This is a genomic window from Pleomorphomonas sp. PLEO, assembly GCF_041320595.1.
Lineage (GTDB): Bacteria > Pseudomonadota > Alphaproteobacteria > Rhizobiales > Pleomorphomonadaceae > Pleomorphomonas.
The window spans coordinates 1410804-1526146 of sequence record NZ_CP166625.1 but is presented as its reverse complement, the minus strand read 5'-3'; the positions used below and the strand labels follow the sequence as shown (position 1 = coordinate 1526146).

The window sequence follows — 115343 nt, the reverse complement described above, 5'->3', positions numbered from 1 at the left end:
TCTTATGACTCCGACATTTGCTCCGAGGCCGATATCAGGCGGATGCAAATGTCGGAGTCGAACCACTAGCGATCGAACGCGCATCCAGCCCCGCGCCAACCTGGAACCTTCTCACTGCACCAAAAACAGGACTACACCGTACAGTATAGTTTGTTAAACGATCGACCCTATCCTGCCCCAGGCGTCGCCGCTCCGGCGACACCCTTCCAGACAGTGAAATCCGCAAAGAAGGTGGATGAGATGGGGGCTGTGAAGAAGCGTGGCGGAGGCGGAGGGGGCCATGGCGGCGCGCCATGGGTCATCACATTTGCCGATCTCAGCAGCCTTTTGATGGCGCTGTTCGTGATGATCGTTTCCTTCTCCAACCAGGACGAGCAGAAGCTGAAGGAAGCCGCCGGCTCGATGCGCGACGCCTTCGGCTACCAATCGGTACAGCGCCCGGCCGGCATGATCGAGCAGAACGGCCTGCCCGAGCGGAAGCACCTGCGCAACGTTCAGCCGATGTCGTTGTCCGACGCGGTGGAGTTCGCCAGCGACTTCAACGACCAGTATGAAAAGCAGGGGCCGGAGGTGAATACCAACCGGTTCGAGAAGGCCGCCGAAAGCAAGCCGCGCGACTATCTCACCGCTTCGGAATCGCTGCGCCAGGTGCTACAAGACCTGCCGGACTACGCCGAACTGTCCAAGCAGGTCATCCTCGCCATCGCCAACGACGGCCTGCATATCTCGATCATCGATCAGGATGGCCGGCCGATGTTCGCCGCCCAGTCGCGCGAACCGACCGATCGCATGAAGATCCTGTTGTCGCGCATCGCGCCGGTCATCCAGCAGATGCCGGGACGACTGCGGGTGGTCGGGCACACGGAATCCGCCGGAGGCCTGTCGATCGCCGGCGGAGCGGCATGGCAACTGTCGGCCGACCGGGCCATATCGGCCGCCGGCATCCTCGGCAGTTTCGGCCTTGGGCCCGGCAGCCTGGCCGAAGTCACCGGCGTCGCCGACAAGGACCCGTTGTTTGCCGACGACCCCTTCCTGTCAGGCAATCGCCGCATCGAGCTTGTGGTGCTCAAGCAAGTGCCCGCGTTGCCGAGCGCGCAGGAAGCGTTTCCGCCGAACATCCAATGACGCCCGACGCAGAAAGCAAAACGGTGGTTACTGGCGCCAGGACTCAGACTGGATGAAGCCGGCGAGTTGGTCGGCGGGCATGGGAAGCGCCAGTCCGAAGCCTTGCAACAGGTCGCACTTCAGCATGTGCAACCAATAGGCGTGATCCTTGGTTTCGACCCCTTCGCCGACCACCGTCACCCCCAGCGAATGCCCCATCTCGATGATGGCGCCGATCAGCGAGCGGCGCTCGGCGGAGGTCGGAATGGTGCTGATGAGCTGGCGATCGATCTTGATGACGTCCGGCCTCAAATGCAGCAAGCTGGTGATCGACGCGTGACCGCTGCCGAAGTCGTCGATCTCAATCCCGATGCCAGCCTCTCGAATATGCGCGATGTTGATGGCGACCTGCTCCTCCAACTCGTCGAGGAAGATCGACTCGAGAAGTTCGAACGACAACGAGCACCGCTGGGCCGGCAAGGTACTTAGCAGTTCCGCCAAGTGCGGATCGCGCAGCCGGCCGGCCGAGACATTGACCGAGCACTTGGGGATGTGGATGCCGGACAGTTCGAGCCGCTGGCAATCGGCGATCGCCTTTTCGAGGATGATGCCGTCGATCTCGCTCAGAATGCCGAGTTCGTCGGCGATGACGATGAAATTGTCGGGCGTCAGGATGCCGCGTTCGGGGTGCTGCCAGCGCGCCAGAGCCTCAATGCCGGTGATCTCCAGTGACCCGGCCCGAAACTGCAGCTGGTAGTACGGCTTGAACTCGTCGCGTTCGAGGCCGCGTAGGATGTCGTCGGAGATCTGCTTGGTCAGAATCATGCGGTCGTGCGATTCGCGCCGGAAATACGCCCAGCGGTTCTTGCCCTCGCTCTTGGCGCAGTAGAGGCCGATGTCGGCATTGAGCAGCAGCTGCTGCGGATCGATGTCCTTGCCGACGCCAACGGCGACGCCGATGCTGGCGCCGAAACGGCAGTCGTAGCCATGCACGGTCACCGGCCGGCGCAGAACCTCGACGAGCCGCGTTGCCATGGCTTCGAGCGAGGGGAAATCGCCGTCGAACAGGCGGACCATCACGAACTCGTCGCCGCCGATGCGGAAGATCTGGCCGTCGCCCCCCGCCTCGTCTTGCAACAGTCGACCGACATGTTGCAGCACTGCATCGCCGACGCTGTGGCCGAAGGTGTCGTTGATCTGCTTGAAGCGGTCGAGATCGATATGCAGGATGGCGAGGCCGTGTTCACAGTCGAAACCTTGGGCAGCCAGTACCGACATGCGCTGATCGAGAAAGCGGCGGTTCGGCAATTCCGTGAGCGGGTCGAGCATGGCAATGCGCTCGATCTCCGCCTTCGCAATTTCGAGTTCGCGGTTGCGGGCCTCGGCCAATGTCTTGGCTCGCTCGAGATCGAGGCGCAGCAGGATGTCGTCGGTCTCGTCCCAGTTGACGCCGATCATTCGCTTGCTGCCGTCGACATCGATGAAGGGCAGCGTGCGCGTCCGGATATGGCGAACGCTGCCATCGGGCCGGATGATCCGAAACTGGTTGCCGTAAGGTGTGAGCCTTGCGATGTGGTCATCGATGGCCTTGAGAACGCGATCGCGATCCTCGGGGTGCAGCATGCTCTCCCATAGGTCGCCAAACTTGATCCGCTGGTCGTTGGTAACGCCATAGATCGCCCGCGTCGGTGCGTCCCAGTTGGTGTATCCGGTACTGAAATCGGCATCGAAGACGCCAATTCGCGACGCTTCCATGGCCAGTTGCAGGCGGCTCGTCGCGAGTGATAGCCGCTCCTCGGCCAACTTGCGTTCGGTGATGTCGATATCCGAGCCGATAATGCGGACGACTTTGCCGTCGACCCTCTGCGCGCACGAGCCGCGACACTCGATCCAGATCCAGCGGCCGTCGCTATGCTTCCAGCGATACTCGTACCGACATTCCCGGAAATCGGCGAGTTGCTGGAGAGCGTACTGTTCCATCACATGCGCACGGTCGCTCGGATGGATCAACTTGAGGATATCATCGTGTTTGGTCGGGGTCGGATCGCCCGGCCGCAACCCACGGATCTGGTACCACATGTCCGAGAAGGTGTTGACGCGCGAAACAAGATCGGCGTCCCAGATGCCGATCTTTGCCGCGCCCATCGCTTCGCTCCAGCCTTGGGCAAGGTCTGCCAACCCCTGGGCGCGTGTCGTCAGATCGTCGATTTCGCACAGCTGAGCAACCAGGTGCAACCGATCCGATGGCGTACCGATCCGGCGAGGAACATAGAAGGCAGCGCGGAACCAGCGCGGGCGGCCCCCGAGCAGGCGCAGGCAGAGGTCCATCTGCCGTGTCTTCTGAGGATTGGCCTTGAGGGCGGCAAAACAGGCGGCAAGCGGGGCATGTGTTTCGACGGGCGCGAGGCTATCGAGACGACAGCCGACCACCGTTGCCGCGACCACGTCAAAGGTCTTCAGGAACAGGCCGTTAACGTCGAGGATCAGGCCGGCTTCATCCAGGCAAACCGCGGGAAACGCCGGGTCATGAAGCCATCCGTCAAAATCGGACGATAATCCATCTAGGCTGGAACGTTCATCAGCGATGAATTTCACGTTGTCCTCAACCCTCGGCTTAGGAGAGGTCAACAGTATGCTCATTGCGTGAATACACAGTAAACTGCAAAATCGTGAGAAAAAGCGCCAAATATGCCTAGGCTAGTCGAAACCGAGCGGTTCAGTCGATCCACGCTCTGCATAGCACGCGGCGCATGAATGCGCCGAAAACTGCGAGAGTAACAAATTGTTTCCAGCCTAATGATCGCAATAACCGTACTGATCCGATCCTGAACACTCGGCTTTACAATGAAAAACGGCGGACCTTTCGGCCCGCCGTCGTGTTGTCTGTCTCTCGGCTTTCTCAGTTGTCGAGGAAGCTGCGCAGTTTGCGGCTGCGGCTCGGATGCTTGAGCTTGCGGAGCGCCTTGGCCTCGATCTGGCGGATACGCTCGCGCGTCACCGAGAACTGCTGGCCGACTTCTTCCAGCGTGTGGTCGGTGTTCATGCCGATGCCGAAGCGCATGCGCAGCACGCGCTCCTCGCGCGGGGTCAGCGAAGCGAGCACCCGCGTCGTCGTTTCGCGCAGGTTCGACTGGATCGCCGCGTCGATCGGCAGGATGGCGTTCTTGTCCTCGATGAAGTCGCCGAGATGGCTGTCTTCCTCGTCGCCGATCGGCGTTTCCAAGGAGATCGGCTCCTTGGCGATCTTCAGGACCTTGCGCACCTTTTCCAGCGGCATCGCCAGCTTCTCGGCCAGCTCTTCCGGGGTCGGCTCGCGGCCGATCTCATGCAGCATCTGGCGCGACGTGCGGACGATCTTGTTGATCGTCTCGATCATGTGCACCGGGATACGGATGGTACGCGCCTGGTCGGCGATCGAGCGGGTGATCGCCTGCCGGATCCACCATGTGGCGTAGGTCGAGAACTTGTAGCCCCGGCGGTACTCGAACTTGTCGACCGCCTTCATCAGGCCGATGTTGCCTTCCTGGATCAGGTCGAGGAACTGCAGGCCGCGGTTGGTGTACTTCTTGGCGATGGAGATGACGAGGCGCAGGTTGGCCTCCACCATTTCCTTCTTGGCGATGCGCGCTTCCTTCTCGCCCTTCTGGACGAGGTGGACGATGCGGCGGAACTCGCCGGGCTCAAGGCCGGTCTCCGAGGACAGCGTCTGGATGGTCTGACGCAGCTCGCGGATGTCTTCCTTCTCCTTGGCGACGAATTCCTTCCAGCCCTTGGAGGCCAGGGATGCGACGCGGCGGATCCAGTTGGGATCGAGTTCGGATGCCTGGTACTGGCGCAGGAAGTCCTCGCGGCCGACGCCATAGCTTTCGGCGAGGCGCAGGAGCTTGCCCTCGTAGCCCATCAGCTTCCTGTTGATGTCGTAGAGCTGCTCGACCAACGCCTCGATGCGCGCCGCGTTGAGGGAGAGCGACTTGACGTCTTCCTGGATCTCTTCCTCGAGCTTCTTGTAGCGGCGCTCCTGCGACGGGCTGAGCGTGGTGTTCTTGAGCCGGTTCTCGACGTGCTGCTCCTGCAGCCGGCGCAGCTTCTTGAAGTTCTCGGCGATGCGGTCGAAGGTCTCCAGCACCTTGGGCTTCAGCTCGGCTTCCATGGCCGACAGCGACACGTTGTTCTCCATGTCGTCTTCGTCGGACATTTCGCCTTCCGGCAACTCGCCCTCGGGCCGTTCCTCGCCGTCTTCGCCGCGCGGAGCGGGCGTCCCTTCGGCGGGCTCGGCACCCTCTTCCACGCCTTCGCCGCCCTCTCCGCCTTCGGCAAAGGGCATAGCGCCATTCTTGCCGTCCGGTCCGGCATAGGTCGCTTCGAGGTCGATGATGTCGCGCAGGAGGATCTTGCCCTCGTTGAGCTCGTCACGCCAGAAGATGATGGCCTGGAAGGTCAGCGGACTCTCGCAAAGACCGGCGATCATCGCCTCGCGGCCGGCCTCTATGCGCTTGGCGATGGCGATTTCGCCCTCGCGGCTCAGAAGCTCCACCGAACCCATCTCGCGCAGATACATGCGCACCGGATCGTCGGTGCGGTCGGTCGGCTCGCGGGTCGTGGTGGTCTTGGCGACGGCGGTGCCGGTCGTTTCGGCGACCTCGCCCTCTTCCTCGGACGGGCTCTCATCGACGGCGGGGGCCTCCTCGGCCTCCTCGGAATCGACGACGTTGATGCCCATGTCCGAGAGCATCGCGTAAATGTCTTCGATCTGGTCGGACGAATTCTGGTCCGACGGCAGCACTTCGTTTAGTTCGTCATAGGTCACATACCCGCGCTTCTTGGCGAGCTTGATCATCCGCTTGACGGCGGCATCGCTGAGGTCGAGAAGCGGCCCATCCGGCCCTTCGGCGCCAGCTTCCTGGACTTCGTCGTTTTCGGTGGCCTTCGTTGCCATAGTCATCTCCGCCGTCCGCCGGGCCATTACGCCTTGCGTCTTTGCTCGCTCAACTCGCCACGAGGCCAAAAGGTCCCGATGCGCGGCTCGCGCTACCAATACGGGCGAGGCCTTAAGCCCAACTTAACCCTGACGTTTCTGAAAACGCACGGCATCGTTGAGGCCATAGCCGAATAGGCGGGCCGCTGCCGACCCGCCGAAAATCCCCGGAGAGGTGTATTTAGCGGCGCAAACAGATTCCGCAAGGGTGATTCGATCGAGAATCTTTAGAATCAAGATTGATTCGGCGAATCAGGTCGATTTCCACAAGGCCGGCTGCGACGAAGGCCCACCCGTGGTGGCGTCGCGGATGGCTTTCGCCTCCTCGGCCAATTCCTGTTCGCGGCGGATCAGCTCCTCGCGGCGACGATTGAGGTCGCGAGTCAGCTCGTAAATATAGGCGGTGAAGCTCTCGTCGGTCTCGGCCGTCACCGTTTTCATGTCGCGTTCGATGTCGGCGGTCAGCGCCCTCAGGCATAACCGCTCGAGCAGCAGGTCGAAGCAGGTCTCGACAAAGCTCTCCGGCGGATGAAAGCGCAGGATCGGCAGCCGCTCCCTGAGCTTGTGACCACGGCCGATGCTGACGCCGTCCTCGCGCTTCATCTCGTCGCCGTGCACCTCGTTGAGCACGAAGTAGAAGCGGGCATCGAGCCCCTCATAGAAATCCGACACCGAGTTGGCGTCGAAGTCGACGGCGATCCGATAGAGCGCCCGCTTGAAGTCCTCGAGCGGCGCCACGTGGAAATCCAGCCGGGCCAGCCGCTCCATGTTGGTTTCATAGAGGTCGGGATATTCGACCGCGAGGCCGAGCAGCACCCGTTCGATATTGGCAAGATCCGGCTCGGTGGGCGGCCGCATCTCGGCCGAGACGGCAAGACCCTGCCCTTCCCGTCGCCCATCGCGCCGATCGCCACCCCGGAAGTCGCCTCTTCCCTCGCCCCGGCCTTCGCTTCGGAACTCGCCCCGACCCTCACCTCGAAAATCGCCGCGCCCCTCGCCGCCCCTGGCGCGCCGGTCGTGGCTCCAGAACAGCTCCGACATGTTGACGCGCAACGCCAGCCGATAGCGGCGCGCCACCCGCTCGTCCTTGATCAGCCGGACCAGCTCGTCGATGCGCGCTTCCAGCGCCGCCTTCCGCTCGGGCGTGTCGACGCGGGCGTCGGCCGCCTCGCGGTCCCACAGCACTTCCGACAGGGGCCGGGCCTTGGCCACCTCGGCGAGGAAGGCGTCGGCGCCACCGGCGCGCACGATGTCATCGGGGTCCTGGCCACCCGGCAGGAAGCAGAAGTTGAAGGAATAGCCGCTGCGGAGCGCCGGCAATATGCGATCGATCGCCCGGTGGGCGGCCGACACGCCGGCCTTGTCGCCATCAAAGCAGATCACCGGCTCGGCGGCGAACCGCCACAGGCGGGCGATGTGGTCCTCGGTGAACGCGGTGCCCAAAGCGGCGGTGACGTTGCGGATGCCGGCCTGATAGACCGAGATGGCGTCCATATAGCCCTCGGTGACGATGATCGTCCCCGATTTGTGCGCCGCCTCGCGCGCCCGGTGGACGTTGAACAGCATCGTCCCCTTGTGAAAGAGCGGCGTCTCCGGCGAATTGAGGTATTTCGGCTGTCCCTCCGGATCGAGCGTGCGACCGCCAAAGGCGACGACGCGGCCGCGCTCGTCGTGGATCGGGATCATCAGCCGGCCGCGGAAGCGATCGTAGGCGGGGCGGCCGTCCTCCGGCTTGATCAAGAGGCCAGCGGCGACGGCCGTCTCTTCCTTGACGTCGTTCTGGATCAGGTGGCGCTTCAGGCCGTCGCGGTCGTCCGGCGCGTAGCCGAAACGGAACTCGATCGACGTCCTCTCGAGGATGCCGCGCTTCAGCATGTAGTCGCGGGCCGGCTTGCCCTCGGGCGAGCGCAGCTTCTGCTCGAAGAACTTGGCGGCGATCTCGCAGGCGCCGGCCAGATCGACGCGCACCGCCTCGCGTTCGCGATCGCGCGGGTCGGGCTTGGGCAGTGTGACGCCCGCTTCCTCGGCCAGCCGCTCGACGGCCTCCGGGAAGGTCAGCCCCTCGGTCTCGGTCAGGAACTTGAAGTGGTCGCCGGTCGCCCCGCAGCCGAAGCAGTGGTAGATGCCGCGCCGGTCATCGCAGTGGAAGGACGACGTCTTCTCTTTATGGAACGGGCAGCAGGCCCAGAAATCGCCGCGCGCCGGCTGGCTCTTGCGCTTGTCATAGGTGACGCGCCGCCCCACCACCTGGCTGATCGGCAGCCGGGCCCGGATCTGATCGAGAAGGGATGGTTCAAAGCGCATGCCGCCATATACTCAGACGTGACGGCCGAATGCAAAGCTTCGGCGAACTCCGACGCCCCAGCCTGGCCGTCGGCCATATTTTCACGCCATCTTGCGAAGACGCCGCCATCCTGAGCAGATAGCGTCACAAACTGCGCGTAGCGAATCCAACATCGTTCCGGGAGCTCCGATGTACACTGCATTCTACGAAGCCCATCGCGGCTTCGCCATGCTCGGCTGCCTCACCACCGTGCTGTGGGCGGCCCTCGCTCTCCTGCCGACACTTCGAAGGCAGTCGCCGTCCCGCCTTTGGCGGCCGGCCTATATCACCGCCATGGCCACCACCGGCCTTTCGGGCATCACCGGCCTCGTCGTTCTCTGGATGGGCAACTGGCTGACCTTCGTCTTCCCCTGGCTGGGCCTGCTCGCCGTGGCGCTGCATGGCCTCGCCGGTGTGCGCGGCCGCAAGGCGCTCGCCCTTGGTGCCAGCGGCCCGCTTGCCATCGCCCTTCTCGTCCAGGTCGTCACGCTGATCGCCATCTATGGCCTGATGACCGTCAAACCCTTCTAACCCGCCAAGGATCGTCCAAATGACCAATGCCCTGTTCGACTTGCCGCTCACCACGCTCGACGGCGAGCCCACCACGCTGAAGCCCTGGCTCGGCAAGGTGCTGCTCCTCGTCAACACCGCCTCCAAGTGCGGCCTGACGCCGCAGTATGAGGGCCTCGTCAGCCTCTACAACCACTACAAGGATCGCGGCCTCGTGGTCCTCGGCTTCCCAGCCAACGACTTTGCCGGCCAGGAGCCGGGCACCGACGCCGAGATCGCCACTTTCTGCTCGACGACCTTCGGCGTCGACTTCCCGATGTTCTCCAAGATCGCGGTGACCGGCTCGGACAAGCACCCGCTCTACAAGGCGCTGATTGCCGAAAAGCCCGAAGCCCGTACCCTGCCCGGCACCGATTTCCGCGCCGCCCTCGTCGGCTACGGCATCACGCCCACCGAGGCGCCGGAAGTGCTCTGGAACTTCGAGAAATTCCTGATCGGCCGCGACGGCACCGTCATCGACCGCTTCTCGCCCGACACCACGCCCGAGGCGGAGATCGTCGTCGAGGCGGTCGAAAAGGCGCTTTAGGACAATTCAGCCGGGCTTGATTTATAGCACTGAGTGCCATAGATTAAGCCCGCTTGCGAAAGTGAGCCCCAGTTGGGCACCACACCAACGGAGAGCGAAATGTCGCGGCTTCGTCGCCCAATTGGAGCACGCATTGATGCGAGTTCTGAAATCGCCCGAATTTGCCAAACGAGCGCACAAGCTCGGACTTGACGACGCCATTCTTCTCAAAGCGGTCGAAGAACTAGAAAACGGCCGGATCGATGCGCAGCTTGGCAAACATTTGATCAAGCAGCGCATTGCCCGACCGGGCGCCGGCAAGTCTGGCGGCTATCGTAGTGTTATCGTGCATGTGGTGGGCGACCGGGCGTTGTTTATCTACGTCTTCCCGAAGAACGAGAAGGCCAACCTCGGCGCCCATGAATTGGACCTTTACCGTGATCTGGCAAAGGTTTTGGTGGGCGCGCGTATCGAGCAACTCCTGACAGCGAATTGGATCGAGATCAGCCATGGAGGCTACCCGTAAATCGAAGTATCGCAGCGATGCGCTAGAGGTCTTGCACGAGACCGTGTCTGGCCTCTATCGCCATGGCGTTGTCGACAAGGCGACCATGCGGCATTTCGACGTCGGTTGCCTGACCCCGGTCGAGGAACTTGACGCGGCAGGCATCAAGGCGATCCGCGAGGAATCCGGTTTCAGCCAAGCTACCTTCGCCTTGGCGCTTAACGTCACAACATCGCTGGTCAGCAAGTGGGAACGTGGCGAGAAGAAGCCCAGCGGCCCGTCCCTGAAACTCCTTGCTCTCGCCAAGACCAAAGGCATCGACGCGATTCTGTAGCCAAGCGCTGCAATTCAAGCAGTTGAGCGCGTCCTAGATCGCGTTTGAGGTCTCCGGCGGCTTCGACATCCGGCAAGGCACATCCGCTAAATCCTGACCGGAGCTACCCATGCCCAAGACCTTTCTATCCGCGCTGCTGATCGCCCTTTCCATATCGGCCGCGCACGCCGCCGACGCCATCGGCTTCAAGGAGACGACGCTACCCGACACCAGCGGCGACCGGCCGCTGCATGTCAGCATCTGGTATCCGACCGCCGACACCGGCCCGGTCGCAGAGGTCGGCGCGAACCGCGTTTTCCACGGCATCCCCGCCATCACCGATGCCAAGCCGGCCGGCGAGGCACACCCGCTTGTCGTCCTGTCCCACGGCTATGGCGGCAGTTGGCGAAACCTCAACTGGCTGGCGGGAGAGCTGGTTCACCAGGGCTATGTCGTCGCCGCGCCCGACCATCCGGGCACGACGACCTTCGACAAATCCCCCGCGCAGGCAGACAAGCTGTGGGAACGCCCCCATGACCTCAGCCGGGTGATCGACGCCGTGACAGCCGATCCCGTCCTGGCCGGCGCGATCACGCCGAACCGCATCGCGGCCATCGGCCATTCTCTCGGCGGATGGACGGTGGCCGCCCTGGGCGGCGCGCGCTTCAGCCCCAGCCAGTTCCTTAATGACTGCAAGGCGCAGCTGAACCCGCGCACCTGCGGTCTTGCCGGCGAACTCGGCATCGACCCGACCAACGCCAACCAACTCGATGCCGATATGAGCGATGCCAGAGTGGGCGCCATCGTCTCGCTCGATCTCGGGCTTGCCCGTGGCTTCACGTCGGAAAGCCTCGCCGCTTTCCGCGTGCCGGCGCTGATCTTCGGCGCGGGCGTGGATATCGGCGACCTGCCGGCCAAGCTTGAGTCCGGCTATCTCGCCGCCAACCTGCCGAAGGCCACAACCACCTACGTCGAGATTGCCGACGCGATGCACTTCAGCTTCATGCAGCTCTGCAAGCCGGGCGCCGCCGAGTTGATCGAGCAAGACACGCCCGGCGACGGCATCGTCTGCAAGGATGGTGGAGCAAGAGGCCGGGAAACCATCCACCGTCAGGTCGCCGATATGATCATCGCCTTCCTGGCGAAAGCCATTCCTGCGAAATAGGGGCCAGAGAGGCGGACAAGCAACCCAGCCTCCGCCTTCCTGCCCAAGGCTCGCCCAAGCTCCCAGCTTGACAGTCCAAGCCGATGCGCCCAGCGTAATTTCCCTTATTGGGGTGGAGACTTGGGCATGCGCGGTTTTGATGTTTCTGAGCGCGTCACCGCGCCAACGCTTTGGCTGCTCCTCCCCCTTGTCGCGCTTGGGCTCACCGCCTGCGGCGATCATTCCGTCCTGCCGCCCAATGCCGATATCGGGCCGACGCCTCAGATCGTCAAACCGGTCGGCAGCGCCATTCCCAGGGTCAACATCGCACCGGCTGTCGGCTGGCCGGCCGGTGAAACGCCCATAGCGGCGGAAGGGCTGAAGCTCACCGCCTTTGCCTCTGGCCTCGATCATCCACGAAACGTTTACGTGCTGCCCAATGGCGACGTGCTGGTGGCCGAGAGCGCCGCGCCACCCAAGCCCGAGGATAGCCCCGGCCTGTTCGGCTTCGTCATGCGCCGCGTCATGGCCAGCGCCGGCGCCGGCGGACCAAGCGCCAATCGCCTGACCCTGTTGCGCGACACCAATGGCGACGGCGTCGCCGATGTCCGCGGCACCTTCCTGACCGGATTGAACTCGCCCTACGGCATCGCGCTGATCGGCAATCAGCTCTACGTCGCCAACACCGACGCCATCGTGCGCTACCCCTACAAGCGGGGCGAGACCGCCATTTCCGATCCCGGCACCCGGCTGACCGCCCTGCCCGGCGGCCCGATCAACCATCACTGGACCAAGAACATCGTCGCCAGCTCCGATGGCCGCTTCCTTTATGCCAGCATCGGCTCCAACAGCAACGTCGGCGAAAACGGCATGGCGGTCGAGGGTGACCGGGCGCAAATCTGGCAGGTGGACGCCCGCACCGGCGAACATCGCACCTATGCCACCGGCCTCAGAAACCCCAACGGCCTCAGCTTGTCCGGCAATACGCTGTGGACCTCGGTCAACGAGCGCGACGAACTCGGCAGTGATCTGGTTCCCGATTACATGACGTCGGTAAAGGACGGTGGCTTCTATGGCTGGCCCTACAGCTATTACGGCGAGCACGTCGACAGCCGCGTCAATCCGCCCCGGCCCGATCTCGTCGCCAAGGCGATCGTCCCCGATTACGCGCTGGGCGCGCATACCGCCTCGCTGGGCCTTGCCATTACCGCCAACAGCCGCTTGCCCGCGCCCTACAAGTCCGGCGCCTTCGTCGGCCAGCACGGCTCGTGGAACCGCAAGCCGCTCAGCGGCTACAAGGTGATCTTCGTGCCGTTTGCCGGCGGCAAACCGGCGGGTCCGCCACGCGACGTTCTCACCGGCTTCGTCGACGCCAAGGGGCAAGCCAAGGGTCGGCCGGTCGGCGTCACGCCCGACGGGCGCGGTGGCCTCCTAGTCGCCGACGACGTTGGCAACGTGATATGGCGCGTCACGGGCAAATAAGAACGAAGCGGAGCAACCTAGCACAAATTCCCCTGGTGGATCGCGTTGAGCAGGAGTTGCCTGGAAAACACGGCAGCATAAGATTCCTTGCATGGTCCCCTGTCCGCTGTTTACGCGCCGCCGCTCACCGCGTTAGGAGAAGCGGACGCCGGCTTGGCGCCATACCGAGTCGCCGTCCATGCTGCTTCCCGCCGATCTGACGCCCGCCACGCTGACGCTGCTCCTCGTCACCACCTTCGTCGCCGGTCTCGCCCGTGGCTTCTCAGGTTTCGGCGCGGCGCTGATCTTCATGCCGATTGCGAGCGCGCTGATCGGCCCGCGCCTTGCCGCGCCGGTGATCCTGATCATCGATGCCATCACCACCATCGGTCTGGTGCCCGGCGCCTTTCGCCGCGCCGACCGGCGCGAGGTGGCGGTGATGTCGCTGGGCGCCATTGTTGGCGTGCCCTCCGGCGTCTATCTCCTCACCCACCTCGATCCGCTGACCATCCGCTGGGCGATCATCGCCATCTGCGCCGCCCTGTTCGCGCTGCTGCTCTCCGGCTGGCGCTACCACGGCCGTCCCAAGGCGCCGCTGACCATCGGCGTCGGCGCGCTGTCCGGCCTGTTCTCCGGCGCCAGCCAGGTGGGCGGACCACCAGTAATCGCCTATTGGCTGGGCGGCGCCATTCCCGCCAATATCGTGCGCGCCAACATCGTCCTCTATTTCGAGGTGTCGACGGCGCTCACCCTGATCAACTTCCTGATCGGCGGCCTGTTCGTCTCCGTGCTGGTGCCGCTTTGCCTGATGACGGCGCCGGCCTACGGCATCGGCCTGTGGGGCGGAACGCGCCTGTTCGGCGTTGCCTCCGAAGCGACCTTCCGCCGCATCTGCCTTGCCCTGATCGCGCTCGCCGTGGTCGTCGGCCTGCCGCTGCTCGACGGCATCCTGCGCTGACCTCACGACGCCGCGAAGGTTGGCAACCCGCTCCGGTCAGGTTGCAAGGTAGCGCGTGGGCGTAGCCCCGAGCGCCTTCTTGAACATCACGATGAAGGCGGTGGGAGACTCGTAGCCGAGTTCGCTCGACACCCTCTGGACGGTCGCGCCACTGGCGAGTTCGCGCAGCGCGATGGTGAGATGCAGTTGCCGCCGCCACCGGCCGAAGGTCAGTCCGGTTTCCTGAACCATCAACCGCTTCAACGATCGCTCGCTCATGGCAACGTGGGCGGCCCATTCCCCGAGGGTGCGGCGGTCGCCCGGCTCCGCCGTCAGAGCCGCGGCGATCATGGCGATCTTGGGGTGGCCGGAGACGGGAAGCTCCAGCCGCTCTTGCGGCATGAGCGCCAGTTCGTCCAGCAAGACGCGCACGAGGCGGCCGATGTGATCGTCCGGCGCGTAGCTGCCGGAAACGTCCGCCAGACGCAGGATCATCTCGCGGAGCATCGGCGACACCGATAGCGTGCAGCACTTTCCTGGAAGCGCCGCCGCGTCGGGCTCGACGAACAGATAGGTCAGGCGGGCATTGGGCGTAACCTGGTTGCTGTGCGGCACGCCGCCGGGGATCCAGATCCCGCAGTCCGGCGGAACGATCCACAGGCCATTGGCCGCCGTGCAGGTGACGGCCCCGTGCAAGGCCAGGATGAGCTGCCCCTGCCGGTGCTGGTGGCGCGGCACCTCGGCCTCATAGTCACTGAAGTCGAGACGCAAGGCGACCACCGGGCGATCCGACCGCTCCGGATCGAAGTCTTCGTCGCAGGAGCGCAGCGGTCGCGCCGATTGGCCCGATTTGGAGATCATATGGCATTATCTCCAAATTCGCACGCCGCGCAATCGGCTACCGGTGGTGATCAACACCTTGAAGGAGGCTGTCATGCGAATTGCTGTCGTCGGCGCAACGGGAAGAATTGGCGCCAAGCTCACCCGGACTCTGTTGGACGCCGGGCACCAGGTCAAAGCCCTGTCGAGGGGCGGTCCGGCCCTCGACGCGCTGGTCAACAGCGGCGCCGAGCCGTTTCTGGGTAGCTTCGACACGGGCGCCGGAGACCTCGACAAGTTCTTTCAGGATGCCGATGCCGCGTTCCTGATGGTGAAGACCGACTGGAGCAACATTCACGGACACTATTCGGCGGTTGGCCAACGCTTTGTCGATGCGCTTGTCCATTCGCCCGTCAGGCTGGCCGTGAGCTTGACGGCCATAGGGTCGGAGGTGGCAGGAAGCACCGGCCATTTTGAGAGCTTCTACAAACTGGACCAGAAGCTGAACCAACTCAGCCAGATCGACCTGGTCCATTTGCGCGCCGGCTGGTTCATGGAGAACACGCTGGCCTGGACGGGGGCCGTCGCAAAGCATGGCCGGATCGGCTGGTCGCTTGATCCCAATTTGAAGACGCCGTGGGTGGCAACCCAAGACATCGCCGATCTCGCGGCCAAGGAATTGACCCATCCGACGGGCGAAAGGCGCGTTGTCCGGGAGGTCGGTTCGCAAGACCTCACCATGCCGGAAGTGGCCGCGATCATCGGCCGGGAGATCGGCCGACCCGTGGCCTATCGCTTCGTCGACAGAACGCGACCGGAGATCGAAGCCGAGTATCTCAAGCGATTTGGCACGCCGGAAACATGGCTCGACGACAGCCAGACCCTCGCCGCCCTCAACGACGGGCGTGTCCGGTTCCACGGCAGCCGCGGCCCGCTGCCGACTACGATGGAAGTCTTCATCAGGGACGTTTGGAAGCCCCGTTATCTGAAATCCCTTGCCGATGACCAGGAAGCCGAAACATTTTACACCTGGAGCGCCCGCGACTGATTGGCTTTCCGGCAAATCCAACGAACATTCTCCTCCCCATGAGGGGGGAGATCAGTCCCAACGGTTGCCGGCACCGACCCCAAGACGCCGCATTTACAGTCTACCAATCCGTGCATATTGGCCGGCAGGAGTACCGACATGCGCGGCAAGACGATTCTCGGCGGCATCGGTCTCTTTGCCGGCACCGTCTATATTCTCAACGCCTCCTGGCTGGTCATGCCGTCCGACATCGGCTCGCCCCGCATCATCGCCCATCGCGGCGTCCACCAGACCTATTCGCGCCAAGGCGTCGATGCCGAGACCTGCACGGCAAGCCGCATCGATCCGCCCAGCCACGATTTCATCGAGAATACCATCCCCTCGATGCACGCCGCCTTCGCCGCCGGCGCCGATGTGGTGGAGCTCGACGTCCACCTGACGCCGGACAAGGTGTTCGCCGTGCTGCACGACTGGACGCTCGATTGCCGCACCGACGGCCATGGTGTCACCGAGGAGACGCCATGGCCGACACTGAAGGCGCTCGATGTCGGTTATGGCTACACCCCCGACGGCGGCAAAACCTTTCCGTTGCGCGGCAAGGGAGTGGGCCTGATGCCGCGCCTCGACGAGGTCTACGCCGCCTTTCCCGGCCACTCCTTCCTGGTCAATTTCAAGAGCCGCCGCCCCGAGGAAGGCGAGGCGCTGGCCGCCCTGCTCAACGCCGATCCGGAAGCGCGCGAAGCCACCTTCGGCGTCTACGGCGGCATGGAGCCGACGCGGCTGGCCGAGGCGAGGGTTTCCGATCTCAAGGGTTTCGACAAGGCATCGCTCAAGGCCTGCCTCATTGCCTATGAAATCTACGGCTGGACCGGCGTGCTGCCGAGCGCCTGCCGCGACACCATGATCGCCCTGCCGATCGACATCGCCCCCTATGTCTGGGGCTGGCCCTACCGCTTCATGGAGCGCATGCGCGAGGCGGACAGCGAGGTGTTGCTGGTCGGGCCCTATGGCGGTAGCGACTTCGCGGCCGGCATCGACACGCCCGAACTGGCCGCCCGCATTCCGCCCGGCTTCGATGGTTACGTGTGGACCAACAAGATCGAAACCATCGGGCCGTTGCTGAAGGGCTACTGAACCTTTCCTCCGTCATTGACGCCGCCGGCCGCCTCGCCTATGTAGCCTCAGATCTGCCGGGCGGTCCGCCGCGCCGGCTTTTTGGTGCGCCGCCGCGCCGTTCGTGATGCCTTTTCAGCCCAAAGGAGCGTCCGCCATGACCACCGTCGCCTGGCAGGAACCCAAGCCCACCGCCGTCCTGGTGCTCGCCGATGGCACCGTCATCGAGGGCTTCGGCATCGGCGCGCGAGGCGAGGCTGTGGCCGAGGTCTGCTTCAACACGGCGATGACCGGCTATGAGGAGATCCTCACCGACCCCTCCTACGCCGGCCAGATCGTCACCTTCACCTTCCCGCATATCGGCAATGTCGGCGTCAACGACGAGGACATCGAAACCGTCAACATGGCCGCCGAAAGCGGCGTGCGCGGCGTGGTGCTGAAGGACGAGGTCACCGACCCCTCCAATTATCGTTCTCTCAAGGGCTTCGACACCTGGCTGGCAGCGCGCGGCATCATCGGCATCACCGGTGTCGACACGCGCGCGCTGACCGCGCTGATCCGCGACAAGGGCATGCCCAACGCCGTCATCGCCCACGCGGCCGACGGCAAGTTCGATCTGGAAGCGCTGAAGGCCAAGGCCAGGGCCTGGTCGGGCCTTGAGGGTCTCGATCTCGCCATCGAGGTCACCAACCCGCAGAGCTACGACTGGACCGAAGCGAGCTGGGCCTGGAACAAGGGCTACGGCCACCAGCAGGCCAAGAAATACAAGGTCGTCGCCCTCGACTTCGGCATCAAGCGCAACATCCTGCGCCTGCTGGTCGATGAGGGCTGCGAGGTGGTGGTGCTGCCGGCCACCGCCACGGCGGAAGAGGTGTTCGCCCATCAGCCGGACGGCGTGTTCCTGTCGAACGGCCCCGGCGATCCGGCCGCCACCGGCGACTATGCCGTGCCGACCATCAAGGCGGTGATCGAGTCCGGCGTACCCACCTTCGGCATCTGCCTCGGCCACCAGATGATGGGCCTTGCCCTCGGCGGCAAGACCATGAAGATGCACCAGGGCCACCACGGCGCCAACCATCCGGTCAAGGACTACACCACCGGCAAGGTGGAAATCACCTCGATGAACCACGGCTTCGCCGTCGATCCCGACAGCCTGCCGGACAATGTTGAGCAGACCCACGTGTCGCTGTTCGACGGCTCCAACTGCGGCCTGCGCGTGAAAGACAAGCCGGCCTTCTCGGTGCAGTACCACCCCGAGGCGTCCCCCGGCCCGCAGGACAGCCACTATCTGTTCAAGCGTTTCGTCAACTTGATCCGCGAGACCAAGGGCGAGCCGACGGTGCCCGAGCGGGCGTGATCCATTTCGCCAAATGACGGCAAGCCGGCCAGAAGCCTCGCGCTTTCTGGCCGGTTTTCATTTGGGCTCACCGAAAGTGGCAGCTTCAGCAAAACAATCCAGGGCATTCACCGGATAACCCGATGTTTCCATCTGGTTGCTTACCGCTCTAGGTACAATCCGACCCTGGCAATTTTCAGCATTGATTTTACGATGCCGCGTGTGCCGCCGTCATAGGGCACGCGACGACATGCGCCAGCGCTGCCCGAAATTGCCGGCCTGCCGTTTCCCAGCTTCTGGGGGCATGCCTGTGACGACATCACCGCCTTCGGCATCCCCACCCCGGGGCGGACGAATGGTTCGACTCCGGCATTCGTATCCGCTCCCGCCCAGACCGAATGTCGGAGTCAAATCATCAGCACCCCTCGGATTAGCACCATCGGCGGTCTCTTCGCCGGTTCAGGAGCGCTCCACTAGCGCGCCAGATTGAGGATTATCGATGGACGAGCCCAAGACTACCGTCACCAAGCTGCTGCGTCAGCAGGCCGCTCTCGCAAGTTTCGGCAGCTTCGCGCTTCGCCAGGGCGATCTGATGGCGGTCCTGTCGGAAGCCGCTCGGGTTTGCGCCGAGAGCATGGACGTGCCGTTCTCAAAGGTTTGCCGCTACCGTCCAGAGGAAAACGATCTGCTCGTCGAAGCCGGTTACGGCTGGAAGCCCGGTGTCGTCGGCAACGTCGTCTCGCGCGCCGACGCCAGCTCGCCGCAAGGCCGAGCCTTCAGCACGGGCCAGCCGGCGGTCTCCAGGGACCTGCGCAAGGACAGCGAGTTCGTGCTGCCGGCCTTCTATGCCGAACACGGCGTCGTTTCGACCGTCGATGTCATCATCAAAGGGACCGATGAGCCCTATGGTGTGCTGGAAATCGACAATGACCGCCGGTGCGACTACGACCAGCACGACATCGACTTCCTGACCGGGTTTGCCAATGTGCTTGCCGAGGCCGTAGCCACATCGACACGCACGGCGACCCTGCGCTCGACCATCGCCCAGATGGCGACGGCGGTCGAGGAAAAGGACCGGCTGCTGGACCAAAAGAAGATGCTGGCCGAGGAACTCCAGCATCGGGTGCGCAACAATCTGCAGCTCATCTATGGCATGCTCGACAAGCAGGTGAACGACACGCCGGATCTCGATGGCCGACGCGGGCTCAAGGCCATCGTCCGCCGCGTGTCGACGCTGGCCCAGGTTTACGACCATCTGCTCGGCCGAGAGATGAGCCGGACCACCGATTTTGGCGGCTACCTGAAGTCGCTGTGCGCCAATCTGGCGGAAATCCAGGACTCACCGTCCGGCGCGGTGACGCTCACCTGCGCCAGCGACACGATCTTCCTCGATCTCAATTCCGTCACGGCCTTGGGCCTCATCGTCACCGAGCTGCTCGCCAACAGCTTCGACCACGCTTTCCCGGACGGCGTGGGCAAGATCGCGGTGGCCGTGCGGGGCGCCAGCGATCACTCGGATATGGCGACCATGACCGTCCGCGACGACGGTCCAGGCTTCACCATGAGGACCGAAAGCAAGCGGCACGGGCTCGGTCTGGTACGACGTCTGGCCGAACAGCTAGGCGGAACGACTGAGGTCGAAAACAATCACGGCACGCTTTGGACCATCCGGTTTCCGGTTCTTCCGGCCGGCGCTCTAGCGTAATAGCCGGTCAGCCGGGCAACGCTTGCGACAGCAACTTGAGCCCGCGTGGATAAGGCGGCGCCACGGCGCCATTGGCGACGACGGTCGCTACGATTTCCAGGCTGCGCAGCAAATCGGGGATGCTATAAGGCTTGGTCAGGCAACCTTGCCCGATCGCGTCGGCCGTAAGATAGGCCGGATTGCCGGTGGCATAGAGAATGCCGATCCGGTGCGGATCATCCCACTGGGGCGCGATGTCGCTGCCGAAACCGCCGCCAGCAAGCCGCAGATCGATGACGGCAAGGTCGGGTTGGTGGAGCCGGCCGAGCGCAACCGCCTCTTCGACGGATCGCGCGATGCCGCACACGGCGTATCCGCCGTTGACCAGAGCATCTTCGACCATATCGGCGATCATAAATTCGTCTTCAACAATCAAGACCTTGAGCATGATGCCATCTCTTGGCCAATGGGCTTGTTGGGGTCATCGGCACTTTTCGATGGTTGCGGATTTCACTGACGGTGACAAGCATCGGCATTTACGCAGGCCATCAATGCGTCGGGGCCCGCATACGCCAGGGCACCAATAGCCAACGCTCGCGTGCCGCGACAAAGCCACATCATCCGATGGGGCACGATTGCTGTTTTCAACTCGATCAAGAGAGAGCGCGACAATCTCCGCCCGGCGCTCAAACCCGTTCCGCCAAAAACCGACCTCCGGCGTGACGCCCGACCACGGATCCCTCTCCGGTTGGTCAAAAGCGACGTCACCCCTCCGTCGATGGTTTGGCGTCCCCCACGGGCGGCCGCTTCCGCCCGGCTTCGGCGTCGAACTCGAGCACCGGACGGCCGTCCACGTGCCCTTCGTCTCCGGGTATTTGGACAAAATCATTCCGGGGCCAGGAGCTGGTATCTGGCGCAACAGGGACCAGCCGTTTCAGAATGGCGGCGGCGATGGGGGCGTAGTGATTATCGAAATGATGGCCCCCAGGACGTTGCACCAGCTCGGCGCCGGGCAAACCGATTTTGCCGCAGAGGCTTTCCTTGTCGTCACGGCCGTAGACACACTGGACGATCGAGGCCGGCGCCTTTCTGAGGTCTGACAGGGTTGTCGACATGGATCTAGTGGCCGCCAGAGGGATGAAGTCGGCAACCTGAATTTCGAACTGACGGGCACCCGAATAGCCCAGCAGCGACAGCAGCGAGACGCTCGGCTTCGACGTATCCGGCAAGGCATCGTAAATCGCCGGCAGCGCGTCGGCACCGAAAGAATAGCCGATGAGCGCTACCTTGGAGAGATGCCACTTCGCCCTGTAGGCGGTGATAAGGGCGTTGACGTCAACGGCGGCGTCGCCGGGCTGAACCTCGTTCCAGAAATAGCGCAACGAATCCACGCCGATGACCGGCACGCCGGCGGCCTTGAGGGCGCTTCCTATCTGGGCATCGATATCGCGCCAGCCACCATCGCCGGAAAAGATGATCGCCATGGTGTCGTACTTGGCTTCGGTGGCGAGGATCGTCAGCGGCAGCTTGGCGAGGGCATCGTCACCCGTCTTGACGTTATCGGTGGCGCGGGCAATGGCCAGCCGCAATGCCGCTGCCGCCACCTGCTGAGTGTCATGTCGGCCGATATCGAAACCGGCAGCGCGCAGTGCATCGACATGGGCAAGGCCGTCGGAGTCGGCGGCCGCGGTGGCATAGACATCGATCGGATCGGCAAGCGGACCTGGTTGCAAGCCGTAAATCATGCTCTTGCCATCGGCGCTTTTCTCAAACGGAGCGGCCGAGCAAAGCTCCTTGCCGATGGGCAGCGCGCGCAATGGGTCGACGGCGATCGTACGTAAAATGGTGGCATCCGGCGTCTGCGCGGCCAGCGCCAGCGCGAAAGTGCCGCCAAGGCCAGCGCCGGCAATCACCGGCGAATAGTACCGCGTTGAGGCGAGCATTCGCTGAAGGTCATGGCTCACCTGTTCGAGGTCGGAGACGAAATAGGCGCAGTCCTTCGCCGCCGCCGCGCCTTTGTCGAGGGTCTTCGGCGTATCGATGCCGACAACGATGTTGCCTTCGGCGGCGAGCCGTCGCGCGGCAATGCCGTCCCATAAAGAGTATCCGCCGGCTCCTGACAAATAAAAGGCGATGCCGCTTGCCGCGCCGCGCGGCGCAACCACCTCGCCGACCACGAGCATTTTCGGATCACCGGGGTCGAGGCGAGCAAACAGAACGAAATAGGCAGCGATTGGTACGGCGATGACAAGCGCGACGATGCAGCCAGCCAAAAGACTCAGGGCGCGCTTCATTTGGCGACCACTCCTCGCAAGCCGCCGCCGATGACGAAGGTCAGATCGGCCAAGGTGAGCAGCGGGTTGAGCCCATTGCGCAAGCTGCTGCGCCTCGAGCCTTTGATATCGGAAACAGAGAGATCGACGATCGCGTTTTCACCAAGTTTGAAAGCCGACAGGCCCAAGTCGGCATAGAGGGAGATTTTGCGCGCCGCCACTTGGTAGAACACCGCCCGACCGCGGTGTTCGCGGACAAGTTCGACGAATCTCCCGACCAATTCGGAGCGGGCGGCGACGCGAGCAATGTCGTCCGGCGCGGCCGGTTTGGCGTAACCTTTGGGCGGGCGCGTCAGTTGGTGGGCGACAAAAGCGGCAAGCGCCAGTCCGACACCGAGGGCAGCACGGCGCGCGATTAACGATAGCGCGGCCACGGCTAAGGCGAGCGCGGCGAATATCACCGAGCGATTGCGCACGAAAAAGGAAGCTGTCGGCACGACTTCGGTGGCTTCGGCCGTCTGCATAGAGCCCTTCTTGCGCGTCCGCCAATGACTGCTCGGTGCGCGGTTCTGTGATGATGCAATTGTGGACGGTGAAGACGTTTCGCCCTTCGGCAACGCCTTCTGGGAGAGGCATTGGCGCCGAATACAAGACCGGCTTCGGGCAGAGTTTCGACGAGAACAATCTCAGATCGCCGCACCAACCAGTAGTGCCGGCTTGATCGCAGGACTTATACACGTCCTGTCATAGCGGACAGCATCTTTCGAAGCGGTTACCGCCGTAGAAATTCATAAATATAAGCATTATTGACATAAAAAGTTCGACCCGTGACGGCCTATATCCGGGCACCGCACGCATATATCTACGTATTGTTTTCAATCAGACCATTCATTTCATTTGAAAATTAAGCTTGATTGCGAGGTCCGCAGCCACGACGTGTCTCTAAACTACAGAATAGTGCAGACCGCCGTCCCTTGCCGTAACTCATCAGGACGACGCTCTCCCATTGATGCCGACCACGGCGAGGGCCAGCGCTGTGAAAGTGCCGAACAGCTCTGTGATCGGGATGGACGCCAGCGCCATGGTGAGACCCTTGGCGGCGGCGATCGCCCCCACGGCTCGCTGAATTGCGATCAACTGGCAGAGGCGGCCCCCGCTTTTCCAGGAATTGCTTGCCCGCGGTGCGCGAGGGGTTCGCGGGCTTCTCGATGCAGGAAGTGGGACTGACCTATTCGGTGAGCCCCAAGGGGCAGAGAGAGGCCAAGGAGCTGATCATCAGGTCATCCGGCTCAGCTCGCGGGGCTGAGAGCGGCTATCTGGCGCCGTATCTTGGATGAATCTGGTGCCTGCCCCTAGCCGTTCGCACGTTCAACAGACAGCACTGTTGCGACGCCGCGTAGCAGGCCTGAGGGGAATGGGCATGCAAGACATCGATCCGAGTGAACGATTCCGCGCTCTGATTGATGCGGCAGCATCTATCCTTGGCGACGGTGTGGACCATCCCAACGTATGGGCCGTTCTTTGCGAACACGTCACGTTGGAACACGGGCCAGCTTTCATTGCGTTCGTCGAGGCAATCCTTCCGCTGCAGGACGATCTCAGGATTATCAAGGCTCTGCGTCTCATTCATGCCGTTTCGTTCGGCGTGGCAGTCGACGAGCAATCAGGGATAGCCAAACTCGGAGAACTGGAAGGTTCTTGGCCGAACTGCACGGAAATCGCAGGTGCCAAATTCTTTCTGCGCAACCTTTCGAACCCCGACCGCCCACCGAATCTGATTGGGAAGTTCTGTGAGGCCCCATTTACGAAGTTCGAGACCCTGATCGACGGCTCGGTCGCGCCTTGCTGCTCGATCTGGACCAAGAAGCGTCTCGGCCAACTCGCCGACGGCGGGCTGGAGGCCTGCTGGAATAGCCAGAGCGCCCAGGAAATGCGTGCCAGCATCCTCGACGGCAGTTTCCGCTACTGCAACAAAGAGCGGTGCACGCTGATCATGGAAGATGCACTGCCAGATGCCGACGAGGTCACGGACCCAGGGCTCAGGAATGTAATCGGCAAAAGCCTTGTCATCCTCGACGAGAGGCCGCGGTGGCTGTTTCTGGGCCATGATCTCACTTGCAACCTTGCCTGTCCCTCTTGCCGCGACCAGACGCTAGGCTTAGACAAATCTTTCGAAAAGCCCCTTCAGAAAATAGAAGAACAAGTAATACATCCAATACTGCATTCGGAAAACAAGGTAAAACTCTCAGTTTCCGGACAAGGCGATCCGTGGTCTAGTCCTCACTATCGCTCTATCCTTAAATACATTGCAAATCGAGAACTAAACATCGATCTTGACATTCACACCAACGGCCTTCTCATGACAGAAAGTCGCTGGTCGGAATATTCGGGCCTAGAAAAATATCGCCCTCTTGTTAACATCTCAATCGATAGCTGTACGCCATGGGTATATGAGATTTTACGTCGGCCTGGCAAATGGGCGACGCTCCACCAAAATCTCATCTTTATCGCTTCAAGACGAGCGGCGGGGGCAGTCAGTGAGATGCACCTTAACGCCACTGTCCAGGCCGATAACTATCATGAACTGCCCGACATGGTTGCCTTCGCTGCGCAGCTTGGTGCCGACACCATACGCTTCTACATGATCCAAAATACCGGCGGTCATCTTGCCGCAAGCTATCCCGAGAAGAACATCGGCAATCCGAACCATCCACTCCATCTGGCGTTTCTTGAAACGCTGCGCCATCCGATCTTGGGCGGTTCGATCGCACATCTTTACGATGTCGCGAACTGGCGGGAAAACGCATTGCAAGCGTCGCTACCCTCTGACCGGCTTGGTCGGGAGTATAGCCAGTCTGATTTGCTGCAAGCTCTTGGCGAGACGATACGGACCGGGGCTTTCGCGACCACGGTCGCTCTTTGTGCCGCGGGTAGAATCCGGTTCCCCAGTGACATCGGCATCCTCAGGGCAGAGGCCGACGCACTGTCTGCTCTCGGATTCGATAGACTAAGTGCATACCGACAAAGGGAAATCGATGCCGTCACTACGAAGGGGGCACCCGAGCCTGTGATCCCCATTTCGTCAGGTTCTGACCTCTCGGATGCACGGAGGGCAAACGCGTGAACTCAGCCGATGGCGGAGGCACGGCGTTAGTTATCAATAGTCATTCGCCGCCGTCCTAAAACGTATTGCACGCCGCCGCGTCGCCCTTGTCGTAGCCGACCTTGAACCAGCGTTTGCGGTCGGCTGACGAGCCGTGGTTGAAGCTTTCCGGCACCACATAGCCTTGCGTCCGCTTCTGTATGGCGTCGTCGCCGATCTGAGTGGCGGCGTTCAGCGCCTCGTCGAGATCGCCGGGTTCGAGAATGCCTTTCTTCTCGGCATAATGGCCCCAGACACCGGCGTAGCAATCGGCTTGCAACTCCACCTTCACCGACAGCGCGTTGGCGGCGGCCTCGCCGAGGCTCTGGCGCTTCTTGTTGAAGGCCGGCAGCACGCCCAGGAGGTCCTGCACGTGATGGCCGACCTCGTGGGCGATCACATAGGCCTGGGCAAAATCGCCGGGGGCGTCGAACTTCTGGCGCAGTTCGTCATAGAAGGCGAGGTCGATGTAGACCTTGCCGTCCTCAGGGCAATAAAACGGCCCGCTCGCCGCGCTGGCAAAGCCGCAGGCCGACCGCATCTGGCCAGAGAACAGCACCAGCGGCGTTGCCGTATAGCGCTTGCCGTTCGCCTTGAAGATCTCCGTCCAGGTGTCCTCGGTGTCGCCGAGCACGGTGGCGACGAAATCGCGCATCTCGTCATGCTGGCCCGCGCGCGGCCGATCGATCGCCGTTGAGCTGCCACTTGTCGAGCCGCTGTCCATGCTGCCGTCGAGCAGCACCATGGGATTGATGCCGAGGAACCACAGCACCAGGCCGAGAACGATCAGTCCGCCGATGGAAAGGCCACCGCCGCGACCGCCGCCGAAGCCACCACCTGGAAAGCGCATGCCGCCACCGGAAAAGCCACCGCCGCTATCCCTGACGTCCTCGATGTTGTCGCTCTGGCGACGCCCTCTCCACTGCATGCCCTGCCCCTCCGCTGTCTCAGAGTATAACAGCAAAACGCGCGGCAAGTTCCGCCATAGCTGACACAGGACTGTCGTCTCGGCAGCGCATGTAGAGGCGTCTTTTCCTGAGCCGAGTCCGGACCATGCCTGAGATCGAAGCCATTTCGCCGCTGCTTGCCACCATGATCGCCGCCGCTCACCTTGGCGGCGGTATCGCCCGCAAGCATTTTGCCGCCTGCGGTCAGGCAGAGGTGGACGAGAAGGCGGCGCGCGACTACGTGACGGCGGCCGACGTGGCGGTCGAGGCCGCCATCGCCGCCGAACTCGCCGAGGCCTATCCGGACTGGTCGATCAATGGCGAGGAGAAAGCCGGCAATCGCGAGGGTGCGCCCGACGCGCCGCGCTTCCTGATCGACCCGATCGACGGCACCACCAATTTCGCCTGGGGCATTCCCTTCTTCGGCGTGGTGATCTCGCTGCTGCGCGGTAACCGCATCGACGCCGGCGTCGTCTACGATCCAATGCGCGACGAACTCTTCTACGCCGAACGCGGCCATGGCGCCTTTCTCGACGGGGCACGGCTCACCGTCCGTCAGGGGCGCGACATCGACCATGCGGTGATCGGCGCCAGCCTGCCGATCCCCGGCCAGGTCAAGTCAATGCCGGTGGCCCGCTACCGCGAAGTGCTGATGGAAATCATGGACCACGCTGCCACCATGCGGCGGATGGGCTCGGCGGCGCTGTCAATCGCATATGTGGCGGCCAGCCGCCACGACGCCTTCTTCGAGGATGGCCTGTCGCCGCACGATTACGCGGCTTCCGTGTTGATCGTCGAGGAAGCCGGCGGTCTGGTCGGCGGCTTCGACGGCGGCGCCATTCCGGACACCGGCGCCGTGCTCGCCGCGACGCCGACCGTTCACCCGTGGTTGGTAGAACGCTTCACGGCGTAACGGCGGCAAGCCCCAACTCCACCGCTCGCCGCGCCACCGCGTCGGGCTCGTTGGTGGTGATCTGGTCTGCCTTGAGCGCGATCAACCGGCGGAGGCTGTCGTCGGCGCCGGGGTGATGGAGATCGAGCGTGTAGGCGTCGATGCGCTTGCCCGCCTTATGGAACGCGGCGATCAGGTCGAAGCCACGCCTGTCGGCGGTGAGGATCGCAGCATAATCGAGATAGATGAGGCTCGCTTCCGGCAAGGCCGCCAGTGCATCGGCAACGAAAGCGTCGAGATCGCCGCCGGCCTCAATCTCATCGACCGTCCGCTCGTTACAGGGATCGAAGCCGAGGTTGAGACCCGGCGTCGCCCGGCCAAGCCGCGCCACCGCGTCGCGGTCGCCGCCCGACAGAATGAAATGCGGCGCGACCCCTGAGAGCACGGCCGCGAAAGCCTCGACGGTAGCCTCGTCGATGACGTCGGCGCCCACCTTGAGGTCGAGCTGGATCAGCGTTTCCGGATGCACCGAGCCAGCGCGCACCAAGCCCGCCAGATCGTCGAGCAGCAACACCTTCTCGTCGGTGATTTCGCCGGAGGGCCGGCGCAGCTTCAGCCGCCGGAGATCGTCCGGCCGCGCCGAGGCGACCGGCCCGTGGCCGTCGGTTTCCCGATCGAGCGTTTCGTCATGCAGCACCGCGAAACCGGCCCCGGCGTGAGGATTGAGATCCACTTCGAAGCTGGCGCCCACCGCCATCGCCTCAGCCGTCCGGTTCGGCGTGAACGGCACGTCGGAACGGACGCGCCGACCCATGTGCCATTTGAGCCGGGTGCGATGGCCGTCGCGGTAAAGATCGAGGCCCGCCTCGTCGAGGTCATGCATAACGAACGTCGCGAAAGGAGCGCTCCGTGTCGGAGCGGTAACGGCGCGGTTCGGCGCCCTCGGTGAACACCGTCCAATTGTCGACGCGGATGCCGATCCGTTCGCCGGGCTCGACGCGGATGGCCTTGTCGGTCTGGATGCGGAGATGGGTGCCGTCGGCGAGCGCACCGTCGATGACCACATGCGCGCCGAAATCGATCATCCGGCGCACCGTCACCGTACACCCCTCCGCCGGTTCGGACAGCGCGATGTCTTCCGGACGGATGGCAAGGCGGGCCGGGCCGCTGCCCTCGGCCGGCAGCCGCAGGCCACCGGCGGTCACCTCGCCGTCGGCCAGGGTGCCCACAAGCATGTTCATGGCGCCGATGAAGCCGGCAACGAAGGCGGTCTTCGGCTCGGCGTAGATCTCGCCGGGCCGGCCGACCTGCTGCATGCGGCCATCCGCCAGCACGACGATGCGGTCGGAAATCGCCAGCGCCTCGTCCTGGCCGTGGGTAACGAACACGGCGGTGATGCCGAGGCGCTGTTGGATGTCGCGCACCTCGTCGCGCAGGCGTTCGCGCAAATGCTGGTCGAGACTGGCGAAGGGTTCGTCGAGCAGCAGGATCTTCGGCTCGATCACCAGGGAGCGGGCGAGCGCCACGCGCTGCTGCTGGCCGCCGGAAAGCTGGCTCGGCAGGCGTCCGCCATAGCCGGAAAGACCGACGAGATCGAGCACCTTCTCGACGCGGTCGCGGATTTCCGCCTTCGGCAGATGGCGCAGCTTCAGCCCGAAGGCGATGTTGCCGTGGACGGTCATATGACTCCACAGGGCATGGCTCTGGAACACCATGGCTGTGGGGCGCCGCTCCGGCGGCAGATCGGTGACATCGACGCCGTCGATGGCGATCGTGCCCTCGCTCGGCGTCTCGAAGCCACCGATGATGCGCAGAAGCGTCGACTTGCCGGAGCCCGACGGCCCCAGCAGGCAGACGAGTTCGCCGTCCTCGATGACGAGATCCATGGCATCGAGCGCCGTGACCTTGCCGAATATCTTGGCGATGCCGCTCAAACGAACCTGAGCCATGGGAAACGTCCTGAGAGAGCCTGATCCGAAACTCGCTGGGGCGAGGCAGATGGCGATGGTTTCGAGAACCGGAGCGGAGCGAACTTGGTGTTCGTGAGCACCGGAAGCGGAGAAATCGAAGTTCAGGCATCCGCCCGAAAAGTTGCAGACTTTTCGGGCTAAGCGGATGCCCGGAGATGCCCGCCCCAGTAGAGTTTGGGGTCAGGCTCAGCCGCCGAGGCCCTTGGCGAATGCATCGGCTCCCATCACCCGGCGGGCCGCCAGCATCAACAGGAAGGACGGCACCCAGAGGAAGACGAACAACACCGCGCCATATTGGACTTCGAGGGCGTTGTTGATGAACGAGATCATCACCATCGGCATGGTGCGCACGTTGGGCAGGCCGATCAGCCAGGCGGCGTCGGTCTCGTAGAAGGTGTTGACGAAGGTGATCAACAGGGCGGCGAACAGCGTCGGCAGGGCCTGCGGCAAGGTGATCGACCAGAACACCCGCATCGGCCCGGCGCCGACATCGCGCGCCGCCTCCTCCAGGCGCCGGTCGACGCCCTGGAAGGCGGAAACCGGAATCCAGATCATGTAGAGCAGCGTGCCGACCAGCTGGATCAGTACCACGCCCCAGAAGGTGCCGACGAGGTGCAGCGTCAGGAAGATGGTGGCGGTGGCGACGATCAGGCCGAATTTCGGGAAGGCCTGCACGGAGAGGAAGGCGAGGAACAACAGGTTGCGGCCGGGGAAATCCAGCCGGGCAAAGGCATAGGCGGCCGGAAAGCAGATCGCCGCCGAGATCACCGTCACCGTCGTGGTGATGCTGAGCGACAGCCAGAGCGCCTGCCAGACGTCGTTGCGCGTCAGCGTGTCCTGCCAGTAGCCGAGGCCCATGCGCTGCGGCAGGATGGCCGGAAAGCGCCAGATCTCGGCAAACGCCCAGACGGCGGTGACGATCAGCGGCAACAGGATGACCACGGCGAGGCCAACGAGAAAGGCGATGCCGGTCCAGTCGAGAGGGGCACGCCGGACGATCCGTTCGACCGCCGTCGGCGATGCATCGAAGGGCGAAAGGGGCGCGAGGTCGGTCATGCCGGTCCCTTTCTGCCACGGGCGATGGCGCGCACGTAGACGAGGCCAAAGGCGGCGCAGAAGGCGAAGGTGATCACCGCCTGCGTGGTGGCGTTGAGCGGGTCGGCGTTGTCGGAGAAGGTGCGCTGCATATAGGGGCCCATCATCTCCGGCGAGGCGGGGCCTAAGAGGTAGGGCAGCGTGAAGGCGGAGAACAGGCCGAGCACATTGAAAGACAGCGCCACGATGATCGAGCTCTGGATGCGCGGCAGAATGATGCGGCTGAAAATGGTCCAGCCCCTGGCGCCGAGGTCGCGCGCCGCTTCCACCGACGCGGTGGAGACACGACCGAGGCCGGACAGCAGCAGGAGCAGCGTCAGCGGCAGCCCTTCCCAGACGAGGCCGATGATCGGGCCGGCCGGCGTGAGGTAGGGCGTCGACAGCTTGGGCAGATGCAAGGCGACGAGAATGGTGTCGACGATGCCGTTGGGGCCGAGCACGCGGATGAAGGCATAGGCCACCAGCACGGAAGGCACGAACAGCGGGAACAGCGCCAGGCTCTGCACCAGGGCGGCGACGGAGCCGGACCGAAAGCGCAGGTAGATGGCGATCGGCATGGCGACGACAACGCGCAGCACCGAGGTAAGCGCGGTCACCCACAGCGTCAGCCAGAGATTTCTGAGGCTGTAGGCGTCGGTGAAGAAGTAGCTGTAGGAGGCGGCGCTGAAGCCTTTGCCCGGAAAATACAGCGTGCCGACGAAAGCCTGCAGCACCGGCCACAGCACCAGCCAGACCAGCAGAACGACCGGAAGGGCGACGAGAAGGAGGCCCGAAAGCCCCCCTCCCTCTGCCCTGGGGTGGGGCACAGTGATCATCGCGACCGGATCAGGTGCGCGAGATATTCGGGGCGACGTTGCGGTACCAGCCGTCCTGCACCGCCTTGGTCCAATCGCCCTGCGGGAAGGTCGGAATGGAGGACGGGATGACGTCGGCATACTTGTCGTGCAGCGCCTGCGGCAGGTTCGACCAGTCGACGGCGGGGAAGCCGCCAAGCTTCTCGATGATGACCGCCTGCGTCTCCGGCAACAGCAGGAAGTCGGCGAGCTTCAGCGAGGCATCGAGATGGGCCGCGTTGGTGGGGATGACGGCCTGGGAGAAGGCCCCGCACAGAGCGAGATCGGAAAGCTGCACCAGACCGGTGGTTTCCGGCAGCACACCCTTGGCGATCGCCTGCAGCGCCTGGTCGGACCAGGCCGGGACCATGGTCACGGCGCCCTGGGCGAGCAGTTGCAGCGAGGCGGTGTTGCCGGCGGTATAGGCGCCACTCTGATAGAGCGAAGGCGCGAGGTCGCCGAGCGCCGCCCAGGCCTTGCCGAGAACGTCGTCGGCCGTGGCCTGATTGAAATTGTCGACCTTGAACTTGCCGGGGTCGCGGCCCGACACTTCATGCACCACGCGATTGACGAAGTTGAAGCCCGAGCCGCCCTTGTCGGGGCGATTGTAGATGAACTGGCCGGGGTTGGCCTTGATCCACGCGACGAGGTCCGCGAAGGTCTTCGGCACCTTGTCCTTGGGCAGCTTGGTGGTGTCGTAGGCGAGCAGCACCTGCGAGCCACGATATGGCAGGCCATAGGGCGTCTGGATCGCCAGCTTGTTGAGCGTGCCGTAATTCTTGAGGCCGGCCTTGCTGAAATCGGTCCACAGGCCAGCCTCGAGACCGCCGGCCGGCAGCATCGGCTCGTACTGTTCGATGAAATCGAGCTGCGGATCGGCCTTGGCCGACAGGGCGGCAAGAGCGCGCTGCGCAACAGCGTCGAGCGCCGCCGCTGGGCGGGCGATGACGACGTTGAGCTCGATGCCCGCGTTGGCCGCCTCGAAGGCCGGCTTGATGACGTTGCCGAAGAAGTCGGAAATGTTGGCGTCGGACGCCGTATACATGTCGAGGCGCGTCGCCGCTGCGGCAAAGCGGGTGGACGCGGCAAGGCCGGCGGCCGTACTGACCATCAGAAATTCACGGCGGTTCATGGCACACTCCCGAGAGCGTTGGGTAAAGCGGTCCGTTCTTGGCGGAGAGCCAACGGTTCGGGCGAACGCTAGGGAGGCTGCTTATCGTTTCGATGACAGTTGGACGGCAGTTCCGTGAAGTCGGAAAGCCATCTGGGGATTAGGGTAAATCGGATTCAATCGCGGATGAGCCCGCCGAAATAGCGCAACCCATAGGCGCGAACATCGCGAACCCGGATCTCCTCGAAGCCGAAGAAGGCCCGGTAGTCGCCATCAACGATGTCGATATAATCGTGGCCACCGTGGCGGAAGCGGAAGCCGCCGAGGAAGCGATGCTCGCCATAGAGCGCGGTGAGCGCCTTCTTGATGGTGGCGCCGGCTTCGCTGCCGGTGATCAGGTCGTCGCGCAGCACCCGGCCGTGATAGCCCATCGTCCAGACTGGCCTGTCGCCGTGCCAGACCACTTCCTGGCCGGCAAAGTCGGTGCCGCCGAAGTAGCTGTCGAGATAGCGATAGTCGCCGTCGGCGAAGGCAAGGTCGTGCGAGCCCGGACGGCAGCTCACCGCCGGCGCGCCGCCGCCGGCATAGGTGGCCGCCTTGGCGGCAATGATGAAGTCCTCGAGTGCGTCCATATACGGCCTCCGATGTCCCACCGTGGAACCTAACGCAGGCTACTGCCGTTTCATGGCAGCAAGAGAGGCGCTTTATTTCATTGCCGGCTTGGCTTTCGGCGCGATGGACAAATCATCCGGCATGAGGCACCTTCTCCTTCGGGTTGTAGGGGTGTGAAAGAGGCATGAACGCAGAGACGTTTCGCGCCTGGCGGCAGCGCCAGGGCCTGACGCAGGACGAGGCGGCGCAACACCTCGGACTCAAGCGACGAATGATCCAATATTACGAGCGGGGCGAACGCGCCGGCCGCGGTGTGCCGATCCCCAAGCACGTGCGCCTCGCCTGCTGGGCCATCAGCCAGGGCGTCCGCGATTTCGACGGTCAGGAGAGCGGCGAGGCCCAGGCTAGCTGAGGCTGCGGGTCGGCGATCAGACGATCCGACGCACCATGACGAACTCGTCGATCTCCCTGCCGTCATGAAGCAAAGCTGCGGGAATCCGCCCCACCTCGCTGAAGCCTTCGCGCTGATAGAAGCGGATGGCGGCTGGATTCTCCGCGCTGACCGTCAGCTCCAACTGCCGGATGCCCATGTCGCTTGCGTGAGCTGCCACAGCGTTTAGCAGACCCGACGCCAAGCCCGTTCCGCGCAGGCTCTGGCGCAGGTAGACCATGACGATGACGGCGCGGTGGGCCATCTTGATCCCCCGCTGGCGAATGAGCCCGGCCAGCCCCACGGGCGCCTCGCCCTCGAAGGCTACGAATACGGGCTCACTCATGCGCTTGAGCCACTCCTCCTCGGAGAGGCCCGACCAGTCATCGTAGGTGCCGGCATAGGCCGCAGGTTCGAGGCGGAGCGCTTCCAGACGAATGCGTTTGAAGATATCCACGTCAGTGGCCTCAAGGCGCCTGATCGTCATGCTGTTTCCGGTCACTCGCGCCTCCCCGCTTCCAGCCCCTTTCGATACCCTGCTCCCATGCGCAAACGCAACGGCTAGAGCTTGCGAGACAATACAGAGCAGCGCCAATTGCAGACCTGCCTAACAAAGCCGCCAATTCAAGCGGAGCGGGGTTTGCGGCCGCGCGCTTTTCATCTATAAGCCCGGCAACGGTCCGAACGACGATCACCCTTCTTGCTACCCGCCCCGGTCGGTGCCCCAAGCACCAGCCGCGTTTACACGCGAGTGAAGATGCCCAGACGCACCGATATCGACACCATCCTCATCATCGGCGCCGGCCCGATCGTCATCGGTCAGGCCTGCGAGTTTGACTACTCGGGTACCCAGGCCTGCAAGGCCTTGAGGGCCGAGGGCTACCGCATCGTCCTCGTCAACTCCAATCCAGCCACCATCATGACCGATCCGGACATGGCGGACGCCACCTACATCGAGCCGATCACCCCGGAAATGGTGGCGCGCATCATCGAGCGCGAGCGGACCGAGCGGCCGGGTGACCGCCTTGCCCTGTTGCCGACCATGGGTGGCCAGACGGCGCTCAACACCGCGCTGTCGCTGAAGAAAATGGGCGTGCTGGAGAAGTACGGCGTCGAGATGATCGGCGCCACCGCCGAGGCGATCGACAAGGCCGAGGACCGCCAGTTGTTCCGCGAGGCGATGACGCGCATCGGCCTCGACACGCCGAAGGCCGCCTTCGTCAATACCTCGGCCCTCAAGCAGCAATTCCGCGCCGAATACGAGTCGCGCCGGGCAGCGGCGATTGCCGCCCATCCGGAGGACGACACCCGCGCCAAGGCGCTCGCCGCCTTCGAGGGCGAATGGGCCACCGACGAGAAGGCGCGGCGCGAGGAATACAACCTCACCGCTCGCCTGCAGGCGCTGAAGGCTTACAAAGTGACCGGCCTGCCGGCCATCATCCGCCCGTCGTTCACCATGGGCGGCACCGGCGGCGGCATCGCCTATACCATCGAGGAACTCTATGAGTTGGTGATGTCCGGCGTCGAGGCATCGCCGACCAACGAGGTGCTGGTCGAGGAATCGGTGCTCGGCTGGAAGGAGTTCGAGATGGAGGTCGTCCGCGACAAGGACGACAACTGCATCATCATCTGCTCCATCGAGAACATCGACCCGATGGGCGTGCACACCGGCGATTCGATCACCGTCGCCCCGGCGCTGACGCTGACCGACAAGGAATACCAGATCATGCGCAACGCCGCCTGCGCGGTGCTGCGCGAGATCGGCGTCGAGACCGGCGGCTCCAACGTGCAGTTCGCCGTCAACCCGGCCGACGGCCGGATGATCGTCATCGAGATGAACCCGCGCGTGTCGCGCTCCTCGGCGCTGGCCTCCAAGGCCACCGGCTTCCCGATCGCCAAGGTCGCCGCCCGCCTCGCCGTCGGCTACACGCTGGACGAACTGGCCAACGACATCACCGGCGGCGCCACGCCGGCCGCCTTCGAGCCGACCATCGATTACGTGGTCACCAAGATCCCGCGCTTCGCCTTCGAGAAGTTCCCCGGCGCCGAGCCCAACCTCACCACCGCCATGAAGTCGGTCGGCGAAGTGATGGCCATCGGCCGTACCTTCCAGGAATCGCTGCAGAAGGCCCTGCGCGGCCTCGAAACCGGCCTCAGCGGCCTCAACGAGATCGAGATCGGCGGCGCCGGCATCGACGAGCGCGGTGCCATTCGCGCGGCGCTCGGCATCCCGACGCCCGACCGGCTGCGTCACGTGGCCGAGGCGATGCGCCGCGGCTTCACGCTCGAGGAGATCTACGACATCTCCCACATCGACATGTGGTTCCTGCGCGAGATCCACGGCATCGTCGAAACCGAGGCTAAGATCCGCAAGAACGGCCTGCCGGAAACGGCCGGCTGGCTGACCCGCCTCAAGGCCATGGGCTTCTCCGACGCACGCCTCGCCGAACTGGCCCACAAGCCGGTCGAGGACGTGAAGGCGCTGCGCGACAGCCTCGGCGTCCACCCGGTCTACAAGCGCATCGATACCTGCGCCGCCGAGTTCGCCTCGCCGACCGCCTACATGTACTCGACCTACGAGACGCCGTTCGCCGGCAAGCTGGCCGACGAAGCCCGCCCCTCCGACAAGAAGAAGGTGGTCATCCTCGGCGGTGGTCCCAACCGTATCGGCCAGGGCATCGAGTTCGACTATTGCTGCTGTCATGCCTGCTTCGCGCTCTCCGACGCCGGCTATGAGACCATCATGGTCAACTGCAATCCGGAGACCGTCTCCACCGACTACGACACCTCCGACCGCCTGTATTTCGAGCCGCTGACCGGCGAGGACGTGTTGGAGATCCTGCGCGTCGAGCAGCAGAACGGCACGCTGCACGGCGTCATCGTCCAGTTCGGCGGCCAGACGCCGCTGAAGCTGGCCGACACGCTGGAACGCGCCGGCATCCCCATCCTCGGTACCTCGCCCGACGCCATCGATCTGGCCGAGGACCGCGACCGCTTCAAGCGCCTGCTCGACAAGCTTGGTCTCAAGCAGCCCAAGAACGGCATCGCCTATTCGATCGAGCAGTCGCGCATTGTGGCGAGCGAGCTGAAGTTCCCGCTGGTGGTCCGCCCCTCCTACGTGCTGGGTGGCCGCGCCATGGAGATCATCCGCGACGAGACCGGTTTTGACGCCTACCTCTCGGGCACGTTGCCGGCCCTGGTGCCGGCCGACGTCAAGGCGCAGTACCCCAACGACAAGACCGGCCAGATCAACATGGTGCTCGGCAAGAGCCCGCTGCTGTTCGACCGCTACCTGTCCGACGCCATCGAGGTGGACGTCGATGCCCTCTCCGACGGCAAGGACGTGTTCGTGGCCGGCGTCATGGAGCACATCGAGGAAGCCGGCATCCATTCGGGCGACTCGGCCTGCTCGCTGCCGACCTACTCGCTGCCGGCGGCCACCGTCGAGGAGCTGAAGCGCCAGACCCGCCAGCTCGCCCTGGCGCTCGACGTCGTCGGCCTGATGAACGTCCAGTACGCGGTGAAAGACGGCGTCATCTACATCCTTGAGGTCAACCCGCGCGCTTCGCGCACGGTGCCCTTCGTGGCCAAGACCATCGGCAAGCCGGTGGCCAAGATCGCCGCCCGCATCATGGCCGGCGAAAAGCTTGAAGGCTTCGCGCTGACCGAGCAGAAGCTCGGCCATGTGGCGGTGAAAGAGGCGGTGTTCCCCTTCGCCCGCTTCCCCGGCGTCGACACCGTGCTCGGCCCTGAGATGCGCTCGACCGGCGAGGTGATGGGCCTCGACCGCAATTTCGCGATGGCCTTTGCCAAGGCGCAGCTCGGCTCCGGCACCAAGGTGCCGACCGCCGGCACGCTGTTCGTTTCCATGCGCGACGCCGACAAGCCCCGCATCCTCGATTCAGTGCGCGGTCTCGTCGAGATCGGCTTCAAGGTGATCGCCACCGCCGGCACTCATGAGTATCTGGTCGAACACGGCATCCCCGCCGTGTTGACCAAGAAGGTCCGCGAGGGACGGCCGCATTGCGTCGACGCCATCAACAATGGCGAAGTGCAGCTCGTCTTCAACACGACGGATGGTGCCCAGGCGCTCTCCGATAGTCGTTCATTGCGCCGAGCTGCCCTCTTGCAGAAAGTCCCGTATTATACCACCTTGGCGGGGTCGATCGCGGCGGCGCGCGGAATCGGGGCTTGGTCCTCCGGCGTACGCGAAGTCCGCCCGCTACAATCCTACTTCGCCCCGGCTGGGTAGGAAAGAATTGGCGTGTCGCTTTATTGCGGCGTGCCCGTATCACAAAGCCGACGGCCGGAGCCCGGAAGGGGCACGGCACCGGCGGCACAGGAAACATCGCGGCCCGGTGCCTTTGGCGCCGGGCGCTGTGATTTTTTGAAAGGCCTTGAGACCGATGGAAAAGATCCCGATGACCGCCGCTGGGCATGCCGCTCTGGAAAGCGAGCTGCAGCGGCGCAAATCAGAGGAACGGCCTCGCATCATCGCGGCGATCGCTGAGGCGCGCGCCCATGGCGACCTCTCTGAAAATGCCGAATACCACGCCGCCAAGGAGCAGCAGAGCCACAACGAGGGCCGCGTCTCCGAGCTGGAGGAGATGCTGGCCCGCTCCGAGATCATCGATATTTCCAAGCTCACCGGCAAGACGGTGAAGTTCGGCGCTACGGTGAAGCTGATCGACGAGGACACCGAGGAACACAAGACCTACCAGATCGTCGGCGACGCCGAAGCCGACGTGAAGGGTGGCCGCATTTCCATCTCCTCGCCGATCGCGCGCGCCCTGATCGGCAAGTCGGTGGGCGATTCCGTGGAAGTCACCGCTCCCGGCGGCCCGCGCGGCTATGAAATCCTGGACGTGGTCTTCAGGTAAGCAGCAGGTCGTAGTCGGCGCAACGCGCCATTTTCGGGCTCGTGCCGAGACATGAAGTGAAAATCGCCGTCATTCTGCCCCGCGGAACGCACTTCGGCCCGGACAAGGCCACTGCGATCGACCTTTGTGCCTACGACTTCGTTCGTTTTTCCCGCTATCGTGACGAGACCGTCGTCGTCGGAGAGGCCCTCGACAGGCCCTTCGACGACGTGCGCTTCATTGGCGTGCCCAGGCGATCGGGCCAGAGCCAGGCTTCCTTTTCCGACGCACTGGCCGCCGCCGCGGCGGCCGAGCGGCCCGACGTCGTGGTGGTGCACCAACACATCCCCTCGGCACGGCGCATCGCCAGTCGCTTTGGCGACCGCCCGGTGCTGCTGCATCGCCACAACAATCCAAAGAGGCCGAAAGGCTTTCTCGGCCGCTGGATGGAGAGGCGGAAATACGCGCCCTTTGCCCGGATCATCGTGATCAGCGCCTTCACGCGCGATCGCCTCATCGCCTATTTCCCAAGCCTCTCCGCCAAATGCCACGTGGTGCACAACGGGCTCGATCTCAGCGAATGGCCCATCACCGCCACCAAGCACCGGGAAATTCTGTTCGTCGGCCGGGCCGTGCCGGAAAAGGGTGTGCTGGAAGCCGCGCGTGCCGCCGTGTCGGCGCTTGAGCGGGCACCCGACTGGCACATCCGCTTCATCCTCAGCGGTCTCGACGGCAACGCTCCTTACGCAGCCGAAGTCACCGACACGTTGCGCCCGCTCGGCGACCGCGCCGAAGTGCAGCGCGATTTGCCGCACGCGGCCGTGCGCGAAGCCTTCCGCGACGCCGCCATCGCGCTGGTCCCCTCACGCTTCGAGGAGCCGTTCGGCCGCACCGCCATCGAGGCCATGGCCGGTGGCGCCGCGCTGATCTGTTCGCTGCGGGGTGGCCTCAAAGAGACCGCCGAGGGTGTGTCGCTCGAAATCGACCCGGACGACCCCGCCTCCATCGCCGGCGCGATCACCCGCCTCGTCAACGATGAAGCGCTGCGCCACCGCCTTGCCGAAATGGGACGAAAAAGAGTGGAAACCGCCTTCGCCATCGAAGGCTCGGCTGCCCGGCTCGACGATATCTACGCGGCGGCATCCTCACGAAAAGTTGCGGGACGGGCGGTCGATGCGAGTGAATGAATCAGAGCGGTGGGCAAACCTCGATTTAAACTTTATTGGCCTTTACTGCAGCGTCCGCAACAGGATGAGGGCATGACAATATGAGCGAAACACTGACTCGGATCGGCATCATGGTCTGTACGGCCCAGCGGCCGCGCATGCTGCGCGATTGCGTCGAGTCACTGCTCGCCCAACAACTGGCGGACGATTGGCAGGTCGAGGTCTGCGTCGTCGAGAATGACGCGACACCAAACTCGCGTGGCGTCGTCGAAACCATGCCGACGTCTTCGCCGGTGAAGGTTCGCTACTATCAGGAGCCGCGTCGCGGCATCCCCTTCGCCCGCAACAAGACGCTCGAGGTCGGCCTTGCCAACGGCTACGACTGGATCGTGCTGATCGACGACGACGAGCGCGCCGACCCCACCTGGCTCGCCTGTCTGATGCGGACGGCGATCGAGCACGGCGCCGACGTGGTCTCCGGCCCGGTTCGCCGCAGCTATGAGGCGCCGCCGCCCAAGTGGTGGAAGCTGCTGAAGCCCATCGTCGGCCCCGCCGGCATGCCGCTTGACGAGGCGCCGACCAACAACACGCTATTGAGTGCCAAACTGATCCGTCCTGACGGCGGTGCCCTGCGCTTTGCCGAAGCCCTGACCTTCGGCTATGAGGACATCGACTTCTTCTCCCGCGCCTACAAGCTCGGCTTCCGCATCGTCTGGTCGCCGGACGCCTTCGTCGAGGAGACGATACCGGCGAGCCGCGTACAGCCGGAACGGCTGATTGCCAGGGTGCACTCGACGGCCGCCGCCCAAGTCCTCGCCGCCAAGATCCGGCATGGCGACGTCCCTACGGTCGCAAAGTTTGCCCTCAAGGGTATCCGCCGTCTCGTCAGCGGCGCGTTCCAGTGCGCCCTGTTCTGGCCGGGCAAGGGCTTGGGCTGGGAGAAGCCGACCAACAGCTATTATCGCGGCCGACTGCGGCTCGCCCGTGGCCTCGGCATCTATCGGGGCCTCTTCACGATCCTTCCCAACTATTACAATACGGTGGATGGCAACTGATGGTCCCTGAAGGCGAAACGTTGCGGGTGGTGCACGTCCACCTGGGGATCAAGGGCGGCGCCGAGCGCTTCTTCGTCAGCCTCGTCAACGCGCTGGCCGAGCGTGGCGTCGAGCAGAAGGCGCTGATCTTCCCCGACCGCGTCTGGAAGAAGGATATCGAGGCGGTCTGCGGCATCGAGGAGATGGGGTTCAGCCGTTCCCACATCGCCCGCTTCTTCACCAACAGGCGGATTGCCAAGATCAATAATCGTTTCCGCCCGCACGCCATGATGTCGTGGATGCCGCAGGCGACGCGCTGGATTCCGAACGATCCCAACATCCTGACAGCCGCCCGCCTCGGCGACTATCCCGAACGGCTCGACTATTTCGTCAACTGCGACTACCTAATCTGCAACACGCCGGACATCGCCCGCGCCGCCGCCGGCATCGGCTGGGATATCGCGCGCACCCGCGTCATCTCCAACTTCACCGACGTGCGCCGGGTAGCTCCCATTGATCGCGCCAAGCTCGACACGCCGGAAGGCGCCTTCGTCATCCTTGGCATGGGCCGCTTCGTCGACCGCAAGGGCTTCGACACGCTGATCAAGGCCGTGGCGCCACTGCCGGGCGCCGTGCTGTGGCTGGTTGGTGAAGGCCCTGAGGAGGACAAGCTGCGTCAACTCGCCGCCGATCTCGGCTGCGCCGACCGGGTGCGCTTCCTCGGCTGGAGCATGGATCCCGGCCCCTATCTCGCCGCCGCCGATGCGCTCTCCATCCCATCACGCCACGAACCGCTCGGCAACGTGGTGCTTGAAGCCTGGGCGGCTGGCAAGCCGGTGGTCGCCACGGCCAGCGAAGGCCCGAGCTGGCTGATCGAAGACGGCGTCAACGGCCTGCTCGCCCCGATCGACGATCACGCGGCGGTCTCCGCCGCATTCGGCCGGCTGATCGCCGATCCCACCCTTGGGCCACGCCTCGTGGAGGCCGCCAATACCAAGCTGGAATTGAGCCATTCCCGCAAAGCCATCGCCGACGCCTACTTGGCGTTTCTGTCATCGGCGCCCCGCCGACCCTGAGCCCTAGCCGTCGCGGACCCAAAATCGGGAAGCGCTCGGATCAGATCCTCACTGCCCAGCCGCCAAGTCCGCTTGGTCGACGTCACAATGCGTTCGGATCTCGCCTCTGAACGAGGTCGCTCCGCCCGCCATGCCCTGAAGATGCGCGAGTACCCCAAGCAGGGCCTGATCTTGACGGTGGTTGGATCTCGACGAGCCCTCCGGCGCGATAACGTTTTTATCACGCGCTCCGGCAAACCATGCCTTCGCCAATTGCATTGCTTTTTTGTGCCTAGGATCAAAACCGACACAGGCTGCGTTGACGTTTCTGAGCCCCTGCGCCCATGATTTGTCGCAGCCGAAGAATTCAAGGGTCTTCTCGTGTGTCCACTTGGCGAGATCGCCAGAAGAGCTTGGCGAGAAGAAGCCGCGGCGAGCAATTTCGGCATAAGTCCGGTTCAGCTTACACGTGATGACGTCCCCCGCATCCATCCATAACAAAGGACCATCACACTCCTGAATAACCATACCAATGATGGTTGGCTTCCACGCATACTCGCCAGCGGCGACGCGGATGTTCATCCACTCAGGGTATTCGCCAAACAAGAAGGGCCGAACCTCTACCGGACAGGGCAGCTTGGATATGGCTGAAAGCTGATCATCCCGAAGGCCAAGATCGAATGCGATGATCCGAGACGTTGGCTCGAAGCGGCAGGCACTTTTCAGGAATTGGAGGAGCGACGCGCCATGGGTAAAATCGGCTCCCGTCACTATAGTCATCCGACGGCGACGCTTCATATAAAACGCGTTAAGAAGATCGTCCCCAAGGTGTCTTACTGTTTTCAGCATCTCGTCTCGACTACCGGATCACGCCAACTCGTCATAACCTAGCCATGGCTAGCACGGGGGCTGGTGGATCGCCATAGCCGGAACGCCAGCGTCATCTAGCCCCTATACCTATGCAGGTTTGCTTGCTTGATCACGTTTTCGCGGCCAGTCGGGATCTGGGCCGGAAACTTGACAATGAGCCGGCGAGAACGGACAAGCCGGACAAAGACCGCGCAAAGAAACACGAACCGAAAACCTCCCCCGGAATGACCGTCCACCGCGACTGGTCGTGAAAGGCTTTGTTCCCCATCATGGCCGTGGCAAACCCAACAGCGCTATTCACGCCATCCGAGTCCGCGCCTATGTTGGTTCAAATCCGCCGCAACTATAAATTTTGAGCGTTGGTGTCGTCATGAAGAAAAAGTTTGTTGTCGAGGCCGGAGGCGGTCGTTTGGGAAACCAAATGATGCAGTTAATGGTTGCAAATACGATAACAAAAGACCTCGCCGATTTCGAAGTTTGCGGCTACCAAATGCCGGAATGGCGGCTGTCTCGCCCCGCGGGCACCTTTGACCGCCGATTCCCAGTGCTCGTCTGGATGGAAGCCCCACTTGGTATTGTTGCCGCTTTCTGCAAGCTTGGACTTACGAACTACGTCTTCATGAGGTCAGTGCATCTGGACTATAGCTGGTTCCCGTCAAAAGGAGAGGCAGCATCCCTGTTCCACCCCCTCGCGGAAGACGACGCGAAAGGATTTGATGAAAATCACATCGTGATACACGTCCGCGCCGAAGACGCTCTGCAGGGTGGACACCCTGATTACGGCCCAATTCCGATTGAATATTACAAGAGCATTCTCGAAGAAAGCGGATTGAAGCCCGTATTCCTAGGGCAGCTATCGGACGATTATTATAGCAACATGCTGAGGAACGCGTTCCCAGATGCGCTTTTTGTCCCGCCTTCGTCGCCTATCAAAGATTTTCAGGTGATGAGAAACTCGAAGAATATCGTCATCAGCACCAGTACCTTTGGCTGGCTCGCCGCTTGGCTCTCCGATGCGAAACGCATCTACATGCCGCTGATCGGTGGCTTCAATCCCTGTCAGCGACCGGATATTAATCTGACGCCCCTTGAGGACCCCCGCTTCATCTACGATCTATTTCCAGTTCGTCTTTGGCGAGCCGATCCTGAGCAAATCGATGCGCTCCAAGTTGCGCATGACTTTCGCCGGCTAACCACCAACGAAGTGACCCAAATACGTGAAAGACAAAATCGGCTGCTGACCCCACGCCGCTTCATGAAGGGGCTTCAGTTGACCCGATATGTGTTGAGGCAACTTGCCTGGCGAGCAATGGGCTTGTTCAGGATCTCACGGAAGACATGACGCCCCTCGTCAGAGCCTGCCCCGATCTGGCTCCGACATGGATGACTATCGAGTTCCCAGCCTCCGCCTCTCCTCCCACGCCATGGCGATCCTCAGGGCCCGGCCGGCGCTGAGGCTGACGGCGATCACGAAGCCTTCGGCACCGACGGCGAACAGACGGCGGATGAAATAGTTCTTCACGAAAAACCAGATGGGATCGGCGATCAACCTGAAGATTGAGGGGTTGCGCCCCTTCTGGGCCCAGTCGCGGGCCGACAGCTCGCTGTAGCTGCGGATCTTGTCCCACATGTGAGCGAAGGACTTCATGGAGATATGGGAGACGTCGCCCTTGAGCGTCACCGGCTTGCTGCCGTCGCGGATCTCCACCTTGTCGTGGACGGCGCTCGACTTGAAGCCGGCACGCCGCCGATCGTAAAGACGGGGCGTGACGTTGGTCGGGTTGAAAAGGCCGGGCTGAAGGCTGGGCGCCAGGCGACTGACATGGCGGATCCGGAGCGAATAGGCGGCGGCGCGCGCTTCTTCCGGCATCGCAAACACCGCCCGTATCGACGCCTTGACATCATCGAGCAGCACTTCGTCGGCGTCGAGGTTGAGCACCCAATCGTGCTGGCAAAGGCTTTCGGCATAAACCTTCTGTTCGCCGAAGCCGGTCCAGTCGCGGTGATAGACGCGCGAGGTATGGCGACGGGCGATATCGAGGGTGCCGTCGGTCGAGCCGCTGTCGACGATCACCAGGTCGTCCGTCAATCCGTCGAGAGCCTCCAGCACCAGATCGAGCCGATCGGCTTCATCCTTGCAGATTACGAAGACGGAGAGCGGTAGCGGTGACATGCGTGGTCCCTCGAGTAGCCATTCCACGTCTGTCCTAGCACGCACCGTCGGCCGGCGGAACTGGCCGGCTGATGGCGATGAACGGTGCTTTTTTCCGAAAGCTCAATGCTGTAAGTCAATTAGCCATCGTGCCGCACGCTGCCATCCTGCGAGGAGTATCCGATGCACTTGATGCTGACGCAGTGTTTCCCGCCAAAGTTCGGGGGGATCGAAAACATGATGGGCGGGCTGGCGGAAACGATCGCAGCTTCCGGCGCCGAGCTGCTGGTGCTGGCCGACGGCGAGCCCGATCCGTCGGCGGCGCCGGGCTATCGGATCCGTCGCTATCGCGGCTTCAAGCCGCTCCGGCGCTGGTTGAAGGCCAAAGCCGCCGAGCGGGTGGTCCGCGCGGGCAAGGTGGATACGGTGTTTGCCGACAGCTGGAAAAGCCTCGAGCGCTTCCAGCCATCCGGCTGTCAGGTCATCTGCCTGGCCCATGGCATGGAGTTCCCGCCCAAACCGACGGCGGCCAAGGCCGCCCGTATCAGCGTCGCCCTGGCCAAGGCTTCGCGGGTGATCGCCAATTCTCGCTATACGGCGTCGCTGGCGGCGCCCTATGTCGACGCCCGGCGCTTGTCCGTGGTGACGCCACCGATCCAGCCGCAGCCGACCGCCGACCCGATCGCCGTCGCGGAATTCGCAAACAGGTTTGGCCCCGGCCCCATCATCGCCTCGCTGTGCCGCCTCGAACCACGCAAGGGCATCGACCGGTTGATCGAAGCCATGTCGGCCCACCCTGCCCTGGCGGCGGCGCGCCTGCTGATCGCCGGCGATGGCCCCGATCGAGCGCGCCTTGAGGAGATTGCGCGGTCATCGCCGGCCGCCGGCAACATCCATTTTCTCGGACGCATCGACGATCGGGACAAGGCGGCGCTTTTCACCGTCTGCGACGTGTTCGCCATGCCGAGCCGGCGCGAAGGCGCGTCGGTCGAGGGCTTTGGCATCGTCTATCTGGAGGCCGGCTGGTACGGCAAACCCTCGCTGGGCGGCACCGACGGTGGCGCCGCCGATGCCATCAAGGACGGCGAGACCGGCCTGCTCTGCGATGGCGCCAAGGGCGAACAGGTGGCATCCGCGCTGGCGCGGCTCTTGTCCGACGCCGATCTCCGAACCCGCCTTGGAACAGCGGCGCAAATCCACGCCCGCTCGCAGACCTGGGCGCAGAAGCTCGGCGAATACCTGCCTTCACCGGCAGCAGAGGTCATGGATTTGCCGGCGACGACCGGCCTAAAAGACAGCATGTCCAGCCCGCCCCGCATCCTGCAGCTTCTCCCCGCGCTCGGCGACGGCGGGGTCGAGCGCTCCACCGTCGAGATGGTCGGCTATCTCCGCGACAAGGGCATCGTCAACTTCGTGGCGAGCGGCGGCGGCGATCTGGTAACGGCCGTCGAGGCCGGTGGCGCCAAGCACCTCGCCATTCCGGTCGGCCGCAAAGCCCCCTGGTCCATCATCGGCAACGCCTTCGCCGTCGCCAAGCTGATCGATCGCGAAGCGATCGACATCGTCCACGCCCGCAGCCGGGCGCCCGCCTGGGCGGGATGGCTGGCGACGCGATTTGCCCGCCGCCCCTGCCGCTTCCTCACCACTTTCCACGGCGTCTACGGCCATGGCAACGCGCTGAAGCGTCTCTACAATCGGGTCATGCTGCGCGGACCGCTGGTGGTCGCCAACTCTCAGTTCATCCGCGACCACATCGAGACCATCTACGGCTATCCGGCTGACCGCATCGTGGTGGCGGCGCGTGGCATAGAGCCGGCGCTGTTCGACCCCGCCCACGTAACCGACGATCAGCGGGCCGCCATCCGCCACGAATTCGGCATGGTCGACGGCGAGCCGATACTGATCATGGTCGGCCGCGTCACCGGCTGGAAGGGCCACGCCGTGCTGGTCGACGCGCTCGCCCGGCAGGCCGATCGGCCCTGGCGCCTCGTTCTGGTCGGCAGCGGCAATGACGGGGTGATCGCCGATCTCAAGGCGCGCATCGACGGCCATGGCCTATCCCAGCGGATCATCCTCACCGGCAGTCGGCGCGACGTGCCCATCCTGCTCGCCGCCGCCGATCTTGCCTTCTCCGCCTCCACCAGGCCGGAGGCGTTCGGCCGCGCCGCCATCGAGGCCGAGGCGATGCAAACGCCGGTGATCGCCACCGATCACGGCGGCAGCCGCGAAACCGTGCTGCCCGGCCGGACCGGCTGGCTGGTGGCGCCCGGCGACGCCGACGCCATGGCGGCCGCCATTGGTGAAGCCCTGTCCGCTCCCGAACGGCTCAAGGAGATGGGCCGGGCCGGCCGCGCTTTCGTGATGGAAAATTACACCACGGCCCGCATGCTGGAGCAGGAGTTTTCCGCCTACCGTCGCCTGATGGACACCGCGCCATGATCCTGCCCTCGGTCTGGATCCTCACCGATGGCAAGGCCGGCGACGAGCAGCCGCTTGCCGGCATCGCCGAGGCGATGGGCGTGACGCCGGAGTTCCGCCGCGTCCACCCGCGCAAGCCCTTCGCCTTGATGATGCCCTGGGGGCCGATCGACTGGCGCGACCGGCCGAGCCAGCCGGGCTCGCCGCTTGCCCCGCCCTACCCCGATATCTGCCTTGCCACCGGTCGGCGGGCCGTCGCCTACCTCCGGCACTTGAAGCACCTGTCGCCGTCCACCTGCGCGGTGCTGTTCAAGGATCCGAGGACGAGCCGCCACGGCGCCGATCTCGTGATCGTGCAGGCGCACGACAAGCTGCGCGGTTCATCGGTCAAGGTGGTGACGACCGCGCCCAACCGCCTGCCGCCCTCCCGCCTCGATGCGATCCGCGCCAACCCACCCGCCGACCTTGTCGCCCTTCCGTCGCCGCGCCTTGCCGTGCTGATCGGCGGCGACAGCCGCCATCACCGCTTCACGCCCGATGACATCATCAGGCTCATCTCCGGGCTCAAGGATAGGGTTGCCGGCGGCGCCTCGCTGATGATCACCGCCTCCAGGCGCACACCGCCGACACTCGCCGCTGCCCTGAAGTCGCTCGCCGACGAGAGCGAACGCGTTATCTTCTGGAGTGGCCAAGGCGCCAACCCGCTAGCCGCCTACATGGCGCTCGCCGACGAACTGATCGTCACCGCCGATTCCACCAACATGATCGGCGAGGCGGCGACAACAGGCCGACCGATCCAGATCTTCCATCCATCGGGCGGCCATCCGAAGATCGCAGCCTTCATAGCGCTCCTCGGCAAGGAGGCGCGGATCGGCCGCTTCCCCGACGCGCCAACCAGCGGCACCTATCCACCGATCAACTCGACGGCCGATGTCGCAGACGCGGTGCTGGCAGCTTGGCGGCGCCTGCGTTCCGAAAGCTGATTCAGCCCGCCGCCTCGGCAGGCTGGAAAGGCTTCTCGTCTTTGAACTGCAGGGCCCTGAGATGGGCGTAGAGCCCGCCCTCGGCCATCAGCTGTTCGTGAGTGCCGGACTGCACCACCTCACCCTTGTCCATGACATAGATGATGTCGGCGTCGCGCACGGTGGCGAGGCGATGGGCGATGACGAAGGTCGTCCGCCCCTTCATCAGGCGCCCGAGCGCTTCTTGAATGTCGCGCTCGGCCTGGGCATCGAGCGCCGAGGTCGCTTCGTCGAGCAGCAGGATCGGCGCCTGTCTCAGGATGGCGCGGGCGATGGCGATACGCTGGCGCTGGCCGCCGGAAAGGTTGCCGCCGCCTTCGCCGACCCGCGACTGGAAGCCGGAGGGCATCGCCATGATGAAGTCATAGGCGTTGGCGTCGCGCGCCGCCATTTCGATCTCGGCGGGTGTGGCATCCGGGCGTCCATCGGCAATATTGGCCGCCACCGAGCCGTCGAACAAGAAGGTATCCTGCGTCACCAGCGCGATGTGCCGGCGCAGCGACTCCACGGTAAAGCGCCTGATATCGGTGCCGTTGATCAGAATGGCGCCGCCCTTGGGGTCGTAGAAGCGCTCGACCAGCGAGAACACCGTCGACTTGCCGGCGCCCGATGGCCCCACCAGCGCCACCACCGAATTGGCCGACGCCGTCAGGCTGAGGCTCTGGAGCACCGGCGCCTCGCCATAGGCGAAATCGACGCGGTCGAAGGTGACGGTGGCCGCCTCGAACTTGGCCTCCACGGCGTCCGGGGCCGACTGCAACTCCGGCACCATGTCCAGCACCTCGTACATCATGCGGACGCCGACCAGCGCCATCTCGAGGTCGAGGTTGAAGCGGGCCAGCCGCTTGGCCGGCTCGTAGGCGAGAAGCAGCGCCGTGATGAAGGAGAAGAAGGCGCCGGGGTCGGCATTGTAGTGGACGATCTGGTAGCCGCCGAACATCACCACGAAGGCGATGGCAAAACCGCCCAACGTTTCCATGAGAGGGCTCGAGCGGGCGCCCAGCGTGGCGATGCGGTTTGACAGCCGCTCGACGCCGGCGGTCGCCACCGCGAACCCCGCCTCCAGCCGCCCTTCAAGCCCGAAAGACTTGACGACGCGGATGCCCTGCACGCTCTCCTGGACGATGGTGACGATCTGGGCCAGCGACATCACCTCTTTTCGCGCCGCCGTCCTGACCTTCCTGAGCAGGTGGGTGATGCCGTAGATGGCCACCGGCGCGATCACCAGCGACAGCATCGACATGGTCGGGTTCTGCACGATCATGACGGCGACAAGCGAGAGCAGCGTGAACAGATCGCGGCCGAGACTGAGCACGATCAGGTCGATCGCCGATCGGGCAGCCGCCGCGTTCTGCGAGATGCGCACCACGATGTCGCCGAGCGCATGGGTCTGGAAAAAGGCGATATCCTGCTTCAGCACCGCCGCGAACAGCTGCCGCTGCAGCCGCGCTATCATGCTGTTGCCGATCTTGGTCAGCGTCACCGACGAGAAATAGGTCGCAGCGCCTTTGACGAGATAAACGACGATGATGACGCTGGCGATGGTGAACACCAGCCCTTCGCTTTTCTCGATGAAGATCTTGTTGATGATCTCTTTGATGATGTAGGCGCTCGCCGCCGTCGCGCCCGCGGCAAGCAGCATCATCGAGAATGCGAAGGCATAGCGCGACGCATAGGGGCGGAAGTTGGCGCGAAAAAGACGCACCAGCGGTCCGAGCTTCTGCTCCGATCCGAGAAAACCGTCGAGCCGGCCCTTCAGGAAGTTCAAGTGCACACTCCACGTCTGACCGGCCCACCGGCCGGCACGGCATCCGCCCGAAAAGTTGTTCGACTTTTCGGATCGGTGGCTGCCACAAGCAAGCACCCGCCCGAAAAGTTGTCCGACTTTTCGGATCAGCGGCTGCCACAAGCAAGCATCCGCCCGAAAAGTTGCGCGACTTTTCGCACAAACGGCCGCCGGAAAATAGCCCGCAGGGACATGCTACGCCCGGCGGCGCCTGTCAACTGCGCGAGGAACGCTTATGCCGACGCATGGATATGTGGCGTTGGGCCGCCGAGACAATATCGTCTCGCCCCCCAAGGCGCCGATATCACACCACCACCGGCTCGTTCTTGACCTGGCGAAGCGTCAGGCTGGTGCGGACCTGACCGACGTTCGGCGTCGCCGTCAGCTGCTCGATCACGAAGTTTTGGCACGTCTTGAGGTCGGGGGCGACGCATTTCAAAATGAAGTCGATCTCGCCCGACTGCATCCAGCTTTCGCGCACCAGCGGCCAGTTCTTCACCCGCGCCTCGAAGGCAAGGATTTCCGCTTCCGACTGGGAGGAAAGCGAGATGAAGGCGAACAGCGTCACGTCGAAGCCGAGCGTTTTCTCGTCGATCAGCGCCCGATAGCCCTGGATGACGCCGGCTTCCTCCAGCGCCCGGACACGCCGAAGGCAGGGCGGAGCCGAGATGCCGACGCGGCTCGCCAGCTCGACGTTGGTCATGCGCCCGTCGGCCTGAAGCTCACGCAGGATCTTCCAGTCGATGGCGTCGAGACGGGCCTTCATGTCGCATCCTCCGGAGGGTTCGCAGCCCTCGCTTCGGGCCGGAACATACCGTTCCGGTCGTCGTGGCGAAAGCATCTTTCGGCGACACGAACACATATTATAAATCCGCCGCCGGCGCTCGAAGGCCATTCGGCAGGGGACGACCAACCGCGCAAGACGCCACCAAGCCGTCACCGCCTTGAAACCGCTCCGCCGGACACCTACCATTCAGTCGATTCCAGACGCCGCCGCCGGCGTCCAGCCGAAGCCGCGTCGCGGGCCGGCGAACGCAACGAGACGAGCATGACGCACACCCATACCAAGGCCCTCATCATCGGTTCCGGCCCGGCCGGCTACACCGCCGCCATTTACGCCGCCCGCGCCATGCTGGAGCCGATCCTGATCGCCGGCCTGCAGCAGGGCGGCCAGCTCACCATCACCACCGATGTCGAGAACTACCCCGGCTTTGCCGACGCCATCCAGGGCCCCTGGCTGATGGAGCAGATGCGCACCCAGGCCGAGCACATGGGCACGCGCCTCGTCTCCGACATCGTCACCTCGGTCGATCTGTCCAAGCGGCCGTTTCAGCTCACCTGCGACTCGGGCGACACCTATTCCACCGACGCGCTGATCATCGCCACCGGCGCCCAGGCGCGCTGGCTCGGCTTGCCGTCGGAGCACAAGTTCCAGGGCTTCGGCGTTTCGGCCTGCGCCACCTGCGACGGCTTCTTCTATCGCGGCAAGCACGTGGTGGTGGTCGGTGGCGGCAACACCGCCGTCGAGGAAGCGCTCTATCTCACCCATCACGCCGACAAGGTGACGGTGGTGCACCGCCGCGAAGGCTTCCGGGCCGAGCGGGTGATGCAGCATCGCCTGTTCAACCATCCCAAGATCGAGGTGATCTGGAACAGCGTGGTCGACGAAGTGCTGGGCAAGGAAGGCTTCCCGCCGTCGGTGACCGGCGTCCGCCTCAAGAACGTGGTCACCGGCGAGTTGCGCGATGTCGCCACCGACGGCCTGTTCGTCGCCATCGGTCATGCCCCGGCCACATCGCTGTTCACCGGTCAGGTTCGGCTCAAGTCGTCGGGTTATATCTGGACGGCGCCCGATTCGACGGCGACATCGGTGCCCGGCGTTTTCGCGGCCGGCGACGTGACCGACGAGCACTTCCGCCAAGCGGTGACGGCGGCCGGCATGGGCTGCATGGCGGCGCTGGAGGCCGAACGCTACATCGGCGCGCTCGAAACTGATACAAAGGTTGCGTAACCAACTGGCGCGGCGGCGCAATTCAGGGCTTGCGCCGGAGCAAGGAAGCGTTGAACCTAAAGCACGGCCCGAAAAGTTTTCACACTTTTCGGATATATGAGTGTGGTGAGCCATGCATTATCCGCAGGTTGCGAGACTTTTGGGATAAGCAAGGGCCATAAGAAGAAATCACGAGCCGTCCGAAAAGTTGCCAAATTTTTCGGACAAGCCGATGAGACAAAACAAAGATGCGGCAAGGCTGGCCCTGTAAGTCTGGCTCTTGCTCCGACGAGAGAGCCGGTGGCCGAAAGCGGCCTCGGTAGCGATGGGGGCGGTAAAGGGGGACGCGATGGATTGGGACAAGCTCAGAATATTCCACGCCGCCGCCCATGCCGGGAGCTTCACCCACGCCGGCGATACGCTGAACATGAGCCAGTCCGCCGTCAGCCGTCAGGTCAGCGCCCTTGAGCAGGATCTCGGCGTGCCGCTGTTCCACCGCCACGCCCGCGGCCTCATCCTCACCGAACAGGGCGAGCTGCTCTACCGCGCCGCCCATGACGTGCTCCTGAAGCTCGAGGACGTGCAGGGCCGGCTGACCGACAGCCGCGAACGCCCCTCGGGATCGTTGCGCGTCACCACCACCGTCGGCATCGGCTCGACATGGCTGACCTCGCGCGTCGACGAGTTCGTCGATCTCTACCCCGACGTCCAGCTGCAGCTGATCCTCAACGACGACGAACTCGATCTCGCCATGCGGCAAGCCGACGTCGCCATCCGGCTGCGCCAGCCGACTCAGCCGGACCTCATCCAGCGCAAGCTGTTCACCGTGCATTTCCACCTGTTCGCCTCGCCAGCCTATATCAAGCGCTTCGGCAGCCCCAAGACCATCGAGGATCTCGACCAGCACCGGATCATCACCTTCGGCGTCGCCGCGCCCAACTATCTGCGCGACATGAACTGGCTCGAAAGCGTCGGTCGGCCCTACGACAATCCGCGCCTGCCGGCCCTCAGGGTCAACAACCTCGTCGCCATCAAGCACTCGGTGCAGCGTGGCGTCGGCATCGCCCTCCTGCCCGACTATCTGGTCGAGGAGGATTCGGGATTGCAGCAGCTGATCCCGGAAGTCGACCTGCTGTCCTACGACACCTATTTCGTCTACCCCGACGAACTCAGGAATTCGGCGCGCGTCCACGCCTTCCGCGATTTCCTGGTGTCGAAGGCCCAGCGCTGGTCCTACTGATAGTCCGCATTGAAACTCTACTCCGGCAGCCGTTGAGCCCGACTTTCCGCGCTTCCGGCGCTCACGGACTTAATGTCCGCTGCGCTCCGGCTCTCGAAAGCCATGCGAGCCGACTCACCGGAGCGAATTTCCAAACGGTCTATGAGCCGGCAAATATCGTCAACGTGTAGGCAGACGCCCTTACCAGTCTCGCGTTTCTCCTTAACGGAAAACACCGATGATCCGCGCAATCATCACGATGATGTTACGGTTTGGGCAAATTAACCGGGATATTGCATAGCAGATTTGCAGTTTGCCTGCTTGTTTTGCACCTGTGGCGGGTGCATATAGACCTCAGCTGATGTGTTGGTTCCCTCGCCATCCTCCCGGCGAAAGCGAATCTTCAGCTGTTCCCCTCTGGAAGGTGCGATTCGTCCCTGCGAATCGCTTTCCAAAACTTAATGCCGGGCCCTGTGCCCGGCTTTTTTTTGCCCTTCTGCCTGCCAGTCCCACGGCAGGTGAGCGCCTTGCCGATCAATCCGATGACGCTGGCGCCCCGGGCAGAGAGATGGGTCCATCGCTTTCGCCCGGCACCAGGGACAGCGGCATCCGGCACTGCACGATGCCGGAGGAGAAGGCGCCTGCCGTCAGGGGGATCTGGGCCAGCATCGCCCGCGCCGCGGCGGTCCCGAGGTCCTGAAGGGACAAGTGGAAGCACGTCACTTGCGGCGTCAGGAAACGCACCGAGTCCTCTCCGCGTAGCCCGATAACCGACAAATCCCGGCCGGGCCTGAGCCCGCGTTCGGCCAACCGCCGGTAGATGCCGATGGCCGTCACCTCGTAGAATAGGATGATCGCCGTGGCGGGGTCGGGTCGGTCGAGCATGCTATCGACCACGGCGTCGCCATCGTCTTCGCGGCGATGGGTCGGAAACACCAGCGTTTCATCGGGTTCGAGGCCGTGCCGGGCGAGATTGTCCCGATAGGATTGGGCGAAAATCGCCCCGTAGTTGGCATCGCCGGACGGAATCGTCACCGCGATGCGCCGATGGCCGTGCTGGACCAGACGATCGACGGCGGTGGCCATCGCCCCCTCGAAATCAAGGTCGATCCAGGAGTGGCCGCTGCCGCTATCGCTTCGCCCGAGCGTGACGAAGGGAATACCCGACGACTGCAACAGATCGATGCGCCGATCGATGCGCCGGGTTTCGGCCAAGATCATGCCATCGACGGCGCCCCGCGACACGAAACGCTGGAGAAAGGTGAAGTTGTCCTGGCTCTTGGCGCAAGGCAGGACCAGGAGATCGAGCCCATGGGCGGCCAGAACCGCCTGCATGCCCTCGACGACCCCCATGAAGAAATAATCGGTGCTCGCCGTGCTCTCCTGATCGAGTTCGATCATGAAGCCGACGGCCCGCGTGACGCCCTGGGCGAGCGAGCGGGCGGCTTGGTTAGCGGCATAGCCAAGGCGCTGCGCCGCCTCCAGAACCTTCTCGCGCGTGTCCGCGTTGACATTGGGATTGCCGTTGAGCGCGCGGGATACCGTTGCCGTGGACACCCCGAGTTCCCGAGCCAGATGGGCAATTCCCCGCATTAAATCCTCCGCCCCTCCGCTTCGCCCATTGACAGACAGTGAGCCGCGAACTTAGCATTGTAAGCGCTTACATTAACATGGCCCCGATCTCAAGTCTGTCCAAAGAGGATGCAGCGGACGGCAGCGGATAGAACAGCACAGCAATTGTAAGCGCTTACAATGGCGGAAAACGGCCAAGACAAGGGTGATGTCGGCTGTATCGGGCGCTTTGAATCGGCGCACCGCGCATTGCGACGGATGAGGTTTGCGGATCGAAGCCGCCTGAGGAGGACGGCGCGGTCCGTTGGGACACGCAACAAGGGAGGATTCTATGACAACGACGCATAAAAATCGCACGGCCGCCAAGGGCGCCATGCACATGCTGGCCCTGGCCGGCGCCTCGTGCCTGGTGTTCGCCTTGACGGGCGGGGCCGCGCTCGCGGCGGACAAGGTGACGCTGACCTACATGGCGAGCCAGGATTGGGTGAAGGACGCCGAGCAGGCGCTCGCCAAGAAGTTCGAGGAGAAGACCGGGATCGCCATCGATTTCCAGATCCTGCCGTCGGGCCAGTATTTCAACGTTCTCCAGGCCAAGCTCAACTCCGGCGAAGGCCCGGACCTGTTCGGCGGCCAGAGCGGCGTTACCGATCTCAAGCTGCAATACAACGTCGAGAAAAACGCCGTCGACCTCACGAATGAGCCTTGGGCGGCCAAGGAAGACAAGCTGATCGCCGCCCAGTCCACGCTGGGGGGCAAGCTCTACGGCCTCACCTATTGGGACATTCTCGGCAACACCTGGGTGATCAGCTACAACAAGAAGCTGTTCGCCCAATATGGCCTCAGCGCGCCCAAGAGCTACGCCGAGTTCAAGGCCGCCTGTCAGAAGCTTCTCGATAACGGCATCCAGCCGATTTACGAGCCGGTCGCCGACGGCTGGCACCATGTCCTGTGGTTCCCCGAACTGGGGCCGCGTTTTGAAGAGGTCACGCCGGGCCTTGCCGATGCGCTGAACGCCAACAAGGCGACGTTTGCCGGGAATCCCGCCATGCTCTCGGCCGTTACCGAGCTGAAGGAGATGTTCGACCTCGGCTACATGGGCAAGAACGCCCTCGCCGACGTCTACACCGGCGCGTCCAAGGCGATGGCGAGCGGCAAGGTGGCGATGGTGCTCGCCAACACCGGCTTTGCCTCTCTGGTGGAACATGACTACCCGGACATGAAGGCGTCCGACATCGGCGTGTTCCTGATGCCGCTCGCCGACAATCAGCAAGTCAACATCAATCCGGCCGGCCCCACCCACTTCATCTACGCGGGTTCGGCCCATGTCGACGCGGCCAAGCAGTATCTGGCCTTCCTCGCCGAGCCCGAGAACGTCGATTACTTCATCGACAATACGCCCACCGCGATGACGCTGCCCTTTACGGGGGCCAAGAGCAAGTTCAGCGCCGACGTACAGGCGTTGTTCGATAGCCATAAGGAGGCGCGCGGCACCGTCTACCAGACCGCTGTCGCTTATCTGAACCCGCAGTGGATGGACATCGGCGCCGACCTGACGGCGATGTTCACCGGATCGATCGACCCGGCGAAGGTGCTTGCCAACATCGACAAGCGCCGCGCCGATCTCGCCAAGGCCGCCAGGGATCCCGCCTGGAAGAAGTAGCCCCTCCCTGCTTCGCCACGGCTTGGCGTCGTCCACCCCCGACTTCGGAGCATTGGCTCCCTGGCCGGGGGTGCGACCGCCAGCGATGGGAAATCGCAATGAAATCGCACAGGTCCTATCCGTTCTACTTCGTCCTCGCGGCCCTCGTTCTGTACGTGACGTTCTTCATTATTCCGAGCCTCAGCGGCATCGCCTATTCGTTCACCGACTGGAGCGGCTATTCCGACGAGGTCGAGTTCGTCGGCCTGGACAATTACCGGACCATTCTGTCGCCGGACGAGAACTACCTGTCGTTCATCGGCAACACGCTTGTCTTCACCTTCTGGACGATCATCATCAAGACGGTGTTCGGTCTGGCGCTCGCCCTTCTGCTCAACCAGGGCGTCCGCTGGTTCGTCAACGGCTACCGGGTGCTGATCTATCTGCCGGTGATCCTGCCGACGCTGGTCGTCGCCTTGATCTTCCGCTCGATGCTCGATCCGGCCTCCGGGCTCATCAACACCTTCCTGCGCGGCATCGGCCTCGACGGCCTGGCGCTGTCCTGGCTCACGGACCCGCGCATTGCCCTTTATTCGGTGATCGGTGTCGATAGCTGGAAGGGCATCGGCTATATCATGGTCATCCTGCTCGCCGGCTTGCAGACTATCCCCAAGGATCTCTACGAGGCCGCGTCCATCGACGGCGCCAGCGCCTGGGCCAAGTTCCGCTTCATCACCCTTCCCATGCTGATGCCGGCGCTGATGATAGTCACCGTGCTCAACGTCCTTTATGGACTGCGGGTGTTCGACATCGTCTATGCGCTCACCAACGGCGGGCCGGGATATGCCACCGAGGTGTTGTCGACCGAGATCTTCAAGGCCTTTTCCAAAGGGCAATTCGGGCTCGGCACCGCCATTTCCAGCATTCTGTTCCTGATCCTGGTCGTCACCGGCTACCTGGTCATCCGGGTGATGGAACGCCAGTCGGATCGCGAGTGAGGACGGAACCGATGCCCAAGAACTTGCGTGCCACAGCCGCCCATCTCGCCGCCTTTCTGGCCAGCTTGGTCATGCTCCTGCCGGTCTATCTGATCACCATCAACGCGCTCAAATCGTCGACCGAGGCGAGCACGATGAGCATCGATTGGCCGACCGAGCTCCACCTCGAAAACTTCCTGATCGCCATCGAGAAGGGCAAGTTGGTCGGCAGCTTCTTGAACAGCCTGCTCTATGCCACCTCGGCCACCGTCATCGCCACGCTGGTGTCGGCCATGGCGGCGTTCGTGATGTCGCGCCACAGAACGCGGCGCAACCGCTTCCTTTATCTGTTCCTGATCATGGGCATCGCCCTGCCGATCAACTTCTTCACGCTGACGACGATGATGCAGGTCACCCACCTCATCAACACCAAGATCGGCATCATCATCCTCTACGCGGCCATGCAGGTGCCCTTCTCGATCTTCCTGATCTACGGCTTCGTCGACACCATCCCGCGCGAACTCGACGAAGCGGCGATCATCGACGGCTGCCGACCGCCCCAGCTGTTCTTCCTGGTGATCCTGCCGCTGTTAAAGCCGGTGCTCGTCACCGCCGGCATCCTGAATTTCCTCAATATCTGGAACGACTTCATGATGCCGCTCTACTACCTGAACTCAAGTTCCAACTGGCCGATGACGCTCGCCGTCTACAATTTCTTCGGCCAGTACCAGAGCAGCTGGAACCTCGTCTCCGCCGACATCCTGCTCACCATCATCCCGGTCATCGTCATCTATCTCATGGGCCAGCGCTTCATCATCGCCGGCATGACGAGCGGTTCGGTGAAGGGCTGAAACGCCCGCCGGCACCGATCGGAACCCGCCATCAACACCACGCAAGTTTCGGGCATCATGACCAAAAGCACTCCTTCGACCCTATCCAACGCGCCTGACTTCACTCAGGCTTATCCCGGCGGGGTGCTTTCCGTCACGGCCGTCAGCGAGCGAGCCTTTCGGGTCCGCTTCGCGCCGGCCGGGCATGACGCGGGGATGCCCGGTGGAATCCTGATGGAGGATCTGCCGCCGGTCGCGGCGTCTTTCAAAACAGCGGGCGGCGTCACCAGCCTGGAGCTGCCGCACCTTCGCTGCGAGGTGACGGAGGCCACCGGCCGCCTGCGCTTCTTCGGGCGAGACGGCGCTCTTTTACTGGCGGAAGCCGACGCCGAGCGCAGCCTGACGCCGGGATGGCTCGGCGATGAAGCCATCCACATCGCCGAGCAGGCTTTCGACTCCCCTCCCGGCGAGCACCTCTTCGGTACCGGCTGCTTTCAGGACGGCGCCCTCAACCTGCGCGGCCTGCCGCGACGCCTCACCCAGGTCAACACCCAGATCAGCCTGCCCTTCCTACTATCCAGCCATGGCTATGGGCTGATCTGGCACCATCGCGGCCAGAGCGAACTCAACCCGCCGCCGCATCGGATCGATCTGGTGAAACGCTCGAGCGGACAGACGCAGGTTGCGACCGTGACGACGTCCTCCGGCGGGGCCGAGGTCGAGCGGCGGATGGCGCTGTTCGAAGGCGAGATCGACGTCGCGACGGCCGGCCGTCAGGCGATACAGCTCGACATCAACAAGAAGATGGGCACGCGCTATCGCGTCGAGATCGACGGCCACACATACGCCGATTACGACAACTTCTGGCTCCCGCCGACGACGAGCTTTTTTGCCGATCTCACGGCCGGAAAGCATCTGGTCAGGGTGGAGGCCAACGACACCGACGAGCCAACGCTCTTCTACGGTCCGGTCACTGACCGCACGGTCTGGCGCTCGCCGGTCGCCAGTGCCATCGACTATGTGATCATCGCCGGCCCGAGCGCCGCCGAGGTGATGGGTGGCTATCGTCAGCTGCTCGGCGCGACTCCGATGCTGCCGCTCTGGGCCTTCGGCTATGTCCATTGTCGCGAGCGCTTCCATTCCTCAGCCGAGATCATCGACACGCTCGACGAGTTCCGGCGGCGACGCCTGCCGCTCGATGTCATCGTGCAGGACTGGCAATACTGGGGGTCGCATGGCTGGAATGCCATGCGCTTCGACGAGGCCCACTACCCCGACCCGAAACAGCTGATCGACGAAGTTCACAAGCGCGACGCCCGCTTCATGCTGTCGGTCTGGGCGCGTATCGATCCGTCGTCCGAACTCGGCCAGGAATTCGACCGTCGCGGCTATTTCATCGCCGGCACCGACTGGGTCGATTTCTTCAATCCGGACGCCGCCACCTTCTACGCCAGTGAGCAGGAACAGCGACTGAGACGCTTCGGCATCGACGCCTGGTGGCAGGACGCCACCGAACCGGAGAACGACGATCTCGTGGGCCGGATGACGGCGGCCGGTCGGGGCGAACACGTCCAGCTGGCCTATCCCCTCGAAGTCACCCGCGCCGTGTCCAAGTCCTGGCAGTCCGCCTTGCCGGATACCCGCGCGCTGATCCTGACGCGCAGCGCCTTCCTCGGCCAGCAGCGCTACCCGGCCTTCACCTGGTCCGGCGATGTCGGCAACGATTGGGCGACGCTCGGCAACCAGATCGCCGCCGGCCTCAACATGGCGGCATCAGGCTATGCCTATTGGACGGTGGACGCCGGCGGCTTCTTCCGCCCCGGCCCCGGCCAATATGCCGACCCCGCCTATGGCGAACGGTTCCTCAGGTGGTTCCAGTACGCGACGTTCCTGCCGATGCAGCGCGTCCACGGCTTTGAGACCGACACCGAGTTCTGGCGCTATGGCGACAAGGTGGAGACGGTCTCAAGGGCCTATCTCGAACTCCGCTATCGCTTGCTGCCCTATATCTACGGCACGGCCGCGGAGGTGGCGGAGGCTGGAATTCCGATGATGCGGCCGCTGGTGTTCGACTTCCCAGACGACCAACGAGCGCTCGACGAAGTCCACAGCTACATGTTCGGCAAAGCGCTGCACGTTGCCCCAGTCCTGGCGGCCGGCGTGGAAACCTGGCCGGTCTATCTGCCTGAAACCACGGGAGGCTGGTTCGACATTTGGACCGGCGAGAACCGGCTGGGCGGCCGCGTGCACGACATCCCGAGCCCGCTCGATCGCATCCCGCTTCATGCCAGGGCCGGCAGCATCCTTCCGCTCGCGCCGGTCAGGCAATCGACCGCCGGCATGGTCAACGACACGCTGGAAATCTACGTCTTCCCCGGCTGCGACGGTGACTTAGAACTCTACGAGGACGACGGCCTCAGCCTAGGCTACCAGCGCGGCGAGTGCGCCCGCGTTTCGGTTCACTGGGACGACGCCAACAGCACCCTTCACATCGGCGAATGCCGGGGAACCTACCCCGGTGCTCCCAAGGTCCGTCACCTGACCATCCACCGCGTCCGCCCCAGCCTGTCACCGATGACGCCGGACGCTGGAATTTCAATCGACTATCGAGGTGAGCCCATTTCAATCATCTGCTAGCGCCATCGCAGCAAAGCCACGCAACGCCGGCTGTGCGAACTGAGGTGTGCCGAAAATCGCCTGTCAGGAAGTCATTGACGGACTGGCGCGGCGCGCTTTCCGATTGAGTATGTTGCCTGCTGTACCAAGCCCGCGACCGCCTTGATTCGAAAGTGAAGCCCATATGCCCAGGCCCAAACTTCACAGCGACGAGTACATTATCGAGACCGCGCAAGGCGTCCTGATGCGCCTGGGCCCATCCGACTTCACGCTGAGCCAGGTTGCCAACGCGGTCGGAATCTCCCGGGCCGCTCTCATCCAGCGGTTCACCGACAAGACGACGCTGCACCACAAGGTCATGGAGCAGATGACCCAGGAGGTTCGCAGCTATTTTGCGATGGTGCCTGCAACTCCTGGGCTGGAGCCACTCTGGGCCATGCTCAAGGATCTGATCGGCGGCATGGGAACCGGCGAAGACACGGCCGGCTATCTGCTCCTCTATTGGGGCGATACCCAGGACCCAAGGCTGCGCGCCCTTGCTCTCGAACGAAACGAACTGGTTCGCCTGGCGATCGCAGAACGGCTTCCCCCTACCCCGCACGACCCGGAAATGGCCTCAGGGCTCGTCCAGGCCGTCATTCAGGGATCCTGCATGCAGTGGCTGATCGCCCCCAAGGGGCCACTGGCGACCTTCATGACCACGCAGACCCGGCAGGTTCTCGCCATCCTCTACCCGGATCATGCCTTTGACTGAGGTTCCGCCGCTTGACTTGTAAATAACCGACGCGTCGGTTATAAACTACCCTTTGCTGGCCTGTATCCAGGAGCCGAGGCGTAGATGACAAGCATAGGCATCCTTTCGACACCGACATCGATCGGCCAATGCAGCGAGACGGATACTTCCAGGCTCTCATTGAGCCTCACCGCGTCCGATTTTGTCGACCTGAGTGGTGAAGACGTGCCGGAGATCGCCTACCGCGACCTGTTTTTCACTCAGGCGGAGCCGCCACGCGCGCTGTTGAACTGGGCACGATCACGCGGACTACAGTTGCGTGGTCTGAACAGGATCGGACACGACAAGGGGGGCCGATCGGAGAAAATGCTGTTCGCGCTGCGCGATGGCTATGCCGTCGAGAGCGTTCTGATCCGCCGTCGCGACGGGCACACTGCCTGCATTTCGTCACAGGTCGGTTGCGCCTTTGCCTGCCGCTTCTGTGCATCGGGACAGGCCGGGTTGAAGCGCAACCTCGATGCGGCTGAGATTGTAGAACAGGTCGTGCAGTTGGGGGCGAAGGTGAATCGCATCGTGTTCATGGGCATCGGCGAGCCGCTCAACAACTATGACCAAGTCATGAAGGCCATCCGGATCCTGCGGGATCGGCAAGGCATGAACTTCCCCACCACCGGCATCACGCTGTCGACGATAGGCATCCCGAAGGCGCTCAAACGCCTACGCGAGGAGCATCTGGCCATCAACTTGACGATCTCGCTGCATGCGACAACACAGGACACGCGAGGCCGGCTGCTGCCTGGGACGCGCAGCCACGCCATCGACGAAGTGGTCGAGCGGGCGCTCGCCTGGGCCCACAGGCACAATCGCCCCGTGACCTTCGTCTATCTGGTGCTGCCAGGGATCAACGACAGCGCCGCCGATGCCGATCGCCTTGCCGCGATGCTCGAGAACACGCCGGCGCGTGTGAACCTGATGCGGTGGAACCCCGTCGATGGCATTGACCTGGAGAGAACGCCCGATCGCAGCCTGGTGCGGTTCAAAAGGCGACTGGAGCTGGCGCGCGTTCCCGTCGTCGTCCGCGATACGCAGGGGCGCGATATCTCCGCCGCCTGCGGCCAGCTTTGGCTGCGTGATCTGCGCGGCCTCCCGCTCAAGGACAACAAACGGCCCACACGGGCAGCCTGACAAGGTCACTCCGCTCGGTGCCCGCCCCACCCCCCCGAGATATCAGCGTCGGTCCGGACGAACGCCCAGCCATCGTACGGTTGCGCAAGACTTGAGGAAGCATCTCGATAAGGTTGAGCAACCCCTGGCAAATGGGACGATCCAGCTGGCATAAAAGACTAGGTCAATATTTACGAAGGCGACTAATCATCGCGCCCGATGACGCTGATATATCTCGATTAACTGCAAATTAGATATCTTCGTCGATAATTGGGTCCGCCAGTGGCTTGCGACCAAAAATGAGGCGATGAATCCAATGAAAAACCTTTCGATTGCTCGGAAGATCCTTGCCGTCGTCCTTTTGGTCGGCCTCGTTGCAGTAGCTATCGCCGTCCTTGGCTGGATCGAGCTCAAATCGACGACCGAGACCTACACCAACGTCGGCCGCTCGGAAGAGGCCGCTCGCGAGGCAATGGATCTACGCATCGACATCATCGCTATCAGCCGCATGACCTATCAGTTGGCGCAGGCCCCTGAAAAAGCGGCCGATTTCAAGGCAGAGGCCGCCAAGCGCTCATCCGAGATGCTGGCCCGCCTGCCCAAGCTCGAAGCCGTCGCAGACGACAGCGAGAAGACCCAGCTTTCGGACATCCGCACCTCGCTTCAGACCTATTTCACGGCGATCGATGCGATGGTCGATGTCGCGACAACCGGCGATCCGGCCGCCGTCGCAACCGCCCTCGGCAAGGCGCTGGACGGCCAGAAGGACGTGACCGCCAAGGTGAAGGTCTACAGCACCTACTCCTCCGACAAGATGGCCGCCGCCCGCGCCGATGCCGGCGCTCTGGCTGACCGCGCCGCCCTAGTACTGGTGATTTCCGCCGCCGCTGCCACCATTCTCGGCATGGGCGTCAGCCTGTTGCTCGCCAATCGCGGCATTGCCCGGCCGATCGTCGCCATCACCACTGCCATGCATTCCATGGCCGGCGGCAACCTTGCCGTCGCGCTGCCCGACGCTCTCAGGCGCGATGAAATCGGCGCCATGATCGAAGCCGTCACCAGTTTCCGCAACGACCTCGCCGAGCGCCAGCGCCTTCAAAAGGAGGCGGAACAACGCGATAGCCAGCTCGCCGGGGAACGTCGGCGCATGATGAACGAGATCGCCGCCAATTTTGAACGGCAAGTCGGCGAACTCGTCTCGTCCTTGTCGATCGCCGCCACCGACATGCAGGTGACAGCCGCCGCCATGTCCGGCAGTGCCGGCGAGACGCGCGACGCCGCCGGCGAACTGTCGCATGAAGCGGGTCAGACCACCGACAACGTCCAGACGGTGGCCGGCGCCACCGAGGAGCTGGCGACCAGCGCCCGCGAAATCGGCGAGCGCATCGCAACGGCCTCCCGCCTCGCCGCCGAAGCGGTGGGCCAGGTCGACCGAACCGATCATGACGTCCAGACGCTGGCCACCGGTTCCCAGACCATTGGCGACATCGTCCAGCTGATCCGTGGCATCGCCGAGCAGACCAACCTCCTCGCGCTCAATGCCACCATCGAAGCGGCCCGCGCCGGCGAGTCCGGCAAGGGCTTCGCCGTCGTGGCGCAGGAAGTGAAGACGCTGGCCAACCAGACCGCCAAGGCGACCGAGGAAATTTCCGCCCAAATCGATCAGCTGCAGGCCTCCACCCACAATGCCGTCGGCAACATCAAGGGCATCGGCGAAGCCATCAAGCGCATGCACACCGCCTCCAACGAAGTGGCAGCCGCCGCCGAGGAACAGCAGGCGGCGACGCAGGAGATCGCCCGGTCGATTACCGAGGTGGCCAACGGTACCAATGGCGTCGTCCGGCGTGTCGAGACCGTCTATCGCAATGCCGCCGAAACCGGCAGCGGCGCCGACAAGATGCAAGCGACCTCCCAGATGCTGGCCGTCAACGCCACGCACCTGAAGGAGCAGTTCAAGGCCCTGCTCGACGGCATCCGGGCCGCCTGATCCCACGAGAGCAATTTCAGCAAAAGTGGGAACCGGTTTTGCCTCCGAAATTGCGGAAAACAAAGAGACAGAGATTTTCGGGTGAACCGGATTTCACCGGAAAAGCTCTGGGTCATCACTGAGGGCGATCGGCGTCGCCACGACCACGCGGGAAAGAGCCTGTGCTTGCCGCCCGCCGAGGCCTCGTCGCCACCGGCTGTACGCGAGCACGGCGCCAAGCCTGTTGCTGGCGCCCGGACGATTGGCCAAAAGGCCTCACATTCCAAGCAAGAACCCCCATCGCAGAACGTTCTCGGCGCGGTTTGATCTTGCGCAAGCCGGCGCGCCGCAATAGAGCAAGAAGGTCGTATTTAAACCGATACGATTGATCTGTCCCAGCGTTTGGAGACGCCCTTCCATGTCTTTTCTTGCCCAGTCGCTCGCCCGTGTGAAGCCCTCTGCCACCATCGCCGTGACCAATAAGGCGCGTGAGCTCAAGGCAGCCGGTCGCGACGTCATTGGCCTCGGTGCCGGCGAGCCGGACTTCGACACCCCGGACAACATCAAGGAAGCCGCCATCAAGGCGATCCGTGACGGCAAGACGAAATACACGGCGGTCGACGGCATCCCCGAGCTGAAGACGGCGATCGTCGACAAGTTCAAGCGCGAGAATGGCCTTGTCTACAAGCCGGCCGAGATCACCGTCGGCACCGGCGGCAAGCAGGTGCTCTACAACGCGCTGATGGCGACGCTGAACCCCGGCGACGAGGTGCTGATCCCGGCTCCCTACTGGGTGAGCTATCCGGACATGGTGCTGCTGGCCGGTGGCACCCCCACCTTCGTCGAGGCGACGATCGAAACCAACTTCAAGCTTACCGCCGCGGCGCTTGAGAAGGCGATCACCCCCAAGACGAAGTGGTTCATCTTCAACTCGCCGTCCAACCCGTCGGGCTCGGCCTACACCCGCGACGAGCTGAAGGCGCTGACCGACGTGCTGGTCCGCCACCCGCAGGTCTGGATCATGACCGACGACATGTATGAGCACCTCGTCTACGACGACTTCGTGTTCACAACGCCCGCTCAGATCGAGCCGTCGCTGCTGTCGCGCACGCTGACCGTCAACGGCGTGTCCAAGGCCTATTGCATGACCGGCTGGCGCATCGGCTACGCCGGCGGACCGGCCGAGCTGATCAAGGCCATCGCCACCATCCAGTCGCAGTCGACCTCCAACCCCTCGTCGATCTCGCAATACGCGGCGCTCGAAGCCCTCACCGGCCCGCAGCACTTCATTGCCGAGAACAACAAGGTGTTCAAGGAGCGCCGCGACCTCGTGGTGTCCATGCTGAACCAGGCGCGCGGCATCCACTGCCCGACGCCGGAAGGCGCCTTCTACGTCTACCCGTCCTGCGCCGGCCTGATCGGCAAGAAGACGGCCGCCGGCAAGGTGATCACCTCCGACGACGACTTCGTCACCGAACTCCTGGAGTCGGAAGGCGTCGCGGTGGTGCAGGGCTCGGCCTTCGGCCTCGGCCCCAACTTCCGCATCTCCTACGCCACGGCGACCAAAGACCTCGAGGAAGCCTGCATCCGCATCCAGCGCTTCGCCGCCTCGGTGTCGTAAGTATCCGGGCAGGAAGCACGATAGCCGCTGAAGCTTGAAGCGGCCCTGACATCTACAGAACGGCTCGGCGCCTGCCGGGCCGTTTTCATATCTGCGGGGCGGGAGATATTCCGCCAAGCCATGGTGAGGGTGCGCAACAGGTACGAAAACGCGTTTCAGTCCGACCTGGAATGCGTTTGAGGTCGAATGCGCGGTGGGAACGGTCATGCTTTGGGCATGAACACGATCACCGAACACGACCGCAAACTCGCCGAAACGCTCAGGTCGCTTTCCCCCAATGCCTCGGCCACCACACCTCCGCCGACCACCGGCCGACGGATTGCCCTCGCCTTCGGCGCGCTCCTGGTTGGCGCCACCGCGCTTGCCGTCCTGCTCTGGTCACCAGCGTCGGAGAAGATCAAAGCGCTGTTCCCGGATGCGGCTCGCCTCGAAGTCCCATCCGAGACTGGAGCGACCAGCGGCGCGTCGTCCGGACAGGCGACCACGCGAACCGCCGAGGCCCCAGCCACCCGAGCACAGCCTGTCCCCATCCGCGAGGTAACCGGCTCGGGCTATTTGATCGCACCGCGCTCCACGGCGGTCTTTTCCAAATACCAGGGACAGATCACCAGCATCGCCGTCGATCTCGGCGATCCCGTCGTGGCCGGTCAGGTGCTGGTGACCCTCGACGATGCCAGCGCCCGCTTTTCCCTCGAACAGGCGAAAATCGAGGAGGCATCGGCCGAACTCGTTCTGGCGGCAAAACGCATCACCGGCGATCAGGCGCAATCTTCCCTGAAGCGCAAGGAGACGCTGGCCGGCGTCCTCTCCAAGCAGGACGTCGAAGACGCGCGGACCACGTGGGCGAGTGCGCAAAACGATGTCGCTCAGGCGCGGCAGGACCTGGACAAGGCATCCCTGGCCGTTCGCGAGGCCGAGGAACAGGTCGGCGCCCTGACCATCCGGGCGCCGATCGCCGGCGTCGTCACACGGCTCGGCGCGCATGTTGGCGATACCGTTCTCGAACGCGCCGACAGCGTCCGTGAGAGCCAGAGCCTGCTGACCATCGTCGACACGAGCAGCATGGAGATCGAGGCCGACGTCGCCGAAACCAATATGTCCGCCCTTCGGCCCGGCCTTAGCGGCGAAGCGGTGCTCGACGGCTTTCCCGATCGGCCGTTCCCAGTCGAAATTCTGCGGCTGGCACCTGCCGTCTCCCCCGACAAGGGCACGATCGGCCTGCGCCTTCTTCCCAAGGCGCCACCGGAGGGCATCCGCCCCGGCATGGCCGCGCGCATCCGCCTCACCACCGCCGACACCCCACAAGGAGCCATCGATCAATGACCGAGAAACGCGACAATAGGCCCTATATCGACTTGAAAGGCATCCGGAAGGGCTACCGCATCGGCAGGGAGACGATTTCGATCTTCTCCGGCCTCGACCTCACCATTGCCGGCGGCGAATTCGTCGCCATCATGGGGCCCTCCGGATCGGGCAAGTCCACACTGCTCAACATGCTCGCCGGCATCGACAGCCCGGACGGCGGCAGCCTCAGCATCGGCGGCATCCGCCTCGACCAGATGGGCGAGTCCGGCCGGTCGTCATGGCGCGCCCATAACCTCGGGATCGTCTTCCAGTTCTACAATCTGCTGCCGATGTTGACGGCGGCGGAGAACGTGGAACTGCCGCTGCTGCTCAAGCCCCTTTCGGCGAGAGAACGACGCCTGCGGATCGACAAGGTGCTCGATCTCGTCGGCCTCGCCGAGCGCGGGAAACAATATCCGTCCCTGATGTCCGGCGGCCAGCAACAGCGGGTCGGCATCGCCCGCGCCATCGTCACCGACCCAGGTCTGCTGCTCTGCGACGAGCCCACCGGCGATCTCGATCGCAAGTCCGCCGACGAGGTTCTGGCCATGCTCGGCTTCCTCAACCGGGACCTGGGCAAGACGATCGTCATGGTGACGCACGATCCGCAAGCCGCCCAGCACGCCGGGCGAACCCTGCGCCTCGACAAGGGGCAATTCGCCGAAGAGAGGAGCGCCGCCTGATGACTTTCCTTGGACTTGCCAGGAAAAATGCCGGACGCAAGCCGTTCCGCACCCTGCTGCTGATGGTCTGCGTCGCCGTGGCCTTCCTGATCTATGGACTAACGTCCAGCTTTCTGGCCGGCTCGCAAGGATCGGGTGGCGCCAGCGACGTCCTCCTCGGCGTGATGAGCGCCGCGGGGCGGACACAACCATTACCGCTGGCGTCCATGGCCCGCATCGCCGGCGATCCCGGCGTCGCGGCGGTCACCTCGACCACGCGCCTGCGCGGCTTCGTCGACGTGGAAAAGAACGTGGTCGCCGTCAGCGCGACCGACCCTCGGGCGCTCTTGACGATCAACGGTAAGGAACTCGGCCTGACGCCGGATCTGGTGGACGCGATCGGCGCGGCACGCGACCGGGTGCTGGTCGGCCGGGCATTGGCCGAAACTCAGGGCTGGAGCGTCGGCCAGCGCATCACCGTCACCACGCCTCAGACCGCCAGGGAGGACGGCGGCCACAATTGGCGCTTCGAGATCGCCGGCATTTTCGAGGGCGAGAACGCCAGCACCGATACCTATTTCATCATCGCCCGTTATGATTACGTCAACGCGGCGCGGGCCCGCGACAAGGACACGGCCGACGCCTTCGTCGTCCGCCCCCGCCATGGCGTGCCGCCGGGGGAACTCGCAGCCCGCATCGACGCGGGGTTCGCCAACTCCGCCGCTCCGACGCGGACGCAATCGGAAAAGCAGTTTCTCGACGCCTTTCTCCGCCAATATGCCGACGTCGGCCTGATCGTCGATCTGGTTGTCGGCGCCAGTTTCGTGACGCTGCTGCTGATCGTCGTCAACACCATGGTGTTCGCCATGCGTGAACGCACCTTCGAGATCGGCCTTCTGAAAACGTTGGGCTTTTCGCGCGGGGCCCTGCTTGTGCTCGTGCTCAGCGAAACGCTTTTCGTCTTCCTCGTCGGTGGTGGCGTCGGCCTTGCCTGCGCAAGGCTTGCCACCGAACTGGCCGGCCCGGCGCTCGGCCTCGTCTTCTCCGCCTTGGTCCTCGCCAAGGCCTTGGCTCTTATCCTCGGCCTTGGCCTCGTCACCGGCGCGCTGCCGGCGATCAACGCCATGCGCACCCCCGTCACCGCTGCCTTCAGAACGAGGTGAACTCATGTCTTCCGCCACCCGGCAAACCCTCGTGATGGTTCGTGCCAACCTCCTCAGCCTGCCGCGCCGGCTTGCCATCTCCCTGTCGATGGGGCTTGCGGTCGCTCTCGTCGTCATGGTTCTCACCGGCTTCCTGTCCATGGCCAAGGGCTTCGAGCAGGCGCTGAAAGGCGCCGGCTCCCCCGCCGTCGCCGTTGTTCTCGGCGGCGGCACCAATCAGGAAACCGGTTCGGACATTCCACCGGACGCGATCCGCGCCATCGAGGCGAAGCGGGACGATCTCGGCGTGGTTCGCGATGCGGCCCGCAACCTCGTCTCGTCGCGGGAAATCGTCGTCTCCGTCGACGTCCGGCCGCCCGGAGAAGAAGCCGGGCGGACCTTGGCACTGCGCGGCATGGACCTGTCCGGACCATCGCTACGCGACGGCATCACGCTCTCGGCCGGGCATATGTTCGGCCAAGGCAGCCGCGAAATCGTGGTCGGCGACCGGCTGGCCAAGGAATTCCCCGGCTTTGGCGTCGGCGACAAGGTGCGGCTCGGCGCGATGGTGTGGACGGTGAGCGGGCATTTCACCGCCGGCGGCAGCGCCTTCGAATCGGAAATCTGGGCCGACCTCGACGCCGTCCGCGCCAGCTTCGACCGGCAGGGTGAGGTGCAGACGCTGCGACTTCGGCTCGAAAGTCCCACGTCCATCACAGCCTTGAAAAGCGCGCTCTCGGCCATGACCGGGACACCGCTGATCGCCATTTCCGAAGCCGACCTCTATGCCGCCCAGTCGGGGCGCACCGCCGACCTCATTCGCCTGTTCGGCTGGCCGCTGGCGCTGTTGATGGCGATCGGTGCCAGTGCCGGAGCACTCAATACCATGATGAGCTCGGTCGCCGACCGGACGGTCGAAATCGCCACCCTGCGCGCGCTGGGCTTCGGCCGTCTGGCCGCTTTCGTGTCGACCTGGATCGAAGCGATGCTGCTTTCGCTGTTCGGGGCCGCCATCGGCATCGCAGCCTCCTGGGCCGCCTTCAATGGCTGGCAGGCGAGCACGATCGGGGCGAACAATGCCCGCATGGCATTCCAGCTCTCCGTCGCCGGCGACGTGATGCTGACGGGCGGTCTTCTTGGGCTGGCCATCGGAATGGTCGGTGGAGCTCTGCCGGCCCTGGCCGCGGCACGGCTTCCACTGACGGCGGCGCTCCGCGCGCGTGGCTGATGCAACGCAAGCCGATTCGGATGGGACAGTCTCTTATGGGAGGCGCCTCACGAAGCGCTGCTCCAGAAGCTCCTTGCCCCATTGGGCGCCGGCTTGCTCTTGCGTGAGCTCGAAGCCCCGCGATTCATAAAGATGGCGGGCGGCATTAAGGCCCGAAAAGGTCGACAGATGCGTCTCGGCAAAGCCCCACCCGTCGGCAAAGGCCAGCGCCGCGTCCAGCAGCCTTTTCCCGGCACCACCGCCCCGCGCGCCGTCGGCGACGATGAACCAGCGCAGATGGGCGATATTGCCTGGAAGATCCTCACCGTCGATGGCCAGCGAGCCGACGATTTCACCGTCTTGCCGCAACGTCCAGATGGCGTTGTTCGGTCTGTCCAGACGGATGCAGAACTCGGCTAGCCCGCCGGCTACCAGCGCCTCGAAACGCTGGCCAAGCCCGTGCTCGCGCCCATAGTAGCGCACGTGCATCTCGGTGACGCGGGCAATCAGACCTGGATGATAGCCGGGGACGATCTCCGGGGACCGACCAGCGCCCTCCCCGTTCGCCAGAGCCCCCTGCGCCTTGCTGTAAAAGCGCAGCCCCGCCAAAACGGTGCGATCCTCACCTTCTCCAAGGCGACCCAGCGCATTTTCCACCTGCTGGCGCGCGAAGGCATGGATGGCTGCCACGCGCGCTTTGCCGGCAGCGGTGAGCGACAGCAGCTTGACGCGGCCATCGGTCTCGGCGGCCATCTCCTTGACATCGCCGCAACTCACCAGTTTGCGCAGCATCCGGCTGACGCTCGACTTTTCGAGGTGGAGGCGGACGCCCAGCTCACGTGCCGTGACGCCGCCCTTTTCGATCTCGATCAGCGCATGCACCGCCGACGGCGACAGATCGGTGCCGGCGAACTCTCCGCCCATGAAACCCCAGGCGCGAACCATCGCCCGTGACAGGGCGCGAATCTCCTCGATAACAGCGGGATCGGCATTCACGTCGGCAGCTCCCCTCGGATATAGTTGCATGATACAACTAATAGCATGAAAAGCAACTGCATCGACGCCCAACCCGACGCGTTCGGTGCCGGAGCGACGCTGAAAAAGCGACCTTTCACCTTTACGCGGCGTTAACCATGTTTCGCACCCGTCGCCACTCAACCATCTGAAAGAAATGGATATTCGGTAATCCTTCGTCTTATCCACCAGCCCTCCACCGGTCAAGTGTTAACCCCGCCACGAAATCGCCACGACATTTCCCGTCACCGACCTCAATCCCGGCATCGACGCGACCCATTCCCAAGGCATTTCTATCGCCATCGAAAGTCACCGACCGAAGGCCCGGCCGGCAACCGAAGCGGCAAGGACGAGAACGATGAGCGACAAGATCGACGATACCCCCTTCAACACCACGACCGGACACGGCCACGAACTCTCCGTCGGCGCCGGGGCCTCGATCGTCGTCGCCGTCGCCACCTCGCTGATCCTGGCGGTGACGCTGCTGTTCGCCAGCCTGTCGCCGGTGAGAGCGGCCGAAGTTTCGCCGGCCATTGCCACGCTCGACACCACGACCGGCGCCATCCACCCCGTCGGCAATCCGGTTCCCTACGTGACGGCGTTGCCGCGCGACATCAGCTACTCCGTCGCGCCGACCGGCGGCCCGTCGGGCAGCCTTGCAATGATCGTCGTGATGGCGGTGCTGGCCGGCTGGTTAACGGTATCGGCCGACCTCTGGCGCGCCCTGTTCAATCGCGTTAAAAGCTGGGATCGTCCGCGCTCATGACCTCGGTATCCAATGTCCCCTCTGCGTTTCCTCGGTTTGGTGCTCGCGGCCCTCTTTGGGGCGATCCTGCTCCTGGTGCTGGCCTTCAACACCTACGGCCGAGAAGCCAGCTGGGACGCGGTGTTCGGCTCGCCTGATCTCGGACCCTATGATTTTTCGGTGCCCTCGCGCACCGGCAAGCTCAATGACAGCCTCGCCTGCCCGGCGGATGATTGCCTGAAGGGCATCCCCGACATCGAGACGCGCCGGTACGACCTGCCGCCGGCCGCCCTGTTCGCCGTCACCGAGAAAGTCGTGAGGCGCCTGCCGGGCAAGGTGCGCGTGGTCGGCGCCAATCCGGTCAATACCCGCCTCCGAGCGATCGTCTTCTCACCCGCCCTGCGCATGCCTTCGACATTGTCGCTGATGATCACGCCCGCGCGCGGCGGCGGTTCCTTCCTCTACATCTACTCGCGCAGCCAGATCGGCTACTACGACCTCGGTCGCAACACCGCCAACGTCGTGGCGCTGATCGCCGCCATCGACGCCCAACTGGCGGCAACGACGCCCCTCGCGCACGCCCAGCCCGACCAAATCGGACCAGCCAAACCGGCACCCGCCAAACCTGCGCCCGCCAAACCTGCCCCCTCAAAATGAAAGAACCGCTCGCCGGCCAGCGGCCAGGGAGCGGTTCCTTGATCAAGCGTGGACAGTCAGCGGCGGACTATTCGTCTGCCGGTACCATGTCCATGATCTTCTTGTCGGGCTCACCGGCGCAATCGCCAGCGATCTGCTTCACGTTGGCGACCAACTGATCCATGTCGATCTCCGTGTTGCCGCTCTGGTGGCTGAGATAACCGTCGATCCAGATGACGGTCGGCAGAATGCCTTCCTCATCGGCGAGAAACTGCTTGCAGGTGAGCTCGGCCATGTCGACCTTTTCACCGGCCATGGCCAGCGTCGGCAAAACGGCGAACAGCGCGCCGATGCCGGCGGCGACGAGTGTTGATTTCATGAAATGCCCTTCCCCCAGCCGGCCGCGAGCTATTGCGCCCGCCATCGCCAGCTGATCCTTCATATCATGCAATACTTGCGGCTTGGTGAAAGCGCGTGACCTTGAGCCGAGAGCCCCATTCCCGAGGGCAATGGCTGCGGGCCAAAACGTTCGACCGGCGGTGAAAGCAGCTCCACCCGAGTGATCGCAGCCGCGATTGTCGTCCCAACGCCTTGCCTTTATGCTCATTGGCGCCGTGGCGGCCATCCATACAATCGGCGCCAGACGGCGGTGCCGCAAAGGGAGGTAAACATGCTGCTTCGCATCGTATCCGTTGCCCTTCTCTGCCTGTCCGCCTCGGCGGCGGTGGCGCAAACGGCCGCCCCGGCCGCTCCCCCTCGCGCATGGAAATGCGCCGCGCCTGCTCTGCCGACTACCGGCGCTTTTGCAGCGACTTCCAGCCGGGAACCGAACAGCTGCGCCAATGCTTTGCCGATCACAAAGGCGAGCTGTCGGCGGCTTGCCTCGATGTCCTGAAACGGCAGGCGGCCGCCAAGAGCTGACCTCTCGGGAAATCCCGTTTGCCGCCGATCAGCAAGCGGCGAGCCGGTCGATTGTCGGTCTCAACAGCTCGGGCGCAAACATCCCAGCGTCCGGCGTGTTGTAAAATTTGCCCGCCTCGCTGTCCCTGGGATCGGAAGCGCTGATGGGCGGTTTTCCCCATGCGCGGGGCTCGATCATCTCGTCCCCGGAACCGGCCGGGGCCAGAAGGCAATATCGCAAACAAGATGCTCAATGCCCCTGCGGGGCATAATAGAATTATTTTCTTTGTTATCGAATCTAACGCGTATCAGGTTCCACGAACATCTCGAAAACGAGGCGTGGCGCACTTGCAAGCATTCACCCTAGCATATATACCTATGTCTATCGACGCAGCGACATGATTATGGCGCAGTGAAAGTCGGCGGGTGTCTATCCCGTTGAACGGTTGGGGGATTGGTCGCTTCGCTTTATATTGGCGTTCGGCGGTGATGATTTTCAAATAGGTTCGTTCATGTGTCTTGGAAAACGTTTATTGGGCGCAAAATTCTCCTCGTAACATAGAATTCGGCGCCAGCTAAATTGTGCAATAGCGTTGACGCGAAGGCGTCGTTGCACCTTTTAGGCAACATATATTGTATAGCCAGTAAGCACTCAGGGTTATCCTGGGGGCTATTTTTTTGCAGTTGGCTACATCCAATTATGGACTCAAAGAACTATTCGTAAAATAAGTACTCAAAAAAATAGGCCCAAAAAATGTTACGGCATTCGATGTAAATAAATTTAATTTTAGAAAAAAATGACTATCAAGATCGCGACTAGATCAAATTCACGCAATATAAGCGTGCGACGCGTTTAATTATATCTAAAAAATAAATGTTTCGAGGATATGATGCATCCAAAAATACAAAGAAGACGCGGGGCCGTACTGTCCGAACAGCTTGGTCAGCTAGATCAAGATATCCAAGCCGTTTGCGCGTCGCTCGCCCATCGTGTTAGGCTTGCCGGGTCTTTATGTATCGGTGACGACGCAGCTGATAGCCTAGAGAAGCAGTTTCGAACCAGCGTTGATTGCGTTCTCAAGATTCCGGCCATTACCGAAGAAGGAAGAACTGCGCGCCGCGCCTTGCTTCAAAAATTGATAGAACTCGAAGCTTATCTGGAATCTTTATTTCAGACTACATGGGTCAAATCTGATATAGAATCCACACATGGATACGAATTGGACAAATGCAGCCAGAATTTGGATCTAATTAAAACCAGAGAATACTACTGAGCGAGACAAAGCCGGTCCGCTAAATTTCTATATTAATACAGGGTACGAAATGGCGCACTGCCCATATTGTTTGACCGCGATATCAGAACGCGGCTTCGTCTGCCATGCATGCGGCGCGGAGAAAGGCTACCTATACTTCAACCGGCAATCCCGAGGGCTCGCTTTCCTGCTCATGATCGGCTTTCTGGCTCCCCTGGCCGCCGTTCTGGCCATTCTGCTCTATTTTCAAGGCATGGGAATGGCGTTCTGGCTTGCCGTTATGATCGCCCTTGGGCTCGGCATCTTCACGGTCCGCAGGCTGTTCACCGGGCCGATCTGGTATCGCTAATCCTCCCTGAAAACGCGCAATGGAAAACCCCGCCACGCATCGGCGCGACGGGGTTGTTGTGTATTGGGTGAACCGCCTGATTACTCGGCGGCGGCGACCTTCTTCGGCTGCACTTCGTCGAGATAGGCGTGCATCAGCAGTTCGCTGATCGCCGCCGGCTTGAAGCGATACTCGCCGATCTCGGAGATCGGCGTCACCTCGGCGGCGGTACCAACCAGGAACGCCTCGGTGAAGGTCGCAAGCTCCTCCGGCAGGATGTGCCGGCGGTTGACCTTGATGCCGTGACGGGCAGCAATCGCTTCCACCGACTGGCGGGTGATGCTGTCGAGGAAGCAGTCCGGATCGGGCGTGTGCAGTTCGCCATCGCGAACGAAGACGATATTGGCGCCGGTCGATTCCGCCACATAGCCGCGATAGTCGAGCATCAGGGCGTCGGTATAGCCCTGCGCCTCGGCCGCGTGCTTGGAGATGGTGCAGATCATGTAAAGACCGGCCGCCTTCGACTTGCAGGGGATGGTCAAGGGGTCGGGGCGGCGATAGGGCGCCCAGGTCAGGCGGATACCTTTCAGCTTCTCGGCGGGGCTGAAATAGCTCGGCCACTCCCAGACGGCGATGGCCATGTGGATGGTGTTGTTGGGAGCGGCGACACCCATATTCTCCGAGCCGCGCCAGGCGATCGGCCGGACGTAGGCATCGACGAGGCCCGAGCGGGCGAGCGTCGCGTTGGTCGCCGCCTCGATCTCTTCAAGGCTGTAGGGCAGCTTGAAACCGAGGATCTCGGCCGAGCTGATCAGGCGCTGGCTGTGCTCCCGAAGCTTGTACACTTCGCCGCTATAAGCGCGCTCGCCTTCGAAGACGGCGCTGCCATAGTGGAGCGCGTGGGTCAGAACATGCACCTTGGCGTCCTTCCAGTCGACGAACTTGCCGTCGTACCAGATCACACCGTCGCGGCTGTCAAAGGGGACACTGGCCATCTTGAACTCCCAGACCTTTTCTTTTCTTCTGCTGCCCGGCACTTCCGGACAACGGTATGGCACGCACGCTGACACGTTTTGCCTCGGCGTTGACAAGCGGTTATGCTTGCGGATCAAAGGATGCCGAGGGCGCCGAATATCTGTGACGACCGCGTCGTGCGAACGATCGTTTCGTCGTGACGGCTATTCAAGTAACAAATGAATCGAAGTATGTCAACATGACTGCCATAAATTTTCCGTTTGGGGCTGTATCTCCCTCCGACCAACCGTCTGCGAGTCGCCAGGGTGGCGGGGACCGCGAGGAGCTGGACCTCGAATTGATCGAACTTTTGTTCTTTGCCTACCGGGACTTCGTCGGCGAGGCCGACCACATTCTTGAAGCGATCGGCTATGGCCGAGCCCACCACCGCGTCGTCTACTTCGTCATGCGCAACCCCGGCCTCCGGGTATCCGACCTTCTGGACATCCTGCAGATCACCAAGCAGAGCCTTGGCCGCGTCCTGAAACAGCTGGTCGACGACGGCTATATCGAGCAGCGCCCCGGCCCGATCGACCGGCGCGAACGGCTGCTCTACGCCTCGGAGAAGGGAGAGCGGCTTGCCTCCGACCTGTCCGCCCGCCAGCACGTGCGCCTCATGCGGGCGCTCGCCACGCTGCCGGCCGGATCGCGCGCTACCGTGCGCGACTTCCTCGGCAACATGATCGACGCCCGGGCGCCCGGTGCCCCGGCCGAGAAGGAGGCCTGAGCGATGGCTTCCCTCGCCCCCGCCGACGCCGCCACCCACGTCCTCGTGGTCGACGACGATAGCCGCATCCGCCAGTTGCTGGGTAAATACCTCGGTGGCAACGGCTACCGCGTCACCGCCGCCGCCGACGCCGCCGAGGCGCGCCGCAAGATCTCGGCCATCGAATTCGATATCCTGGTGGTCGACGTGATGATGCCGGGCGAGGATGGCCTCAGCCTCACCCAGGCGCTCAGGTCGGAGCAGGATGTTCCCATCCTGCTTCTGACCGCCAAGTCGGATGGTGCCGACCGCATCCGTGGCCTGGAAGCCGGCGCCGACGACTATCTCACCAAGCCGTTCGAGCCGCGCGAGCTACTCCTCCGCCTCAACAATATCCTGAAGCGCCGGCCGCTGCCGGAAGCGCCACTGACCCGCGAGGAGATCCGCTTCGGCCGCTTCGTCTTCAACGCCAAGCGCGAGGAGCTTTGCGACGGCGACGAGCCGGTACGCCTGACCGACCGCGAGCGGCAGCTGCTCGGCCAGTTCGCTGCCAGCCCCGACGGCACGCTGTCGCGTGAGGCGCTGGCCGGAGAGCCGGGCGAGGTTGGCGAACGCACCATCGACGTGCAGATCAACCGTCTGCGCCGCAAGATTGAAGTCGACCCCGGCAACCCCATGTTCCTGCAAACGGTGCGCGGTGTCGGCTACCGCTTGCGCTTCGAATAATACCAAGATGCATTGAAAATGCCGTTTGGTATTCCGTTTGCCGATTTCTCATGCCCTTGATAAAAATGAGAAATCGGCAATGACTTCAATGAGCGGATGCGTCAGCATCTTCGCGAATTGGAATGAGGAAAATGACGGAAACGCCTGCGCCCGAGACCACTGAGCGACGCGGCCGCGTCGCCGCCAGCCTCGACCGGCTGGATGACGTCATCCGGCGTGTCCGCGTCTTCGTCGGTCGCAACAGCCCATTGATTCTCCGTCGCGCCTGGATCGGCACCGGCCATGCCATCAACCGGTCGCTGCCCAAGGGCCTGCTCGGCCGGTCGCTGCTCATCGTCGTCGTGCCGATGCTGATCCTGCTCGGCGTGTTGACCGGCGTGTTCATGGACCGCCACTGGATCCTGGTCACCCAGCGCCTGTCCGACGCCGTTGCCGGCTCTATCGCCGGCCTCGCCGCCATTTCCGACAACACCGACCTCACCGACGCGCAGCGCGCCGACCTCGTCGCCTCGGCCGGCCAGGCGATGGGGCTCAGCGCGGAAATCATGCCGACCAGCGAGATCGGCCGCCTGCGCCGGTCATCGACCGACATCGTCCACAGCATGCTCGCCGAGGGCATCCAGAAGCGCTCCCGCATGCCCTTTTCCATCCGCGACACCTCCGACGGCAACCGCGTCGAGGTGCGGATGGTCGTCCATGCCGGAGTCCTCAAGGTCGATTTCGCCCGCAGCCTCGCCTACGCCGCCAACTGGCACTTCTTCCTGGTGTGGATGGTCGGCACCGCCCTGTTCCTGGTGCTGGTGTCGCTGATCTTCCTGCGCAACCAGATCAAGCCGATCGAGCGGCTCGCCGCCGCCGCCGAGGCCTTCGGCCGTGGACGCCCGGTGGAAGGCTTCGCGCCCTCCGGCGCCCGTGAGGTGCGGCAGGCCGCCCACGCCTTCATCGGCATGCGCCGCCGCCTCGAACGGCAGATCGAACAGCGCACCACCATGCTGGCCGGTGTCGGCCACGATCTCAAGACCATCCTCACCCGCTTCCGCCTCGGCCTCGCCTTGCTGCCGGAAGGCGAGGAGACAGCTGACCTCCGTTCCGACGTCGCCGAGATGGAAGCCATGCTGGAGGCCTACGTCGACTTTGCCCGCGGCGACGCCGACGAGGCACCTCAGCCGCTCGACGTCGAGGCGACCATCGCCGACTGCCTGCGCCAGACGGCGGACCCGGCCGGACGGACGGTCAATTTCACCTTCACCGGCGACGGCGCGCTGGCGCTGCGCCCCACCGCCTTTCGACGGCTGATCGCCAATCTCGTCGGCAACGCCGCTCGCTACGGCCGCTCGGCGGTGTGGGTCACCGGGGAACGGCGCGAGGGCTGGCTGTCGGTGACCATCGAGGACGATGGCCCCGGCATTCCTGGCGATGAGATGGAGGCGGTGTTCCGGCCCTTCTACAGGCTGGACGCGGCGCGCAACCAGGACGTTCCCGGCACTGGCCTCGGGCTTGCCATCGCCCGCGACGTCGCCCGCAGCCACGGCGGCGACATCGAACTCGGCACCAGCCCGCATGGCGGCCTCAAGGCAACCATCCGCCTGCCCGCATGACACAGGAGTCCGGCGCGGCGGCGCGGTATGTGCGCCGGCGGCGTTTCATACCAAGATGCATTGAAAATGCCTCTTGGTATTCTGCTTGCCGATTTCTCATGCCCCTGATGCAAAAGAGAAATCTGCAATGGCCTCAATGAGCGGATGCGTCAGCATCTTCGCGAATTGGTATCAATCGGCGGGCGGCAGCATTTTGACTGTCCTCTGGGCGTCGAATTCGGCCAGCGGCATGGCGCGACCGAACAGGAAGCCCTGGGCGTAGGTACAGCCGCACTCCTTCAGGAATTCAAACTGCTCCCGCGTTTCGACTCCCTCGGCGACGCACTTCTTGGACATGGCCAGGACCATCTGGATCAAGGCTCGGATCATCGCGTCGCCACCCTCGCTATGGCCGATGTCGCGAATGAAGGAGCGATCGATTTTGACCACGTCGATCGGCATCTTCTTGAGATAGCTGATGGAGGAGAAGCCCGTTCCGAAGTCGTCGATGGCAACACCGCATCCGAGGCGGCGGAACCTGTTCAATGTTTCAACATAGTCGGCATTGTCCGAAAACTTGACGCTCTCGGTGATCTCGATGTTGATCTTTCCCTCAGTAGCAAGGCCGCTTCCATTCAGCAGGAACAGCAGATCCTCAATATGCTCGCGGGACACGAATTCGGCCGCCGACATATTGAATGCCAGGCTCAAGCCGGGATTGCCCCGTGAATATTGCTCCCAGGCCTCAAGCCCATGCTCGAAAACCCATCGGCCGATCTGCAGGATCGAGCCATTCTGCTCGGCGATCGGGATGAAGACGTCCGGTGAGATCAAGCCATGTGCTGGATGCCGCCACCTCAGCAGGGCTTCGGCCCCGATCAACTGCTGGTCGGCAATCCGGATGATCGGCTGGAAGTACAGTTGCATCTGCCGGGACTGAATGGCCGCCGCCATCTCGGTGCTGATCCAGTGGCGCCGGTTGGCTTCGTCCTGCATCTGCTGGGTAAAGAAGCAATAGGTATTGCGGCCGTGCCTCTTGGCCTCGTACATGGCGCTGTCGGCATTCTTCAGCAGCGCTTCAGGCGTATCGCCATCCATCGGATAGACCGTGATGCCGATGCTCGCCGAGGTCTGAACGGCATGCCCGGCCGCCGACAGCGGTTGAGCGATGGCAGACAGAATCCCCCGAACCACGGGAACGATATCGTCGATGCCGTTGAGATCGTTCAACAGCACGATGAACTCGTCGCCGCCCAGACGGCCGACGGTATCGGTGTCCCGCAAGTTTTCTGCGATCCTGTCGCCGGTCTTGATCAGCAGGACGTCGCCGACATTGTGGCCGAGAGCATCATTGACGTCCTTGAAGTGGTCGAGATCGATAAACAACACGGCGAACATGCGGTTGTTGTGGCGGCTCGACACCAGCATCTGCTGCAATCGGTCCGACGTCAGGCTGCGGTTCGGCAGGTTGGTCAAGGCATCGAAATTGGCCTGCCGCTGGATCGTCAGCAGCGCCTTTTTCTCGTCCGTCAGGTCGCTGAAGACGGCGATGTAGCGGACAACTCTGCCGTCTTCCGACTTGACGGCGCAGATCGACAGCCATTCTGGATAGATCTCGCCATCCTTGCGCCGATTGGTGAGTTCGCCCTTCCAAACGCCAGTCCGGCTGATGGAGTCCCACATAGTCCGGTAGAATTCCGGCGACTGTTCCCCGGCGGACAGCACGCGGGGATTGCGGCCGATCACCTCCGCCTCGCTATAGCCGGTGATGCGCGTGAAGGCCGGATTCACCGACAGAATGTTGTTGTTGGCATCCGTCACCACGGTGCCTTCCAGCGCGTTTTCGAACACCGACGCCGACAGCAGGATCTTGTCTTCCGCTTCCTTCTTCTCGGTGATGTCGTGAATGCAGACCACGACGCTCTGGGCTTTGGCACCCCGGTTGACATCGATATAGGGCACCAAGCGGAACAGGTAGATCCGGCGATTTTCGTGGCGGAATTCGAACTCCTCCATCTTCTGCTTGAGAAGAACGCTATGGATTCTCGGAAGAAGCTCGGCGACGGGAACGCCGGTGAGGGCTAGCGTGAAATTGGGGAAGCTATCGAGGGGCAGTTTGAAGAAAATCCTCGCGATTGAGTTGTATCGCGTAATGTCCAATTGCTGGTCGACAACGATAATTCCGTGGTCGAGGCTGTCCAGGACATTGGCGAGATCGCCGCAGGCTTCCGTCAGTTCGCTGGTTCGAGATCCCAGCTCGTCATTGACCGTGGTCAGTTCTTCGTTTGAAGCCTGAAGCTCCTCGTTGGCCGTTTCCAGTTCCTCATTGGACGCCTGTAATTCCTCGTTGGCCGATTGGGCCTCTTCATTGGTCGCTTGCAGCTCCTCGTTGGCCGTTTCCAGTTCCTCGATGACCGTCTGAAGATACTCGCGGTTGAGGATCAGCTCATGCTCGAGCTGCTTGACACGCTCTACCGCCTCGAGGTCGGGTGTCGTCACATCCTGCGCGATGGGCTGCCTGCCCTCGGCCTTTTCGAAGCTGACCAGAAGAAGCGCCGCCTCCTCGGCGTCGCTCTCGCCGCAGTAATGCACCGCGAGCCGCATGTATTCGGATTTGCCGTCGATCAGCACCTCGAAGGCGCTGGAGACCACGGTTTGCTTGTCGCGCGACACGCGATAGGCAAACGCCCGCAGCTCCGGTCTTGCCGTTGGGATGATCAGGGAGAAGGCGTTGAAATCGGCCCTCCCCGTGCGCACCGCAAGGAAGGCGGAACAGTCTCCGAAGATTTCCACGATCTCGCCGGCGGCGGTCATCAGAATGCTCGGCGGAGCATAGATATCGAACAGCCGATCGCGCCCCACCAAGGTGCTGTTGAGCTGTGCCACCTCTTTGCCGACCGGCAGCATCGTATCGCCCGGCATGCCGGTGGAGCCGCGTGTCCGGGCAAAACCGGCGATCATCGGCGTGGCGATCGGGCGTTTGAGGTAGACCTTGCCCTTGCGATCCAGCTCGATGAACAGGCCGCCGAGGCGAGCCACAGACTCCGATTTTCCCAGGAACAGGATCCCGTTGTCACGCAGCGCGTAGTGAAACAGCTTGAGGACGCGGTCTTGAAGGTCCGCCTTGAAATAGATCAGCAAATTGCGGCAGCTGACCATGTCCATGCGAAGGAACGGCGGATCTTGCACCAGATCCTGCCGGGCGAACAGGACGCGATCGCGGAGCCACTTGTGTATGACATACATGCCATCGCGTTCGCTGAAATAGCGGCCGATGGTGTCAGCGTCGATCCCGGCGAGCGCCGCCTCCGGATAGACGCCGGCCCGCGCCACGGCGACGGCTTCGTCGTTGATGTCGGTCGCGAAAATCTGGACGCGATATTTGTCGCGCGCCTCGCCCAGTTCCTCATCGAGGATGATAGCGACCGAATAGACTTCCTCGCCGGTGGCGCAGCCGGGGATCCAAATGCGGATTTCGTCACCTGGGCGCTTCTTCTTCAAAAGGTCGCGCAGGAATTTCCGCACCATGTGGAAGGCATCCGGATCGCGGAAGAAAGACGTCACGCAGATCAGGAAATTGCTTGCCAGCGTCGCCAGTTCGTCGCGCTGATTGCTGACATGCTTGCCGTAGGCTTCGACGGTGGGGATCTGTAGGGCCGCCATGCGCCGCATGATCTGGCGCGAAATCGTCGCATCCTTGTAATTGGCAAAATCCATTCCCGTGTGCGACGCGATCTGCTGGATGATGCCCTGGACGGTCGGAGGCGGCGGATCGGATTCATCGTCGTCGGTCGGCGGCGATCGATGCGGCCACTGGACGATCGACGTCAGCTTGTTGGCGACGTCCTTGGGCGACAGCACCAGATCCGCGCCACCGACGCGGATAGCCGCGCGCGGCATGGAATCGTATTTGGCCGTCTTGGGATCTTGGGCGATCGAAATGCCGCCGGCCGCCTTGATCGCCTTGACGCCGTGGGCGCCATCCGAACCGGTTCCCGACAGCACGATGCCGATGGCATGATCGCGCCGGTCGTCGGCGAGACTCATGAAGAAGCGGTCGACCGATGGTTTGGGACCGATGGTGTTGGTCGGCCGGCTGATGTGGAAGCGTCCGTTGATGACGGTGATATCGGCATTTGGCGGCGCGACGTAGATCGTATCGCGCCGGGGAATGAGGTTGTTGGTCGCTTCCTGAACGGGAAGCTGGGTCTCGCGCGCCAACAATTCGACCATCAGGCTCTTGTGGTCGGGCGACATGTGCTGGGCGATAATATAGGTCATGTCGGCTTGCGGTGGCAGGTTGGCGACAAACGGCCGCAAAGCCTCCAAACCGCCGGCCGAGGCGCCGATTCCTACGTAATAAAGATCTTCGTTGATCGGCCCTGGCGGTTTGCGCGGTTTGCTGGAGGCGGCCTGCTTGGGATCTGGCGTATCGCCGCCGTCCCGATATGCCATGTCGGAATCCGAGCCATCGCGTTCGTCGTCAGCCATTCATCCACCCGCCAAACCTGCCCAGCCTAAATTGGAGCAGAAAGGCCATATTTAAGCAACTCTCGACTTACCGCAACTAAGGTAGGGAACTCCGCACAACTATTTGTTGGCCAACTCCGATTTTTTCTAGCTTTTACTGCTCAACCGCATTGTTTGTAACGTTACAAAAATTGACCGACGAACGATCAACGCAAGCTTCATATGAACTATGCATATATCACCCATTCCTGGGCCGGCAGATCAACGCCTTGATGTGAACAATACATAGAACCGAGCACCAGACGGCAAACAATCCACACGATGACGACCACGCGGATCACGGTAAAGCGGCCAAGCCCCTCCCCCGGCGGTGCCATCGAACTCGGCCCGCGCCCCGGCGGCTGGGCGACACCCGCATGGGGCGGCGCGCCGCCGAGCCGCGCTCTATCCTATTGAATTAAAGCATTTTCTCCGCGTGCCCCTCGGCCGGTTCAGCCACCGGCGCCGCGGAGGGGATATATCCTGAGGAACGCCTCGATCGACAGGGCGACGGAGGCGGCAACTTGTTCGGCTCCCGGCGGGTCGATCACGCCGAACAGGCGGGCTTCCTGGAACTCGGCTTCCAACAGTGCCAGCAGGCGGCGGGCGCCAAGATCGAGACGATCCATGGCGATCCGCCCGGCCTGCCGGTGAGCGGCGAAGAACCGCTCCAGATCGCCCTGCGCCCGCGCCGGGCCGTTGGCGTAAAACGTGGCGGCGAGGCTGGTGGTCTGCCCCTCGATGACCACCATCGACCTCAGCGCCTGAACATCGCTTCTGAGGACGGCGGAGAGATAGGCTTGCCCAAAGACGGCCAGATTGCCGACGATGTCCTCATCATCCGGGTCGAGAAGGGAAAATGCCTCCAGGATCGCCCCGGAGATGAAGGCCTCGGTGACGGCGACGAACAGCTCGTCCTTGGAGCGAAAGTAGCTGTAGATGGTCGCCTTCGAGCCGCCGAACCGGCGCGCGATATCTTCGATGGTGCTGCTGCGGAAACCTGCCTCGGCAAAAGCCCGATGCGCCGCCCCCAGGATGGCTAACCGGCGTTCGTCCGTTCTCTTTCGCATTCGCTCCTCACGCCCCAATCACCGTTCGGCATCCTAATCGCGCGACCTACGCTGTCAACCTAATACAAAACTGGTCCGACTGGTTTAGTTATAGAGAAGTGACAGCGGGATCGCTTCTGGTCTCGCGGCTTTGGTCTCAGAGACTGAGCCGAAATTCGCTGGTGGCTAGGCAGATGGCGATGAAGTCGAAGCTAGATGCCCGCCCCAGTGAGTTTCCGGTCAGGCTCTCGAACGGGATAGGTGGAACATGCGCTATGTGGTCATGGGAGCGGACGGCCAACTCGGTGGCCGGGTCGCCGAAAACATGCTTGAAGCGGTCGACGGCAAGAATCTGGTGTTCACCAGCCCAGATCCGTCACGCATTCCCGCCGACAAGCTCGAACGCTGGAAAGCGAGAGGCGTCACCATCGCCACGGCCAGCTACGATGACCGCGCAGCGATGACCGAGGTGTTCCGGACCGCCAATCGTGTATGGATGATCTCCGGCGTCTACATCGGCCTGCCGCGTCAGCTCCAGCACCGCAACGTCATCGACGCCGCCGTCGATGCCGGCATCGAGCACTTCACCTACACCTCGTTTTTCGGCGCCAACCGGCAGGGCTACGCCCAGTACGTGCTGCCCGACCACACCTTCACCGAGGCCTACCTGCGCAACTCCGGCCTCGCCTTCAACATCATGCGCAACAATCTCTACCTCGAGAATTACTTCGTGAACGCGGTGATGCTGGCCCTGGCCTGTGGCAATCGCTGGGTGACCACCGCCGGCGAAGGCGTCGGCACTTTCGTCGCCAAGGACGACAGCGGCCGCGTCGGCGCCGCCTTGCTGCTCGGCAAGGGCGAGCCCAACGCCGATTACGACGTCTGCGGCCGCCCGATCAGCCAGCGAAAGATCTGCGAGATGATCGTGGCCGCCTCCGGCATACCGTTCAGCTACGAGCCGGTCGACGATGAGGCCTTCTACACCTATCTCGACGGTCTCGGCATTCCCCGCTCCAGCGAAGACAACGGCGCGAAATCGCCTGTTCCCTGGTGCAGCAACGACATGGTGAGCAACGAAGCCGCCATCGGCCTTGGCCAGATGAACGTGGAAAGCGACACCATCGAGCGCCTGACCGGTCGCAAGCCAACCGATCCGGCCGATCTTATCGAGACCTACGCTTCGGTCTGGCGCCGCAAGTCATAGGCCATGGTGAAACGGTCGCGGGGCATTGCCTACCCCGCGACCATCTCAGCGGACACTCTCACCGCGTTAGCGCAGGAAGATCGCTTTCGCCGCCGCTTTGACGATCTCGGCCAGTTCGACCGGGTCAGTGGAAATCATCCGTCTGTGATGAGGCGCTGCCATGGCCAGCGTGACGGAACTCATCAGCAGCGAGAAGAAGACGCTCGGCGCCACATCGGCAATCACCTTCTGCCGAATGCCGTCCTCGATCAGCGGCATGGCGTCCTGGCCGAACGGGCCGATCAGCCGATCGATCAGCATGTCCATGCGCTCGCCCGGCGTCGACGCCTCCTGCAACAGAAGACCGGGAAACACCGGCAGGTCGATGGCGACGTCGACAATCACGTCGATGAACAGTTCGAGGCGCTGCCGCACCCCCATGCCCGTATCGTCCTTGATGGCTCTAAGCGCGGCGGCGCGGCTTTCATGGGTGGCGGCAAGATCGATCATCGCCGACCATAGCCCGGCCTTGGAGCCGAACAGCCGGTTGATCAGCGCCATGTCGACGCCGGCCTCATCGGCCACCGCCCGGAGCGATGTGCCGTCATAGCCCTTGCGGGAAAACTGGTGCATCGCGGCGCGCAGCAGCGCGGTCCGCCCCGATTCCGCCGTCTTGGGCCGTCGGCCGGTCCGGCGTTTTGCACCACTGTCTTCGTCCATCCCCGACCTGTCCTCCAAAGCACGTGTCCTATCTCTACAGCCCGATCGGCAGACCGGTCGTCCCGCAAAGCTACCTATCACTTCGCCATTGACGGTGAAATCAGCCCCTCGTATTAAGTCATCAACTGATGACTTTTTGGACGTGGGAGCGTCCTGTCTCGGGAGGAACCCATGACCGACCCTGCCGCCGGGAATAGCTTCGCGCCGAACGTGATCCTCGAGATGCGCAACATCACCAAGACGTTTCCAGGCGTCCGGGCGTTGAGCGACGTCAGCTTTTCGGTAGAGGAAGGCGAAATCCACGCGCTCTGCGGTGAAAACGGCGCCGGCAAGTCGACGCTGATGAAGGTGCTGAGCGGCGTCTATCCCCATGGCACCTACGAAGGCGAGATCTACTACAACGGCGAACTCAAAAAGTTCGGCTCGATCAAGGATACCGAGGAAGAAGGTATCATCATCATCCACCAGGAACTCGCGCTGATCCCGTTGCTGTCGATCGCCGAGAACATCTTCCTGGGCAACGAGGTCGCCAAGGGCGGCGTCATCGACTGGGCCGAAGCGACGCGCCGGACATCGGAGCTTCTGGCCAAGGTCGGCCTCAAGGAAAACCCCTCGACGCTGATCACCCACATCGGCGTCGGCAAGCAGCAGCTGGTGGAGATCGCCAAGGCGCTGTCCAAGAAGGTCAAGCTGCTCATCCTCGACGAGCCCACCGCCTCGCTCAACGAGAGCGATTCCAATGCGCTGCTCGAGCTGCTTCTCGAATTCAAGAAGCAGGGGCTGACCTCGATCATCATCTCGCACAAGCTCAACGAGATCTCCCGCGTCGCCGACAAGATCACCGTGTTGCGCGACGGCGCCACGGTCGAGACGCTGGACTGCCACGCCGAGAAGATCTCCGAGGCGCGCATCATCCGCGGCATGGTCGGTCGCGAACTCTCCGACCGCTTCCCCAAGCGCGTACCGAAGATCGGCGAGACCATCTTCGAGGTGCGCAACTGGACGGCCTACCATCCGCTTCACGCCGACCGGAAGATTTCCAACGCCATCAACCTCAACGTCAAGCGCGGTGAGGTGGTAGGCATCGCCGGCCTGATGGGCGCCGGCCGTACCGAATTCGCCATGAGCGTGTTCGGCCGCGCCTACGGCCGGAATATCTCCGGCGAGGTGCTGATCAAGGGCGAGCCGGCCGACGTCTCCACTGTCGAGCGGGCGATCAAGTCGGGCCTCGCCTACGTCACTGAGGATCGCAAGCAGCTCGGCTTGGTGCTGATCAACAATGTGATGCACAACACCACGCTGGCCAACCACAAGGGCATCTCGAAGAACTTCGTCATCAACGAGCATGTCGAGCGCAAGGCGGCCAACGAATATCGCCAGAAGCTCAGGATCCGCACGCCCAGCATCTATCAGGACGTCGTCAACCTGTCGGGCGGCAACCAGCAGAAGGTCGTCCTGGCCAAGTGGCTGTTCACCAACCCGGACGTGCTGATCCTTGACGAGCCGACGCGCGGCATCGACGTCGGCGCCAAATACGAGATCTACACCATCGTCAACGACCTCGTTGCCGCCGGCAAGGCGGTCATCTTCATCTCCTCGGAAATGCCGGAACTGCTCGGCACCTGCGACCGCATCTACGTCATGAACGAAGGCGCGATCGTCGCCGAAATGCCCGTTGCCGAGGCCAGCCAGGAAAACATCATGGGCGCCATCATGCGCTAGAGCCTTCGCCGGCCAGATGACCGCATCTGGCCGCCAAGCGAAGGCTCCGGATTATTTGGTTCGAGCAGCCGCTTTTCGATCGGGTTGTTCCAACCCGATCGGCGGGTGCTCCAGGGGAGAGAGTCTGATGTCCAGCGTGAATTCGCCCATGGCGGAAGGCAATGAGGGGTCGATGCTGTCGGTGCTCCGGCGCAACGCCAAGGATTACGGCATGCTCATCGCGCTGATCGCGGTGATGGTGTTCTTCCAGGTGATCACCGGCGGCGTTCTGTTCATGCCGGTCAATCTGACCAACCTGGTGCTGCAGAACTCTTTCGTCGTGATCATGGCGCTCGGCATGCTGCTGGTGATCATCGCCGGCCATATCGACCTTTCCGTCGGTTCCATCGTCGGCGTCATCGGGGCGCTCGCCGCCATCCTGATGATCAGGCTTCAGATCAATCCCTGGGTCGCCTGCCTGATCTGCCTGATCGCCGGGGGTGCCATCGGCGCGGCGCAGGGCTACTGGGTGGCCTATCACCACATCCCCGCCTTCATCGTCACGCTGGCCGGCATGCTGGTGTTCCGCGGCGTCACCTTCTGGATCCTCGGCGGCATCAACATCAGTCCCTTCCCAGCCGAATTCACCAAGCTCTCCACCGGCTTCCTGCCCGACCCGTTCGCCATACCCGGCGTCAACTCCACGGCGGTCATTCTCACCCTGCTGCTGACGGCCGCCTTTGTTCGCTGGTCGCTCCTCGGCCGCAAGAGCGAAGAGGCGCATGGCGAGGAAGTGCCGCCGATGCCGGTTTTCCTGGTGCAGACGACGATCGTCTCGGCGATCATCTTGCTGTTCGGCTATCAGCTGGCGGTCTTCAAGGGCATTCCCAACATTCTGCTGATCATGGGCGCCATGGTCGGCGCCTATTATTTCCTGACGACACGCACTACCATCGGCCGCTCCATCTACGCCCTCGGCGGCAACGAGAAGGCGACGCGGCTCTCCGGCATCAATACCAACCGCTATTCCTTCTATACGTTCATCAACATGGGCGTCATGGCGGCCTTCGCCGGCCTGATCGTCGCCGCCCGCCTCAACTCCTCGACGCCCAAGGCCGGCACCGGCTTCGAGATGGACTGCATCGCCGCCTGCTACATCGGCGGCGCCTCGACCACCGGCGGCGTCGGCCGGGTGACCGGCGCGGTGGTTGGCGCCTTCATCATGGGCGTGCTCAACAACGGCATGTCGATCATGGGCCTCGGCATCGACTTCCAGCAGATGGTCAAGGGCCTCGTCCTGCTCGCCGCCGTGGTGTTCGACCTCTACAATAAAAACAAGGGGTAAAACCTCACACCTCCAGCCCCGATCCTCCTCACGAACTTGGCGGAGCCGAAAGGCTCCGCTTTTTCATATGAAAAGCCCCGGCGCGGGTGGCACCGGGGCTTAAGATTGACTTACGATTTTGACCTGTCAGGCGGCGCGCCTATGCGGCGGCGTGCGCAGATTGGCCACCGGCTCCCAGACCGAACGATCGAGCTCGCGCTCGGCGGTCTCGCGGCAGAAGCCGACGTCGTCGAGCAGATACGGGTCCTCGACCAGCCGCTGCAGGTCGTGCCTCAAAAGGCTGCGCTTGCGCCACTGCCGATAGAGCTGGCTCGGATTAAAAGTGCCGCCGGCCCACTGACGGAGGGACATCGAGTTGATCATGATAGAACTCCGTACTGTTCGCTTGGCTTCTATATGACGATGCCGACCCGTCCCTTCAAACGCCTTTTTTGCCCGCTTGACGTTCCAAAAACTCACCCGTAAACAAATCCTTACCAAGGGCGTTAAAGCAATGGTCAGAGTGCGGACGCCGTCTAAGTGAAATGACGTGCGAAAGCGTCATATTTCTGACAATACGGCCTTTTTTCGACTGCAAACTACGGGGTTTACGGGATGATGGTATGCCGCTGATACCTTGGTCGACTAGCAGTTTTCCGCAGGACGCAGCAGCCCCTTTTTGTGCGTGAAAATCAACCAGACCCATTTAGCAGGAGCGCCGAACGTGGCCGTCAACCGCCTGCCCAGCCTCAACGCCCTCAAGGCCTTCGAAAGTGTCGCCCGCCTCGGCGCGTTCAACCGCGCCGCCGAGGAGCTCAACGTCACCGAGAGCGCCGTCAGCCGGCAGATCAGGGCGCTGGAGGATGATCTGCGCGTCGAGCTGTTCCGCCGCGTTCACCGTGGCGTCCGCTTGTCGCCGGAGGGCGAACAGCTGGCGCTGTCGCTCGGCACGGCCTTCGAGGCAATCCGACGCGGCGTCGAGCAGATCCGGGCCCGCCCCGGTGTCGTCCGTGTCCGCACGCCGCCCACCTTCGGCGCCCGCTGGCTACTGCCCCGCCTTCGAAGCTTCGAGACGGCCAATCCCGACCTCACGGTGCGCGTATCGGTGCTGTGGGAGAACATGGACCCCAGCGACGTCGAGAACGACGTCGGCATCCTCTATGAGACGCGGCAGTGGCAGCCGGAGGAACTGGTGCCTTTCCTGATGGAGCGGCTGACGCCGGTCTGCTCACCGAGCTATTACCAGACCGTCGCCCATCTTGAGCCGGTGGAGCAGTTGCGCCGCGGTCAGGTCTTGCACTGTTCTGGCATGACCGACTGGACGCGCTGGGTCACCCGCGCCTTCGGCGACAACGCGATCGACGTCGAGCACGGCGAAACCTTCGACACAATGGACACCGCGCTGCGCGCCGCCGAGGCGGGGCGCGGCTTTGCCATAGCCGACCTTTCGATGATCGACGACGACCTCAGCCTCGGTCGCCTGGTGGCGCCCTTCCGCATCGTCGCCCCCGGCGTCGACAACTTCTATCTCGTCCGTCGCGACCGATTGAGGCCGAAGCCGGAGGTGACACGCTTCGTCGAATGGCTCTACGCCCAGGTCGAGGAGATGAACGAGGCGCGGTGAGGATGGCCGCCGGAGCGGAATTCCCTAGTAGAGTCGGCCACCGACCACCGCGTCCTTGTCCGGCGCCACCAGAACGACATGGCCGGCGGCGTCGGGCACGCCCAGCGTCAACACCTCCGAGCGCATCGGGCCGATCTGCTTGGGCGGGAAGTTGACGACGCCGAGCACCAGCCGGCCGACGAGGTCTTCCACCTTGTAGTTCTCGGTGATCTGCGCCGAAGACCGGCGTTGGCCGATCTCCGGTCCGAAGTCGATGACGAGCTTGTAGGCCGGCCGCCGCGCTTCCTTGAACACCTCGGCCGCGATGACGCGGCCGACGCGGATGTCGACTTTCAGGAAGTCGTCGTAGCCGATCTGCTCGCTCATGCTCAGCCCGCCAGCTCGCGCGAACGGCGGGCAGCGGCGGCGATCGCCTCGTCGACGAGCGGCTGCCAGCCTTGCTCGCCCATCAGCACCGCCAGCGCGGCGGCGGTGGTGCCGCCCGGCGAGGTAACGTTCTTCCTGAGCGTCGCTGCATCGGTCGGCACGCCAGCCAACAGCGCACCGCCACCGATGATGGTCTGGCGGGCGAGCAGCATGGATAGATCATGCGACAGCCCCGCCTTTTCGCCGGCGGCGGCCAGCGCTTCGACCAGCAGGAAAACATAGGCCGGCCCGCCCCCCGAAAGCGCGGTCACCACGTCGATCAGCGCTTCGTCAGTAATCCAGGCCGACTTGCCGACCGCGTTGAGCAAGCTGGTCACGATGCGCCGGTGCGCCTCGGTCACCACGCCGTTGCCGACGGCCACCGACATGCCCTGCCCCACCTGGGCCGGCGTGTTGGGCATGACGCGGATGATCGGCCCGTCGCCAAGCGCCGCCGAAAGGTTGGCGAGCGTCGTGCCGGCGGCGATCGACACCACCAGGGTCGTCGGCCCGACCACGCGCCGTAGCGCCGGCAGCGCCTCGCCCATCTGCTGCGGCTTGACCGCGAGCACCACCACATCGGCCGGCGCGCTGATGTCGGCAGCGTCCTTATAATGGGTGACCGAATATTCGATCAGCATCGAGAAGGCTTCGGAGCCGATATGCGGGTCGACGATCGCCACGGCCTTGGGGCTCATCCCCTTCTTGAGCCAGCCATGCAGCATGGCTCCGCCCATCTTGCCGGCTCCGACGAGCACGAGCGATCCGATATCCGAAAACGGCATGATGATCTCCCCGTCCGGCCCGGCCACACGCACACGGGGGCCACGATCCGGTTGTCTCCGGTCTGCCACAAATCGGCCGGTCAGAAAAGCGGCGGCTGGCGTCAGAAAGAATCGCTCCTTCATCGATTCGTTCGTTTTCGAAAAATCGCCCCCTCAGGGTGCCTGGCCGCCGATTTTATGGTTAACCAAATGTGTTCCCAAATCGCGCAATTGTGATAATATTCATTTGTATTAAATTTCGATTGCCGCACCGTTTCAGATCAATAACCATACTGTGGCATCAATACATCAGCCAGAATACGCCGTCGTCTTGCCCAGATTTCGTCAAATTCTCGCATCGACACCGCCTCAATTGGACATCATCTTCCACTCATCGAACAGCCGGGCAGCAATTGCTTACGGCCAGATGCAAGGTGCGCGGGGCAACTCCCAATGTCACCGCGCCAAGTGTGTAAGGAGTGAAAGAATGAGCAAGCTGCTTCTAGGCGCCGTCGCCGGTACAGCCCTTCTCCTGTCGGCCCCGGTTTTCGCCGCCGACCTTAACGAGCCGATCCCGGCGGCCCCCTACGCCGCTCCGGTTTCGACCGCCTTCGATTGGACAGGTGCCTATGTCGGTGCCGACGCTGGTTACAGCTGGGCCAACAAGCCTTCGTCCTTCAGCAAGAATCACGACGCTGTCGTGGGTGGCGTGTTCGCCGGCTACAACTACCAGATCCAGAACAACATCGTCGTCGGTGGTGAAGGCGAAGTCGCTTACGGCGGCGCTGACCCGCTGGCCACCTGGACCGGCGCCATCCGTGGCCGCGCCGGCTACGCCTTCGACAACATCCTGGTCTACGGCACGGCCGGTGGCCTGGTCGGCCAGGGCGAGATGAAGAACAACGGCTCCGACAACACCCGGACCCACTACGGCTATCAGGTCGGCGCCGGTGTCGAAGCCGCTCTGACCACCAACATCACGGCCCGTGCCGAGTACCTCTACACCGGCACCAACACCCGTAACTACGGTTCGGCCGGCGGTGACGGCGACCTCAGCGGCAACGCCGTCAAGCTCGGCGTCGCCTACAAGTTCTGATCTTTAAAAGGTCAGGTATCTGAAGGCCCCGGCAGCTTCGGCTCCGGGGCCTTTTTTTATGTCGGCGAGCTAGCGGCGCTCCGCGGCAAGTCCTTTGTTGCAAAGGAAAACCCGCTTTGCGACTATGGGCGGCGCAGGTCGCTGGAAGGACGTCGGATTTGGTCGCTGATTCCCCAAACGGTGATGGACCTCTTGGTACGGTGGAGCGCAAGCTGGAAGCCACCGTCGCCACCGGCACGCCGGCCGAGCGCCGCCTGGCCCGCTTCTTCATCGACAATCTCGCCAATGTGCCCTTCGAGACGGCGGCCTCCATCGGCCAGCAACTGCACTTGAGCCCGATGACCGTCAGCCGCTTTCTGCGGCGGCTCGGCTTTCAGGGTCTCGACGGTCTCAAGACCGAACTGAGGTTGCGCGCCACCACCACCGCCTGGCAGGTCAGCGACACGCCCGACACGCTGCAACGCGACTTGCAGAACGGCCAGCTGCTCGCCGAGGTGATGACCGACCAGATCGAAACGCTGCACCGGCTCTACGCGCTGTCCAAGCAGCCGGTCTGGGCGGAGGCCGTCAGGCGCCTCCTCACGGCGCGCGAAGTGTTCGTCGCCAGCTATCAGAACATCGGCGGCATCGCCCGCTACTTTGCCGAACAGCTCGCCTACGCCCGGGACGGCGTGCGCTATCTCGACGGCCTCAACGGCACCTACGCCGAACTGCTCGACCATCCGCCCGAGGGCACGCTGCTGGTGCTGGTCGACTGCCGGCGCTTTGCCAGCAAATCGCGGGTGTTGGCGCGGGAGGCGGTCGCTGCCGGCCACGACCTTCTGGTGGTCACCGATCAATATTGCGATTGGGTGGCCGAGGATCAGTGCGTCCTGATGCTGCCGGCGACGCGATCGCGCACCTGGGACAACTTCATGTCGCTCGCCGCCCTGCTCGACTTCCTGATGACATCGGTGATCGCCGATGGCGGCGAAGCGGTGCGGCGGCGCACCCAGCGCATCGCCCGCCTTCAGGACGTATTTGGCGACTTCGAGAAACGCTGAACCGCCGCCGGCCCTTGCGAACCAGCGGCGGTCAAATTCAAACGGCGATCAGGCAGCTCAGTCGGCCTTCACCTTGGTCCAGACCGAATCCCACAGCCGGATGCCGTCGCCGAGATCCTGGACGAGATTGAACAGCTTGAACGTCGCCTCGTCGGGGTAGAGCGCCTTGTTGGAGGTCAGCCCCTTGTCGATCAGCGGCAGCGCCGCCTTGTTGGGCGAACCGCCGCGCAGCCAGTTGGTGTTCTTGGCCGATACGTCCGGACGCATCATGTATTCGAAGAACAGTTTGGCTTCGGCGACATCGGGCGCGGTCTTCAACAGGCACATGTTCTCCTGGAAGCCGTTGACGCCCTCACGCGGCAGCACATAGTCGACCTTGTCCTTGGCGGTATCGACCGTCTGGGCAGCCGAACCTGACCACCACTGCGCCACGGCGAAGTCGCCGTTGACCACCTTGTCGCCGATGCCGTCGGTCAGCATGGCCGCCCAATAGGGCTTGGCCTTGATGATGGTGTCGCGCGCCTTGGCGAGTTCCTTGGGATCGGTGGAGTTGATCGAGAAGCCGTTGTAGATCAGCGCCGCGCCGACGGTCTCGCGCACGTCGTCGAGCATGGCGATCTTGCCCTTCAGCGCCTCCGGCGGATCGAACACCACCTTCCAGGTCTCGACGTCCTGGCCTGATGTCATCGTCTTGTTGACCAGCAGACCGGTCGAGCCCCAATTGTAAGGCATGCAGGCCTGGTGATCGGGATCGGTCTTGGCGCGGAAATACTTGGGATCGATGTTCTCGTGGCCCTTCAGACTCTGCAAGCCAACTGGCTGCAGCAGATCAAGCGACGTCATGATGTCCTGCATGTGCACGGACGGGAAGACGATGTCGTAGCCGGTGGCGCCAGCCTGGATCTTGGCCAGCATCTCTTCGTTGTTGCCGTAATTGTCGAGCGTGGTGGCGATGCCGGTTTCCTTGGAGAAATCCTCGATCACCTGGGGGTCGATATAGATCGACCAGTTGTAGAGGGCGAGCTTGCCCGCCGCCGCGGCGGGATGGACAAGGGCAAGGCCGGCAAGACAGGCGGCGGTCAATGTTCCGAGGCAGCTTTTGCGGTTCATGGAGTTCTCCCTGAGGGGGATGGTGAGGCAGGCTTAGGCGGTCAAAGGCTGGCACCGCGATTGTCTCGCCTCAGGATGAGGGCGACGACAACGCAGAGCATGGACATGGCGACGATCAGCACCGACACGGCGTTGATCTCCGGCGAGACGTTTCGCTTGATGGCGCTGAACAGGTAGATCGGCAGCGTCGTCGCACCGACGCCGGAGGTGAAGAAGGCGATCACCAGGTCATCAAAGGAGATGACCAGCGACAACAGGAAACCACCGGCGATCGATGGGGCGAGCAGCGGCAGCGTCACCCGGCGGAAGGTCGCCAAGGGACGAGCGCCGAGATCGGCGGACGCTTCGTCAAGGCTGCGATCCATGCCGGCAAGGCGAGCGCCCACCACCACCGTAACGTAGGAGGTGAGGAACAGCGTGTGGGCGGCGATCACCGAGCCGCGCCCAAGCGGCAGGCCGACCGACGACAGGAACACCAAAAGCGCGATGCCCAGCACGATGTCGGGGATGATGATCGGCAGCATGACCAGGCCGCGATAGATCTGCTTGCCCGGGAAGACCGCCCGATCGAGACCGATGGCCGTCAGGGTGCCGATGACGGTGGCAAGCGAACTGGAGGAGAAGCCGACGATCAGGCTGTTGACGACGGCCGGCGCCAGATTGGGATCGGAATAGAGCTGGGCGTTGCCGGCGGCGATCTGGGCATCGTTTGGCGAGACGAGGCCTAGGTTTTGGAACACGCGCACGTACCAGTCGAAGGTGAACCCGGTCCAGGTCATCATCGACACGTCGTTGGCGTTGAAGGAATAGACCACCAGCATGGCGATCGGCAGGTAGAGGAAGACGAAGAACAGCGTGACGTGCAGGGCGAGCAGGCCGCGCCCGTTGCGGCTCCAGCGCGACGAACTCATGAGCGCGCCCCCTTTCCGACAACGCCGCGTTCGCTGCGCACCATGAAGATCAAGGCGGCCAGCACGATCAGGCTGAGGACGGTGGAAACCGCCGCGCCGAACGGCCAATCGCGCGCCGACAGGAAGGCTTGGGCCAGCAAGGTGCCGACTTGGAGTTGCTTGGAGCCGCCGATCAGCGTCGGCGCGATGAAGTTGCCGAAGGCCGGCACGAAGGTCAGCACCAGTCCGGCGGCGATGCCTGGCCAGGTGAGCGGCGCGATCACCCGGCGGAAGGTGGTGAAGCGGGCGGCGCCGAGATCGAACGATGCTTCGATGAGACGCGGGTCGAGCTTCTCGATCGAGGCATAAAGCGGCAGCACCATGAACGGCAGATACTGGTAGACCATGGACAGCACGATGGCGCCGGGCGTGTAGATCAGCGTCAGCGGCTCCTTGATCAGGCCGAGCCCCATCAGAATATTGTTGGCAAGGCCGTCGCTCCTGAGAATCAGCATCCAGGCATAGATGCGCACCAGCGCGTTGACGAAGAACGGCAGCGTGACGAGCAGCAACAGCGCCGACCGGCGGCGGCGCGGCGCCCGGGCGATGAACCAGGCGGCGGGATAGCCGATCAGCAGCGCCAGCAGCGCCGTCGTGCCGGCAATGCCGGCGGTGCGCAGGAAGACGCCGAAATAGATGAAATCCCAGTCGCGCAACTCGTCTTCGTTGGGCAGGCCGAAGATGCGGGCATACGCGTCGAAATCGAGCTGCCAGATGACACCGCCATAGGTGCCGCGCGTCATGATCGAATAGGTCGCCACCAGACCGAGCGGCACCAGGAACAGGCAGATGAGCAACAGGGCGCTCGGCGTCAGCAGGGCAAGGCCGCCCTGCCGCCGGCGCCGCTCCAGACGGCTGATGGGAGGGGCGGCGCTCATTCGGTCACCACCTGCACGTCAGCGGGATCATAGGCGAGACGCACCGTCGACCCCGAGGCGGGAACCTCAATCGAACCGCTGCAGAGAACGGCGACGCCACAGCCGGCGACCTCCACATCAAGGCGGAACTTGTCGCCAAGATAGATGGCGTTGCGCACCAGACCGGACAGCACGTGGCGCGCCTGGCTTGCCTCCGGAAGGATCGTCAACCGCTCCGGCCGCAACACGGCGGTGGCCCGCGTGCCGGCGACCAGCCCCACCTTGCCGGCCCGCATCGTCGCGCCATCGGCGAGGGCGAGAAGAACACCCGACGTATCGACACCGGCGACGGTGCAGTCGATCAGCGCCGCGTCGCCGACGAAACCGGCCACGAACCGGCTCCGCGGCCGCTCATAGATGTCGCGCGGACTGCCGATCTGCTCGACGCGGCCACGATTCATCACCACGACGGTATCGCTCATCGACAACGCTTCCTCCTGGTCGTGGGTGACGCACAGGAAGGCGATCTTGACCTCGTTCTGCAGGCGCTTCAGCTCGACCTGCATCTCCTTGCGCAGGTTGCGGTCGAGCGCCGCCATCGGCTCGTCGAGCAACAGCACTTCCGGCTGCAGCACCAGCGAGCGGGCCAGCGCCACGCGCTGCTGCTGGCCGCCCGACAGCTGGGCGATGCGCCGGTTGCCGAGACCGCCGAGCCGGACCAGCTCCAGCGCCGCCGCGACGCGCGGCCGGATGGTGGCGCGGGCGACGCCCGTCACCTCGAGCCCATAGGCGACGTTCTGCTCGACTGACAGATGCGGAAACAGCGCGTAATGCTGGAAAACGGTGTTCACCGGCCGCTCGAACGGCGGCATGCGCGTGATGTCGACGCCGCCCAGTAGGATGCGGCCCGCGTCGGGATCCTCAAAGCCGGCGATCGCCCTCAGCAGCGTCGTCTTGCCACAACCCGACGGGCCGAGCAAAGTCGTGAACCGACCGGCGGAGATGGAGAGGCTGACCTTATCGAGCGCCGTGACCTCGGCGCCTTCGGCCGACTGGAAGCGTTTGGAAATTCGCTCGATCTCGATGACCGAGGCACCGTCGACGGCCTTCGGGGCTGACGCTCTGAGGGATTGGGTGGCCATCGGCAGGGGGTGCTCCTCGCTTGGCAGCGCATCCGTTGTTGAGTTATTTTTCTAACATCAGTATGCTTAGGTACAAGAATAACATTTAGGCGCTCGGCACCGCGTTTGCCGCACAACTAGGCAGAACACCTTATGACCGACGATTCCAAGCCCCTTCGCACCGAAACTTCGTCCGCCCGCCCGCGCGCTCGGGCGCTCGGTCTGCCGCTGCCTGGCACGCCCGGTCCGCTCAACGCCATCACCGACGTTGCCGGGGTCTCGGTGGGGCTGACGACGCTCATCGACGGCGCCTCCATTCGCACCGGCGTCACCGCCGTGCTGCCGCGCCCGGCCGCCAACCTATTGCATCCGGTCTGGGCCGGCGCCTTCTCGATGAACGGCAACGGCGAGATGACCGGCGTGCACTGGATCAAGGAAGCCGGCTGGTTCACCGGGCCGATCACCATCACCAACACGTTCTCCGTCGGCCTCGCCCATCATGCCACCGTCCGCTGGATGATCGAGCACTTCCCCGACAAGGTGGGCGAGGATATCTGGGTGCTGCCGGTGGCCGCCGAAACCTATGACGGTTATCTCAACGACATCGCCGGTCTGCATGTCACCGAGAGCCACGTGCTCTCCGCCATCGACAGCGCCGCCGGCGGACCGGTCGCCGAGGGCTCGGTCGGCGGCGGCACCGGCATGATCACCTATGAATTCAAGGGCGGCACCGGCACGTCCTCGCGCAAGGTCGAGCTGGCCGGCAAGGGCTATACTCTGGGCGCCCTGGTACAGGCCAACCACGGCCTCCGCCCCTGGCTGACGATCTGCGGCCAGCCGGTCGGCGCGGCGCTGTCGGAAAATCGGGTTCATGAGCGCGAGCGCGGCTCGATCATCGTCGTCATCGCCACCGACGCGCCGCTCATTCCGACCCAGATCGAGCGGCTGGCCCGCCGCGCCGCCATCGGCATCGGCCGGGCCGGCACCCCCTCGGGCAACAGTTCCGGCGACATCTTCCTCGCCTTCTCCACCGCCAACGATCCCGGCCCGCTGCCGGAACCAGCGAGGCTCGGCTTCGAGGCGATCTCCAACGATCTGCTCGACCCGCTGTTCCTAGCAGCGGTCGAAGCCGTCGACGAAGCGATACTCAACGCCATGTGCGCCGCCGAACCGATGAGCGGCAAGAACGGCTACCACGTCGACGCCCTGCCGCTCGATCGGCTCACGGCGCTGATGGGGATCAAGTCCTAGAGATGACGCCAAAAGCTCAGTGGGGGGCGGTGTCGGCAAAGCCGGGACAACGCTCGCCGAAACGCTCGAACCAGCCGGCAAGGCGCGGCCGGCCGGCGCGCCACTCATCGCCAAGCCGGAAGTCGATGAAGCCGAGACCGCAGGCAACGGCGATCTCGCCCACCAGAATATCGGTGTCCGATGGCGGCGCGGCTTCCAGCACATCGAGGGCGCGGGCCATCTTGCCGCTCTGATAGCCGAGCCAGCGGTGCGACCGCAGCGTTTCGTCGCGGAACAGCGTCTCAAGCCGACGGAGCACGCCGGCATCGAGAATGCCATCACCAAGCGCCTGCAGCTTCAGCGCCGCGAAACGCGCCGCCGGCTCGATCGGAATGATCCGATCGCCACCGGCGAGATAATCGAAATATTCGAGGATGACGCGGCTGTCGTAGAGCGTCGAACCGTCGGCGAGCACCAGCGTCGGAACCTTGCCGAGCGGATTCTGCGTCCTGAGGCTGTCGCTATCGTCGAAGGTATCGGCCATCACCACCTCGACCCGATCGGAAAGGCCGGCAACGGCGGCGGCAAGGCGCGGCTTGCGCCCGAACGGAGAGGTCAGGCTGGCGCGCAGGATCATGTCGGACATGACAAAGACTCACAAAACTCAGGGCGCCGGATAGACGTCCTTCCAACTCGTCGCGGTGGCTCCGCAGTCCGTGGCGGCCGACAGATGGTCGAGGCGAAAGGCGGTGTCGGTGAAGGTCCAACTGCCGCGGAAGGCACAGCCGCGGTCGTCGGTACCGGTCGCATCCAGGCGGCGGCTTGCCGGATCGTAGGCGACGCCCGAGAGCACATCGACGCCATACCAGCCGAGCCGATCGGAGAAGCCGGCAAAGACGAGTGGTGACATGCCGCCGATCTCGCCGCTTTCGATGAGATAAAGACGGGAAGCGAGGCCCGACGCATTGCGGAAGCAGGGGATGGCGTAGAGCGTCGCCGTTTCGCTGAGCGGCGCGATCAGCGGCTTGGCGTCGGCGATGTCGGCGGCGTCCGGCGCCTCGCAGGCGGTGGAAGCAAGATGCAGCTCAAGAAGACGCGGCGGCACGCCGGCGGCAGCCAAGTGAGCGGCAACATCAACGTCCGGCGCTTCCGGCAAACCGATGGGCGGCCCGGCCCGGCGATCGCCGGCAATGTGGCCCTGCTGGCGGTCGACCTCGTTGAGAGCGGGCATCAGCCCGTCCAGCGGGAAGCGGTCGGTATGCGCCACGCCGGCAAGGTCGATGAAGGAAAAGCGCAGCACGTGGCCGCGCTGCACTTGCAGCATCAGCCGGTCGAGCGCCGACGGCGACACGATGTAATAGTCGGACGGGTTGACGAAGGGCACATAGTCCGACACTGGCCGGAGCGTGATATCGACACCGTTGTCGACCGACAGCGCGACCGGTCGGTCGCGATCGGCAAGCACACCCAGCGTCGAGATCAACACCGTCCAGCGTGCCCGGGTCTCCGGGGAGCGCGACAGCACGAAGACGCTGGCCTTGTCCGGATTCGCCGCCTGTATGCTGACCGCGCAATGCAGGCTGTCGTCGCAAACGACAGAAAAGGCACCAAACCGCTTCGGTTCGGCCGCCGAGGCATCAATCGCCGTGCTGAGGGCGACCGCCAGCAGCGCTATTCCGAAAGCCAATCGCCGCGACATGTTTCCCCCGATCGCCTCACCTCGCATCGTCCCGCGAGCGGTACCGCCGCTCGGCGTGGAAGGCGCTCCTCCTCTTTAGGTGGGGGACCATGACACAGTTGTCTAGCCACTGAAAGGCGACCCGACCACTGACCCGGCTATAGCCGGAAGGCGTCGCTTTCCCTGGCGATGAGATGGAGTGGGAAAATCTCCTGGATCGGTTTGCCCCCAAACTCGGCTGAAAATCGAGGCATTCCGGACAGCACTGCCTCGGCCAGACGCTCGCCAAGGCGCTTCAGGTCGACACTGAAACAGGTAAGGCCCGGCGACATGTAGCCGGCCATCGGCGTGTCCACCGAACAGCTGGCGATGGCAATATCCCGCCCCGGAACAATGCCGGCTTCGCTGAAGGCGAGAAAGGCGCCGGCCGCCGGACGTGAGTCGGGAAACACGATGGCCGTCGGCCGCTCCGGCGAAGCCAGCACCTGTTCCACAACCTTGTATCCGCCCCGTTCGTCCGCATCGGCTTCGAGAACGAGACTGAACGACAATCCCCGCTGAGCGAGTTCCCGCCGATAGGCCGACTGGAGAAGCTGGTCGAACATCAGCGCCGGCTTGTTCGACACCAGTGCGATTCGGCGATGACCAAACCCGGTCAGCCGATCGAAGATGGCGGCCATGGCCCCGTCGAAGTCGAGATCGAGCCAGGGATGAAGACCGCCCGACCGGCTTTGGCCCCAGGTGGCAAAGGGAATCTTGCGCTTGGTCAGATAGTCGAGACGAGGATCGTTCTCGCGCGTTTCCGCCAGCACGATGGCGTCCGCCTGCCGACGCTCGACGACGCGCCGGACGCGGTCGTTGAGCTCCTGGCCGGGCTCGTTGAGATGGATCATCAGATCGAGTTCGAACCGCCGAAAAACCGACTGCATGCTGCGGCTGATCTCCATGAAGATCATCGCTTCCTGGCTCGACGTCCGGTCGGTGGACAGCACCAGGGCAATCGAGTTGACGGTGCCTTTCCTGAGGCTGCGGCCGGATTGATCGGGCGCATATCCCAACTCGTCGGCAGCTTCCAGCACCCGGCGGCGCGTGTCGGCATTGACCAGCGGATGGTTGTTGAGGGCCCGCGACACGGTGCCGATCGACACATTGAGATAGTCAGCCAGTTCCTTGATGCCCACGATCGTCCCGCCCTTTTGCCCGAAGACTACAAGCCCGAGGCGTTCACCGGAAGCCCTCCGCCGGAACAAGCCCTCTCCGTTCCACCCGACAACCTGATACCAGCATCCGAGCATCACGTCCAAAAACAATTTGACTCGACATTCGATGAATTGTAAATTCGCAATCGTTTACAGCAGCACTGAGCGGAGAGAGTAATCAGTGCTGCGACGCTTTACGCAAGGCTATACATACAAATCGCGTCACGCTTTGCGATGACGCTGCATGTCGCGCTGATTTATCGGCGCGGCAACGGGCTTTTGCATGCCAAGTGGAGGAAAACGACTATGATGAGGAAGCTATTGCTTGGGCTTGTCTTTTCGACAGCCGCCACAAGCGCCGTCATCGCTGCGCCGGTGACGCTGCAAGTGTGGGCGCTCGACGAGCCGGTTCACTTCACCGAAAACATGGCCAAGGAGTTCGAGGCCAAGAACCCCGATATCAAGCTCGACATCAAGCTGGTCAACTTCGCCAACATTCTCAATGACACCATCCGGGCCGTGTCGACCAATACGGCGCCCGACCTGCTGATGCTCGACAATCCGGATGTCGCCTCGGTGGCCTCGCATGACGTGCTGCTCGACCTCAGCGACCGCATCGCCGCCTCGAAGGTGGTCGACGCCAAGAATTTCTACCCCGGCCCGATCAATCAATCGACCTGGAAAGGCAAGATCTACGGCTTCCCGCGCGGTGGCAATACGCTCGGCCTCTATTACAACGCCGATCTGTTCAAGGCGGCCGGCCTCGACCCGACCAAGCCGCCGCAGACCTGGGACGAAATCTCGGCCGCCGCTGCCAAGCTGACCGACGCCAAGAAGCGCCAGTATGGCTTCGGTTTCTCGGCGGTCGCCACCGAGGAATCCACCTTCCAGTTCCTACCCTGGGCGCAATCGGCCGGCGGCGACTTCAACGCCATCAACACCGATGGCTCGGTGCGGGCGCTGCAGTTCTGGCAGAAGCTCGTCGACGACAAGGTCGCCACGCCGGAAGTTCTGGTGCTCAACCAGCCCGATCTCGGCAGCCAGTTCGTCGCCGGCAACATCGGCATGATCGTCACCGGTTGCTGGGAACTGCCGCGCTTTGCCAATGAGGTGAAGTTCGACTGGCGCGTCGCGCTGATGCCGGTCGAAAAAGCCGGCGCGCCGCGCGCCTCGGCCCTTGGCGAACTGGCCTATGCCGTCCCCAAGACCTCGGCCCACCCCGACGAAGCCTTCAAGTTCCTCGAATACATCTATTCGCAGAGCTCCCGCGACTGGAACGAATACGGCTGGCTGCCGCTCGACCAGACCGCCACGCCGAAGGACCCCAAGTGGCCGGAAGCCTACGCCGTGTTCGCCGAGCAGATGAAATACGCCCGTGGTCGTGGTCCCTCGCCAGTCTGGCCGAAGGTCTCCAAGGCCATCCAGGTGGCCATCCAGGACGCCCTGACGCACAAGACCGACGCCAAGGCGGCGCTCGACACCGCCCAGAGCACCATCGACGGCCTTATCAAGTGATCTGAGCGCCACGCATTGGTGCCGGGTTGCCTCTTCGCCGGCAGCCGTTCACGCGCCGATGCCCGTCCGGGGCGATCGCCCCGGACGCCACGATCAGGACGGATACTTTCCGCATTGGACGACGGGATCATGCTTCAATCGGGTTTTGCGAGATATCTGCGCGACGGCAAGGGCTTCGAGGGCACGCTGATCGTCGCCGCCGTGCTCTACCTTCTGGTCTTCGCCGCCTTTCCCCTGCTCTACACCGTGCTCATGTCGTTCCAGGAAGTCGACATGTTCACGCTCGGCACGCTCGTCCGCCCCTTCGCCGGCCTCAAAAACTACACCGACCTGTTCCAGCGGCCGGAGTTCGCGCCGATCGTCTGGAACACCGTGATCTTCGTGACGCTGTCCATTGTCTTCCAATTGGCGATCGGTTTCGCACTCGCCTTGTTCTTCCTGCAGGATTTTCCGGGCTCCACCTACGTGCGCGGCCTGTTTCTGGCCGGCTGGATCCTGCCCGCCCTGGTGGTCGGCGCCGTCTGGCGCTGGATCTTTGCCGGCGACTTCGGAGTCCTCAACTACGCCCTTCAGAGCCTGGGGCTGATCGACGGGCAGATCTACTGGCTGTCGGACCCCGCCTACGCGCTCTACTCGGTGATCATCGCCAACATCTGGCTCGGCATTCCCTTCAACATGATCCTGCTGTCGGTCGGTCTCGCCGGCATCCCCGGCGACGTCTACGAGGCGGCGGAAATGGACGGTGCCAACGTCTTCCAGCGCTTCCTGACGATCACCCTGCCGATGATGGGACCGACGCTCGGCGCCGTCGTGGCGCTCGGCGTCATCTTCACCCTGCAGCAGTTCGACCTCGTCGCAGCGCTCACCCAGGGCGGGCCGGCCAACTCGTCGAACGTGGCGCAATACTGGTCCTGGCAGATGTCGTTCCAGACCTACGAGATCTCCGGCGGTGCCACCGTGGCGACCATGATGATCGCCCTGGTGATCGTCGTCGCCGTCATCTACGTGCGCTCCGTACAGCGCGAACAGTCGTTCTGAGCGGGGCGAAGATGAAAAGATATGTCCTCCTGGCACTCGCCATCCTGTTCGCCGCCATCTATCTCTTTCCCGTCTACTGGATGTATGCGACCGCGCTGAAGACCTCCGGCTCCATCTTCAAATATCCGCCGGAACTCTGGCCCTCCCAGCCGCTGTTCCAGGTATCGCGCGTGTTTGCCGAGCACGACATCGGCCGTTATCTGTGGAACTCGCTGCTGGTCGCCACCGGCATTACCGCCATCACCATGCTGCTCGGCACGGGAGCTGCCTATGCGCTGGCCAACGCCCGTGGCGCCAAGGCCAACGTAGCGCTGTTCCTGGTCATCGTGCTGCAGGTGCTGCCGCCGTCGCTGATGGTGACGCCGCTGTTCGTCGCCTTCAACCACGTCGGCCTGCTCGATTACCCCCGCACGGCCGTGGTGCTGGCCACCGCCGCCAAGACGCTGGCCTTCTACATCGTCCTCTGCCGCGCCACCTTCACCCAGGTGCCGCGCGAATTGAAGGACGCGGCGCTGGTCGACGGCAACTCCCACCTCGGCGCCTTCTTCCTGATCATCCTGCCGCTTGCCCGCAACGGCATCCTGATCACCTCGGTGCTGGTGTTCCTGCAGTCCTTCGGCGAATACGTCTACTCGCGTTCGTTCATCGCAACGCGCGAACTACAGACCGCCACCGTCAATCTCGCCACCTATCTCAGCGCCAATTCGGCCGACTGGGTGGGCCTGATGAACTACGCCGGCATCTATGTCGCGCCCATCCTGATCGTCTTCATCCTCTTGCAGCGGCAGATCGTCACCGGCCTCACCTCCGGCGCGCTGAAATGAACGTGGATCACCCGTCGATGAACCAAATCGAAATCCAACATCTCAACAAGAACTACGGCTCGCTGCAGGTGTTGCACGACATCAGCCTCGACATCCCCATCGGCGCCTTCGTCGCCCTGGTCGGGCCGTCGGGTTGCGGCAAGTCGACGCTGCTGCGCACCATCGCGGGCCTCGAGACCATCACGTCGGGAACCATCAAGGTGGCGGGCGAAGTGGTCAACGACAAGGCGCCGCGCGAACGCGATCTCGCCATGGTCTTCCAGTCCTACGCGCTCTATCCGCATATGACGGTGGAGCAGAACATGTCCTATTCGCTGCGCCTGCGCCGACGGCCCAAGGCGGAGATCGACCAGCGCGTCGGCGAGGCGGCGAAGATTCTTGGGCTGGAAAAGCTCCTGACGCGGCGGCCAAAACAACTCTCCGGCGGACAGCGCCAGCGCGTCGCCATGGGGCGGGCGATCGTCCGCAATCCCAAGGTCTTCCTGTTCGACGAACCGCTGTCCAATCTCGACGCCGCCCTGCGCGTTCAGATGCGCAGCGAGATCCGCAAGCTGCATAAGAACCTCAGCGCGACATCGGTCTACGTCACCCACGACCAGATCGAAGCGATGACCATGGCCGACCTGATCGTCGTGCTGCACGACGGCCGCATCGAGCAGATCGGCAAGCCGCTCGACCTCTACCGCCATCCGGCCAACCGTTTCGTTGCCGGCTTCATCGGCTCGCCGGCCATGAACTTCGTGCCGGCCGAGGTGACCGCCGATGGCAGGGCGATCGCCATCGGCGCGGGCGTGCTCCTCAAAATCGAGCGGGCTCAAGAAACCGGGCGAAAAGTGCTGGCTGGCCTCAGGCCCGAGCATCTCCGGCTCGATGGCAGCGGCGAGCAGCTCGCCGCGACGGTGGAGACCGTCGAGGGAACGGGCTCGATGACCTTCATCGAGGCGACAGTCGGCGGTGCTCTGCTCAGCATCGCCCATGCCGGCACCTACGAGACCGAGGCCGGCGCACCGCTGACACTCGGCATCGCCGGCGACGACATCTACCTGTTCGACCCGGAAACGGGCCGCGCGCTTTAGGGACGCACACGCCCTTGGACTTGAATGACCGGGGCGGTCCGACCGTCTCGACAAAAAGGAAGCCTACGTTGGAAACTCTGTCGATTGAGCGCGATGCGCTGTGCTGGTCCTACAATGGCGCGTGGCTGAGGATCGAAGCCCATGGCAAGGATGGCTTGCGCCTCAGATCATCGATCTACCCGATGCGCGAAACAGCCGAGGGCGCGCTCCTTGCCTCGCGGGACCATACACCGGTTATTAGCCGACTTAGCAATGGCATGCGGATCGAGAATGGCGCCATCGCCGCAGAGGTGGATTTGCAAGGGCGGGTCAAGTTCCTCAACCGGGCGGGCACCGTGCTGCTCGAAGAAAAGTGGCGCCAGCGCGACACGCTGACCAAGTTCTGGACCATCGGCGACCAAGCGGCCGAGACCATCAGTGCGCTCTGTCTGTCCGGGCGCGAGTTCAAGCCGCTACATGGCGACGCCTCGCGCATCACCGTCCGCTTCGAACCGATCGCCGGCGAGCGGCTGTTCGGCATGGGCCAATACCAGCAGCCCAATCTCGATCTTGCCGGCTGCACGCTGGAACTCGCCCAGCGCAACTCGCAGGCCAGCGTGCCCTTCGTCGTCTCCAGTCATGGCTACGGCTTTCTGTGGAACACGCCGGCCGTCGGCGAAGCCTCCTTTGCCAGGAACGGTACGCGCTGGATCTCGGAAGCCGCGCAAGGCATCGACTACTGGGTGACCGCCGGCGATACGCCCGCCGACATCCTGCGCAACTACGCGAGAGCAACCGGCACCGCTCCAATGATGCCGGACTTCGCGCTGGGCCTCTGGCAGAGCAAGCTGCGTTACCGCACGCAGGAGGAACTCCTGTCGGTGGCGCGCGACTACGCGGCGCGCGGCATCCCCCTGTCGGTGATCGTCGCCGACTTCTTCCACTGGCCGGTGCAGGGCGACTGGCGCTTCGACGAGCGCGAATGGCCGGACCCCGCCGCCATGGTGGCCGAGCTCAAGGCGATGGGTACCGAGCTGATGGTCTCCATCTGGCCGACCGTCGACTCCCGATCGGAGAACTACGCCGAGATGGCCGAAAAGGGCTATCTCGTAAACACAAACCGCGGCATTCCCGTCCAGTTCGACTTTCTCGGCAACAGCCGGTTCATCGACCCGACCAATCCGGCCGCCCGCGAGTTCCTGTGGAGCGTCGCCCGCAAGAACTACTACGACAAGGGCGTCCGGGTGTTCTGGCTGGACGAGGCGGAGCCGGAATATGCCGTCTACGATTTCGAGAACTACCGCTACCACACCGGCAACCTCCTGGAGGTCGGCAACGCCTATCCGGCCCATTACGCCCAAGCCATCTATGAGGGCATGAAAGCGGCGGGTGAGACGGAGATCGTCAGCCTCGTCAGATGCGCTTGGGCCGGCAGCCAGCGCTACGGCGCACTGATCTGGTCGGGCGACATCCAGAGTTCCTTCGCCTCGATGCGCAACCAACTGAGCGCCGGGCTCAACATGGGAATGGCCGGCATTCCCTGGTGGACGACCGACATCGGCGGCTTCCATGGCGGCAACGTCAATGACCCCGCCTTCCATGAACTGATGGTGCGCTGGTTCCAGTGGGCGGTGTTCTCGCCGGTGCTGCGCATGCATGGCTACCGCGAGCCGACCACGCCGCCGGCCGTGCCGTTCCGCGATGGCGTCGCCCAGTGCGACACCGGCGCCGGCAACGAACTCTGGAGTTTCGGCGACGACGTCTACGCCATCCTGCGAGGCTATACCGACCTCCGCGAACGGCTTCGCCCCTATGTTCGCGACCTGATGCGGATGGCGCACGAACAGGGCGACCCGCTGATGCGCACGCTGTTCTACGCCTTCCCCGGGGATGCTCGCTGCTGGGAGATCGACGACCAGTACATGTTCGGTGGCGACATCCTCGTCGCCCCCGTCTTGCAGGCCGGTGAGCGAGAACGCAGCGTCTATTTGCCGGCCGGCACCGACTGGGTGGATGCCTGGACAGGACGCGTCCTCGCCGGGGGGCAAACCATCTCCTGCGCGGCACCTTTGACCGAGTTGCCGCTTTTCCTGCGACAGGGCGCGGCTGTCCTCAGTGTCTTCCCCGCCGGAACGCGCCCGTAACAAGGCACCAGCCGCTTGAGGCCCGGGGGCGAGCCCCCCGGGTCTGATCAACGGCTTTTGGCAGGACGCACCGGCACCGTCATGGCGAGGACGCCGGCAAGGACGCAGACCAGCCCGATCGATGCCGTCCAGGAGAGATGTTCACCCAGGAACAGAACGCCGATCGCCACACCGATCGGCACACGCAGATAGGCCTGTGCCGTCGTGCCAACCGAGCCGAGCGTTTGGATGAGCCGAAAATAGATCACGAACGCCAGCGCGGTGGAAAAGACAGACAAGGCGGCGAGCGCCAACAGAGACGCGGCGCTCGGGGCCAATGTCCAGGGATGATCGACAACAAGACTCGTTGGAATGAGGATCACAGCGCCGGAGATCAGTGATCCGGCCGCTGGCATCATGGGATCGAGCCCCTTGAAGGTCTTGCCGAAGATGGCGGCACCCGCATAGCAGATCGTGGCCGCGACGATGGCAAGTTGCGCCCACAGTTCCTCTCCGAGCCCGCCGAGGGCCTGGACACCGACGATCAGACACGTCCCGATCAGGCCCGTTGCGACACCGAACAGCCGGCGGCCGGTCACGGTTTCATGGCGAGTGATCAGCGCCGTCAGCAGAAACACGAAAATCGGGGCCGTCGAATTCAGGATCGTGGCGAGGCCTGCCTCGGTCGTCTGTTCAGCCCAGGCGATGAGGGTGAACGGCACGACGGAGTTGAGACAGGCTTGAAACAGAAAGCGCTTCCAGGTGCTGAGGTCGCCCGGCAGCTTCAGTCCGCGCCACCCAATGATGGCAACGAGGATGGAGCCGGCAATCAGCGTCCTCGCGGCGATCAGCGTGACCGGAGGAATGGTCGTCACGCCGATCTTGATGAGGGTGTAGGACGCACCCCAAAGCGTCGAGAGCACCAGCAGCAGCGCCAGTTCCGTTGCCATGCCTGTCTTCTCGGCCATCATAATCCTGTTTTTGTTCGGGCTCTCTCCCATCTCTAGCGCTTGCCGAGTGCGAGATGCTTCGATGCGGATCGAACCGTTGACTGGCGGGGCGGCCTCCCCTTGCCTCACCTTACCGGCGGCAAAACCACCCGATCGGCGCGACATCCGCGCCGGTCGACCTCCTGACAGGCACGAAAACCAAGGTCGCGCGTCAGGCAGAGGCGCACTTCGCGCAGACGCCGTCCGTCGCAGGTGACGGCGACGCCCTCCGGCTTGAGCCCGGGATTGGCCGCGATGAAGGCCGCCTCCACATCGGCGGGAGACACGGTCACATAGGTGTCGATCCGCTGAAAGGCGGTGGGTATGCGAACCGTCTCGCGCGCCGCGCGGATCGCCTTGAGATAATCGGCCGGCGCAAGACCGGAACAGGCGCCATGCTTCTGCCACTCGTGGCGGGCGAGGCCGCGCGCCGGCATCAGGTCGGAGACAGAGCGGATGTCGGCCTCGCTTGGAGCGAGGCTTGTCGGGCAATCTTGAGGAAAGCCGCGCTCATATTGCGGCCACAGGCCATGCACCAGGAAGCCGTAGCGGCGGCCGCTCTGGCATTGCGCGTCGCCCCGCGCCCCACCTTCCGCCGCGCAATAGCTCGGCGACCAGGTGAGCGACAGGAGATAGAAATCGAAGCGTCCCGGCACGTCGCCGGCCCGCGCGGCGACCGGCCACATCGCAAGGAGGATCAGCAGCAGGCGAACGAGACGGTCGTTCATTTCAGGATCTTGCAGTCGGCGCCGTAGACCCGATAGGGATCGCGGCCGGACAGGCAGAACTCGACGTTCCAGCCGTAGCCGGCGAAGCCCTCGTCCGCCGACACCACGTAGTAGAGCGTCGTCGGCAGGGCGGCGGTAAGTTCGGCACGGGCGGCGCAATAACGCCGGTCGATGACGCTGAAAACCTCGGTCACCAGACGCCGTTCATCGATCCGATCGACGGCGGCGATGGTGACGCCATCCTTCCAGGTATGCGCCTCGGCCCAGGCCTGGCGGCTCGAAAGCGTCGAGAGCACCGAGGCATTGTCGCAGGTGGGAAGCTCTCCGGCCGCGGCCATCACGGTCGAACAGCAGAGCACAAACGAAGCAGCGGCAAGACGCATGATCGGTCCCCTCATCGGCAGTGGCAGCGGAAGTCGGTGAAGGCAGGATAAACGGACCTACCCGCTTGTCGACCTGACTTTTGGACCCGTTCGAAGCGATCACGCCGCAGCTATCTCGCTCAGACCCTGTTCCGATCGGTATCCGCTCGGGCTCAGCCCCATCCGCTTGCGGAACATCTTGGAGAAATGCAGCGGATTGGCGTAGCCCACCCGGATCGCCACCTGCTTCACCGGTGCGTCGGTCATCTTGAGGATGCGGCAGGCGAGCTGCATCCGGAGATCATCGCGCCAAGCCATGATGGAGCAGCCGTAACGATCCTGGAACAGGTGCGACAGGCGAGACACCGAGAGGCGCGCGTGCCCGGCGATGGCCTCGAGCGTGAGCGCCTTGTCGATGTTCTCGGCGATGTAGGCGCAGACACCGGCAAGGCGCGAATCGTAATCGGCCACCGGCTTTTCGTTGTAGCGGCTGCAGATCAGGATGGCGCGTTCCAGAAGATTGAACGACATCTCCAGGGCGAAGGCGTCGGCGTTGATCGACCAGGCGTCGATCTCGGTGAAGATCCGGTCGAGTTCGCGGCGGAAGTCATCGTCCTGCCCGCGCAACAGCGTCGCCTTGGGCACGCCGCCCCGCCAGGATAGCCAGGGCAGCCAGGTCTGGCGCGGTTGGAAATACACCCAGCGATGCCACCAGGAAGGCGAGTCCTCGTGCCGGCGATAGCGGTGTTCCGCCCCTGGCGGGATCAGCAGCACGTCGCCTTCCCGCAGTTCCACCTCGCCCGGCCGGTCGAGCAGCAGGCCACGGCCACGCACGGTGAGCAGCAGCGCCCAACCGTCCAGACCGTTCGGCCGCTCGATGGCAAAATCCAGGAGCCCGTCGCGTTCGACCGGCGTCAGGCCCGACATCAGCCTTTGGCCAAAAGTATATCCGGGTAACAACGGAGCAACCTCGGGATCCTGCTGCCCTTCTGAAAAGGTGTTCATGAATGCAAGGCGATGGATGAGGCGATCGGCCTTGGCATCCGTCGAACCGGCCATCCCAGCAAGATTTGACATACTCATAGCCAATCCGCCCTCTGTCGTCTGCGACTGGATCAGACTATAGCCAAATCAAAGGCTATGGAAAACCGGCCAATCGGGGCAGACAGAACGAAGTCTGCGATCCGACAAAGGGAGAGTCGGGCAAGCAGATATGTATATGCATGGACGACCAAGGCCTTTCCACCGCGTGGCAAGGGGCGTGTTTTCTTTGCCTTCATGCGACTGTTGTCGGCCGGGGTACTATTTCATGAGATTTTAAATCTTGTTATGCGCCCGCATTTTTACGCTGCGAGGCAAGTCTAGATCGACCTAGCGGAGAGTAGAGTGGAAAAGACGTTCGACAAAAAGCTGGCAATCCTCAAGGCAAACCCGTCCGCCAATTGCTTCATCCTGGCCGATGCCAAGGACCCGGATATGGCGCGTGGCGTCGCCTCGGCCGGACGGACGGCGGACGGCGGGCTCCGATCGATCGACAACCTTCACCAGGATATCCGCAACATCGTCGAGGCGGAACTGGTCGACATCATGCTGATGTCGGCGAGTACCTCCGCCAAGCTGACCATCGAAGAGCGGATCTTTGACGGATCGCCGGTTCTTCCGGCCGTTCGCGCCAACGACACCACCGATCTGCACGTCGTGCGGGGCGGCCGATACGTGACGGCGCCGTCGGCGCCCTTCAGCACGGCGACCATCGACCACATCCAGGCCGGCAAACTGAACCCCTCGCCCAAGGAGCGCACGCGCGGCGCCAACCTCGGCCTTTATTCGGTGACCTTCAACAACATCCCCGACGCCGATCTCTTGACGCTCGAACGCTACAACGCCTTCCGCATCGAGGCCGAGGAGAAGGGTTTCGACCACTTCCTCGAGGTTTTCCTGCCCAACGTGCCGCCCGAGGTGCATGGCCTCGCGCCGGAGGCCATCCCCGGCTTCGTTAACGACCACATCGTCCGCCTGTTGGCCGGCGTACCGGAATCGGCACGACCACTGTTCCTGAAGCTGCCCTACATGGGCGGCCGGGCCGTCGCCGAACTCTGCCATTACGACCCCAGCATCATCGTCGGCGTGCTCGGCGGATCGGCCGGTACCACCCATGACGCGTTCTTCCTGATCGAGGATGCCAAGAAGCACGGCGCCCGCGTTGCCCTGTTCGGCCGCAAGATCGTTGCCGCCGAGGATCAGCTCACCTTCATCGAGCACCTGAAGCGCGTCGGCGACGGCGACCTCAAGGCCGAGGACGCCGTGAAATCCTACCACGCGGCCATCGGCAAGATCGGCCTCAAGCCCCACCGCTCGCTGGCCGACGACCTCGTGCTCACCACCACCGCCAGCGCTTACGGCAGCTGACCACAACAGACGGCCGCCCGATGCAGGCGGCCGCGCAACCAAACCATGGGAGAGAGACAATGACCCAAGCTGGCGGTCCGCCCCGGACCACGTTCGCGCTCTATTTCGGCAATCGCGGCTTCTTCCCGGCAAGTCTGATCGCCGGTGCCCGCGATGAGGTCGCAAGAGCCGTCGGGGATGCAGGCTATGGCTACCTCATCCCGCCGGTCGAGCTGACCCGCTACGGCGCCGTCGAGACGCGCGAGGAAGGGCGAGCCTATGCCGAATGGCTGGCGGCCAATCGCGGCCGTTATGACGGCGTCATCCTGTCGATGCCTAATTTCTCTGACGAGAACGGCGCCATCGCCGCGTTGCAGGACTGCGCCGTACCGATCCTGTTGCAAGCCTATCCCGACGAGATCGGCAAGATGGACTTCGAGCACCGCCGCGACTCCTACTGCGGCAAGTTCTCGATCGCCGACGTCTTCCACCAGTATGGCCTGCCCTTCACCATGCTGGAACCGCATGTCGTGCATCCGCTGACGGCGGCCTTCCGACGCAACCTCGACGACTTCGCCGCCATCTGCCGGGTGGTCAAGGGCATGCGGCGGTTCTCCATCGGCTGCATCGGCGCCCGCACCACGGCCTTCAAGACCGTGCGCTTCGACGAAATCGCCTTGCAGAAGGCCGGCATCACCGTCGAGACCTTCGACCTTTCCGACCTGTTCCGGCGCGTCGCCGGCATGGCCGACAGCGACAATCGCGTCACCCAAAAGCGCGACAGGCTGGCCAGCTACACCAACTGCTGCAAGGTGCCGACTGACAAGATGCTGACGCTGGCCAAGGTCGGCGTCGCCTTCGACGATTATATCGACGAGTATCACCTGGACACCGTCGCCATCCGCTGCTGGACCGAGATGCAGGCCGAACTCGGCATTGCGCCTTGCGTGCTGCTCAGCGAACTCAATGACCGGGGCGTGGTGTCGAGCTGCGAGATCGACATCTGCAGCGCCGTCACCATGCGGGCCCTGAATCTCGCCAGCGGCAAGCCGGCCGCCTGTCTCGACTGGAACAACAACTATGGCGACGATCCCGACAAGGTGATCCTGTTCCACTGCGGCCCGGTCGCCCAGTCGCTGATGACCGAGAAGGGCGAGGTCACCGATCACAAGATGTTCGCCAAGAGCCAGCCGGGCTGCGGCTGGGGCAGCAACGAAGGTCGGATTGCCGCCTTCCCGACAACGCTGTCCAACTGCAAGACCGAGGACGGCAAGCTGACCATTTACCTCACCGAGGGCGAGTTCACCGCCGACCCGATCGAGAAGGAGTTCTTCGGCTGCGCCGGTGTCTGTGCCATTCCTGGACTGCAGAAGAAGCTGATCCGTCTGGGCCAGGGCGGCTTCCGCCACCACACCACAATCGGCGTCGGTCATATGAAGACGGCCATCAACGAGGCCTTCGTCCGCTACCTCGGCTATGACGTCGTCGAGATAGACTGACCAACCGACGCACCTTCGGCGCCGGCCTTCGCAACGTCGGCGCTAGTTCCGTTCTCCATCAAGGCGGGGATGATCGTGGCGTTACTCGGCATCGATATCGGCTCGACGGCCCTCAAGGCGACGCTCTATGCGCTTGACGGCGAAAAACTCGCTGGTGCCTCGCTCGAATATGGCAGGACCAAATCAGGCGAAGGC

100 protein-coding genes (1 of these 100 only partly in view) are annotated in these 115343 nt (G+C 63.4%); 59 read left to right on the top strand and 41 right to left on the bottom strand.

All coding sequences use genetic code 11. The features are described 5' to 3' along the window. Nucleotides 1-240 precede the first annotated feature (240 nt). On the top strand, nt 241-1125 hold the full coding sequence (locus AB6N07_RS06770) for a flagellar motor protein MotB (RefSeq protein WP_370677042.1): 885 nt from the start codon (nt 241-243) through the stop codon (nt 1123-1125). A 27-nt stretch (nt 1126-1152) separates the two neighbouring features. Here the strand turns inward: AB6N07_RS06770 and AB6N07_RS06765 are convergent, their stop codons facing one another. The 3 genes from AB6N07_RS06765 to dnaG all read right to left on the bottom strand — a co-directional run bounded on the left by AB6N07_RS06765 (nt 1153) and on the right by dnaG (nt 8383). Next, a complete protein-coding gene (locus tag AB6N07_RS06765; protein WP_370677041.1) occupies nt 1153-3699 on the bottom strand; it encodes an EAL domain-containing protein in 2547 nt (848 codons plus the stop codon). A gap of 304 nt (nt 3700-4003) precedes the next feature. Then, the gene (rpoD, locus tag AB6N07_RS06760; protein ID WP_370677040.1) at nt 4004-6040 is read right to left on the bottom strand and encodes an RNA polymerase sigma factor RpoD; all 2037 of its coding nucleotides are present in this window, start codon (nt 6038-6040) and stop codon (nt 4004-4006) included. Between the two features lie 291 nt (nt 6041-6331). Then, nucleotides 6332-8383, bottom strand: coding sequence for a DNA primase (gene dnaG / locus AB6N07_RS06755; RefSeq protein WP_370677039.1), 2052 nt, complete (start codon nt 8381-8383; stop codon nt 6332-6334). A 169-nt stretch (nt 8384-8552) separates the two neighbouring features. Here dnaG and AB6N07_RS06750 point away from each other — a divergent pair, with 169 nt between their 5' ends. The 7 genes from AB6N07_RS06750 (at nt 8553) to AB6N07_RS06720 (ending at nt 13858) form a co-directional block, all read left to right on the top strand. Then, nucleotides 8553-8933: a hypothetical protein gene (locus tag AB6N07_RS06750; protein ID WP_370677038.1), complete on the top strand. Its 381-nt coding sequence runs from the start codon at nt 8553-8555 to the stop codon at nt 8931-8933. A gap of 19 nt (nt 8934-8952) precedes the next feature. Then, complete coding sequence (locus AB6N07_RS06745; RefSeq protein WP_370677037.1) at nt 8953-9498, top strand: glutathione peroxidase; 546 nt, start codon at nt 8953-8955, stop codon at nt 9496-9498. Between the two features lie 136 nt (nt 9499-9634). Next, the gene (locus tag AB6N07_RS06740; protein WP_370677036.1) at nt 9635-10003 is read left to right on the top strand and encodes a type II toxin-antitoxin system RelE/ParE family toxin; all 369 of its coding nucleotides are present in this window, start codon (nt 9635-9637) and stop codon (nt 10001-10003) included. Then, nucleotides 9987-10316 carry a helix-turn-helix domain-containing protein gene (locus tag AB6N07_RS06735; RefSeq protein ID WP_370677035.1) on the top strand — a complete coding sequence of 110 codons (330 nt, stop codon included), beginning with the start codon at nt 9987-9989 and terminating at the stop codon, nt 10314-10316. The genes AB6N07_RS06740 and AB6N07_RS06735 overlap by 17 nt, the downstream gene beginning before the upstream one ends. A 109-nt stretch (nt 10317-10425) precedes the next feature. Then, nucleotides 10426-11460, top strand: coding sequence for an alpha/beta hydrolase family protein (locus AB6N07_RS06730; RefSeq protein ID WP_370677034.1), 1035 nt, complete (start codon nt 10426-10428; stop codon nt 11458-11460). 126 nt (nt 11461-11586) lie between these two features. Further along, nucleotides 11587-12921: a sorbosone dehydrogenase family protein gene (locus AB6N07_RS06725; RefSeq protein WP_370677033.1), complete on the top strand. Its 1335-nt coding sequence runs from the start codon at nt 11587-11589 to the stop codon at nt 12919-12921. A 178-nt stretch (nt 12922-13099) separates the two neighbouring features. After that, a complete protein-coding gene (locus tag AB6N07_RS06720; protein ID WP_370677032.1) occupies nt 13100-13858 on the top strand; it encodes a sulfite exporter TauE/SafE family protein in 759 nt (252 codons plus the stop codon). A 36-nt stretch (nt 13859-13894) separates the two neighbouring features. Here AB6N07_RS06720 and AB6N07_RS06715 read toward each other — a convergent pair whose 3' ends face one another. Next, nucleotides 13895-14698, bottom strand: coding sequence for a helix-turn-helix domain-containing protein (locus AB6N07_RS06715; protein WP_370677031.1), 804 nt, complete (start codon nt 14696-14698; stop codon nt 13895-13897). A 73-nt stretch (nt 14699-14771) separates the two neighbouring features. On the opposite strand from AB6N07_RS06715, the gene AB6N07_RS06710 reads away from it, so the two are divergent. The 4 genes from AB6N07_RS06710 to AB6N07_RS06695 all read left to right on the top strand — a co-directional run bounded on the left by AB6N07_RS06710 (nt 14772) and on the right by AB6N07_RS06695 (nt 19837). Next, nucleotides 14772-15704 (top strand): NmrA family NAD(P)-binding protein, encoded by a 933-nt coding sequence (locus tag AB6N07_RS06710; protein ID WP_370677030.1) that lies wholly within the window; start codon nt 14772-14774, stop codon nt 15702-15704. Between the two features lie 138 nt (nt 15705-15842). Further along, entirely contained in the window at nt 15843-16817 is a 975-nt protein-coding gene (locus AB6N07_RS06705) for a glycerophosphodiester phosphodiesterase family protein (protein WP_370677029.1), read from the top strand. A gap of 136 nt (nt 16818-16953) precedes the next feature. Beyond that, nucleotides 16954-18153: a glutamine-hydrolyzing carbamoyl-phosphate synthase small subunit gene (carA, locus tag AB6N07_RS06700; RefSeq protein ID WP_370677028.1), complete on the top strand. Its 1200-nt coding sequence runs from the start codon at nt 16954-16956 to the stop codon at nt 18151-18153. A gap of 478 nt (nt 18154-18631) precedes the next feature. Continuing rightward, nucleotides 18632-19837, top strand: coding sequence for a histidine kinase dimerization/phosphoacceptor domain -containing protein (locus AB6N07_RS06695; RefSeq protein ID WP_370677027.1), 1206 nt, complete (start codon nt 18632-18634; stop codon nt 19835-19837). A 7-nt stretch (nt 19838-19844) separates the two neighbouring features. Here the strand turns inward: AB6N07_RS06695 and AB6N07_RS06690 are convergent, their stop codons facing one another. The 4 genes from AB6N07_RS06690 to AB6N07_RS06675 form a co-directional block, all read right to left on the bottom strand. Further along, on the bottom strand, nt 19845-20264 hold the full coding sequence (locus AB6N07_RS06690; protein ID WP_370677026.1) for a response regulator: 420 nt from the start codon (nt 20262-20264) through the stop codon (nt 19845-19847). A 316-nt stretch (nt 20265-20580) separates the two neighbouring features. Next, entirely contained in the window at nt 20581-22110 is a 1530-nt protein-coding gene (locus AB6N07_RS06685) for an AcvB/VirJ family lysyl-phosphatidylglycerol hydrolase (RefSeq protein WP_370677025.1), read from the bottom strand. After that, nucleotides 22107-22613, bottom strand: coding sequence for a phosphatidylglycerol lysyltransferase domain-containing protein (locus AB6N07_RS06680; RefSeq protein WP_370677024.1), 507 nt, complete (start codon nt 22611-22613; stop codon nt 22107-22109). The genes AB6N07_RS06685 and AB6N07_RS06680 overlap by 4 nt, the downstream gene beginning before the upstream one ends. Nucleotides 22614-23076: 463 nt before the next feature. Continuing rightward, entirely contained in the window at nt 23077-23226 is a 150-nt protein-coding gene (locus tag AB6N07_RS06675; protein ID WP_370677023.1) for a hypothetical protein, read from the bottom strand. A gap of 283 nt (nt 23227-23509) precedes the next feature. On the opposite strand from AB6N07_RS06675, the gene AB6N07_RS06670 reads away from it, so the two are divergent. Further along, complete coding sequence (locus AB6N07_RS06670) at nt 23510-25213, top strand: SPASM domain-containing protein (protein WP_370677022.1); 1704 nt, start codon at nt 23510-23512, stop codon at nt 25211-25213. A gap of 55 nt (nt 25214-25268) precedes the next feature. Here AB6N07_RS06670 and AB6N07_RS06665 read toward each other — a convergent pair whose 3' ends face one another. Continuing rightward, complete coding sequence (locus AB6N07_RS06665; RefSeq protein WP_370677021.1) at nt 25269-26159, bottom strand: neutral zinc metallopeptidase; 891 nt, start codon at nt 26157-26159, stop codon at nt 25269-25271. 125 nt (nt 26160-26284) lie between these two features. On the opposite strand from AB6N07_RS06665, the gene AB6N07_RS06660 reads away from it, so the two are divergent. Continuing rightward, nucleotides 26285-27091, top strand: a complete 807-nt coding sequence (locus AB6N07_RS06660; protein ID WP_370677020.1) for an inositol monophosphatase — start codon at nt 26285-26287, stop codon at nt 27089-27091. On the opposite strand, the gene AB6N07_RS06655 is transcribed toward AB6N07_RS06660, so the two are convergent. From AB6N07_RS06655 to AB6N07_RS06630, 6 genes are all read right to left on the bottom strand, one after another. Further along, nucleotides 27081-27953, bottom strand: coding sequence for a glycerophosphodiester phosphodiesterase (locus AB6N07_RS06655; protein WP_370677019.1), 873 nt, complete (start codon nt 27951-27953; stop codon nt 27081-27083). The genes AB6N07_RS06660 and AB6N07_RS06655 overlap by 11 nt on opposite strands. Then, nucleotides 27946-29019 carry an ABC transporter ATP-binding protein gene (locus AB6N07_RS06650; protein WP_370677018.1) on the bottom strand — a complete coding sequence of 358 codons (1074 nt, stop codon included), beginning with the start codon at nt 29017-29019 and terminating at the stop codon, nt 27946-27948. Before AB6N07_RS06650 ends, AB6N07_RS06655 begins: the two co-directional genes overlap by 8 nt. Nucleotides 29020-29226: 207 nt before the next feature. After that, entirely contained in the window at nt 29227-30096 is an 870-nt protein-coding gene (locus AB6N07_RS06645) for an ABC transporter permease (RefSeq protein ID WP_370677017.1), read from the bottom strand. Then, entirely contained in the window at nt 30093-30950 is an 858-nt protein-coding gene (locus AB6N07_RS06640) for an ABC transporter permease (RefSeq protein WP_370677016.1), read from the bottom strand. Before AB6N07_RS06640 ends, AB6N07_RS06645 begins: the two co-directional genes overlap by 4 nt. Nucleotides 30951-30960: 10 nt before the next feature. Continuing rightward, nucleotides 30961-32100, bottom strand: a complete 1140-nt coding sequence (locus tag AB6N07_RS06635; RefSeq protein WP_370677015.1) for an extracellular solute-binding protein — start codon at nt 32098-32100, stop codon at nt 30961-30963. A 155-nt stretch (nt 32101-32255) separates the two neighbouring features. Then, nucleotides 32256-32711 carry a DUF5680 domain-containing protein gene (locus tag AB6N07_RS06630; protein WP_370677014.1) on the bottom strand — a complete coding sequence of 152 codons (456 nt, stop codon included), beginning with the start codon at nt 32709-32711 and terminating at the stop codon, nt 32256-32258. 164 nt (nt 32712-32875) lie between these two features. Between AB6N07_RS06630 and AB6N07_RS06625 the strand changes: the two genes are divergently transcribed. Further along, on the top strand, nt 32876-33103 hold the full coding sequence (locus AB6N07_RS06625) for a helix-turn-helix domain-containing protein (RefSeq protein ID WP_370677013.1): 228 nt from the start codon (nt 32876-32878) through the stop codon (nt 33101-33103). A 16-nt stretch (nt 33104-33119) separates the two neighbouring features. Here the strand turns inward: AB6N07_RS06625 and AB6N07_RS06620 are convergent, their stop codons facing one another. Next, a complete protein-coding gene (locus AB6N07_RS06620; RefSeq protein WP_370677012.1) occupies nt 33120-33608 on the bottom strand; it encodes an N-acetyltransferase family protein in 489 nt (162 codons plus the stop codon). Between the two features lie 270 nt (nt 33609-33878). Between AB6N07_RS06620 and carB the strand changes: the two genes are divergently transcribed. The 5 genes from carB (at nt 33879) to AB6N07_RS06595 (ending at nt 41256) form a co-directional block, all read left to right on the top strand. Beyond that, on the top strand, nt 33879-37373 hold the full coding sequence (gene carB / locus AB6N07_RS06615) for a carbamoyl-phosphate synthase large subunit (protein WP_370677011.1): 3495 nt from the start codon (nt 33879-33881) through the stop codon (nt 37371-37373). Between the two features lie 154 nt (nt 37374-37527). Then, entirely contained in the window at nt 37528-38001 is a 474-nt protein-coding gene (gene greA, locus AB6N07_RS06610) for a transcription elongation factor GreA (protein ID WP_370677010.1), read from the top strand. Between the two features lie 56 nt (nt 38002-38057). After that, entirely contained in the window at nt 38058-39167 is a 1110-nt protein-coding gene (locus tag AB6N07_RS06605; RefSeq protein ID WP_370677009.1) for a glycosyltransferase family 4 protein, read from the top strand. An 80-nt stretch (nt 39168-39247) separates the two neighbouring features. Beyond that, nucleotides 39248-40201, top strand: coding sequence for a glycosyltransferase family 2 protein (locus AB6N07_RS06600; RefSeq protein ID WP_370677008.1), 954 nt, complete (start codon nt 39248-39250; stop codon nt 40199-40201). Between the two features lie 20 nt (nt 40202-40221). Then, complete coding sequence (locus tag AB6N07_RS06595) at nt 40222-41256, top strand: glycosyltransferase (protein ID WP_370678200.1); 1035 nt, start codon at nt 40222-40224, stop codon at nt 41254-41256. 48 nt (nt 41257-41304) lie between these two features. On the opposite strand, the gene AB6N07_RS06590 is transcribed toward AB6N07_RS06595, so the two are convergent. Continuing rightward, a complete protein-coding gene (locus tag AB6N07_RS06590; RefSeq protein WP_370678199.1) occupies nt 41305-42015 on the bottom strand; it encodes a hypothetical protein in 711 nt (236 codons plus the stop codon). 460 nt (nt 42016-42475) lie between these two features. Here AB6N07_RS06590 and AB6N07_RS06585 point away from each other — a divergent pair, with 460 nt between their 5' ends. Next, the gene (locus AB6N07_RS06585) at nt 42476-43447 is read left to right on the top strand and encodes an alpha-1,2-fucosyltransferase (RefSeq protein ID WP_370677007.1); all 972 of its coding nucleotides are present in this window, start codon (nt 42476-42478) and stop codon (nt 43445-43447) included. A 45-nt stretch (nt 43448-43492) separates the two neighbouring features. On the opposite strand, the gene AB6N07_RS06580 is transcribed toward AB6N07_RS06585, so the two are convergent. Beyond that, nucleotides 43493-44278, bottom strand: a complete 786-nt coding sequence (locus tag AB6N07_RS06580; protein ID WP_370677006.1) for a glycosyltransferase family 2 protein — start codon at nt 44276-44278, stop codon at nt 43493-43495. A 162-nt stretch (nt 44279-44440) separates the two neighbouring features. Between AB6N07_RS06580 and AB6N07_RS06575 the strand changes: the two genes are divergently transcribed. Next, a complete protein-coding gene (locus tag AB6N07_RS06575; RefSeq protein ID WP_370677005.1) occupies nt 44441-46696 on the top strand; it encodes a glycosyltransferase in 2256 nt (751 codons plus the stop codon). Continuing rightward, entirely contained in the window at nt 46693-47658 is a 966-nt protein-coding gene (locus tag AB6N07_RS06570; protein ID WP_370677004.1) for a mitochondrial fission ELM1 family protein, read from the top strand. Before AB6N07_RS06575 ends, AB6N07_RS06570 begins: the two co-directional genes overlap by 4 nt. Before the next feature lies 1 nt (nt 47659). Here AB6N07_RS06570 and AB6N07_RS06565 read toward each other — a convergent pair whose 3' ends face one another. Next, the gene (locus tag AB6N07_RS06565) at nt 47660-49465 is read right to left on the bottom strand and encodes an ABC transporter ATP-binding protein (RefSeq protein WP_370677003.1); all 1806 of its coding nucleotides are present in this window, start codon (nt 49463-49465) and stop codon (nt 47660-47662) included. A 322-nt stretch (nt 49466-49787) separates the two neighbouring features. Next, nucleotides 49788-50249 (bottom strand): Lrp/AsnC family transcriptional regulator, encoded by a 462-nt coding sequence (locus AB6N07_RS06560; RefSeq protein WP_370677002.1) that lies wholly within the window; start codon nt 50247-50249, stop codon nt 49788-49790. Between the two features lie 282 nt (nt 50250-50531). Between AB6N07_RS06560 and trxB the strand changes: the two genes are divergently transcribed. Both trxB and AB6N07_RS06550 read left to right on the top strand, forming a co-directional pair. Beyond that, nucleotides 50532-51494 carry a thioredoxin-disulfide reductase gene (trxB, locus tag AB6N07_RS06555; protein ID WP_370677001.1) on the top strand — a complete coding sequence of 321 codons (963 nt, stop codon included), beginning with the start codon at nt 50532-50534 and terminating at the stop codon, nt 51492-51494. A 328-nt stretch (nt 51495-51822) separates the two neighbouring features. Beyond that, nucleotides 51823-52713 carry a LysR family transcriptional regulator gene (locus tag AB6N07_RS06550; protein ID WP_101289211.1) on the top strand — a complete coding sequence of 297 codons (891 nt, stop codon included), beginning with the start codon at nt 51823-51825 and terminating at the stop codon, nt 52711-52713. A 513-nt stretch (nt 52714-53226) separates the two neighbouring features. Here AB6N07_RS06550 and AB6N07_RS06545 read toward each other — a convergent pair. Beyond that, entirely contained in the window at nt 53227-54285 is a 1059-nt protein-coding gene (locus tag AB6N07_RS06545; protein WP_370677000.1) for a LacI family DNA-binding transcriptional regulator, read from the bottom strand. A gap of 310 nt (nt 54286-54595) precedes the next feature. Here AB6N07_RS06545 and AB6N07_RS06540 point away from each other — a divergent pair, with 310 nt between their 5' ends. From AB6N07_RS06540 to AB6N07_RS06485, 12 genes are all read left to right on the top strand, one after another. Further along, the gene (locus AB6N07_RS06540; protein WP_370676999.1) at nt 54596-55924 is read left to right on the top strand and encodes an ABC transporter substrate-binding protein; all 1329 of its coding nucleotides are present in this window, start codon (nt 54596-54598) and stop codon (nt 55922-55924) included. 98 nt (nt 55925-56022) lie between these two features. After that, complete coding sequence (locus AB6N07_RS06535) at nt 56023-56901, top strand: carbohydrate ABC transporter permease (protein WP_370676998.1); 879 nt, start codon at nt 56023-56025, stop codon at nt 56899-56901. An 11-nt stretch (nt 56902-56912) separates the two neighbouring features. Further along, nucleotides 56913-57731 carry a carbohydrate ABC transporter permease gene (locus AB6N07_RS06530; RefSeq protein ID WP_370676997.1) on the top strand — a complete coding sequence of 273 codons (819 nt, stop codon included), beginning with the start codon at nt 56913-56915 and terminating at the stop codon, nt 57729-57731. A gap of 57 nt (nt 57732-57788) precedes the next feature. Beyond that, complete coding sequence (locus AB6N07_RS06525; protein WP_370676996.1) at nt 57789-60347, top strand: TIM-barrel domain-containing protein; 2559 nt, start codon at nt 57789-57791, stop codon at nt 60345-60347. 163 nt (nt 60348-60510) lie between these two features. After that, nucleotides 60511-61080 (top strand): TetR/AcrR family transcriptional regulator, encoded by a 570-nt coding sequence (locus AB6N07_RS06520; protein WP_370676995.1) that lies wholly within the window; start codon nt 60511-60513, stop codon nt 61078-61080. A gap of 159 nt (nt 61081-61239) precedes the next feature. Next, the gene (rlmN, locus tag AB6N07_RS06515; protein ID WP_370676994.1) at nt 61240-62244 is read left to right on the top strand and encodes a 23S rRNA (adenine(2503)-C(2))-methyltransferase RlmN; all 1005 of its coding nucleotides are present in this window, start codon (nt 61240-61242) and stop codon (nt 62242-62244) included. Nucleotides 62245-62539: 295 nt separating this feature from the next. Then, nucleotides 62540-64210: a methyl-accepting chemotaxis protein gene (locus tag AB6N07_RS06510; RefSeq protein ID WP_370676993.1), complete on the top strand. Its 1671-nt coding sequence runs from the start codon at nt 62540-62542 to the stop codon at nt 64208-64210. A 397-nt stretch (nt 64211-64607) separates the two neighbouring features. Further along, the gene (locus AB6N07_RS06505) at nt 64608-65810 is read left to right on the top strand and encodes a pyridoxal phosphate-dependent aminotransferase (protein WP_370676992.1); all 1203 of its coding nucleotides are present in this window, start codon (nt 64608-64610) and stop codon (nt 65808-65810) included. 216 nt (nt 65811-66026) lie between these two features. After that, the gene (locus tag AB6N07_RS06500) at nt 66027-67133 is read left to right on the top strand and encodes an efflux RND transporter periplasmic adaptor subunit (protein WP_370676991.1); all 1107 of its coding nucleotides are present in this window, start codon (nt 66027-66029) and stop codon (nt 67131-67133) included. Further along, nucleotides 67130-67837 (top strand): ABC transporter ATP-binding protein, encoded by a 708-nt coding sequence (locus tag AB6N07_RS06495; protein ID WP_370676990.1) that lies wholly within the window; start codon nt 67130-67132, stop codon nt 67835-67837. The genes AB6N07_RS06500 and AB6N07_RS06495 overlap by 4 nt, the downstream gene beginning before the upstream one ends. After that, nucleotides 67837-68979 (top strand): ABC transporter permease, encoded by a 1143-nt coding sequence (locus AB6N07_RS06490; protein ID WP_370676989.1) that lies wholly within the window; start codon nt 67837-67839, stop codon nt 68977-68979. Before AB6N07_RS06495 ends, AB6N07_RS06490 begins: the two co-directional genes overlap by 1 nt. 4 nt (nt 68980-68983) lie before the next feature. After that, complete coding sequence (locus AB6N07_RS06485) at nt 68984-70186, top strand: ABC transporter permease (protein WP_370676988.1); 1203 nt, start codon at nt 68984-68986, stop codon at nt 70184-70186. Between the two features lie 33 nt (nt 70187-70219). Here the strand turns inward: AB6N07_RS06485 and AB6N07_RS06480 are convergent, their stop codons facing one another. After that, on the bottom strand, nt 70220-71161 hold the full coding sequence (locus AB6N07_RS06480; RefSeq protein ID WP_370676987.1) for a GNAT family N-acetyltransferase: 942 nt from the start codon (nt 71159-71161) through the stop codon (nt 70220-70222). Nucleotides 71162-71537: 376 nt separating this feature from the next. On the opposite strand from AB6N07_RS06480, the gene AB6N07_RS06475 reads away from it, so the two are divergent. Further along, nucleotides 71538-71945 (top strand): hypothetical protein, encoded by a 408-nt coding sequence (locus tag AB6N07_RS06475; protein ID WP_370676986.1) that lies wholly within the window; start codon nt 71538-71540, stop codon nt 71943-71945. Nucleotides 71946-71957: 12 nt separating this feature from the next. Further along, nucleotides 71958-72581: a DUF1499 domain-containing protein gene (locus AB6N07_RS06470; protein ID WP_370676985.1), complete on the top strand. Its 624-nt coding sequence runs from the start codon at nt 71958-71960 to the stop codon at nt 72579-72581. Between the two features lie 67 nt (nt 72582-72648). On the opposite strand, the gene AB6N07_RS06465 is transcribed toward AB6N07_RS06470, so the two are convergent. Next, entirely contained in the window at nt 72649-72939 is a 291-nt protein-coding gene (locus tag AB6N07_RS06465; RefSeq protein ID WP_370676984.1) for an HdeA/HdeB family chaperone, read from the bottom strand. 1408 nt (nt 72940-74347) lie between these two features. Here AB6N07_RS06465 and AB6N07_RS06460 point away from each other — a divergent pair. Next, on the top strand, nt 74348-74734 hold the full coding sequence (locus AB6N07_RS06460; RefSeq protein WP_370676983.1) for a hypothetical protein: 387 nt from the start codon (nt 74348-74350) through the stop codon (nt 74732-74734). Between the two features lie 49 nt (nt 74735-74783). Continuing rightward, nucleotides 74784-75062 (top strand): hypothetical protein, encoded by a 279-nt coding sequence (locus AB6N07_RS06455; protein WP_370676982.1) that lies wholly within the window; start codon nt 74784-74786, stop codon nt 75060-75062. Nucleotides 75063-75142: 80 nt separating this feature from the next. On the opposite strand, the gene AB6N07_RS06450 is transcribed toward AB6N07_RS06455, so the two are convergent. Then, on the bottom strand, nt 75143-76036 hold the full coding sequence (locus AB6N07_RS06450; protein ID WP_370676981.1) for a branched-chain amino acid aminotransferase: 894 nt from the start codon (nt 76034-76036) through the stop codon (nt 75143-75145). A gap of 317 nt (nt 76037-76353) precedes the next feature. Between AB6N07_RS06450 and AB6N07_RS06445 the strand changes: the two genes are divergently transcribed. The 3 genes from AB6N07_RS06445 (at nt 76354) to AB6N07_RS06435 (ending at nt 79085) form a co-directional block, all read left to right on the top strand. After that, nucleotides 76354-76782 (top strand): MarR family winged helix-turn-helix transcriptional regulator, encoded by a 429-nt coding sequence (locus AB6N07_RS06445; RefSeq protein ID WP_370676980.1) that lies wholly within the window; start codon nt 76354-76356, stop codon nt 76780-76782. A gap of 3 nt (nt 76783-76785) precedes the next feature. Next, nucleotides 76786-77487, top strand: coding sequence for a response regulator (locus AB6N07_RS06440; protein ID WP_370676979.1), 702 nt, complete (start codon nt 76786-76788; stop codon nt 77485-77487). Between the two features lie 131 nt (nt 77488-77618). Continuing rightward, complete coding sequence (locus AB6N07_RS06435; RefSeq protein ID WP_370676978.1) at nt 77619-79085, top strand: ATP-binding protein; 1467 nt, start codon at nt 77619-77621, stop codon at nt 79083-79085. Between the two features lie 171 nt (nt 79086-79256). Here the strand turns inward: AB6N07_RS06435 and AB6N07_RS06430 are convergent, their stop codons facing one another. Both AB6N07_RS06430 and AB6N07_RS06425 read right to left on the bottom strand, forming a co-directional pair. Beyond that, on the bottom strand, nt 79257-83555 hold the full coding sequence (locus AB6N07_RS06430; protein ID WP_370676977.1) for an EAL domain-containing protein: 4299 nt from the start codon (nt 83553-83555) through the stop codon (nt 79257-79259). A gap of 470 nt (nt 83556-84025) precedes the next feature. After that, on the bottom strand, nt 84026-84643 hold the full coding sequence (locus tag AB6N07_RS06425; protein ID WP_370676976.1) for a TetR/AcrR family transcriptional regulator: 618 nt from the start codon (nt 84641-84643) through the stop codon (nt 84026-84028). Nucleotides 84644-84890: 247 nt separating this feature from the next. Here AB6N07_RS06425 and AB6N07_RS06420 point away from each other — a divergent pair, with 247 nt between their 5' ends. After that, nucleotides 84891-85826 carry an NmrA family NAD(P)-binding protein gene (locus tag AB6N07_RS06420; protein ID WP_370676975.1) on the top strand — a complete coding sequence of 312 codons (936 nt, stop codon included), beginning with the start codon at nt 84891-84893 and terminating at the stop codon, nt 85824-85826. A gap of 66 nt (nt 85827-85892) precedes the next feature. Here the strand turns inward: AB6N07_RS06420 and AB6N07_RS06415 are convergent, their stop codons facing one another. Continuing rightward, nucleotides 85893-86525 (bottom strand): TetR/AcrR family transcriptional regulator, encoded by a 633-nt coding sequence (locus tag AB6N07_RS06415; RefSeq protein WP_370676974.1) that lies wholly within the window; start codon nt 86523-86525, stop codon nt 85893-85895. Between the two features lie 171 nt (nt 86526-86696). On the opposite strand from AB6N07_RS06415, the gene mmsA reads away from it, so the two are divergent. Both mmsA and mmsB read left to right on the top strand, forming a co-directional pair. After that, nucleotides 86697-88247 carry a multiple monosaccharide ABC transporter ATP-binding protein gene (mmsA, locus tag AB6N07_RS06410; protein ID WP_370676973.1) on the top strand — a complete coding sequence of 517 codons (1551 nt, stop codon included), beginning with the start codon at nt 86697-86699 and terminating at the stop codon, nt 88245-88247. A 127-nt stretch (nt 88248-88374) separates the two neighbouring features. Beyond that, a complete protein-coding gene (gene mmsB, locus AB6N07_RS06405; protein ID WP_370676972.1) occupies nt 88375-89571 on the top strand; it encodes a multiple monosaccharide ABC transporter permease in 1197 nt (398 codons plus the stop codon). A 126-nt stretch (nt 89572-89697) separates the two neighbouring features. Here the strand turns inward: mmsB and AB6N07_RS06400 are convergent, their stop codons facing one another. Beyond that, entirely contained in the window at nt 89698-89934 is a 237-nt protein-coding gene (locus AB6N07_RS06400; protein ID WP_370676971.1) for a hypothetical protein, read from the bottom strand. 340 nt (nt 89935-90274) lie between these two features. Between AB6N07_RS06400 and AB6N07_RS06395 the strand changes: the two genes are divergently transcribed. Beyond that, on the top strand, nt 90275-91174 hold the full coding sequence (locus AB6N07_RS06395; protein WP_370676970.1) for a LysR substrate-binding domain-containing protein: 900 nt from the start codon (nt 90275-90277) through the stop codon (nt 91172-91174). Between the two features lie 24 nt (nt 91175-91198). Here the strand turns inward: AB6N07_RS06395 and AB6N07_RS06390 are convergent, their stop codons facing one another. Then, complete coding sequence (locus AB6N07_RS06390) at nt 91199-91540, bottom strand: tRNA-binding protein (protein WP_370676969.1); 342 nt, start codon at nt 91538-91540, stop codon at nt 91199-91201. Between the two features lie 2 nt (nt 91541-91542). Then, complete coding sequence (proC, locus tag AB6N07_RS06385; protein ID WP_370676968.1) at nt 91543-92364, bottom strand: pyrroline-5-carboxylate reductase; 822 nt, start codon at nt 92362-92364, stop codon at nt 91543-91545. Between the two features lie 466 nt (nt 92365-92830). On the opposite strand from proC, the gene AB6N07_RS06380 reads away from it, so the two are divergent. Both AB6N07_RS06380 and AB6N07_RS06375 read left to right on the top strand, forming a co-directional pair. After that, the gene (locus AB6N07_RS06380; RefSeq protein WP_370676967.1) at nt 92831-93439 is read left to right on the top strand and encodes an outer membrane protein; all 609 of its coding nucleotides are present in this window, start codon (nt 92831-92833) and stop codon (nt 93437-93439) included. 158 nt (nt 93440-93597) lie between these two features. Then, nucleotides 93598-94482 carry a MurR/RpiR family transcriptional regulator gene (locus AB6N07_RS06375; protein WP_370676966.1) on the top strand — a complete coding sequence of 295 codons (885 nt, stop codon included), beginning with the start codon at nt 93598-93600 and terminating at the stop codon, nt 94480-94482. A 57-nt stretch (nt 94483-94539) separates the two neighbouring features. Here AB6N07_RS06375 and AB6N07_RS06370 read toward each other — a convergent pair whose 3' ends face one another. The 4 genes from AB6N07_RS06370 to AB6N07_RS06355 are packed head-to-tail and all read right to left on the bottom strand — an operon-like array spanning nt 94540 to nt 98541. Beyond that, entirely contained in the window at nt 94540-95592 is a 1053-nt protein-coding gene (locus tag AB6N07_RS06370; RefSeq protein ID WP_370676965.1) for a PotD/PotF family extracellular solute-binding protein, read from the bottom strand. A 41-nt stretch (nt 95593-95633) separates the two neighbouring features. Beyond that, a complete protein-coding gene (locus AB6N07_RS06365) occupies nt 95634-96503 on the bottom strand; it encodes an ABC transporter permease (RefSeq protein WP_370676964.1) in 870 nt (289 codons plus the stop codon). Further along, entirely contained in the window at nt 96500-97420 is a 921-nt protein-coding gene (locus AB6N07_RS06360) for an ABC transporter permease (protein ID WP_370676963.1), read from the bottom strand. Before AB6N07_RS06360 ends, AB6N07_RS06365 begins: the two co-directional genes overlap by 4 nt. Further along, a complete protein-coding gene (locus AB6N07_RS06355; protein WP_370676962.1) occupies nt 97417-98541 on the bottom strand; it encodes an ABC transporter ATP-binding protein in 1125 nt (374 codons plus the stop codon). Before AB6N07_RS06355 ends, AB6N07_RS06360 begins: the two co-directional genes overlap by 4 nt. A gap of 132 nt (nt 98542-98673) precedes the next feature. Between AB6N07_RS06355 and AB6N07_RS06350 the strand changes: the two genes are divergently transcribed. Beyond that, entirely contained in the window at nt 98674-99771 is a 1098-nt protein-coding gene (locus AB6N07_RS06350; protein ID WP_370676961.1) for a P1 family peptidase, read from the top strand. Nucleotides 99772-99787: 16 nt separating this feature from the next. Here AB6N07_RS06350 and AB6N07_RS06345 read toward each other — a convergent pair whose 3' ends face one another. The 3 genes from AB6N07_RS06345 to AB6N07_RS06335 form a co-directional block, all read right to left on the bottom strand. Beyond that, nucleotides 99788-100396, bottom strand: a complete 609-nt coding sequence (locus tag AB6N07_RS06345) for a glutathione S-transferase family protein (protein WP_370676960.1) — start codon at nt 100394-100396, stop codon at nt 99788-99790. A gap of 18 nt (nt 100397-100414) precedes the next feature. Then, entirely contained in the window at nt 100415-101449 is a 1035-nt protein-coding gene (locus AB6N07_RS06340; protein ID WP_370676959.1) for a DUF1176 domain-containing protein, read from the bottom strand. A gap of 137 nt (nt 101450-101586) precedes the next feature. Beyond that, entirely contained in the window at nt 101587-102609 is a 1023-nt protein-coding gene (locus AB6N07_RS06335; protein ID WP_370676958.1) for a LacI family DNA-binding transcriptional regulator, read from the bottom strand. Between the two features lie 324 nt (nt 102610-102933). Here AB6N07_RS06335 and AB6N07_RS06330 point away from each other — a divergent pair, with 324 nt between their 5' ends. The 5 genes from AB6N07_RS06330 (at nt 102934) to AB6N07_RS06310 (ending at nt 109203) form a co-directional block, all read left to right on the top strand. Further along, the gene (locus AB6N07_RS06330; RefSeq protein WP_370676957.1) at nt 102934-104142 is read left to right on the top strand and encodes a sugar ABC transporter substrate-binding protein; all 1209 of its coding nucleotides are present in this window, start codon (nt 102934-102936) and stop codon (nt 104140-104142) included. Nucleotides 104143-104271: 129 nt separating this feature from the next. Then, nucleotides 104272-105180 carry a carbohydrate ABC transporter permease gene (locus AB6N07_RS06325; RefSeq protein WP_370676956.1) on the top strand — a complete coding sequence of 303 codons (909 nt, stop codon included), beginning with the start codon at nt 104272-104274 and terminating at the stop codon, nt 105178-105180. An 11-nt stretch (nt 105181-105191) separates the two neighbouring features. Next, nucleotides 105192-106004 carry a carbohydrate ABC transporter permease gene (locus tag AB6N07_RS06320; protein ID WP_370676955.1) on the top strand — a complete coding sequence of 271 codons (813 nt, stop codon included), beginning with the start codon at nt 105192-105194 and terminating at the stop codon, nt 106002-106004. Nucleotides 106005-106021: 17 nt separating this feature from the next. Continuing rightward, entirely contained in the window at nt 106022-107080 is a 1059-nt protein-coding gene (locus AB6N07_RS06315) for an ABC transporter ATP-binding protein (protein ID WP_370676954.1), read from the top strand. A 68-nt stretch (nt 107081-107148) separates the two neighbouring features. Continuing rightward, the gene (locus AB6N07_RS06310; protein ID WP_370676953.1) at nt 107149-109203 is read left to right on the top strand and encodes a TIM-barrel domain-containing protein; all 2055 of its coding nucleotides are present in this window, start codon (nt 107149-107151) and stop codon (nt 109201-109203) included. A gap of 47 nt (nt 109204-109250) precedes the next feature. On the opposite strand, the gene AB6N07_RS06305 is transcribed toward AB6N07_RS06310, so the two are convergent. The 4 genes from AB6N07_RS06305 to araC form a co-directional block, all read right to left on the bottom strand. Further along, nucleotides 109251-110132 (bottom strand): DMT family transporter, encoded by an 882-nt coding sequence (locus tag AB6N07_RS06305; RefSeq protein WP_370676952.1) that lies wholly within the window; start codon nt 110130-110132, stop codon nt 109251-109253. Nucleotides 110133-110257: 125 nt separating this feature from the next. Then, nucleotides 110258-110899 carry a ribonuclease T gene (locus AB6N07_RS06300; protein ID WP_370676951.1) on the bottom strand — a complete coding sequence of 214 codons (642 nt, stop codon included), beginning with the start codon at nt 110897-110899 and terminating at the stop codon, nt 110258-110260. Continuing rightward, complete coding sequence (locus tag AB6N07_RS06295; protein ID WP_370676950.1) at nt 110896-111282, bottom strand: hypothetical protein; 387 nt, start codon at nt 111280-111282, stop codon at nt 110896-110898. Before AB6N07_RS06295 ends, AB6N07_RS06300 begins: the two co-directional genes overlap by 4 nt. A gap of 99 nt (nt 111283-111381) precedes the next feature. Further along, the gene (gene araC / locus AB6N07_RS06290) at nt 111382-112338 is read right to left on the bottom strand and encodes an arabinose operon transcriptional regulator AraC (protein WP_370676949.1); all 957 of its coding nucleotides are present in this window, start codon (nt 112336-112338) and stop codon (nt 111382-111384) included. A 309-nt stretch (nt 112339-112647) separates the two neighbouring features. On the opposite strand from araC, the gene AB6N07_RS06285 reads away from it, so the two are divergent. The 3 genes from AB6N07_RS06285 to AB6N07_RS06275 all read left to right on the top strand — a co-directional run. Then, the gene (locus AB6N07_RS06285; RefSeq protein ID WP_370676948.1) at nt 112648-113670 is read left to right on the top strand and encodes a hypothetical protein; all 1023 of its coding nucleotides are present in this window, start codon (nt 112648-112650) and stop codon (nt 113668-113670) included. Nucleotides 113671-113729: 59 nt separating this feature from the next. Next, a complete protein-coding gene (locus tag AB6N07_RS06280) occupies nt 113730-115148 on the top strand; it encodes an L-fucose/L-arabinose isomerase family protein (protein ID WP_370676947.1) in 1419 nt (472 codons plus the stop codon). A 75-nt stretch (nt 115149-115223) separates the two neighbouring features. Then, nucleotides 115224-115343: the 5' end (the start) of an L-fuculokinase gene (locus AB6N07_RS06275; protein ID WP_370676946.1), read on the top strand. 1374 nt of this gene lie beyond the right edge of the window; 120 of the gene's 1494 nt are visible here — the first part of the coding sequence; the start codon lies at nt 115224-115226; the stop codon falls past the right edge of the window.

Coding starts and splice junctions, on each gene's coding strand:
- AB6N07_RS06500 (WP_370676991.1), top strand. CDS start 66,027: ATGAACACGATCACCGAACACGACCGCAAACTCGCCGAAACGCTCAGG.
- AB6N07_RS06580 (WP_370677006.1), bottom strand. CDS start 44,278: ATGTCACCGCTACCGCTCTCCGTCTTCGTAATCTGCAAGGATGAAGCC.
- AB6N07_RS06625 (WP_370677013.1), top strand. CDS start 32,876: ATGAACGCAGAGACGTTTCGCGCCTGGCGGCAGCGCCAGGGCCTGACG.
- greA (WP_370677010.1), top strand. CDS start 37,528: ATGGAAAAGATCCCGATGACCGCCGCTGGGCATGCCGCTCTGGAAAGC.
- AB6N07_RS06740 (WP_370677036.1), top strand. CDS start 9,635: ATGCGAGTTCTGAAATCGCCCGAATTTGCCAAACGAGCGCACAAGCTC.
- dnaG (WP_370677039.1), bottom strand. CDS start 8,383: ATGCGCTTTGAACCATCCCTTCTCGATCAGATCCGGGCCCGGCTGCCG.
- AB6N07_RS06520 (WP_370676995.1), top strand. CDS start 60,511: ATGCCCAGGCCCAAACTTCACAGCGACGAGTACATTATCGAGACCGCG.
- AB6N07_RS06295 (WP_370676950.1), bottom strand. CDS start 111,282: ATGCGTCTTGCCGCTGCTTCGTTTGTGCTCTGCTGTTCGACCGTGATG.
- AB6N07_RS06685 (WP_370677025.1), bottom strand. CDS start 22,110: ATGAAGCGCGCCCTGAGTCTTTTGGCTGGCTGCATCGTCGCGCTTGTC.
- AB6N07_RS06320 (WP_370676955.1), top strand. CDS start 105,192: ATGAAAAGATATGTCCTCCTGGCACTCGCCATCCTGTTCGCCGCCATC.
- AB6N07_RS06545 (WP_370677000.1), bottom strand. CDS start 54,285: ATGCGGGGAATTGCCCATCTGGCTCGGGAACTCGGGGTGTCCACGGCA.
- AB6N07_RS06455 (WP_370676982.1), top strand. CDS start 74,784: ATGGCGCACTGCCCATATTGTTTGACCGCGATATCAGAACGCGGCTTC.
- AB6N07_RS06735 (WP_370677035.1), top strand. CDS start 9,987: ATGGAGGCTACCCGTAAATCGAAGTATCGCAGCGATGCGCTAGAGGTC.
- AB6N07_RS06415 (WP_370676974.1), bottom strand. CDS start 86,525: ATGGACGAAGACAGTGGTGCAAAACGCCGGACCGGCCGACGGCCCAAG.
- AB6N07_RS06280 (WP_370676947.1), top strand. CDS start 113,730: ATGACCCAAGCTGGCGGTCCGCCCCGGACCACGTTCGCGCTCTATTTC.
- AB6N07_RS06715 (WP_370677031.1), bottom strand. CDS start 14,698: ATGATCTCCAAATCGGGCCAATCGGCGCGACCGCTGCGCTCCTGCGAC.
- AB6N07_RS06655 (WP_370677019.1), bottom strand. CDS start 27,953: ATGCATGACCTCGACGAGGCGGGCCTCGATCTTTACCGCGACGGCCAT.
- AB6N07_RS06620 (WP_370677012.1), bottom strand. CDS start 33,608: ATGACGATCAGGCGCCTTGAGGCCACTGACGTGGATATCTTCAAACGC.
- carA (WP_370677028.1), top strand. CDS start 16,954: ATGACCACCGTCGCCTGGCAGGAACCCAAGCCCACCGCCGTCCTGGTG.
- AB6N07_RS06510 (WP_370676993.1), top strand. CDS start 62,540: ATGAAAAACCTTTCGATTGCTCGGAAGATCCTTGCCGTCGTCCTTTTG.
- rpoD (WP_370677040.1), bottom strand. CDS start 6,040: ATGGCAACGAAGGCCACCGAAAACGACGAAGTCCAGGAAGCTGGCGCC.
- AB6N07_RS06440 (WP_370676979.1), top strand. CDS start 76,786: ATGGCTTCCCTCGCCCCCGCCGACGCCGCCACCCACGTCCTCGTGGTC.
- AB6N07_RS06525 (WP_370676996.1), top strand. CDS start 57,789: ATGACCAAAAGCACTCCTTCGACCCTATCCAACGCGCCTGACTTCACT.
- AB6N07_RS06710 (WP_370677030.1), top strand. CDS start 14,772: ATGCGAATTGCTGTCGTCGGCGCAACGGGAAGAATTGGCGCCAAGCTC.
- AB6N07_RS06630 (WP_370677014.1), bottom strand. CDS start 32,711: ATGGACGCACTCGAGGACTTCATCATTGCCGCCAAGGCGGCCACCTAT.
- mmsB (WP_370676972.1), top strand. CDS start 88,375: ATGTCCAGCGTGAATTCGCCCATGGCGGAAGGCAATGAGGGGTCGATG.
- AB6N07_RS06365 (WP_370676964.1), bottom strand. CDS start 96,503: ATGAGTTCGTCGCGCTGGAGCCGCAACGGGCGCGGCCTGCTCGCCCTG.
- AB6N07_RS06725 (WP_370677033.1), top strand. CDS start 11,587: ATGCGCGGTTTTGATGTTTCTGAGCGCGTCACCGCGCCAACGCTTTGG.
- AB6N07_RS06540 (WP_370676999.1), top strand. CDS start 54,596: ATGACAACGACGCATAAAAATCGCACGGCCGCCAAGGGCGCCATGCAC.
- AB6N07_RS06305 (WP_370676952.1), bottom strand. CDS start 110,132: ATGGCAACGGAACTGGCGCTGCTGCTGGTGCTCTCGACGCTTTGGGGT.
- AB6N07_RS06695 (WP_370677027.1), top strand. CDS start 18,632: ATGGACGAGCCCAAGACTACCGTCACCAAGCTGCTGCGTCAGCAGGCC.
- AB6N07_RS06350 (WP_370676961.1), top strand. CDS start 98,674: ATGACCGACGATTCCAAGCCCCTTCGCACCGAAACTTCGTCCGCCCGC.
- AB6N07_RS06550 (WP_101289211.1), top strand. CDS start 51,823: ATGGATTGGGACAAGCTCAGAATATTCCACGCCGCCGCCCATGCCGGG.
- AB6N07_RS06670 (WP_370677022.1), top strand. CDS start 23,510: ATGCAAGACATCGATCCGAGTGAACGATTCCGCGCTCTGATTGATGCG.
- AB6N07_RS06485 (WP_370676988.1), top strand. CDS start 68,984: ATGTCTTCCGCCACCCGGCAAACCCTCGTGATGGTTCGTGCCAACCTC.
- AB6N07_RS06390 (WP_370676969.1), bottom strand. CDS start 91,540: ATGAGCGAGCAGATCGGCTACGACGACTTCCTGAAAGTCGACATCCGC.
- AB6N07_RS06425 (WP_370676976.1), bottom strand. CDS start 84,643: ATGCGAAAGAGAACGGACGAACGCCGGTTAGCCATCCTGGGGGCGGCG.
- AB6N07_RS06560 (WP_370677002.1), bottom strand. CDS start 50,249: ATGAAGGCCCGTCTCGACGCCATCGACTGGAAGATCCTGCGTGAGCTT.
- AB6N07_RS06635 (WP_370677015.1), bottom strand. CDS start 32,100: ATGAACCGCCGTGAATTTCTGATGGTCAGTACGGCCGCCGGCCTTGCC.
- AB6N07_RS06315 (WP_370676954.1), top strand. CDS start 106,022: ATGAACCAAATCGAAATCCAACATCTCAACAAGAACTACGGCTCGCTG.
- mmsA (WP_370676973.1), top strand. CDS start 86,697: ATGACCGACCCTGCCGCCGGGAATAGCTTCGCGCCGAACGTGATCCTC.
- AB6N07_RS06355 (WP_370676962.1), bottom strand. CDS start 98,541: ATGGCCACCCAATCCCTCAGAGCGTCAGCCCCGAAGGCCGTCGACGGT.
- AB6N07_RS06720 (WP_370677032.1), top strand. CDS start 13,100: ATGCTGCTTCCCGCCGATCTGACGCCCGCCACGCTGACGCTGCTCCTC.
- AB6N07_RS06330 (WP_370676957.1), top strand. CDS start 102,934: ATGATGAGGAAGCTATTGCTTGGGCTTGTCTTTTCGACAGCCGCCACA.
- AB6N07_RS06530 (WP_370676997.1), top strand. CDS start 56,913: ATGCCCAAGAACTTGCGTGCCACAGCCGCCCATCTCGCCGCCTTTCTG.
- AB6N07_RS06535 (WP_370676998.1), top strand. CDS start 56,023: ATGAAATCGCACAGGTCCTATCCGTTCTACTTCGTCCTCGCGGCCCTC.
- AB6N07_RS06495 (WP_370676990.1), top strand. CDS start 67,130: ATGACCGAGAAACGCGACAATAGGCCCTATATCGACTTGAAAGGCATC.
- AB6N07_RS06360 (WP_370676963.1), bottom strand. CDS start 97,420: ATGAGCGCCGCCCCTCCCATCAGCCGTCTGGAGCGGCGCCGGCGGCAG.
- AB6N07_RS06325 (WP_370676956.1), top strand. CDS start 104,272: ATGCTTCAATCGGGTTTTGCGAGATATCTGCGCGACGGCAAGGGCTTC.
- AB6N07_RS06505 (WP_370676992.1), top strand. CDS start 64,608: ATGTCTTTTCTTGCCCAGTCGCTCGCCCGTGTGAAGCCCTCTGCCACC.
- AB6N07_RS06665 (WP_370677021.1), bottom strand. CDS start 26,159: ATGCAGTGGAGAGGGCGTCGCCAGAGCGACAACATCGAGGACGTCAGG.
- AB6N07_RS06435 (WP_370676978.1), top strand. CDS start 77,619: ATGACGGAAACGCCTGCGCCCGAGACCACTGAGCGACGCGGCCGCGTC.
- proC (WP_370676968.1), bottom strand. CDS start 92,364: ATGCCGTTTTCGGATATCGGATCGCTCGTGCTCGTCGGAGCCGGCAAG.
- AB6N07_RS06430 (WP_370676977.1), bottom strand. CDS start 83,555: ATGGCTGACGACGAACGCGATGGCTCGGATTCCGACATGGCATATCGG.
- AB6N07_RS06650 (WP_370677018.1), bottom strand. CDS start 29,019: ATGGCTCAGGTTCGTTTGAGCGGCATCGCCAAGATATTCGGCAAGGTC.
- AB6N07_RS06570 (WP_370677004.1), top strand. CDS start 46,693: ATGATCCTGCCCTCGGTCTGGATCCTCACCGATGGCAAGGCCGGCGAC.
- AB6N07_RS06475 (WP_370676986.1), top strand. CDS start 71,538: ATGAGCGACAAGATCGACGATACCCCCTTCAACACCACGACCGGACAC.
- AB6N07_RS06300 (WP_370676951.1), bottom strand. CDS start 110,899: ATGAACGACCGTCTCGTTCGCCTGCTGCTGATCCTCCTTGCGATGTGG.
- AB6N07_RS06340 (WP_370676959.1), bottom strand. CDS start 101,449: ATGTCGCGGCGATTGGCTTTCGGAATAGCGCTGCTGGCGGTCGCCCTC.
- AB6N07_RS06590 (WP_370678199.1), bottom strand. CDS start 42,015: ATGACTATAGTGACGGGAGCCGATTTTACCCATGGCGCGTCGCTCCTC.
- AB6N07_RS06370 (WP_370676965.1), bottom strand. CDS start 95,592: ATGAACCGCAAAAGCTGCCTCGGAACATTGACCGCCGCCTGTCTTGCC.
- AB6N07_RS06470 (WP_370676985.1), top strand. CDS start 71,958: ATGTCCCCTCTGCGTTTCCTCGGTTTGGTGCTCGCGGCCCTCTTTGGG.
- AB6N07_RS06400 (WP_370676971.1), bottom strand. CDS start 89,934: ATGATCAACTCGATGTCCCTCCGTCAGTGGGCCGGCGGCACTTTTAAT.
- AB6N07_RS06460 (WP_370676983.1), top strand. CDS start 74,348: ATGATGCATCCAAAAATACAAAGAAGACGCGGGGCCGTACTGTCCGAA.
- carB (WP_370677011.1), top strand. CDS start 33,879: ATGCCCAGACGCACCGATATCGACACCATCCTCATCATCGGCGCCGGC.
- AB6N07_RS06465 (WP_370676984.1), bottom strand. CDS start 72,939: ATGAAATCAACACTCGTCGCCGCCGGCATCGGCGCGCTGTTCGCCGTT.
- AB6N07_RS06730 (WP_370677034.1), top strand. CDS start 10,426: ATGCCCAAGACCTTTCTATCCGCGCTGCTGATCGCCCTTTCCATATCG.
- AB6N07_RS06575 (WP_370677005.1), top strand. CDS start 44,441: ATGCACTTGATGCTGACGCAGTGTTTCCCGCCAAAGTTCGGGGGGATC.
- AB6N07_RS06770 (WP_370677042.1), top strand. CDS start 241: ATGGGGGCTGTGAAGAAGCGTGGCGGAGGCGGAGGGGGCCATGGCGGC.
- AB6N07_RS06345 (WP_370676960.1), bottom strand. CDS start 100,396: ATGTCCGACATGATCCTGCGCGCCAGCCTGACCTCTCCGTTCGGGCGC.
- AB6N07_RS06660 (WP_370677020.1), top strand. CDS start 26,285: ATGCCTGAGATCGAAGCCATTTCGCCGCTGCTTGCCACCATGATCGCC.
- AB6N07_RS06745 (WP_370677037.1), top strand. CDS start 8,953: ATGACCAATGCCCTGTTCGACTTGCCGCTCACCACGCTCGACGGCGAG.
- AB6N07_RS06750 (WP_370677038.1), top strand. CDS start 8,553: ATGTACACTGCATTCTACGAAGCCCATCGCGGCTTCGCCATGCTCGGC.
- AB6N07_RS06420 (WP_370676975.1), top strand. CDS start 84,891: ATGCGCTATGTGGTCATGGGAGCGGACGGCCAACTCGGTGGCCGGGTC.
- trxB (WP_370677001.1), top strand. CDS start 50,532: ATGACGCACACCCATACCAAGGCCCTCATCATCGGTTCCGGCCCGGCC.
- AB6N07_RS06680 (WP_370677024.1), bottom strand. CDS start 22,613: ATGCAGACGGCCGAAGCCACCGAAGTCGTGCCGACAGCTTCCTTTTTC.
- AB6N07_RS06705 (WP_370677029.1), top strand. CDS start 15,843: ATGCGCGGCAAGACGATTCTCGGCGGCATCGGTCTCTTTGCCGGCACC.
- AB6N07_RS06645 (WP_370677017.1), bottom strand. CDS start 30,096: ATGACCGACCTCGCGCCCCTTTCGCCCTTCGATGCATCGCCGACGGCG.
- AB6N07_RS06600 (WP_370677008.1), top strand. CDS start 39,248: ATGAGCGAAACACTGACTCGGATCGGCATCATGGTCTGTACGGCCCAG.
- AB6N07_RS06380 (WP_370676967.1), top strand. CDS start 92,831: ATGAGCAAGCTGCTTCTAGGCGCCGTCGCCGGTACAGCCCTTCTCCTG.
- AB6N07_RS06690 (WP_370677026.1), bottom strand. CDS start 20,264: ATGCTCAAGGTCTTGATTGTTGAAGACGAATTTATGATCGCCGATATG.
- AB6N07_RS06640 (WP_370677016.1), bottom strand. CDS start 30,950: ATGATCACTGTGCCCCACCCCAGGGCAGAGGGAGGGGGGCTTTCGGGC.
- araC (WP_370676949.1), bottom strand. CDS start 112,338: ATGTCAAATCTTGCTGGGATGGCCGGTTCGACGGATGCCAAGGCCGAT.
- AB6N07_RS06490 (WP_370676989.1), top strand. CDS start 67,837: ATGACTTTCCTTGGACTTGCCAGGAAAAATGCCGGACGCAAGCCGTTC.
- AB6N07_RS06450 (WP_370676981.1), bottom strand. CDS start 76,036: ATGGCCAGTGTCCCCTTTGACAGCCGCGACGGTGTGATCTGGTACGAC.
- AB6N07_RS06585 (WP_370677007.1), top strand. CDS start 42,476: ATGAAGAAAAAGTTTGTTGTCGAGGCCGGAGGCGGTCGTTTGGGAAAC.